The 85,699-nt window shown below is 55.8% G+C and carries 58 protein-coding genes and 1 pseudogene; 35 read left to right on the top strand and 24 right to left on the bottom strand.

The window, feature by feature from the left end; genetic code table 11:
• From CIK92_RS14065 to CIK92_RS08585, 5 genes and pseudogenes are all read left to right on the top strand, one after another.
• Nucleotides 1–123 (top strand): annotated as a pseudogene (locus CIK92_RS14065) (hemolysin III family protein); the annotation flags it as partial.
• Between the two features lie 101 nt (nt 124–224).
• Nucleotides 225–2,450, top strand: coding sequence for a polyribonucleotide nucleotidyltransferase (gene pnp, locus CIK92_RS08570; RefSeq protein ID WP_022310623.1), 2,226 nt, complete (start codon nt 225–227; stop codon nt 2,448–2,450).
• A gap of 154 nt (nt 2,451–2,604) precedes the next feature.
• Nucleotides 2,605–3,357 (top strand): DUF1573 domain-containing protein, encoded by a 753-nt coding sequence (locus CIK92_RS08575; protein ID WP_094388807.1) that lies wholly within the window; start codon nt 2,605–2,607, stop codon nt 3,355–3,357.
• Between the two features lie 33 nt (nt 3,358–3,390).
• Nucleotides 3,391–5,184 (top strand): alpha-L-fucosidase, encoded by a 1,794-nt coding sequence (locus tag CIK92_RS08580; RefSeq protein WP_254046039.1) that lies wholly within the window; start codon nt 3,391–3,393, stop codon nt 5,182–5,184.
• Between the two features lie 22 nt (nt 5,185–5,206).
• Entirely contained in the window at nt 5,207–7,537 is a 2,331-nt protein-coding gene (locus tag CIK92_RS08585; RefSeq protein WP_094388809.1) for a glycoside hydrolase family 3 N-terminal domain-containing protein, read from the top strand.
• A 120-nt stretch (nt 7,538–7,657) separates the two neighbouring features.
• On the opposite strand, the gene CIK92_RS08590 is transcribed toward CIK92_RS08585, so the two are convergent.
• The 3 genes from CIK92_RS08590 to CIK92_RS08600 all read right to left on the bottom strand — a co-directional run bounded on the left by CIK92_RS08590 (nt 7,658) and on the right by CIK92_RS08600 (nt 16,231).
• The gene (locus CIK92_RS08590) at nt 7,658–12,532 is read right to left on the bottom strand and encodes a RecQ family ATP-dependent DNA helicase (protein ID WP_094388810.1); all 4,875 of its coding nucleotides are present in this window, start codon (nt 12,530–12,532) and stop codon (nt 7,658–7,660) included.
• Between the two features lie 42 nt (nt 12,533–12,574).
• Nucleotides 12,575–13,630 carry a YhcG family protein gene (locus CIK92_RS08595; RefSeq protein WP_094388811.1) on the bottom strand — a complete coding sequence of 352 codons (1,056 nt, stop codon included), beginning with the start codon at nt 13,628–13,630 and terminating at the stop codon, nt 12,575–12,577.
• A 99-nt stretch (nt 13,631–13,729) separates the two neighbouring features.
• The gene (locus CIK92_RS08600) at nt 13,730–16,231 is read right to left on the bottom strand and encodes a glycoside hydrolase N-terminal domain-containing protein (protein WP_158214768.1); all 2,502 of its coding nucleotides are present in this window, start codon (nt 16,229–16,231) and stop codon (nt 13,730–13,732) included.
• A gap of 216 nt (nt 16,232–16,447) precedes the next feature.
• Between CIK92_RS08600 and CIK92_RS08605 the strand changes: the two genes are divergently transcribed.
• From CIK92_RS08605 to CIK92_RS08630, 5 genes are all read left to right on the top strand, one after another.
• Nucleotides 16,448–17,746: a M18 family aminopeptidase gene (locus CIK92_RS08605; protein ID WP_094388813.1), complete on the top strand. Its 1,299-nt coding sequence runs from the start codon at nt 16,448–16,450 to the stop codon at nt 17,744–17,746.
• 9 nt (nt 17,747–17,755) lie between these two features.
• Complete coding sequence (locus CIK92_RS08610) at nt 17,756–18,262, top strand: C-GCAxxG-C-C family protein (RefSeq protein ID WP_094387342.1); 507 nt, start codon at nt 17,756–17,758, stop codon at nt 18,260–18,262.
• Nucleotides 18,219–19,385 carry a glycosyltransferase gene (locus CIK92_RS08615; protein ID WP_144289387.1) on the top strand — a complete coding sequence of 389 codons (1,167 nt, stop codon included), beginning with the start codon at nt 18,219–18,221 and terminating at the stop codon, nt 19,383–19,385. The genes CIK92_RS08610 and CIK92_RS08615 overlap by 44 nt, the downstream gene beginning before the upstream one ends.
• 538 nt (nt 19,386–19,923) lie before the next feature.
• Nucleotides 19,924–20,547, top strand: coding sequence for a hypothetical protein (locus tag CIK92_RS08620; protein ID WP_144008215.1), 624 nt, complete (start codon nt 19,924–19,926; stop codon nt 20,545–20,547).
• A gap of 650 nt (nt 20,548–21,197) precedes the next feature.
• Entirely contained in the window at nt 21,198–23,066 is a 1,869-nt protein-coding gene (locus CIK92_RS08630; protein WP_094388815.1) for a DEAD/DEAH box helicase, read from the top strand.
• Between the two features lie 464 nt (nt 23,067–23,530).
• Here the strand turns inward: CIK92_RS08630 and CIK92_RS08635 are convergent, their stop codons facing one another.
• Nucleotides 23,531–23,824: a hypothetical protein gene (locus tag CIK92_RS08635; RefSeq protein WP_144289388.1), complete on the bottom strand. Its 294-nt coding sequence runs from the start codon at nt 23,822–23,824 to the stop codon at nt 23,531–23,533.
• A 2,460-nt stretch (nt 23,825–26,284) separates the two neighbouring features.
• On the opposite strand from CIK92_RS08635, the gene CIK92_RS08650 reads away from it, so the two are divergent.
• A complete protein-coding gene (locus tag CIK92_RS08650; RefSeq protein ID WP_094388819.1) occupies nt 26,285–26,818 on the top strand; it encodes a TIGR00730 family Rossman fold protein in 534 nt (177 codons plus the stop codon).
• On the opposite strand, the gene CIK92_RS08655 is transcribed toward CIK92_RS08650, so the two are convergent.
• The 5 genes from CIK92_RS08655 to CIK92_RS08675 are packed head-to-tail and all read right to left on the bottom strand — an operon-like array spanning nt 26,799 to nt 31,707.
• Nucleotides 26,799–27,962 (bottom strand): dicarboxylate/amino acid:cation symporter, encoded by a 1,164-nt coding sequence (locus CIK92_RS08655; protein WP_094388820.1) that lies wholly within the window; start codon nt 27,960–27,962, stop codon nt 26,799–26,801. The two genes, CIK92_RS08650 and CIK92_RS08655, sit on opposite strands and share 20 nt — an antisense overlap.
• A 25-nt stretch (nt 27,963–27,987) precedes the next feature.
• On the bottom strand, nt 27,988–28,638 hold the full coding sequence (locus CIK92_RS08660; protein ID WP_254046034.1) for a CPBP family intramembrane glutamic endopeptidase: 651 nt from the start codon (nt 28,636–28,638) through the stop codon (nt 27,988–27,990).
• Nucleotides 28,639–28,642: 4 nt separating this feature from the next.
• Nucleotides 28,643–29,581: a prenyltransferase gene (locus CIK92_RS08665; protein ID WP_158214769.1), complete on the bottom strand. Its 939-nt coding sequence runs from the start codon at nt 29,579–29,581 to the stop codon at nt 28,643–28,645.
• Nucleotides 29,574–30,764, bottom strand: a complete 1,191-nt coding sequence (locus CIK92_RS08670; protein WP_094388822.1) for an FprA family A-type flavoprotein — start codon at nt 30,762–30,764, stop codon at nt 29,574–29,576. The genes CIK92_RS08665 and CIK92_RS08670 overlap by 8 nt, the downstream gene beginning before the upstream one ends.
• A gap of 1 nt (nt 30,765) precedes the next feature.
• Nucleotides 30,766–31,707, bottom strand: a complete 942-nt coding sequence (locus tag CIK92_RS08675) for a carbohydrate kinase (RefSeq protein ID WP_094388823.1) — start codon at nt 31,705–31,707, stop codon at nt 30,766–30,768.
• Between the two features lie 76 nt (nt 31,708–31,783).
• Between CIK92_RS08675 and CIK92_RS08680 the strand changes: the two genes are divergently transcribed.
• Nucleotides 31,784–33,025, top strand: a complete 1,242-nt coding sequence (locus tag CIK92_RS08680) for a pitrilysin family protein (protein ID WP_094388824.1) — start codon at nt 31,784–31,786, stop codon at nt 33,023–33,025.
• Between the two features lie 4 nt (nt 33,026–33,029).
• On the opposite strand, the gene CIK92_RS08685 is transcribed toward CIK92_RS08680, so the two are convergent.
• From CIK92_RS08685 to dapB, 4 genes are read right to left on the bottom strand one after another with little or no spacing between them, the layout of a single operon-like run.
• A complete protein-coding gene (locus CIK92_RS08685; protein WP_022309846.1) occupies nt 33,030–33,668 on the bottom strand; it encodes a WbqC family protein in 639 nt (212 codons plus the stop codon).
• Nucleotides 33,647–34,171, bottom strand: coding sequence for a signal peptidase I (gene lepB, locus CIK92_RS08690; RefSeq protein ID WP_094388825.1), 525 nt, complete (start codon nt 34,169–34,171; stop codon nt 33,647–33,649). Before lepB (CIK92_RS08690) ends, CIK92_RS08685 begins: the two co-directional genes overlap by 22 nt.
• Nucleotides 34,172–34,179: 8 nt before the next feature.
• Complete coding sequence (gene lepB, locus CIK92_RS08695; RefSeq protein WP_094388826.1) at nt 34,180–35,634, bottom strand: signal peptidase I; 1,455 nt, start codon at nt 35,632–35,634, stop codon at nt 34,180–34,182.
• A gap of 6 nt (nt 35,635–35,640) precedes the next feature.
• Nucleotides 35,641–36,402 (bottom strand): 4-hydroxy-tetrahydrodipicolinate reductase, encoded by a 762-nt coding sequence (gene dapB, locus CIK92_RS08700; RefSeq protein WP_094388855.1) that lies wholly within the window; start codon nt 36,400–36,402, stop codon nt 35,641–35,643.
• 409 nt (nt 36,403–36,811) lie between these two features.
• On the opposite strand from dapB, the gene CIK92_RS08705 reads away from it, so the two are divergent.
• The 4 genes from CIK92_RS08705 to dusB all read left to right on the top strand — a co-directional run bounded on the left by CIK92_RS08705 (nt 36,812) and on the right by dusB (nt 40,710).
• Nucleotides 36,812–38,107, top strand: coding sequence for a DUF2851 family protein (locus tag CIK92_RS08705; RefSeq protein ID WP_094388827.1), 1,296 nt, complete (start codon nt 36,812–36,814; stop codon nt 38,105–38,107).
• Nucleotides 38,108–38,175: 68 nt separating this feature from the next.
• Nucleotides 38,176–38,595: a thioesterase family protein gene (locus tag CIK92_RS08710; protein ID WP_094387351.1), complete on the top strand. Its 420-nt coding sequence runs from the start codon at nt 38,176–38,178 to the stop codon at nt 38,593–38,595.
• Nucleotides 38,592–39,719, top strand: coding sequence for a DNA-processing protein DprA (dprA, locus tag CIK92_RS08715; protein ID WP_094388828.1), 1,128 nt, complete (start codon nt 38,592–38,594; stop codon nt 39,717–39,719). The genes CIK92_RS08710 and dprA overlap by 4 nt, the downstream gene beginning before the upstream one ends.
• Before the next feature lie 7 nt (nt 39,720–39,726).
• A complete protein-coding gene (gene dusB / locus CIK92_RS08720) occupies nt 39,727–40,710 on the top strand; it encodes a tRNA dihydrouridine synthase DusB (protein ID WP_094387326.1) in 984 nt (327 codons plus the stop codon).
• Nucleotides 40,711–41,166: 456 nt separating this feature from the next.
• Here the strand turns inward: dusB and CIK92_RS08725 are convergent, their stop codons facing one another.
• Nucleotides 41,167–41,535 carry a hypothetical protein gene (locus tag CIK92_RS08725; protein WP_094387325.1) on the bottom strand — a complete coding sequence of 123 codons (369 nt, stop codon included), beginning with the start codon at nt 41,533–41,535 and terminating at the stop codon, nt 41,167–41,169.
• A 424-nt stretch (nt 41,536–41,959) separates the two neighbouring features.
• On the opposite strand from CIK92_RS08725, the gene CIK92_RS08735 reads away from it, so the two are divergent.
• The 3 genes from CIK92_RS08735 (at nt 41,960) to CIK92_RS08745 (ending at nt 46,839) form a co-directional block, all read left to right on the top strand.
• Nucleotides 41,960–42,664 carry an alpha/beta hydrolase-fold protein gene (locus CIK92_RS08735; RefSeq protein ID WP_094388830.1) on the top strand — a complete coding sequence of 235 codons (705 nt, stop codon included), beginning with the start codon at nt 41,960–41,962 and terminating at the stop codon, nt 42,662–42,664.
• A 16-nt stretch (nt 42,665–42,680) separates the two neighbouring features.
• Nucleotides 42,681–43,448 carry a peptidylprolyl isomerase gene (locus CIK92_RS08740; RefSeq protein WP_094388831.1) on the top strand — a complete coding sequence of 256 codons (768 nt, stop codon included), beginning with the start codon at nt 42,681–42,683 and terminating at the stop codon, nt 43,446–43,448.
• Between the two features lie 112 nt (nt 43,449–43,560).
• Nucleotides 43,561–46,839, top strand: coding sequence for a glycosyl hydrolase (locus tag CIK92_RS08745; protein ID WP_094388832.1), 3,279 nt, complete (start codon nt 43,561–43,563; stop codon nt 46,837–46,839).
• Here the strand turns inward: CIK92_RS08745 and CIK92_RS13440 are convergent.
• Nucleotides 46,743–47,066: a hypothetical protein gene (locus CIK92_RS13440; RefSeq protein WP_144007675.1), complete on the bottom strand. Its 324-nt coding sequence runs from the start codon at nt 47,064–47,066 to the stop codon at nt 46,743–46,745. The two genes, CIK92_RS08745 and CIK92_RS13440, sit on opposite strands and share 97 nt — an antisense overlap.
• Nucleotides 47,067–47,073: 7 nt before the next feature.
• On the opposite strand from CIK92_RS13440, the gene CIK92_RS08750 reads away from it, so the two are divergent.
• Complete coding sequence (locus tag CIK92_RS08750; RefSeq protein ID WP_094388833.1) at nt 47,074–50,331, top strand: glycosyl hydrolase; 3,258 nt, start codon at nt 47,074–47,076, stop codon at nt 50,329–50,331.
• A gap of 326 nt (nt 50,332–50,657) precedes the next feature.
• Here the strand turns inward: CIK92_RS08750 and xylA are convergent, their stop codons facing one another.
• From xylA to CIK92_RS08765, 3 genes are all read right to left on the bottom strand, one after another.
• Nucleotides 50,658–51,980: a xylose isomerase gene (xylA, locus tag CIK92_RS08755; RefSeq protein ID WP_094388834.1), complete on the bottom strand. Its 1,323-nt coding sequence runs from the start codon at nt 51,978–51,980 to the stop codon at nt 50,658–50,660.
• 32 nt (nt 51,981–52,012) lie between these two features.
• Nucleotides 52,013–53,506, bottom strand: a complete 1,494-nt coding sequence (locus CIK92_RS08760; protein WP_094388835.1) for a xylulokinase — start codon at nt 53,504–53,506, stop codon at nt 52,013–52,015.
• A gap of 485 nt (nt 53,507–53,991) precedes the next feature.
• Nucleotides 53,992–57,498: a discoidin domain-containing protein gene (locus tag CIK92_RS08765; RefSeq protein ID WP_094388856.1), complete on the bottom strand. Its 3,507-nt coding sequence runs from the start codon at nt 57,496–57,498 to the stop codon at nt 53,992–53,994.
• A gap of 323 nt (nt 57,499–57,821) precedes the next feature.
• Here CIK92_RS08765 and CIK92_RS08775 point away from each other — a divergent pair, with 323 nt between their 5' ends.
• Entirely contained in the window at nt 57,822–60,050 is a 2,229-nt protein-coding gene (locus CIK92_RS08775; protein ID WP_254046035.1) for a glycoside hydrolase family 3 C-terminal domain-containing protein, read from the top strand.
• Between the two features lie 168 nt (nt 60,051–60,218).
• Nucleotides 60,219–60,755: a hypothetical protein gene (locus CIK92_RS08780; protein ID WP_144008299.1), complete on the top strand. Its 537-nt coding sequence runs from the start codon at nt 60,219–60,221 to the stop codon at nt 60,753–60,755.
• 108 nt (nt 60,756–60,863) lie between these two features.
• On the opposite strand, the gene CIK92_RS08785 is transcribed toward CIK92_RS08780, so the two are convergent.
• Together CIK92_RS08785 and CIK92_RS13785 are read right to left on the bottom strand one after the other, a co-directional pair.
• On the bottom strand, nt 60,864–61,553 hold the full coding sequence (locus CIK92_RS08785; protein ID WP_094388837.1) for a hypothetical protein: 690 nt from the start codon (nt 61,551–61,553) through the stop codon (nt 60,864–60,866).
• A 60-nt stretch (nt 61,554–61,613) separates the two neighbouring features.
• Entirely contained in the window at nt 61,614–61,763 is a 150-nt protein-coding gene (locus CIK92_RS13785) for a hypothetical protein (protein WP_158214770.1), read from the bottom strand.
• A 211-nt stretch (nt 61,764–61,974) separates the two neighbouring features.
• On the opposite strand from CIK92_RS13785, the gene CIK92_RS08795 reads away from it, so the two are divergent.
• From CIK92_RS08795 to CIK92_RS08815, 5 genes are all read left to right on the top strand, one after another.
• Nucleotides 61,975–63,138, top strand: a complete 1,164-nt coding sequence (locus tag CIK92_RS08795) for a sialidase family protein (RefSeq protein WP_144289389.1) — start codon at nt 61,975–61,977, stop codon at nt 63,136–63,138.
• 23 nt (nt 63,139–63,161) lie between these two features.
• On the top strand, nt 63,162–64,352 hold the full coding sequence (locus CIK92_RS08800) for a class I SAM-dependent methyltransferase (protein WP_094388840.1): 1,191 nt from the start codon (nt 63,162–63,164) through the stop codon (nt 64,350–64,352).
• Between the two features lie 67 nt (nt 64,353–64,419).
• Nucleotides 64,420–65,568 (top strand): N-acetyltransferase, encoded by a 1,149-nt coding sequence (locus CIK92_RS08805; RefSeq protein WP_094388841.1) that lies wholly within the window; start codon nt 64,420–64,422, stop codon nt 65,566–65,568.
• Entirely contained in the window at nt 65,568–67,547 is a 1,980-nt protein-coding gene (locus tag CIK92_RS08810) for a DNA topoisomerase IV subunit B (RefSeq protein ID WP_094388842.1), read from the top strand. Before CIK92_RS08805 ends, CIK92_RS08810 begins: the two co-directional genes overlap by 1 nt.
• Nucleotides 67,548–67,572: 25 nt before the next feature.
• The gene (locus CIK92_RS08815; RefSeq protein WP_094388843.1) at nt 67,573–69,144 is read left to right on the top strand and encodes a S41 family peptidase; all 1,572 of its coding nucleotides are present in this window, start codon (nt 67,573–67,575) and stop codon (nt 69,142–69,144) included.
• 90 nt (nt 69,145–69,234) lie between these two features.
• Here CIK92_RS08815 and xylE read toward each other — a convergent pair whose 3' ends face one another.
• A complete protein-coding gene (gene xylE / locus CIK92_RS08820; RefSeq protein ID WP_094388844.1) occupies nt 69,235–70,689 on the bottom strand; it encodes a D-xylose transporter XylE in 1,455 nt (484 codons plus the stop codon).
• Nucleotides 70,690–71,010: 321 nt separating this feature from the next.
• Between xylE and CIK92_RS13445 the strand changes: the two genes are divergently transcribed.
• Nucleotides 71,011–71,223, top strand: a complete 213-nt coding sequence (locus CIK92_RS13445) for a hypothetical protein (RefSeq protein WP_144007678.1) — start codon at nt 71,011–71,013, stop codon at nt 71,221–71,223.
• On the opposite strand, the gene CIK92_RS08825 is transcribed toward CIK92_RS13445, so the two are convergent.
• Both CIK92_RS08825 and CIK92_RS08830 read right to left on the bottom strand, forming a co-directional pair.
• Nucleotides 71,177–72,598 carry an Ig-like domain-containing protein gene (locus CIK92_RS08825; RefSeq protein WP_094388845.1) on the bottom strand — a complete coding sequence of 474 codons (1,422 nt, stop codon included), beginning with the start codon at nt 72,596–72,598 and terminating at the stop codon, nt 71,177–71,179. The two genes, CIK92_RS13445 and CIK92_RS08825, sit on opposite strands and share 47 nt — an antisense overlap.
• Before the next feature lie 27 nt (nt 72,599–72,625).
• A complete protein-coding gene (locus CIK92_RS08830; protein ID WP_094388846.1) occupies nt 72,626–72,835 on the bottom strand; it encodes a hypothetical protein in 210 nt (69 codons plus the stop codon).
• A 71-nt stretch (nt 72,836–72,906) separates the two neighbouring features.
• On the opposite strand from CIK92_RS08830, the gene CIK92_RS08835 reads away from it, so the two are divergent.
• The 6 genes from CIK92_RS08835 to CIK92_RS08860 are packed head-to-tail and all read left to right on the top strand — an operon-like array spanning nt 72,907 to nt 83,436.
• Nucleotides 72,907–75,876, top strand: coding sequence for a SusC/RagA family TonB-linked outer membrane protein (locus CIK92_RS08835; protein WP_254046037.1), 2,970 nt, complete (start codon nt 72,907–72,909; stop codon nt 75,874–75,876).
• 22 nt (nt 75,877–75,898) lie between these two features.
• Nucleotides 75,899–77,353 (top strand): RagB/SusD family nutrient uptake outer membrane protein, encoded by a 1,455-nt coding sequence (locus CIK92_RS08840; RefSeq protein WP_094388848.1) that lies wholly within the window; start codon nt 75,899–75,901, stop codon nt 77,351–77,353.
• 8 nt (nt 77,354–77,361) lie between these two features.
• Complete coding sequence (locus CIK92_RS08845; RefSeq protein WP_094388849.1) at nt 77,362–78,168, top strand: DUF4843 domain-containing protein; 807 nt, start codon at nt 77,362–77,364, stop codon at nt 78,166–78,168.
• A gap of 7 nt (nt 78,169–78,175) precedes the next feature.
• The gene (locus CIK92_RS08850; RefSeq protein WP_094388850.1) at nt 78,176–79,723 is read left to right on the top strand and encodes a PKD-like family lipoprotein; all 1,548 of its coding nucleotides are present in this window, start codon (nt 78,176–78,178) and stop codon (nt 79,721–79,723) included.
• 28 nt (nt 79,724–79,751) lie between these two features.
• On the top strand, nt 79,752–82,346 hold the full coding sequence (locus CIK92_RS08855; protein WP_254046038.1) for a zinc-dependent metalloprotease: 2,595 nt from the start codon (nt 79,752–79,754) through the stop codon (nt 82,344–82,346).
• Between the two features lie 55 nt (nt 82,347–82,401).
• Nucleotides 82,402–83,436, top strand: coding sequence for a BACON domain-containing protein (locus CIK92_RS08860; protein WP_158214771.1), 1,035 nt, complete (start codon nt 82,402–82,404; stop codon nt 83,434–83,436).
• Between the two features lie 52 nt (nt 83,437–83,488).
• On the opposite strand, the gene CIK92_RS13450 is transcribed toward CIK92_RS08860, so the two are convergent.
• The gene (locus tag CIK92_RS13450) at nt 83,489–83,764 is read right to left on the bottom strand and encodes a hypothetical protein (RefSeq protein ID WP_144289390.1); all 276 of its coding nucleotides are present in this window, start codon (nt 83,762–83,764) and stop codon (nt 83,489–83,491) included.
• A gap of 314 nt (nt 83,765–84,078) precedes the next feature.
• Between CIK92_RS13450 and CIK92_RS08870 the strand changes: the two genes are divergently transcribed.
• Nucleotides 84,079–85,407, top strand: a complete 1,329-nt coding sequence (locus tag CIK92_RS08870) for an ATP-binding protein (protein ID WP_094388853.1) — start codon at nt 84,079–84,081, stop codon at nt 85,405–85,407.
• Nucleotides 85,408–85,699 lie beyond the last annotated feature (292 nt).

The following is an 85,699-nucleotide window of genomic DNA, read 5'->3' on the forward strand; positions in this document are numbered from 1 at the left end:
GTGCTGGCAGCCTTCAAGCCGCTGATGGATGCCGTGAGTACCTCGGCAGTGGTATGGCTTATCGCCGAGGGAGTGGCCTATATCACCGGCGCGCTTTTCTATACGCTACACAAGCGGCAGTACAACCTTTGCACGGAAATTTAAAAATGGCTCATTTCGACCACATCACGAGTAGGAAGAAAGGGATTTTTAGATGCAAAAATTAAAACAATAACATTTTTTAGATGAACGTAATTACGAAAACAGTTCAATTGCCTGATGGAAGAACCATCACAATTGAGACCGGAAAGGTTGCAAAACAGGCTGACGGTGCCGCAGTACTCCGTATGGGCAACACCGTGCTTTTGGCAACTGTTTGTGCAGCTAAGGACGCAGTTCCGGGTACAGATTTTATGCCTTTGCAAGTAGATTATCGCGAGCAGTACAGTGCCGCAGGCCGTTTCCCCGGCGGTTTCACCAAGCGTGAAGGCAAGGCAAGTGACAACGAGATTCTTACCTCTCGTCTGGTCGACCGTGCCCTCCGTCCCCTCTTCCCCTCCAACTACCATGCTGAAGTGTATGTACAGGTTATGCTGCTCTCTGCCGACGGTGTAGACCAGCCCGACGCTCTTGCCGGTTTTGCCGCATCAGCCGCTATGGCCTGCTCCGACATTCCCTTCGAGCACACTATCTCTGAGGTTCGCGTAGCCCGCATCAACGGCGAGTTTGTCATCAACCCCACCTTCCAGCAGATGGAAGAGGCCGATATGGACTTGATGGTAGGTGCCACCAAGGACAACATCATGATGGTGGAAGGCGAGATGAAGGAAGTATCTGAGCAAGACCTCATCGGCGCCCTCAAGGCTGCTGCCGAGGCCATCAAGCCTATGTGCGAGCTGCAGGACGAGCTGTCCAAGGAACTGGGCAAGGACGTGAAGCGCGAGTACTGCCACGAGGTCAACGACGAAGAGCTGCGCGAGCAGATCAAGAGCGAGCTCTACGCCCCCGTATACGATGTCAACAAGCAGGCGCTGGAGAAGCACGCCCGTATGGACGCCTTCGACAAGATTATCGCCGACTTTATGGAGAAATATGACGCCGCCCATGCCGACCTCTCTGCCGACGAGCTCGAGGAAAAGCATGCCGAGGCCACACGCTACTACGACGACGTGATGCGCGATGCCATGCGCCGCTGCATCCTCGACGAGGGTAAGCGTCTCGACGGTCGCAAGACTACCGACATCCGCCCCATCTGGTGTGAAGTGTCTCCGCTGCCCATGCCCCACGGTAGCGCCATCTTCCAGCGCGGTGAGACCATGTCGCTCTCTACCTGTACTCTGGGTACCAAGCTCGACGAGAAGCTGGTAGACGACGTGCTGCAGAGAGGCTATCAGCGCTTCCTGCTCCACTACAACTTCCCTCCCTTCTCTACCGGTGAGGCCAAGGCTCAGCGCGGTGTAGGCCGTCGCGAGATTGGTCACGGCCATCTGGCATGGCGCGGTCTGAAGGACATGATTCCCGCCGACTTCCCCTACACCGTACGTCTGGTAAGTCAGATTCTGGAGTCTAACGGCTCGTCGTCTATGGCTACCGTATGTGCCGGTACGCTGGCTCTGATGGATGCCGGTGTGCCTATGAAGAAGCCCGTTTCGGGTATCGCTATGGGTCTTATCAAGAACCCCGGTGAGGACAAGTACGCCATCCTGAGCGATATCCTCGGCGATGAGGACCACCTGGGCGACATGGACTTCAAGACCACTGGTACCAAGGACGGTCTTACTGCCACTCAGATGGACATCAAGTGCGACGGTCTGAGCTTCGAGATTCTCGAACAGGCTCTGATGCAGGCTAAGGCCGGCCGCGAGCACATCCTCAACTGCATGATGGAGACCATCTCCGAGCCTCGTGCCGAGATGAAGCCTCAGGTTCCACGCATCGTTGCCTTCGAGATACCCAAGGAGTTTATCGGTGCTGTGATTGGCCCTGGTGGCAAGATTATCCAGCAGATGCAGGAAGATACCAATACCACCATCACCATTGACGAGGTTGACGGCGTAGGCAAGGTACAGGTATCTGCTCCCAACAAGGACGCTATCGACGCCGCTCTCGCCAAGATCAAGGCTATCGTGGCCATTCCCGAGGTGGGCGAGGTCTACGAGGGTACCGTACGCTCTATCATGCCCTATGGCTGCTTCGTAGAGATCCTGCCCGGCAAGGACGGTCTGCTGCACATCAGCGAGATTGACTGGAAGCGCCTGGAGACTGTAGAGGAAGCCGGCATCAAGGAAGGCGACAAGATCAAGGTCAAGTTGCTCGAAATAGATCCCAAGACCGGCAAGTACAAGCTGTCACGCCGTGTGCTGCTCGAGAAGCCCGAAGGCTATGTAGAGCGCGAGCGTCGTCCTCGTCGCGATGGCGAGCGCCGCGGTCACGGCCAGCGTCAGCCCCGTCACAACGACAATCAGGAGTAATCCCTGAAAGAGGATTTTCATTGACATATGAGCCACTGCTTTGCCTATAGCGCAAGCAGTGGCTCTTTTAGTTGGCTGGCACGGATAAAATATAAGCCAAATGATTTGGCATTGAGGGTGAAAAGATGTACTTTTGCAATAAAATATAACCTAAATGAAAAAATTATTCGTATTGATTTTCATGGCGGCGCTCACGATGGCCGCCACGGCGCAGCAGGAACCGCAGTATATCTCCTCTTTCAAGTATGACAAGCGTGTCCACGACTTCGGTACCATCAAGGAGAAAGACGGCAAGGTGAGCCATACCTTCACATTTACCAACACCAGCATACTGCCGGTGGTCATCAGCGACGTCAACTCGTGGTGTGGATGTACCACCGCCGAATATACCAAGACCCCCATCCTGCCCGGCAAGACCGCCAAGGTGACGGTGACGTTCAACCCGCTGTCGCGCCCAGGCAAATTCAGCAAGGAGGTGGTGTTAAACCTCGACGGCAACAAGGGTTTCACCCGCGTATGGATCAAGGGCAACGTCATCCCCTACCGCCACCCCGTGGGCGAGGACTATCCCTACGCCTTCGGCGAAGGGCTGCACATGGGCTTCAAGGTCTACCTCTTCCCGCCGCTCGCCGAGGGCAGCACCTACAGGCTGGAGCAGCGCGTGTCTAACGAGACCGACAAGGAGATGACCGTAGAGTTTGAGCGATGGCCCAACAACACGGTGCTGAAGATGCCCTCGAAGATAACGCTCAAGCCCAAGGAGCGCACCACGTTCAAGGTGAGCTACACCGCCCCTGTGAGCCACTATGCCGACCGCCACATCTATGTGCGCGTGAAGGTGAACGGCAAGCAGGTGAAGCCCATCCTGGTGAAATGGTTGGGCTCGGAACAGAGATTTACCAAATAAGCAATGATAACTATGAGTATTAAGCAGACTGTAATGTCACTGTTAGGCTGCGTGATGGCCGTCCAGGCCGCCGCCCAGACAGCTCCGGCGCCCATCGCGCCGCTGCCCTCCAAGCACCAGGTAGCCTGGCAGCAGATGGAGACCTATGCCTTCATCCACTTTGGTCCCAACACCTTTGGCAACCGCGAGTGGGGATATGGCGACGCCCCGTTGGAGAGTTTCAACCCTACCCGCCTCGACTGCGAGCAGTGGGCCAAGACGCTCCACGACGCCGGCATGAAGGGCATCATCATCACCGCCAAGCACCACGACGGCTTCTGCCTCTGGCCCACCAAGTACACCGACTACAGTGTGCGCAATACCCCCTACAAGAACGGCAAGGGCGACATCGTGGGCGAACTGTCGGCAGCCTGCAAGAAATACGGCCTCAAGTTTGGCGTCTATCTCTCGCCCTGGGACCGTCACCAGGCTTTCTACGGCACTCCCCTGTATGTAGAGTACTTCTACGCACAGCTCGAAGAACTGCTCACCCAGTATGGCGACATCTTCGAGATATGGTTTGACGGTGCCAACGGCGGCGACGGCTATTACGGCGGCGCACGCGAAGAGCGCACGATAGACCGCCGCACCTATTATAATTTCCCGCGCGCGTGGAAGATGGTCGAGCGTCTGCAGCCCCAGGCCATCATCTTCTCCGACGGCGGCCCCGGCTGTCGCTGGGTGGGCAACGAGAAAGGCTATGCCCACGCCACCAACTGGTCTTTCCTGCGTGGCAACGAGGTCTATCCCGGCTACAGCCGATACTGGGAGCTGCAGCAGGGCCACGCCGACGGCGACACATGGACTCCTGCCGAGTGTGACGTGTCGATACGCCCGGGATGGTTCTACCACGAGAGCGAGGACAGTAAGGTGAAGACGGTAGACTATCTCACCGACCTCTACTATCGCAGCGTGGGCCACAACGCCACCTTCCTGCTCAACATGCCCGTGGACAAGGAAGGACGCATCCACCCCATCGACTCAGCCCGTGTCGTGGACTTCCACAAGCGCATCTGCGCCGAGTTTAAGACCGACCTGCTGGCCAAAGCCAAAATCAAGGCCTCCAATGTGCGTGGCAAGCAGTGGGGCACCGCCAATCTTACCGACGGCAACTATGAGACCTACTGGAGCATCAGCGACGGCACCGACAAGGCCCAACTCACCATCACCCTGCCCCGCAATACGCGCCTCAACCGACTGATGCTGCAGGAGTATATCCCCCTGGGGCAGCGCGTACAGCGCTTCAGCGTGTCTTACCTCAAGGGCAAGGAGTGGGCTCCGCTCTCCGTGGGCGAAGAGACTACCACCGTGGGCTACAAGCGTCTGCTGCGCTTTGCCACGATTGAGACGCGCCAGATCCGCATCAGCTTCGACGCCATGCGCGGCCCCATCTGTCTGAGCACCGTGGCTGCCTATCTCGCCCCCGAGACCAAGGGCGCGGAGGAAAAGAAGGAAGAGGTGAAGGGCGTAGACTTCACCGCCACCGCCGAGGGCGACAACGTGGTCACCTTTGACCTGGGCGGCGAGCAGGAGATAGGCTCTTTGCGCTATCTGCCCCAGCAGGGCGACGACCGCAAGGGACTCGTGGCCAACTATGAGATATATGCCGGTATGGAGAAAGACGCCATGCAGCGCGTGGCTGAAGGCGAGTTCTCCAACATACGCAACAACCCCGTGATGCAGGAAGTATTCTTCACTCCCACCCACTGCCGCTACGTGCAGCTGCGTGCCACCCGCATGGTGAATGCCGGTGAGAAGATAGCTTACCAGCAAGTGATTATCAGATAACATCTAATAAATATTGACCTATATGAAAAGATTGATTATGACCGCAGCCATCGTCTGCATGGCCGGCATCCAGATGATGGCGCAGCCGAAGTTGCCCTACCGCAACGCCTCGCTGCCCATCGAAGAGCGCGTGAGCGACTTGCTGTCGCGCATGACGCTCGAGGAAAAGGTAGGACAGCTGCGCTGCACCCTGGCTTGGAACTACTACGACATCAAGGGCAACAAGGTGGTGCCCTCGTCCACATTCATGAAGGACATCGCCGAGGGCAACATCGGCATGCTGTGGGCCACCTACCGCGCCTGTCCCTGGACACGCAAGTCGCTCGCCACCGGACTCACGCCCACGCTGGCAGCCAAGGCGGGCAACGCACTGCAGCGCTACGTGATAGAGCACACCCGTCTGGGCATCCCACTCTTCCTCGCCGAAGAGGCACCCCACGGCCACATGGCGATAGGCACCACCGTATTTCCCACCGGACTGGGTATGGCTGCCACATGGTCGACAGCCACAGCCGAGGCTGCCGCCCGCGTCACCGCCAAGGAGGTGCGTCTGCAGGGCGCACACATCAGCTACGGCCCCGTGCTCGACATCTCGCGCGACCCACGCTGGTCGCGCGTCGAGGAGAGCTATGGCGAAGACCCCGTGCTGACGGGCGAGATGGGCGCAGCCATCGTGCGCGGACTGGGAGGCGGCAAACTGTCGGCCCCCTACGCCACCCTCGCCACGCTGAAGCACTTCATCGCCTATGGCACCACTGAGGGCGGCCAGAACGGCAACCCCTCTATCGTGGGCGAGCGTGACCTGCTGCAGACCTTCTTCCCCCCGTTCAAGAAGGCTGTCGACGCCGGCGCCCTCTCGGTCATGACATCCTACAACTCTCTCGACGGCATCCCCTCGACAGCCAGCGGCGAGCTCTACAATGACATCCTGCGCCGCCGATGGGGCTTCCGTGGCTTTGTCGTTTCCGACCTCTACAGCATCGACGGCATCTGGGAGACCCACCATGTGGCGCGCGACCTGCAGGAGGCTGGCGTGATGGCGCTGCGTGCCGGAGTGGACGAAGACCTGGGTGGCAAGGCTTACGCACAGCTCATCGCCGCCGTCAAGGATGGCAAACTGAGCGAGAAGGAGATAGACCAGGCTTGTGGCCGCATCCTGAGGCTCAAGTTTGAGATGGGCCTCTTCGAGCATCCTTATGTCGACGTCAAGGCAGCGGCCGAAGTGGGCTGTGCCGACAATGCCGCCGTGGCTCTCGACGCCGCCCGCAAACTGGTGACGCTGCTCAAGAACAAGGACAATACGCTGCCGCTGCGCCGCGATATGCGCGTGGCAGTGGTAGGCCCCAACGCCGACAACGCATATAATATGTTGGGCGACTATACCTCGCCTCAACCCGACGGAAAGGTGAAGACCGTGCTGGCGGGCATCAAGGCCAAGATAGGCGAGGGTCAGGTGGAATATGTCAAGGGCTGTGCCGTGCGCGACACCAACAACTGCAACATCGAGGCTGCCGTAGAAGCTGCCCGCCGCGCTGATGTGGTGGTGGCAGTTGTGGGTGGCTCGAGTGCCCGCGACTTCAAGACGAGCTACAAGGCTACCGGTGCTGCCGAGGCCGATGTCAAGTCGGTAAGCGACATGGACTGCGGCGAAGGCTACGACCGCGCCACGCTCTCGCTGCTGGGTCGCCAGATGGAGCTGCTCCAATCGCTGCGCAAGACAGGCAAACCCATGGTGGTCATCTATATCGAGGGTCGTCCTATGGACAAGTCGTGGGCTGCCGCCAATGCCGACGCGCTGCTCACCGCCTACTATCCCGGTCAGGAGGGTGGTACCGCCGTGGCCGACGTGCTCTTCGGCGACTACAATCCCGCCGGCCGTCTGCCCATTTCGGTAGCTGCCAACGTGGGTCAGCTTCCTGTATATTACAACAAGCGCGCTCCCAAGCCCCACAACTACGTGGAAATGTCGGCAGCGCCACTCTATGCCTTCGGCTATGGCCTAAGCTATACGCAGTTTGCCTACAGCAACCTCGCCATCGCCAAGAAGGGCGATGCCTACAGCGTCACCTTCGATGTCAAGAACGTAGGTGAGCGCGACGGCGAGGAAGTGGCTCAGCTCTACATCCACGACCAGGTGGCGTCGGTGTCGCAGCCGCTGTTGCAACTCAAGAAGTTTGACCGTCTGTCTATAGCCAAGGGTGAGACCCGCAAGGTGGAATTCATCCTCACCGCCGAAGACCTCGCCATCATAGACCGCAATATGAAGAGTGTGGTAGAACCCGGCGACTTCGACATCATGGTCGGCGGTTCGTCAGACAATCTCCCCCTGCGCGGAGTGCTCACTGTAGAGTAGACCGACAAAGGCCATCAAGCCATCGACAGTCTGCCCAAGCACGGCAGACCCCCATACGCCAGCAGGGCTGGGTTCCGAACGAGGAACCCAGCCCTGCTTGATGTATATCAGCATAATATATCAGTTACGGACAAGATATAAATCTGCCAACAAGACAGCGGTTTCGCTCTCTTCCTTTGGCGCATCCTTAGGTTTCCACGCCACTATGAAGCGGACAGACGCGCCCTTGACATTATAACCCTTTTCATTCCATTCGGCCAATTTGGCCATCATAGCTACCGATAGCTTTGCCATACACCTGTGGGACAGGTCAAACAACATCCCATCCCGATACTCCAAGTCCATACCGCTGAGCAAGGAGAGTATTTCTGCCTTTTTACTTTTGAAGAAACCTAAATTTACGTCCTTGTGTGACAGTTGCAATACCACTTCTTCAGGCATAGGATAATCCTCCTGATTAAACTCTATACGGCTGGCACCGATGCCGGTAAACATATTGGTAGTAGTGTGGATAAAGAGCTTCTTCTTGGCTCTTGTCATCGCTACATAATAACGCCGCATAAGGTCATCATTAACCTTATGGGTACCATTTATAAGCATATAGACATCATCAAACTCCCTGCCCTTAGCCTTATGTATCGTAGAAACAACAACCTTAGAGTGGGAGATATCACAAAAATCCTCTACGGAAGACTCAAAGACGAACTCTCTAAAGTCTGTCAAGTATTTGCTTTTATTGGTTTGCTCAAAGAGGCTGATGCATTGCCGCACATATACAAGGCTTTGACTCTTGGCATATTTGTCAAACGTTTTTCGCTTGGCCATTTCCCAAATGTCATCACTCACCATCGGCGTATGTGAATTGTTGCTTATCTGCCTCAAGAAATACCTCATCTCTGCCAAATTCCACATGCGAAATCCTTCCAACGACTGTATCAGTTCGCAGGAGACGCCTCGTTTACGCAATAAGGCAACCATGATTACAGCCTCCTCATTGGTTTGTGTAAGGACGCACGTGGAGCCATTTCCCAAATGGGATATCAAATCATCAGCCAAGGGCTGATAAATATACTTGGAACAGTAATGCACTACTCCTACCCACCCCTCATTCTCTTGCATGGATATAATAGGAGTCTGCTTCATACGACAATTGATATTGCGGACAAACCTGTTGGCAACATTGACTATCTGGCGCGCACTGCGGTAATTCTCGGTCATTTCGACCATACGCCCACCAGGCAACATAGACAATTGACGCATATACTCAGAATTAGCCCCTCTGAACTCAAAGATATTCTGGTCATCATCACCGACAGCAATGACTCTCATATCCTCGAAGTTTTCGACAAGAGCCTTGACCAAGGCAAAATCGTCGGGGCCCATATCCTGCGCCTCATCAATGACCAAGACCGTCTTGCCTATCTTGGATGGCTCCACATCACCACTCGTTATCATCTCTGCAGCAGTAGCCACCACATTATTGGCCTCATCCAGATTGCCTACTCGTCCGAGCAAGTCAAAACAATACGAGTGGAAGGTCTTAATTTCAACAAAATGGGCGGCGTTGCCTATGAGGGCCAGCAGGCGTTGCTTGAATTCGGTAGCAGCAGCACGAGAGAAAGTGAGCATAAGAAGCTGTTCGTGCTTGACATCTTCAAGTAACAGGAGGAAAGCCAATTTATGAACCAACACACGAGTTTTCCCACTGCCGGGACCAGCAGCAACCACGATACACCGTGATTCCTTGTCCGTTATAATCTCTCTCTGCTTGGCAGACAATTGTCCAAATAGCTGGTGATACTTTTCTGGTGTAAGATTGCGCTGAATTTCATCCTGTCGTTCACCCTTAAAGTATTTGGATATGAACTGGCGATAGTCCATCTGAAAATAATCCTGTACATAGCGCAGCGCCGCATCATAATCTTTAACCATAAGATTGGCATACTCGCCCACAATATGTACTTGCTGGATTTTCTGCTTGTAGAAGGCATCGAGCATACGATAGTCTTCCATCTTGTATCTCAACTTGGCATCCTTGACACGACGTATGTCCATGGCGTTATACAATACCAGGAACCCTCCTTCCAGTTTGAGGGCTCCTATCTTTGACAGATACAGCAAAGCCTCTTCCACCTCTTCTATTTGCAGGTCCTTAAAGTCATTGAAAAGAGACTGTTCGCCAGACATCATCGACTTAACCAACTCCACAACAGAAAAAGACACCGCACACTTGTCGTCAGAATCCTTAGACTGCTCTTTAGCCAATCTATACAGCCAATCTATAGCATAGCGACAAATGGCAAGACGCTTGTCTATACGTGTTAGGGTTTCCTCTATATTGGCCAAACGCTCCAACATGAGGTTGTGGGCCCCGTCTTCCTTTTTGTGCGTATAACCTTTAACCGACAGGAAATAAAGCAGAGTACGGATATCTTTCTCCTTGGAGGTAGTTATACCGTCATTTATGGCATTGTCGTTAAGCTGCTTGCAGGAGATCTGCAGACTATTGTCAGGTATACTATTAATAATGTATCTTTCCAGCCGCGCAAATCTCTCCAACAGCATGTGCGACTTTCTATCTGTCTCGCCAACATCTTGCAGATAAGCTGCGATATCTCTGTTGTCAGCCAATATTCCCTCTTGACGCATGCGCTCTACAGCGGAAATGACCTCACGCTTGCTCAACCCCAACATATCTGCCAGATAGTCAATACGAGACTCGGCCTCCTGGTCTTGGCTTCGCGTAATGTATTTTTGGGTAATGAGCGATTTGATGATACGCACAACGCTGTCCACCTCGTCGCTTGAGAAGAGATGGGAATTGGTAATGCGTTGCCGGGCCTCGTCCATATTCTTAACCGTGATTCCAGTCGCATAAACATGAGGAACATTGTTGCCTCGCTCTATATATCCACTTTGCTCCAAGGCTGAAAGGGCAGTCCTTACACGCGTCTCTATATCTGACACCGAATCATCCCATCCTGCCTGGCGGGCTATCTCCAAGGCAGAGCAACATGTACGCATGCGTTGTTTGGTAAGATACTTGACCGCTCGCCACACCTGTTGAATCTCACTGATACTAAGTTTGGTCTGATTGAGCAGCACAAAGTGCTTGTCCAAATCTCCATCGCTATACAACACGTAGCAGCGAGCATACAAATGCGGGTCACGCCCAGCTCTTCCCGCCTCCTGTACATAGTTTTCAAGCGAATCAGAGATATCATAGTGAATTACCAAGCCAACATCTTTCTTGTCGACTCCCATACCAAACGCAGATGTAGCCACAATCACGCGCACACGGTCACTCATAAATGCTTCCTGATTGGCAATTTTCTCATCTGAGTTCATTTTGCCATTAAAAGGCAGAGCCCTAAATCCATCACGGGTCAGTTTGTCTGCCAAGTCTTTAGTGCGCTTGGTTCGCGAGACATATACAATTGCGGGGCAGTCAGACTCTGCTATCAATGCCCTCAATTTATTATATTTATCTTCATCTGTATCTGCATGAACAACAGAATAACGGAGATTCGTACGCGATGCAGAGGAGGCAAACAGTTCGAGGTCGATATCCAGTTCATTCTTAAAATAATCACAGATATCTTGTATCACTTTCTGTTTGGCAGTGGCCGTAAAGCAAGAGACAGGTATGGGATACTTACACTGTTTGCTTTTCTGATAATTGCGTATAAACTTGCCTATATACAGATAGTCTACTCTAAAGTCCTGGCCCCAGGAAGAGAAGCAATGAGCCTCATCTATAACAAACCGTTCTATATGACGTGCCGTCAGTATTCGCTCAATGGTCTTCGAACGAAGCATCTCTGGCGCGATATACAATAAAGAGGCTTCGCCGTTCTGTACACGCTGTATAGCCAATGAGCGTGATATGGGATCCAACAACCCATTTATGGTAACTGCATCAGCTATACCTCTATCTGCCAAGTTGTCGACCTGATCTTTCATCAAAGACTGTAAAGGAGAAATCACTACGGTCAGCGAGTGGATTGTACGCCCCGCCATCAGGGCTGGCAGCTGGAATGTGAGCGACTTGCCACCGCCTGTAGGAAAAATGGCAAGCAGCGATTTACCATGCACAGCAGCCCGGGCAGCTTTCTCTTGCAAAGGTTCGTTGGCATAGGTACGGAATTGGTCATACCCAAAGTAGTCTTTCAAATTGCGATGAAGGTCCAATCGACCATGGCAATAGTCACAACCTTCTTCACATGGGGTATTGCAAAGTACCTTCAATATATACTCCACTTCAGGGAAATTGACAACAACCCACCTCGGTGTTATCGAGTTGGGATGTGTCGTATCTATAAGGGCAAGGGCATAAGCCAGTCCACAGGGATATTGACGGATGAAATTATCAAGTTCTGCATGCTGACATATTTTGCCTTTATATGCCTTTCTAATAAGAATACCGATTTGTCCGCTTTCGACAGGAATGGCCCCGACCATACTGAGAAATCCTCTATATTCGGCGATACCATAGAGTAGAGAAGCATAAACCGTCTTCTTGTCGTCAGAAAAAGAATGCCAACGCTCAATCTCATCCATCAACAGACTGTGAGCTTTTTTGCAGTCATTTATAGGATTGTTGAGCTGTTCTGTTATCAGTTTGTCGTCTTTGACCAACTTATGATAGGGATATTCAGGAAACAGCAGAGGCGACATGTACAGCGTGTCGACCAACAGCCACTGGTGCTTTTGGTTACCAAAAAGGTGTTTGGCATCATGATTGACTATGTTATGTCCACATAAATAATCGATGCCATTCAAAAACTCCAGCAGCTTGTCTTTGGAAGTCTCATGAAACATCGCATCGTCATACTTCAATGCGCCTATATCATGTATCTTCTTGTCACGCAAACTGTACTCTATATCCACAAAAGCCAGATGTGAGGCTTTGCGGTCATGAGCAACATCCTGCTGGTAGGCCGACACGGACCTGTCAACATCTCTGTTTCCTAATATTCTATCCCATATAGACATACTTGATAACTACTATTGAGACTTACAATATTCTTTAGATGCTTATAATAATTCTTTGTTTTCTTTTTCCTCACCAAACGCCTTTATCTCGTCAGCAAGGACTTTCTGTAATTTCTCTTTCGGTACTATCAGCTGATAATCTGCCACTCCGATAGGCTTTCCCATATCTTCAAGTGCCAGTTCCACCTCTACCCGGTCTTTCTCCGCACAAAGTATGATACCTATGGAACGGTTCTCGTCTGCACCACGTTCAAGGCGGTCAAGCAGAGACAGATAATAGTTCATCTTACCTGCATACTCTGGTTTGAAAGCACCTATCTTCAAGTCAACAGCAACAAGGCAGCGTAGTCCACGGTGGAAAAACAGCATATCTACCTTACTTTCTTTGCCATTGTATTCCAGCACATGCTGGTTTCCGATGAATGTAAAACCACTGCCGAGTTCCATAAGGAAACGGGTAATAGCTTTTACAAGGCGGTCTTCAAGTTCAAGTTCCAAAAGGGGGCTTGTCACTCCTAAGAAGCCGAGATTGTAGCTGCTGCTAAACACCTCGTTAGCATACTGCGCTTGTTCGGCAGGAAGAGTGCGGTCGAAATTGTTGTCTACTTGTACCAATGCCTTTGTCTCATACATTTTGAGTTTAATGGCATTGAGCAACAAGTCGCGATTCCAACCTTTAGTTACGGTTTCCTGCGCATAATATAGCGTGGTCTCATCATCCAGTCCCTTGCTCAACAACAGCAGATTGTGCGACCAAGGCAAAAGTGCAACGGAGCGTAGCACTTTTTCATCATGCCCAGCGTAACGCTCATAGAACTTTTTCATATACCACAGATTTCGTGGCGAAACACCCATCTTCGGATATCGTTCTTTCAGGTCTGCTGATAACCGTCTTACAACGCTGTCACCATACCCACTTTCAATCTTGCGTTCATGAAGCATTTGACCAATCTCCCAATAGGCAGTAGACACATAGCCATTGATGTGTCGGGCTATTTCTGTCCGTGCCTGTTCAATTACTGCGACAGCATGTCGCAGCAATTCGGCATAATCGCTGCTCTCTATTGAGAGTTTGTTGTCTTTATTGTTTGTTGTCATTTTATCAGTCTAATTATCTTCCCTGGGAAGGTCTGTTACATCTACTTCAAACTGTTTGGCTATCTTCATAAAATTGCACGTGGCTGGCGCCGCCATCAATCAGAACTTCACGCTGACCTTCTTGCCTTGTGGCAGCTGAACGGTCTGCTGACGGTCGCCGAAAACGATGTCGAAGGTGCCGCCAGTAGGAGAAGAGAGGGTGGCAGCGAGGCTGTTGGCGCTGAGAGTCCAGTCGATATCGACGGTCACGTTGCCACGGGCGCGGAGTCCCTTGACGCTACCCTTGTCCCAGGCCTGCGGACAGGCGGGGAGCAGGGTGATGGTGCGACCCTCGCTCTGCAGCAGCATCTCGTTCATACCCGAGAGGCCACCCAGGTTGCCGTCAATCTGATAAGGCGGGTGCGTATCCCAAAGGTTGTAGAGCGTGCCCGTACGCAGCAGGTTCTGCAAGAGGGCATAGGAGCGGTTGCCGTCACGCAGGTGCGCCCAGAGGTTGAGCTTCCAACCCATACTCCAGCCGGTGGAGAAGTCGCCGCGATGGTCGAGCACCACACGGGCAGCCTCAGCCAGTTCGGGGGTAGCCTTGACAGAGATGTCGTGACCGGGGAAGAGGCCGAAGAGGTGGTTGGTGTGGCGGTGGTCGTCCTTGGGATTGTCGATGTCACGCGACCACTCCATCAGCTGACCATATCTGCCGATGCGGTAAGGCTCTATCTTGTCTCTCACCTGCAGCCACTCCTGACGGTCGGTGCTGTCTACGCCCAATACGCGTGAGGCGCTGATGGCGTCGGTGAGCAACTGGCGCGCTACGGCATTGGCAAAGGTAGCACCCTTGTCCACAGGGCCATGTTCGGGCGAGGTCGACGGGGCTGCGGTGTAGAGTCCGCTGGGCTGGAGCCAGAGATAGTCGCACACAAACTGCGCGCTCGACTTGAGCAACGGATAAGCCGTCTGCTTCAGATAATCGCGGTCGAGGGTATATTCGTAGTAGTCCCACACATGCGTAGCGAGCCAGGGACCATTGATGGCGGCAAGATTCCAGTTCACGCTCTCGCTCTTGGAGGGAGCGGTGAAACCGAAGATATTGGTAGAGATGTTGGCAGTCCATCCACGGGCGTCGTACATGGCCTTTGCCGTGCGCTGTCCGGGCTCATAGATAGAGCGGAGATAGACATTGAGAGGCTCGAAGCACTCAGCCAGGTTGGCAGAGCATACGGGCCAGTAGTTCATCTGAATGTTGATATTGTTGTGGTAGTCACAGTTCCACGGACCCTTGACGCCACGGTTCCACATACCCTGAAGGTTCATGGGCATGGTCTCACCTCGCGACGACTGGATGATGAGGTAGCGGGCAAACTGATAGTAGAGCATCTCGAGCCAGGCATCGGCCTTGCCTTCGCGATAGCGGTCTATGCGCTCGTCGGTGGGGATGTCGATGCCGCCCTTCTTGTCGGCCGTCTGGCGCAGGTCGATGCTCACGCGGTCGAAGAGCTGAGTATAGTCATCGACATGGCGGCGCAGCAGCTGACCCCACTTCTTGTCGGCGGCGCCCTTCATGCTGAGCAACGCCCAGGCTCCGGCGTCCTTGCCATAATAGGTGTAGGGGTCGGTGATCACGGGCGAGTAGTTGGGCTTGTAGCCGGTGGCGGCGGTGATGATGAAGTCTACCTCCGAGGCGTCGCGCACGGCGATGTGTCCGTCCTCATACTTCACGCTACCGTCCTTGACGCGGGCCTGGATGCGGATGACGTAGGGCAGCTTGTTGTTGTTCAGATGTGCGGTATAGACGAGTCCATACTCATCGGTAGCCCAACTGCCGGTGGCGTGGGGATTGGGCTTGTACACCCAGTCGAGGTTCTGGCGCTTGCCACGGTTGGCGCCGTAGTGCATCACCATGAGTTGGTCGGGATAGGAGACAAAGTAGGTGCGGCGGTAGGTGGCACCCTGATACTTGAACGAGGTATGGCTCACAGCCTTGTCGAGCAGCAGACTGCGACGGAAGTCGCTGCAGTCTTCATTGGCAATACCGGTAGAGACATACATCTCGCCCATGGTCGTGAAGGTACCGAAGCGCAGCGTGTCGGCAGTGCCATTGTCGGCGATGGCTCCCGAGAAGGCGCGGCGGGTGAGCGAGTCGGCACGCAGGCTGTCGCCGTCGAGGAACGCCTGACGGATATCGGGCAGGAAACGCGCTGAGTGGGGGTCGGCACGCCAGTAGTTGGCTGGTCCGCTACCCGAGGCGGGGCCTCCCTTCCAGAGGCTTTTCTCGTTGAGCAGTATGGCGTCGACAGCCGGCGACTGGAGCACCATGGCGCCCAGGCTGCTGTTGCCCATAGGGAAGGCATAGTTTTCCCACACCGAGCCCTGCAGTTCGCGGGCTTTCTCGCCCTTGCGCACATACTGTCGCAGATTGTCTTTAGACTGACTGTCCTTGGCGGCACCCTTGGCACCCGAATAGTTAATCTTCGCCGGCACAGTGCTGACGCCCTGGGGCACGGAGATTTCTACGGGGCGGTCATACCACACGGAGAGATGGTCGTCTGCCTTGGTCAGTTCTGACCCTCCCAGACAGAGGGAGATTAATGTAGCTAATACTAACATGTCTGTTATGATTTGAGTAATTGTTATTTTAAGGTAGAAGTGCCCTGTCTGTCCCGACGAGCACTGATTCATTTGGTAAAATTACACTTTTATTGACAAACGGAGTTACATTTTTTGCTTTTTTCGTTACCGACGGCCATTTTTTTAGTACATTTGCATCGGGCGCGTATGTTTGCGCTGTCCGTCCTATACCTATTATTATATATAATGACAACTATGATACAACGACTCTTACACTTTCTGGACGCATCGCCCGTCAACTTTCTTGCGGTGCGCAACATCACCCATGAGTTGGAAACCCACGGTTTCCGCCGCATCGACGCCGCCAGCCCTCTGGGCCACGTGAGCGCCGGCGACCGCTTCTTCGTCACCAAGAACGACTCTTCCATCTACGCCTTCCGCATAGGTCGCAAGCCTCTTGCCGACCAGGGTTTCCACATGATATGCGCCCATAGCGACTCGCCTACCTTCCGCATCAAGCCCAACGCCGAGATGACGGGCGAGGGCGGCATCGTAAGGCTCAATACCGAGGTCTACGGAGGCCCTATCCTCTCTACATGGATGGACCGTCCGCTCACCATCGCCGGAAGGGTGATTACGCGCGGCGCAGACGCCCTCTCGCCCGTCACCCATCTGATACACATCCGCCGCCCGCTGATGCAGATCAGCAACCTCGCCATCCACTTCAACCGCCAGGTCAACGACGGCGTCAAGCTCAACCGGCAGAAAGACATGCTGCCCATCCTCGGCTTCGTCAACGATGAGCTGGAGCGCGGCAATATGCTCATCAACCTCATCGTCGAAGAGCTCAACCGCACCGCCACGGTGACCCGCGACGACATCATCGACTTCGACCTCTATCTCGCCGACACCACGCCGGCATGCACCTTCGGTGCCCACAACGAGCTGATATCCTCGGGGCGTCTCGACGACCTCTCCATGTGCTACGCTGGTCTTGAAGCGCTCACTGCTGCCCACGACAGTGACACCACGCAGGTGCTCGCCATCTTTGACAACGAGGAGACGGGGTCGCAGACCAAGCAGGGCGCCGGCAGTCCGTTCCTGTCCTATCTGCTACAGCGTATAGCGCTGGCACAGAGCGGCACCGCAGAGGCTTACTACCAGGCGGTAGAGCGGGCGTTCATGATTTCGGCCGACAATGCCCACGCCTTCCACCCCAACTATGCCGAGAAGTACGACCCCACCAACCACCCCATGCTGGGCGGTGGTCCGGTCATCAAGTTCAATGCCGCCCAGAAGTATGCCAGCGACGCCGTCACAGCGGCAGTCTTTGCCGAGCTGTGCCGCAAGGCGGGTGTACCCTGCCAGCGCTTTGTCAACCACAGCGAGGTGGCGGGCGGAAGCACGCTGGGCAACATTCTGGCCTCGTCGATACCCTTGCGAGGGGTTGACATGGGCAACGCCATCCTGGCCATGCACAGCTGCCGCGAGACGGGAAGCGTGGCCGACCACGAGTATTGCGTCAAGGTATTTACCACTTTCTACAACGAATAACCCATCATCATGCACGACAATATCACTCTCCCTCCCCAGCTCAGCGCACGTGTAGAGCAGGCGGTAGACAACTTCATGCAGGGCTACGGATGCTGCCAGTCGGTGGTGGCTGCCTTTGCCGACCTCTACGGACTCGACGACACGATGGCCAAGCGCATAGCCGCCGGTTTTGGCGGTGGCGTGGGCCGCATGCGCATGATGTGTGGCGCCGTGTCGGCTCTGGTCATCCTCGTGGGACTCGACTGCGGACAGACCGAGGGCAGCGACCGCGAAGGCAAGTCGGCATGCTACCGCGTGGTACAGCAGCTGCTCGAGCGTTCGCGCCAGCAGAACGGTTCCATCATCTGTGCCGAGCTGCTGGGGCTCAATGGCTACGAGCGTGCCCACTCGTCCTATGTAGCCTCTGAGCGCACCGCCGAGTACTACAAGAAGCGCCCTTGCGCCGCCAAGGTAGAGAGTGCCGCGCGCCTCTTTGCCCAGTATCTTGCCGACAAGGAGGGCGACCACAACCATTAACCCCCACCCCATCCCACAGCCCTTCATGATCATCGTCCACTACATACCCGACATCGACCAGCGCTCGGGTGGCACCGCCACCTACATGCAGCTCATGGCCAAGGCGCTGGGCACGAAGGCTCAGCTGCACATCCTCACCCACCGCACGTCCAACCCTCTGGCGATAGACCACTGCACGCTGCACTATCTGCCGCCCTACAGGCCGTGGCACTGGGCGTGGACCCGACAGGTCAGGACGCTGCTCGAAACGATAGCGCCCCAAGTGGTGCATGTCAACTGCTGCTGGATGCCTGCCTGTGCTGCCGTAGTGGGTGTGGCGCGGTCGCTGCATCTGCCCGTGGCGCTCACCACCCACGGCATGCTCGAGCCGTGGATTATGAACCGGCATTACTGGACACGCAAGTGGCCCGCGCTGCATCTCTATCAGGCACGGGCACTGCGCAGCGCCGATGTACTGGTGGCCACAGCCGACCGCGAGGCGCGTCATCTGCGGCAGTTGGGCTTCAACGACCATATCGCCGTGGTGCCCTCGGGAATAGACATCACTCGGGTGACGATGAAGACCAGCTGGGAGAAGTCGCACACGATGCTGTTTCTGGGTCGCATACATCAGGTCAAGGGCATCTGGCATCTGCTCGAGGCGGTGGCGAGTGTGCAGAGTCAGCTCAACGGCTACAGGGTGGTCATCGCCGGCGAGGGTGCTCCCGACGACATACACCGGCTCCGGCAGGCGATTGCCGACAGACATCTGGCCAGCTGCGTTAGCTATATCGGCGGGGCGTATGGCGACCGCAAGTGGCAGTTGCTGCGCGAGGCCGACTTCGTGGTACAGCCGTCGTTTACTGAGAATTTCGGGCTGACCATAGCCGAGGCGCTGGCATCGGGCACCCCGGTCATCACCACCAACACCACGCCTTGGGAGCAGCTCGACGCTACCGCCAGCGGCACCTGCATCGAGGTGGGAGCCAGTCCGTTGGCCAACGCCATCACCCGCTTCGTAGCCCTCTCGTCAGCCGAACTGGAGACGATGGGCCGCAACGCCCGCCATCTCATAGAGACCCGGTTCTCGGTCGAGGTCATGGGCACCGCGATGATGGAGGTGTACAGGGAGATTATTGTGTAGGTTGTAACCATAAGCACGAAAGCCCCTCTCCAGCTCTCCAAAAGCCCCTCTCCAGCTCTCCAAAAGCCCCTCTCCAGCTCTCCCCAAGGGGAGAGAGCGCAAACCAATTATATACCAATGATTTTACTCTCCTCCCCACCCCCTTGATGAGGGCCGAAATAGGGTTCATTGGCGTGTTTATATCCTACGGCAACGCTGAACCGAAGGTCACTGGCGTTATGCTATACGTCGCGGAAAGGTAAAGAGTGGAGATTGGCGAGGCATAATCATCAAGAGAGAACAAATGTCCATTCATAAACGAATCCATTGACATTGTGTTCCTTCCCCTTGGGGAAGGCCAGGATGGGGCTTCCTTCCGGCAACTCTGTAGGAGTTGCGATTTCACAGCCCAGGGTTGAGGGGCGAAGCACCTCTACCCTGGGTATTGATACAAAAAAGGGTAGCAACGCTGTAAGTGTTGCGATTAGCCGAAGGCGTTACCGCAGCAGATAAATCAGCAGGCCGATGGCAAATGCCACAACCTCTAATATTATATAAGGTGATACCAAATACACAAAAAGCCGTAGCAACTGCTGGCGGCTTCGCCTTGGTGGCGCTGGTGGTAACGCCCGTCGGAAAACGAGTTTTCCTCCTCATCGTCACCACCATCACCACCGTCATGCACGGCATGACGCCAGCAGCCACAACGGTAAAAAAAGCGGCCCTTGGCCGTTCAAAAAGTCCGCCGTTGGCGGTAAAAAAACATTTCATTGAAAGCCCATCCCCTGTCATCCCCAATGGGCGGGAGTTCCTGCTTGCTGTGTTTGGGGAGATAGCGGTGTATTCCCCTTTCCATCACTTGGGCAGCAGCGGGTTAATGATTGTAGGTTATATAAACCAACGATATGTGATTTATGGGGTAATCTCTTTTTTGTACCGGCGTAGCCGGACTTTTTTTACCGCCAACGGCGGACTTTTTGTATTTGCCCCTTTTCAGCCTGCCATCAGGCAGGCGCGACGGGGTATGGCGGAGAATATCCGAGAGTTCGCTCTCGAGATATTATCCGACACGCACGGACGCATAGGGCAAAGCCCTGAAAAGGTGCAAATCTTTTTGTTTCTTTTATTGATGGCATATACAAGGAACAGGGCAGACCCCCTGGTTTATAACGCCTACGGCTAAGCGCAACTCCTACAGAGTTGCCAGGCTGGTGGGTCGTCTACCCAGGGTAGCGGACTACGCCCGCAACCCTGGGCTGGGGAAACGCAACTCCGTCAGAGTTGCTGCTGCTTGAGTAAGGCTCCTTGGAAGACCCCTCTCCAGCTCTCCCCAAGAGGAGAGAGTGCTAACCAGTTGTGGCTTATTTGTTTTGCCGTTATTATATTGCCATCGTAGAACGCTGTGATGGGCTCGTTTGTGTACGCCCATGCGGTGGTAGTAAATAAGCAAAATGCGCTGTGGACGGTACGCGCTCCCGGCAACTCTGTAGGAGTTGCGATTTCATAGCCCAGGGTTGAGGGGCGAAGCACCTCTACCCTGGGTATTGATACAAAAAAGGATAGCAACTCTGTAGGAGTTGCGATTAGCCGTAGGCGTTACCCAGCAGAAAAAGCAGCACCCCCACACTTGATATAGACCAACTTTTGCGCCGTGGCAATCACTTTTCCCGCAAAAACGATTGTCATTCATTGATTTTTGTGTACCTTTGCATCGAATTTACTGCAGCGGGCGCGCTGCTTGTGGGTTTTATATACATGAAGGTCATACACCCTATTAATGGCTGGGAGGGTGAGGCGCCTTCCATGATTATTCATCATTAATAGGAAAAAACATTGAAGACATTTGAAGAATTGGGCGTGAGCGAGGACATTCGCCGCGCCATCAGCGAACTTGGATTTGAGCACCCCATGCCCGTCCAGGAAGAAGTAATCCCGTATCTCTTGGGCAACCGCAACGACGTGATAGCCCTGGCACAGACCGGCACCGGCAAGACGGCAGCCTTCGGTATTCCCGTGCTCCAGCGCATCGACCCTACAAGCAAGGAGACGCAGGCGCTCATCCTGAGCCCCACGCGTGAACTGTGCCTCCAGATAGCCGACGACCTCAACGACTTTGCCAAGTATATGCCCGGAGTGCATATCGTGGCGGTATATGGCGGCGCGTCCATCGAGGCGCAGATACGCACCCTGCGCCATGGCGTGCAGATTATCGTGGCTACCCCCGGACGACTCATCGACCTGATGCACCGTGGCGTGGCGCGTCTCGACCATGTGCGCAACGTGGTGCTCGACGAGGCCGACGAGATGCTCAATATGGGTTTCACCGACAGCATCAACGCCATCTTCGAGGGAGTGCCCGAAGACCGCAACACGCTGCTCTTCTCGGCCACCATGAGCAAGGAGATAGAGCGCATAGCACGCAACTATCTGCACGACTACAAGGAGATAGTGGTAGGCTCGCGCAACGAGGGTGCCGAAAACGTCAACCATATCTACTATATGGTGCACTCCAAGGACAAGTATCTGGCTCTCAAGCGCGTGGTAGACTTCTACCCACGCATCTTCGCCATCATCTTCTGCCGCACCAAGGTCGAGACACAGGAGATAGCCGACAAGCTCATACGCGATGGCTACAACGCCGAAGCGCTGCACGGTGACCTCTCGCAGCAGCAGCGCGACCTGACGATGCAGAAGTTCCGCCAGCACACGGTGCAGCTGCTCGTGGCTACCGACGTGGCTGCACGAGGACTCGACGTGAGCGACCTCACCCATGTCATCAACTACGGACTCCCCGACGATATAGAGAACTACACCCACCGCAGCGGACGCACAGGCCGAGCCGGAAAGAAGGGTACCTCGATTTCCATCATACACACCCGAGAGAAGTCTAAGGTGCGCAACATAGAGCGCGTCATCGGCAAGGACTTCGTCGACGGCACACTGCCCACCGCCGAGGAGATATGCAAGAAGCAGCTGTACAAGGTGATGGACGACATCATGAAGACCGATGTAGACGAAGAGCAGATAGCTCTCTATATGGACGAAATAAACCGACAGTTTGAGTATATAGACAAGGAGGACATCCTCAAGAAGATGGTGGCAGTGACCTTCGGCCGCTTCCTCGAGTACTACAAGAACGCGCCAGAGATAGAGCGACCCTCTACACAGCGCCGCAGCGCAGAGGCTGGCAGCAAGGGCCGCCAGAGCGACCGCCAGCGTGGGCCGCGCAAGGCAGAGGCTGGCTACACCCGTCTTTTCATCAATCTGGGCAAGGCCGACGGCTTCTACCCCGGCGAGGTGATGCAGTACATCAACCGCCACGTCAAGGGTGGACGACAGGAGGTGGGACACATAGACCTGCTCTCCAAGTTTGCCTATATCGAGGTGCCACAAGACGATGCTCAGCGCGTGATGCGCGCCCTCAACGGCACGGTATACAAGGGTCGTGAGGTGCGCTGCAACGAGGCTGACGAAGCCGGACACGGCAGAGCAGCCCGCGGGTCGCGCGCAGAGGGTCGCCCACAGCGCAGAGACGAGAGAGGCGACCGCCGACCCAACCGCGAGCGCCGCACAGACCGTCAGCAGCATGGACGCGACGACTGGCGCAATCTCATCAACGGCAAAGCGGTAAACCTAAGAGGCGAAGAGCCCGACTTCAGTGAAGAGGGATGGGCAAGACGCCGACCCAAGAAGCAGAGATAGTTGACTCCTGACAGCCCTCATCCAGGCTCTGCCGAAGGGGAAGCCCTCTCCGGCTCTCCGCAGGGTGAGAGTGAACAAACAAATCAAAAGATAGACTCGTAACACTACCCACTATCATCGTGGGAAACGAATGGGCGCCAAACAAGATGGCGCCCATTCTCTTTTCTATGACCCAACGATGAGACGGAACGCAGTACGCCGGCGCGGAAAGGCAAGAGGCAGAAAAGTAAAATGCGGCGATTATCAAGGCATATTCATCAAGACAGGACAAATGCCCATTCATCATCGAAACCATTGACAGTGTGTTCCTTCCCCTTGGGGAAGGCCAGGATGGGGCTTTCTTCCGGCAACTCTGTAGGAGTTGCGATTTCACAGCCCAGGGTTGAGGGGCGAAGCACCTCTACCCTGGGTATTGATACAAAAAAGGGTAGCAACGCTGTAAGTGTTGCGATTAGCCGAAGGCGTTACCGCAGCAGAAAAATCAGCAGGCCGATAGCAAATGCCACAACCCCTAATATTAAATAAGGTAACGACAAAATATAAAAAGCCGCTGCAGCTGCTGGCGGCTTCGCCTTGGTGGAGCTGGTGGTAACGCCCGTCGGAAAACGAGTTTTCCTCCTCATCGTCACCACCATCACCACCGTCATGCACGACATGACGCCAGCAGCCACAACGGTAAAAAAAGCGGCCCTTGGCCGTTCAAAAAGTCCGCCGTTGGCGGTAAAAAAACATTCCATTGAAAGCCCCTCTCTTGCCATCCCCATTGGGCGGGAGTTCCTGCTTGCTGTGTTTGGGGTGGATAGCGGTGTTTTTCCCCATCCATCACTTGGGCAGCAGCGGGTTAATGATTGTAGGTTATATAAACCACCAATATGTGATTTATGAGGTAATCTCTTTTTTGTACCGGCGTAGCCGGACTTTTTTTACCGCCAACGGCGGACTTTTTGTATTTGCCCCTTTTCAGCCTGCCATCAGGCAGGCGCGGCGGGGTATGGCGGAGAATATCCGAGAGCTCGCTCTCGAGATATTTCCCGACATACACTGACGCATAGGGCAAAGCCCTGAAAAGGGGCAAATCTTTTTGTTTATATTATTGATGATATATTCAAGGAACAGGGAAGACCCCTTGGTTTATAACGCCTACGGCTAAGCGCAACTCCTACAGAGTTGCCAGTCTGGTGGGTTGTCTACCCAGGGTAGCGGACTACGCCCGCAACCCTGGGCTGGGGAAACGCAACTCCGTCAGAGTTGCTGCTGCTTGAGTAAGGCCCCTTGGAAAGCCCCTCTCCAGCTCTCCCCAAAGGGAGAGTGATCCAATCAATTATATACCAGGTGTTTTATGCTTATCCTTATTCCCTTGACGAGTTGCGGAATAGGGTTTATTGGCGTGTTTATATCCTACGGCAACGCTGAACCGAAGGTCATCGGCGTTATGCTGTGCGTCGCGGAAAGATAAAGTGAGGAGATTGGCGAGGCATAATCATCAAGAGAGAACAAATGTCCATTCATATACGAATCCATTGACATTGTTTTCCTTCCCCTTGGGGAAGGCCAGGATGGGGCTTTCTTCCGGCAACTCTGTAGGAGTTGCGATTTCATAGCCCAGGGTTGAGGGGCGAAGCACCTCTACCCTGGGTAATAATCCCCTCAATTGTAGCAACTCTGTAGGAGTTGCGATTAGCCGAAGGCGTTACCGCAGCAGAAAAATCAGCAAGCCGATGACAAATGCCACAACCCCTAATATTAAATAAGGTAACGACAAAACACAAAAAACCGCAGCATCTGCTGGCGGCTTCGCCTTGGTGGAGCTGGTGTCACCGCCCGTCGGAAAACGAGTTTTCCTCCTTGTCGTCGCGACCATCACGTGCTATGCGCATCGGCCAATAACGATGTCGATACCGTACGGTGTGGATGTCGATAGCGGCCGGTGTGGATGCCGTTGACGGACGGTGCGCATCACGCAAGGGCATCTCTACACCCCCGAGGGCACCCTCGCCGGCTCGTAACATTTGACACGAGGGCTCGTGACATAAGGCACGTGAGCACGTAACAATTGATACGAGACCACGTGACATACGTTACGAGCCAGCCAAGGAAAACCCCAGCAGAGCCTTCACCAAGAGAAATGAGAGCTACCACAACCTCCACAAACGCAGCAAGAATGAACTCCCGCCCCTTGGGAGAGTTGGGAGGGTCGTCGACAAGCTGCTGTTTTTGTACCGCCAACGGCGGAGTTTTTGAACGGCCAAGGGCTGCTTTTTTTACCGTCGTGGCTGCTGTCGTCATGCCGTGCATGACGGTGGGGATGATGGGGACGACACGGAGGAAAACTCGTTTTCCGACAGGCGTCACCGACAGGCACACCCAGGCGAAGCCGACAGCTATCACCACGGTTTTTTGTGTTTTGGTATCACCTTGTTTATTATTAATGATTGTAATATTTGCAGCTGTCCCGCAGATGTTCCCGCTGCGGTAACGCCTGCGGCTAAGCGCAACTCCTACAGAGTTGCCGGAAGAAAGCCCCATCCTGGCCTTCCCCAAGGGGAAGGAAAACAATGTCAATGGATTCGTATATGAATGGACATTTGTTCTCTCTTGATGATTATGCCTCACCAATCTCCACACTTTATCTTTCCGCGACGCATAGCATAACGCCGGTGACCTTCGGTTCAGCGTTGCCGTAGGATATAAGCACGCCAATAAACCCTATTCCGTACCTCGTCAAGGGAATAAGGATAAGCGCAAAACACCTGGTATATAATTGATTTTGGCACTCTACCCTTGGGAAGAGCTGGAGAGGGGCTTTCCAAAGAGCCTTACTCAAGCAGCAGCAACTCTGACAGAGTTGCGTTTCCCCAGCCCAGGGTTGCGGGCGTAGTCCGCTACCCTGGGTAGACGATCCACCAGCCTGGCAACTCTGTAGGAGTTGCGATTAGCCGTAGGCGTTACCGCAGCAACTGCCCCTTGAATGGCTCTTTAAGTTTGATGCCTCACCAATCTCCACACTTTATCTTTCCGCAACGCATAGCGCCACGCCGATAACACGCGGTTCAGAGTTGCCGGGGGTGCGTACCGTCCACGGCGCATATTGCTTATTGATTACGATAGGATTGGAATACGCAAGGAGTCTTATCCCGGTTTTCCCAAGAAGGATGGGAAATTGTTTGCTTTTTGTTGTAACTTTGTACCTATTAATACATACAACGACAAAAAGCATTATGAAAATTGGAGTTTTCTGTTCGGCCAACAACAACATAGACCCCGACTTCTTCACGGCAACTGAGGAGATGGGGCGGTGGATGGCTGACAACGGGCATACGCTGGTATTCGGCGGCTGCAACATCGGCCTGATGCAGTGCATAGGCAAGGCGGTGAAGGACCATGGTGGCATGACGATAGGTGTGGTGCCCACGCTCGTGGAACGCGGTGGCAAGAAGTTTGCCGACCTGGATGTAGAGATTGCCTGTGACAATCTGAGCGACCGCAAGGACCTGCTGGTGGCCCAGAGCGACATCATCGTGGCTCTGCCTGGTGGCGTGGGAACCCTGGACGAGATATTCACCGTGGTGGCAGCCCACACGATAGGCTATCACAACAAGAGGGTGATAGTCTATGACCTGAAGGGGTTCTGGGGCAAACTCATCGAACTGCTCGACGATATGCAGGAGCGTGGCTTCGTGCGCGGGTCATGGCACGACTATATCGACGTGGCCCACTCGCTGGACGACATCGCTAAGCTCTGTGCCGGCTGAAGAGGCGGTTGACCACCACCGAGATGGCTCCGTCGCCGGTAACGTTGCAGGCGGTGCCGAATGAGTCCATCGCGATGTAGAGGGCGATGATGAGCGCCTGCTGCTCGTCGCTGAAGCCCAGGATAGACGCCAGGGGCGCCAGGGCTGCCATGATGGCTCCGCCGGGAACTCCGGGCGCTGCCACCATCATGATGCCGAGCATGAGGATGAAATTGATGAAGGTGAGGGTGTCGTGGCCCATGCCCTCCATGAGGCAGATGGCGAGCGCGCACGAGGTAATCTTCATCATAGACCCCGACATGTGGATGGTGGCGCAGAGGGGCACGGTAAATCCGGCGATGCTCTCGCTCACGCCATTGCGCATGGTCTGCTTGAGGGTCACGGGTATGGTGGCTGCCGACGACGAGGTGCCGAGGGCAGTGAAATAGGCGGGCAGCATGTTGTAGAGGAGCCTGAAGGGATTGCGGCGGGCAATGATGCCGGCAGCGACAAACTCGTAGAGCAGGATGAAAAGGTGGAGGATGAAGATGACCACGATGATACGGGCAAAGACGGCAAGGATATGGTAAGCCTGGCCAGACCGCGTCATATTGAGGAAGATGCCGAAGATGTAGATGGGCAGCAGGGGGATGATGGCCTTGGAGATGGTGGTGGCGATGACTGCCTTGAAGTCGGCAAAGAGTCCCTTGAGCGTGGGCAGCTGGGCATAGGCGATGCACAAGCCCACGACGAAGGAGAAGAGCAGGCCACTCATCACATCAATGAGCGGCGGCACGGAGATGGTGAAATAGGGCTCAATGGCAGTGGCCTTCTCGACCTGGGCAGAGGTGACACTGCCTATCATGTCGGGGAAGAGCCAGGAGCCGGTGCCAAAGGAGAGGAGCCCGGCAAAGACGGTATCGAGATAGGCTATGAGCACGGTGACAACCAGCAGCCGTCCGGCTCCGCGACCGATATCGCCGATGGCGGGGGTGACCAGTCCGACGATGATGAGGGGTATCATGAAGCCCAGAAACTGGCCGAAGATGCTATTGAACGTGATGAACACACGGGTTAGGGGCAGAGGCAGCCAGTTGCCGACAACGATACCCAAGACGATGGCCACCAGGATGCGTGGCAGGAGTCCAAACTTAAATCTCTTCATAGGTCAGACGGTTGAGGAAAAACATTCAGAAAGGGAAAAACACAAAGGCGCAGGCGTCCCACACGGCGTGGGAGATGACAAGGGCGGTGAGCCACTGCGGGCGCAGACGGTAGAGAATTCCCCAGAAGGCTCCTACCACCAGCGCAGCCATGAGCAGCATAAAGTTGAAAGACCACACATGTATCAACGTATAGAGGGCAAGCGTGACGACAAACCCCACATTGACATTCCAGCGCTGGGAGAGGCGGCGCTGCACATAGCCGCGCCAGAAAATCTCCTCGGCAGGACCGATGACAAGCAGGAGCAGCACGCCGATGAGGGCAGAGGCTGTGCCGCTCTTCATGCCATAAATCATGTCGACTTGGGGGCGGGCAAAGCTGAACAGCAGCTGCGACACCTTGTCGCCCACCCAGAACACGCACCACAGCACCAGGGCGATGACCAACCCCAGGACCAGCTGGCTGACGGTGGGGCGGATGTCGGCAAGCCACTGGCGGCAGAAGCAGGTGGAGAGGGTGACAAGGATGACAGCCGAGGTGGTCATGGCATACCAGAAGTTGACCATCGGAGCCGTCCAGGGCGAGAACATCACAAACCATAGCACAGCGGCCACAGCCACCGCTATCCAGACCCGAGAGTCGTTGATTTTTGCCGATTCCATCGTCATATTGTCCATGTTTTTATACAAAAGAGGCCAAAGCAAATCCAAGGGAGTAAGAGAGTCCGAAGACGAGCTGCAGCTGCGCCGACATCTGGTCGAGCGCACCGATGTCTTGCTTGTCCTCGGTCTCTGCGGTCATCATCGCCCTGATGTTGCGCACGGCAACGGGCAGCGTGAGCAGCACAAGGAGCAGACAGAGGATGGTGGCAGAGTGGCCGAAATAAAATGCCATGACAAAGAGTACCAACAGATAGGGCACGACAAGATAGGCCACATAGAGGCGGCGCGACGCCTGCCACCCGAGGATGAGCGGAAGGGTAAGGAGTCCGGCCCGGCGGTCGTTGGCACGGTCTCGGGTATTGTTGGCATGGAGGATAGACACCGTGAGGAGTCCGTAGGGAAGACTGAGGAAAAGCACGGGGAGATAGTAGACGCCTGTCATGACAAAGCAGGTACCCAGCGCGGGCAGCACGGCAAAGCAGAGCAGGATGTCGACATCGCCGAGGGCATGGGCCTTGAGCCAGGGATAGCCCAAGGGCAACGCCACCGCAAGGACGCCTATCCACAGCACCTCAATGTCTGAACGGAAGAGGATAAGCACGCCCACGGCAGCACCTATGGCAAGGAGCAGAAGGCCATAGACCAATATCTCGCGCGGACGGAACACGCCCGACGATATCCAATGGACACCATTGGGGCAGCCGGGGAGGTCTACGCGACGCACATGGTCGTAATAGTCGCTCACGAGGTTGCCTCCGCCATGGAGCAGCATAATCATCAGCAGGCTGAGGAAACCGTTGGCGTAGTCGGGAGCAGAGGTTGAAGGCCCCAAGTCAATGTCGTGATGAGAGGCAAAGCACACAAAAGCCAACGTCGCTATCACGGGAATGGCAGAGGTGGAAAAAGACCAGGGGCGGAGCGCTATAAACCAGTCTTTCAGCGTGCGGGGATTACTCATCGGCAAGGAGTTTTTCGGCCATGGCTCTTCCCAGCGCCTCGCACTGAGCCTGAGTCTCAGCATTAAGAGACTGCTTCATCTCAACGGGAGTGCCGACGGCCTCGAAGTGAAGTCGGGTATCGTTCCACTCAGTAATCTTCTGCACGGCCTTGCCTGCCCAGGCGTAGCTGCCAAACCACCCAAAGAGGCGGTCCTTGACGTCGCGGTTGGCGATCTCTGCCAGCAGCACATCCATCTCGTGGTAGAGTCCGGCGTTATAGGTAGGCGCACCGACAATGAGTCCGCGATACTTGAAGATATCCCGCAGGATGTAGCTGTGATGGGTCTTGGAGACATTGTAAAGCAGAATGTCCTTGAGGCCGGCTTTGGAGGCTGCCTCGGCTATGACCTCGGCCATGCGCTCGGTGTTGCCGTACATGGTGCCATAACAGATGACCAGGCCAGGCACTGTGGCGTAGCGGCTCATGCTGTCGTACATGCCCACAACCTTGTCGATGTAGCTGTGCCAAACCGGGCCGTGAGTGGAACAAATGTAGGCGAGCGGCAGACCGGCGAGCTTCTTCAGGGCGTTCTGCACAGGGATGCCATACTTACCCACGATGTTGGAGTAGTAACGGGTCATCTCGTCCCAGCACCAGTCGGTGTTGATGGCGTCATCGATGACACCTCCGTTGAGGGCTCCGAAGCAGCCGAAGGCATCTCCGCTGAAGAGGGTTTGGGTGGCAGACTCGTAGGTCATCATGGTCTCGGGCCAGTGGACCATGGGGGTGAGGTGGAAGGTAAGGTTGTGCTTGCCGAGAGCGATGGATTCGGCGTTTTTCACCTCTACACAGTTATCGGTGACACCATAGAAGCCCTCGAGCATACCGATGGTCTTCTTGTTGCCTATCACCTGCATATCGGGATAATACTGGCGCAGCAGGGCGATAGACCCGCTGTGGTCGGGTTCCATGTGGTTGATGACGAGATAATCGACGGGGCGACCGCCGATGACTTCGCGGATATTGCTGATATATCGGGCAAAGAAATCGACCTCCACGGTATCGATGAGACACACTTTGTCGTCGTCGATGAGGTAAGAATTGTAAGAGACTCCATAAGGGAGCGGCCACAGTCCTTCGAAGAGCGACTTGTTGCGGTCGTTGACTCCTACATAGTAAATGTTATTATTAATAATGTTCATATTAAATATGATTTGGTAATTGCTTGTTGTTGCCGAAATCGACTGAGATATAGTTGTAGATACTCTTGCAACTCTCGGCGGCAAACGCCAGCGCGTCGGCGATGAGTCCGTCCCACTGCTGCTGCGTGAGCCCGCGGTCGAGATGGTCTCGGGTGATGCCCTGGCGCAGCAGACCATAGATGAAACCGGCGTTGAAGTTGTCGCCGGCACCTATAGTACTCACGGTGTCGGTGGTGTCGACAGGGTATTCGCCCACCACGCCACCGTCGGCCAGCACCACGGCGGGCTGAGCGCCTCGGGTGCAGATGAAGCGCTTGCAGTAGAACGAGATTTCGGCTTTGTAGATGGTCTCGGGGTCCTGCTTGCGGTAGAGCACCTCGAAGTCGTCGACACTGCCACGCACAATGTCGGCATAGTCAAGGTTGTCGAGCAGATTGGGCGTGACCTTCATCACATCGGTACGATGGGAAGGACGGAAGTTGATGTCGTAATAGATGATGGCACCGGCAGCGCGCGCCTGGTCAAGCAGGGCTACCACCTGCTGGCGCACGGCGGGGTCGAGGGCATAGTAGCTGCCTATGAGCACGATGTCGTCGGCGTGGAGGTCAGGGATATTGATGTCCTGGCGGTCTACCTGACTGTCGCGATAGAACATGTACTGGGCATTGTTAGCCTCATCGAGAAAGGCAAGCGACACGGGCGACTGGCCATGGGCAAAGCGCTGCACATAGTCGGCACAGACGCCATTGTCACTGAGGAAACTTACCACCTGGTCGCCGATACGGTCGCGGCCGGCATCGGTAAGCATCGTGGAAGCCACGCCACAACGGCCAAGGGAAATCATGGCATTGAAGACCGAACCTCCAGGCACAGCGCCCACAGGTTGGTTGTCCTTGAATATGATGTCGAGCACAGTCTCGCCTATTCCTATTACTTTGCGCATATCAGTTATTTTAGATGCAAATATCTATATTTTTACGCAATTATCAAAGCAAATTTCCGTAATTTTGCACATAATTATGGAATATAACTCATGCACTCTGTCGAATGGTCTGAGGGTGATACACCGCCCCTCGGCGTCACGGGTAGTTTTCTGCGGATATGGCGTGGCTGCAGGCTCGCGCCACGAAGCCAAAGATGACGAAGGAATCGCCCATTTCTGCGAGCACGTCACCTTCAAGGGCACTGAGCGGCGCAAGGCGTGCCACATCATCAACGCTCTTGAGCGCGTGGGCGGCGACCTCAACGCATTTACCAATAAGGAAGACACTTTCTTCTATGCCGCCGTGATGAACGACCATCTTGCGCGGGCGGTCGACTTGCTCTCCGACATGGTTTTCCATTCGGTCTATCCCCAGCACGAGATAGACAAGGAGGTGGAGATTATCTGTGACGAGATAGAGAGTTATCACGACAGTCCCGCCGAGCTCATCTACGACGAGTTTGAGAACCTGGTCTTCGCCGGGCATCCCGTGGGCCACAACATCCTGGGCAATGCCGACAGGGTGAGGCGCTTCACCACCGCCGATGCGCTCCGCTTCACGCGCGAGCATTACCGTGCCGACCGCGCCATCTTCTTCGCTTACGGCGACATCGACTTCGGCCGACTCACCCGTATGCTGTGCAAGGCTATGGACTGCACGGTGGCTGCCGAGGGTGCCCAGCGCAAGCCATTTTCGCCCATTCCATCGCCATTCATGCAGCCGCTTACGGGTCAGACCATCGTGAGCGAGCGCCATACCCACCAGGCTCATGTGATGATGGGCAACCGCACCTTCGACATCCACGACCCGAGACGCATAGCGCTCTTTGTGCTCAACAACATCCTGGGTGGACCGGGCATGAACGCCCGCCTGAACATGGCATTGCGCGAGCGCAACGGACTGGTCTACACCGTGGAGAGTTCGATGGTCTGCTATGGCGACACAGGCATGTGGGCCACCTATTTCGGCTGCGACCCTCACGACGTGAAGCGCTGTATGCGCCTGGTGAGGAGCGAGCTCAACCGCGTGTGCGACCACAGCCTCACCGAGACCCAGCTCGCCAACGCCAAGCGCCAGTTGAAGGGGCAGATAGGTATTGCCTGCGACAACAGGGAGAACTTTGCCCTCGATTTTGCCAAGAGCTTCCTCCATTATGGTTGGGAGAAGGACACCGAGCGGCTGTTTGCCCAAATCGACAGCGTGACCACCGCCGACATACAGCAGGTGGCGCAGACGGTCTTTGACCCTACGCAGCTCACCACGCTTATATATAAATAAGGTATCAGAGATAGAGTATCGACTCGTTGCCCTGGTTGAAGAGGAGGTCGAGGATGCTCAGATTGGGAATAAATCCATGCCGCTGGGCATAGACCTGATAATAACGCTGAGGACAGAAATCCGCATCAGGCAGCGGCTTCTTCGGACGTATAGACTCACGATAATCACCGATAACATCGGCATTATCGTGAGTTTCTGTTTTGATATAACTCTCGGTGGCACCCACATCCACACGCAGGTCGAGCAGCTCTATCATCTTGTACATGATGGCCTCGTTGAAGTCATACAGAAACTCCCACTTCTGCTCGAAGAAGGGACGGATGTCATCCTGATAATACTCAAAGAAGGCACTCTCGCCGTAGGCCGAAGCGAGGGCGTTCCAGTGTACATGCCGCCAGTTGGCGTGATCAGAGATACGGATATCGGTGATAAGCATCGAGTCGTCGTGGGTCACGGGGATAGAGAGCGTCTGCGCGCCATTGGCCGTGGCGATGACCATGCGGTTGCGGTAGGTCTGCTTGATGAAACTCTCATGCCGCTCTATCAGACAGGGCTTATGCCGGTGGAGTTTCTGATACCATTGTATCGGACCGAAATAAGTGGTGGAAAGAAGGGCTGGTGTCAGCGTATCGGGAGAAACCATCGCGAGTTGTCGAAATAATAATTGTTGAAATTGTAGATGACCGAGGTGGCTCTGCCGATGATGTCGCTCTCGGCAATGAGCATATCGCCGCCATGCTGGTTGGGGTTGACGATGCACGACGACATGCAGCCACAGGTACACACCTGGCATCCACGCGGGATGACATACATCTGGCCGTCAATCTTGACCGTATCGCCGGGCACAGCCACTACTCTACCCATCATTACAGCCCTCTTTGCAGCAGAAGAGACAGGCGCATCGAAAGCGATGAAATCGCCCTTTTCTACCGTTTTACGGGCTATACGGCAGTAGCTTATCCAGTCGTTGCCACCCACACGCAGTCCATAGCTCCAGCGATTTACCAGCACCCTGTCGCCCTGCTTCACGGCAGGGGCGAGCGTGTTGTCGGGGATGGTGTAGATGGTACATACAGACACACGAAACAGGAAGAGCAGCACTGCTGCCGCTGCCACAATCAATAGGGTTTTGACAGTGCCGCTCATAGTCCTACTTACTTGATGTTATCTACCCAACGGAACAGACGGCTCCATCGTATGCCGCCAAAGCCCTTACGGTCGGGGTCAGAGCTCCACCAGATAAAGATGGGCTTGCCCACCACGTGGTCTTCGGGCACAAATCCCCAGTAGCGCGAGTCTTCCGAGTTGTGACGGTTGTCGCCCATCATCCAGTAGTAGTCCATCTTGAAGGTATAGCTCTTGGCCTGCTTGCCGTTGATGAAGATGCGGCCACGGTTGTCGACGCGCAGGTCGTTGTCTTCATACACCTTGATGCAGCGCTCATAGATGGGCAGATTCTTCAGGGTCAGCTGGATGCTCGCGCCCTTCTTGGGAATCCACACGGGACCATAGTTATCGCGGGTCCATCCGGTGTAGGCGTTCTTGGGATAGAGTTCGAAGGTCGAGGGGTCGTTGTAGAACACCACGGAGTCTACCAGATCCTTGCGCTCACGCAGCGCCTTGACGGCACGGGCCGTGAGGGGCATATATCCGTTCTGGTTGAGCGACAGCAGGTCTTCCATAGAGATACCCAGCTGCTGCAGCATCTCGTCGGGGATTTCCTTGCCCGGCTTCAGGTTTACCGCATAGGCATACTGCACATTGTCGGGCTCCTTGTTGGCCTTGCCATCGAGATAGACGATATGGTTCTTGATTTGGAGGGTCTGTCCGGGCAATCCCACACAGCGCTTCACATAGTTCTCACGACGGTCGGTAGGACGGCTGCTGATGTCGCCAAAATCCGTGGGCATGCTGGCCAGATAGTGGCGGCCCAGCCCGTAGATTTCACCATAGTAGCGGCGCTGCTCCATAGGGTTCATGCTGCTCACATCGGGCGTGGCACCGTATTTCTGCTCATAGAGGTTGGCGCCGAAGCCGTAGACCATAGAGTAGTACTGGGTGGAATAGCGCTCTTCGGTGAGGATGCTGTCGCCGGCAGGATAGTTGAACACCACGATGTCATTGAGCTTCACATGACCCAAGCCCTTCACGCGGCGATAGTCCCAGTGGGGCCAGGAGATGTAGCTGTTGGTATTGATTACGGGCAGCGTGTGCTGGGTGAGAGGCATGGTGAGCGGGGTCTGTGGGATGCGGGGGCCATAGCTCACCTTGCTCACAAAGAGATAGTCGCCCGTGAGCAGACTCTTCTCAAGCGAAGAAGAGGGGATGACATAGTTCTGGAAGAAGAAGAGGTTGATGAAGTAGACAGCCACCAGTGCAAACACGAGGGCGTCGACCCAACTCATCACAAACCTCACAGGAGCCTCGGCATCACGCCACCACTGCCAGCGTATCTTCTTGGTGATATACACATCAAAGATGAAGGGCACAACCACCAGGCCGAGCCACGATTTCACCCATACGAGAAAGAGAAGATACAGTGCCAGTACAACCACAAACTTGGTCCACTGCACTTTCATATTGAGTTTGGCTTTTGTCTTGTCTATCATAGTCGTTTAGAATTTGAAGAGGTCTGAAGTAGTGAGCAGTCCGCTGTGCTGGGCGGTAAACTCGGCAGCCAGCACGGCACCGAGGGCAAAGCCCTTGCGCGAGTGGGCGTTGTGCTCGATGCTTATCATGTCGGCCTCAGAGTCGTAGATGACGGTATGGATGCCGGGCACCTCGCCGTCGCGCACGCAGTTGATTACCAGGTCCTCGTCGGTGATGTTGCCGTCACCTTCGTCCTGGTGGCCGTCCTCGGTCCAGTAGGTCACACCGCGTTTCCAGTCCTTCTTGCGGTCTATGTTGTCGATGATGTCCTCTGCCAGAGTGATGGCGGTGCCGCTGGGGGCGTCGAGTTTGTGCACGTGGTGGGTTTCCTGCATGCACACATTGTACTCGTCAAACTGGTTCATAATCTTGGCCAGATAGCGGTTGACGGCCGAGAAGATGGCCACGCCGATGCTGAAGTTGGAAGCCCAGAAGAGGGTGTTGGCGCCGTCCTTGGTCAGGTTGACCACATCGTCCTTATGGTCTTTCATCCAGCCTGTAGAGCCGCTCACCACCTTCACGCCATGGCTGAACGCCTTGAGGTAGTTGCCATAGGCGGCAGTAGGATTGGTGAACTCGATGGCCACGTCGGCCGAAGCGAACTCAGGCGAGTCGAAATCGTCTTGGTTATTGACATCGATAATACTTACAATCTCGTGGCCGCGTTGACGGGCAATCTCTTCTATCATGTGCCCCATCTTACCGTAGCCGATAAGTGCTATTTTCATATCTTGCTTGCTGTTTGTTCTGTTTGTCCCGCCCGTCACCGCGCTTTGCGTGCGATGGCTTGTGGGCATCAAGGGCAAAGTTAAACATAAAATTTGGGATAATCCGCCATTGATCACGATTTTTTACCTCCCACAGCAGCATTTTTACCTTATTATATATATAGAGGGTTGCTGTTAACGTGATTTAAGAGGGCGCAGAGGCCGAAACTGCCGTAGCGACGGCCGCCCTGCCGACCGCTCCGCTATCGCCAAGGGGCGTCGCCATGACACGCCCCCACCCCTCCCGCCGCAGCCGACGGGGCGGCGAAAAGTGATTAGTTTGATGGCGCACAGCATATTTTCATCCACATCCAACGGGCGTTTGCGAAAAAAATCGTATTTTTGCACGATAAGTATTTTGCTCACGCCAATGGAACAACTGCTGCACTATGTATGGAAACACAAGATGTTTCCGTTAGGCCATCTCTCCACCACCGACGGGCTGGAGGTCGAGGTGATAGACCCGGGACTGCACAACACCAATGCCGGACCCGACTTCTTCAACGCCAAGATACGCATCGACGGCACCCTGTGGGTGGGCAACATCGAAATCCATACCCGTTCTTCCGACTGGTATCAGCATGGCCATCAGCGCGATGCACGATACAACAACGTGATACTGCATATAGCCGAGACGGTAGACACCGACGTGGTGACCGAGAGCGGAGAACGCCCGCCCCAGCTCCAGCTCAGCGTGCCCCAGGACATCAGCATGCGCTATACCGAGCTCGCCGCCACCGACAAATACCCTCCCTGCTACCACATCATTCCGTCGCTGAGCCGCCTCACCGTACACAGCTGGATGAGCGCACTGCAGACCGAGCGGCTGGAACAGAAGACCGAAGCCATAGGACAACGGCTGAAGCGATGCAACGGCTCGTGGGAAGCAGCCTACTTCGTCACGCTGGCGCGCAACTACGGTTTCGGCGTCAATGGCGATGCCTTTGAGACCTGGGCATACCACATCCCGCTGAACGATGTGGCCCACCACCGCGACGACCTTTTCCAGGTAGAAGCCATGTTTATGGGCCAAGCCGGGCTGCTCGCCCCTGAAGCCGTCCCGGAGCGTTATCGCGACAGCGCCGACCACGACGACTACTGCTGCCGACTGCGCAGCGAGTACCGCTACCTCGCCCACAAGTTCGGCCTTACGCCTATGGACCACCATCTATGGAAGTTTCTGCGGCTGCGACCACAGAACTTCCCCCACATACGCATCTCGCAGCTGGCGCAGCTCTACTTCTCGCGCCAGGCAGGGCTTAGCCGCATACTCGAGTGTACCACCGTCGCCCAGTTGGCCGAGGCGCTGCACACATCTGTCACCCCCTACTGGAAGACCCATTACACCTTTGGCTCCGAAGCCGAGAGCAACGATAAGCAGATGTCGCCCTTCTCCATCAATCTGCTCATCATCAACACCGTCATACCCCTGCTCTTCGCCTACGGGCGCTACAAGGGCAACGAGGCGCTCTGCGACCGCGCCTTCAGTCTGCTCGAACAGGCCCGCGCCGAAAACAACCACATCGTGAGGCTCTGGCGCGAGTGCGGACTGGAGGTCGAGAATGCCGGCGACTCCCAGGCGCTCATCCAGTTGAAGTCGGCCTACTGCGACCGCCGCGACTGTCTGCGCTGCCGCTTCGGCTACGAGTATCTGAAAGCCCGATGAAATGGGCCGAAACCGCCCCCGACACCGTCACCATTATAGACAAACAGCATACAACCCATAAGACAATGATAAAGAAGTATATCTTTGAGACCCGCATGGAAGTGAGAGACTACGAGTGCGACATCCAGGGCATCGTCAACAATGCCAACTATCTGCACTATACCGAGCACACCCGCCACCTCTTCCTGAAGCACACGGGGCTGAGCTTCGCCGAGATGCACAGCCGCGGCATCGACGCCGTAGTGGCGCGCATGAACCTGCAGTACAAGCAGCCGCTCAGATGCGACGACGTGCTCATCTCCCGGTTGGCCTTGCGCAAGGAAGGCATACGCTGGGTGTTCGACCACGACATCTTCCGCGCCAGCGACGAGCGCCTCTGCTTCCGTGCCACCGTCGAACTGGCGGTGCTCATCAACGGCCGCTTGGGCACAAGCGACGAGTACGACAAGGCTTTTGCCCCCTATCTCAACGACAGCACGCACCCATGAGCCACGAGCAAGACGTCATCCACGCCATCACCCTCACCCGCATAGGTTTCTACAACATGGCGGGCATGCTCGACCTCCTGCGCCGGGCAGGGTCTGCCACGGCCATCATGGAGCATAGCGCCGATATACGCCAACTGGTGCCCGACGCCTCGCCCAGGCTGGTAGAGGCTTTCCGCAACAGTGGCGACGCCGCCCATCGTGCCGAGGTAGAGTATGCGTGGGCCGTGGAGAATGGTGTAAGGGTGCTCTGCTATGGCAGCAGCGACTATCCGCAGCGACTCAACGACTGCCCCGACGCGCCGCTGGTGCTCTACTACAAGGGCAATGCCGACCTCAACCAGCAGCGCGTCATCAACATCGTGGGCACGCGCCGCTGCACGGTCTACGGACAGGACATCATACGCCGCTTTGTCGCCGACCTGCGACAGCTGTGTCCGCGCGTGCTCATCGTGAGCGGACTGGCTTACGGCGTAGACATCTGTGCCCACCGCCAGGCGCTCCAGCAGGGCTTTGAGACTGTGGGCGTGCTGGCACACGGGCTCGACGACCTCTACCCCACCGCCCACCGCGACACGGCGGTGCAGATGCTGCACCAGGGCGGACTCGTCACCGAGTTTATGACCCAGACGCGTGCCGACAAGATGAACTTCGTAAGGCGCAACCGCATCGTGGCGGGCATGGCCGATGCCACCCTGCTCATCCAGAGCGCTGCCAAGGGCGGCGGACTCATCACCTGCGACATCGCCCAGAACTACGGCCGCGACGTGTTTGCCTTCCCCGGTCCGGTGGATGTCGAGGAATGTCGCGGATGCAACAACCTGATACGCGACAACGGCGCTGGACTCATTACCTCGGCCGAGGACTTTGTCAATGCCGTCAACTGGAACGACCACAGGCTGCTCGAAGCCACGCGCATGGGCATTGAGCGGCAGCTGTTTCCCGACCTCTCGGCAGAGGAGCAGACCGTCGTCGACGTGCTCAGCGCCACCAACGACCTGCAGGTCAACCTGCTCACCGTCAAGACCGGCATACCCATATCGCGCCTCTCGGCACTGCTCTTCACGCTCGAGATGAAGGGCGTGGTAAGGTCACTCGCCGGCGGAATGTATCATCTGCTCAAATAAGTAAGTTATGAAAATAGGAAATATAGACCTGGGCACACGCCCACTCTTTCTGGCGCCGATGGAAGACGTCACCGACATAGGCTTCCGCATGCTCTGCAAGCGGTTTGGCGCCGCCATGGTATATACCGAGTTCGTATCGGCAGAGGCCATCATCCGCTCGATACGCTCCACGCTCAACAAGATGGTGCTGCACGACGAAGAACGGCCCGTGGGCATACAGATTTACGGGCGAGACACCGCCTCGATGGTCGAGGCTGCCAAGATAGTGGAAGAGGCCAAGCCCGACGTGATAGACATCAACTTCGGATGCCCCGTCAAGAAAGTGGCGGGCAAAGGTGCCGGAGCCGGCATGCTGCGCAATGTGCCGCTCATGCTCGAAATCACGCGCGAGGTGGTCAAGGCGGTCAACGTGCCCGTGACGGTAAAGACCCGACTGGGATGGGACAGCGACAACCTCATCATCACCCAACTGGCTGAGCAGCTGCAGGACTGCGGCATACAGGCGCTCACCATCCACGGCCGCACACGCAGCCAGATGTACACCGGACAGGCCGACTGGTCGCTCATAGGCGAGGTGAAGCGCAACCCGCGCATACATATCCCCATCATCGGCAACGGCGACATCGACTCGCCTGAGTCGGCACGGCGCGCGTTCGACGACTATGGCGTGGACGCCGTGATGATAGGCCGCGCCACCTTCGGCCGCCCATGGATATTCCAGGATATACGCGAGGGACGCGACACGCTGACACTCGACGAGAAGATTGACGTGCTCAAGGAGCAGTTGCGCATCAACGTGGAGCGCATCGACGAATACCGGGGCATACTCCACACCCGCCGGCATCTCGCGGCAAGTCCCATATTCAAGGGCATACCCGATTTCAAGCAGACGCGCATAGCCATGCTCAGGGCTGACACCGTAGAGGCGCTCACGGACATTCTCGAGGAGTGTCGCCACAGGCTCAAAGCCATAGAAGAGCATAACGAATAGTGAGTGACTGCGCTCACACCGCACATCACTGACCACACAGCAATCCCCGGACAGCCCACAACAGGCAGTCCGGGGATTTTATGTTGACTCCGCCCTGCCTGTCAGCACAAGTGGGTGTGACTGGGATGATGTTATGACGACCTTCTATGACGACAAACGCTATATGACAATAAAATAAAACCGCATGGGAAAAAACAAACATACTATAGCTTGGTTATCGGTTAATGACAAGTTCTATTTAGTTATTGCAGGGCGCAAATCACTCATATAGAACCTCAAATTATGGAAATATTGACATGAAAGTAATATCAATGAGTGCGCTACGCACATCAACAGGTATGGACAAAAAAAAGAGCCAAAAGGGAATCTTCTATCAGATGCCTCCGGCTCTTTGGGTATTTATATAAAGAATGTGTATGTCTGTATAAGACGGCTATTTCCTATTAAGTTAGATTTTTATGCGTACTTGGAGTAAATCATGTTGAACACGTGGTTGTCCTCGCTGGTCATGGGTGCATAAGCGCCTACGTAGTCGATGGTCTGGTCGGTCACCTCACAGTCAGCGTTACCCGCGAAACGATAGACGATGCTGTCGTTCTCCACATAGAAGTTGGGGAAGTAAGCCTCGTTCATCATGTCCATGGTAGGGTTCATACACATGCCAAAATCTATGCGGTCGTCATAGATCACGATATTGGCTGTAGGATTCTCTGACAGCATGATGCCGTGCTCGATGGCCTCGGAGAGATACATGCAGGCTGTGCGGGTGATGTTCTTCACCGAAGAATCCACTGTGATGTCCAGATTGTCGAATTTTGAGTACATAACTCTTGCGTTTTGATGGTTTTCTTTTTCCTTAATGGTCTTTCCCGTTGCGGGATTATCCTTTACAATTTTTTGTCCACGCTGAGTGGCTTGCTTGATTGTTGCAAAGGTAATGGGAAATCTCGCGCACCACAAGAAAATAATCTGCGCGCATCTCCCATTTGGTCATTTTGTCCGTAATTTTGGTTTTAATATGATTTTTATGCGTCATTTGGTCATTTTTCTTATACAAGTACACTTTTTAGACATATCCTCTATTTTTCCCGTTTTCATCGCGATTTTGTTGAGCAATGCGACACTTTGAACAGTCGTATACATAGGAAAGTCACAGCACATGACAATAGCCACATTGGGCAAGAATGTTTTTTGGCGGTCGCACATAATATTTCCAACCCTTTCGTCGTTTATATAGAAAAGGACCGAAATGAAAGCATTGGACATCGACAGCCAGCCCTGTCTCATCCACACGGCAGGCACACCCAAGGCGGTGCTCATACAGCTTACCGCCCGCCACGAGCGCAAGACCATAGACAGCGAGCTGAGCCTCATAGAGCAAGGCTCCCAGATGGGCTTTGTCTTTGTGGGCATCGACCTGCAGCAGTGGGCACTCTCCCTCATGCCCTGGGCCGACGAGGCGGTGGCGAGAGACCCCGAGGTGGGGCGTCACGCCATAGATACGCTCGACTATGTGACCCGCCGGCTGCTGCCCTATATATATAATAGGTATGGACAGCTACCCTGTATCCTCGGAGGCTACTCTCTGGGCGGACTCTTCAGTCTCTGGGCGGCATCGGAGTGTCCTCTCTTCGACGCCGTGGCGGCAGCCTCGCCCTCGGTGTGGATAAAGGACTGGGACAACTATGCCGACAGTCACCCCAGCATGGCACGCAAGGTATACATGAGCCTGGGCGACCGCGAAGAGCATGCCCGCAACCAGCGCATGGCCGCCGTGGGCGACTGCATACGCCGCCATCACGAGCGGCTCAAGGCACAGTTGGGCGCCGGCAGCACCACGCTCGCATGGAACAAGGGCGGGCACTTCGACCACGAAGACCAGCGCATGGCCGATGCCTTCCTCTGGTGTCTCGAGCGCATCGACGGCGATAAAATGGACGAAAACAAACGATAACCGCACAACTACTGATATGAAGAAGACCCTCATCTCTACCCTGGCGCTGCTCATGGCAGCCCTCGGCGCCAAGGCGCAGACAGCGCCCGCTACGGCGCAGCGCCCCGAAGTGCTCATCGAGACCACTATGGGCAACATCCGTCTGCAGCTCTACAATGAGACGCCGCAGCACCGTGACAACTTTCTCAAGCTCATCCGTACCCACCACTTCTACGACTCGCTGCTCTTCCACCGCGTCATCCCCGACTTCATGATACAGGCGGGCGACCCGCGCAGCAAGCATGCCCCCGCCGGCGAACTGCTGGGCAACACCTCGCTCGACTATACCCTGCCCGCCGAGATACGGCTGCCGCAGATTTTCCACAAGCGCGGCGCACTGGCGGCTGCCCGCGAGGGCGACAAGACCAATCCCGAGCGACGCTCGAGCAGCACCCAGTTCTATATCGTCTATGGCAAGGTGTGCGACGAGACCACCCTGGAGCGCGGACGGCAGAACCTTCGACAGCTCTTCGGCGACAGCATCACCATGAGTCCTGAGATGGAGCGCGTCTATACCACCCTGGGCGGCACACCCCATCTCGACGGTGCCTATACGGTGTTTGGCGAGGTGACAGAGGGCATGGATGTGGTCGAGAAGATACAGGCGGTGGAGCGCGACGCCAATGACCGTCCGCTCACCGACGTGCGCATCGTCAGAGCCACCATCACGCGCGATGTGCCGGGCATGGAGCCCCGTCCCAAGGCCACTCCCAAGCGCACAAAGAGAATGGCAAGACGCAGATAAACAACAACTTTTGCCGTCTTTTCTTGCGTATCTTGGTTTTTATTGGTAATATTGCATATCTTTTTATTCCTGAAAGCAATAGACATATACCATACAAACCCTAATAATTGGAATGATACGCTCTGCAATGACTCTGCTGGCACTGTGTGGCTCACTGCTCGCACAGGGGCAGACAAGTTCGATGAAATCGGGCTTTTTGAACCCTCCACATGAGGCTCGCCCTCAGGTGTGGTGGCACTGGCTGAACGGCAACATCACCCCCGACGGCATCCGCAAGGACCTCGAGTGGATGCACCGTGTGGGTATCAGCGGTGTGCACCTCTTCGACGCCGGACTGAACACACCACAGATAGTGCCGCAACGCGTGAAATACATGACACCCGAGTGGAACGACTGTCTGAGGCTGGCCGTAGGGCTGGCAGACTCGCTCGGCATGGACATCGTGCTGCCCTCGGCACCCGGCTGGAGCAACACCGGAGGTCCATGGGTAACGCCCGACGACGCCATGAAACGCATAGAGTGGCGCGACACCGTTATCAACGGCGGCACCCTCACGAGCATGGCGCTGCCCGCACCCTACACCCACAGCGGAGAATACCAGAATTATCGCAACAAGGGCAAGGGCGTAAAGCAGACACCATATTATAAAGACCTGTATGTCATCGCGGTGCCGGTGGCAGACGATGCCGTGGGGATGGCAAGCATGGTAAAGCGCATCACCACGTCGGAAGGCAGCATCAACGGCAGCCACCTCTACGACGGCGACTTCACCCACACCTTCGCAATAGGGCCGCGGAAGAAGCAGGCTTGGATACAAGTGGTACTGGACAGCCCCCGCACCATCAGGTCGATGACCATAGCCGACTCGCATCTGCTGGGCGCATGGGAGCAATACCCCAACAACCCCACCAAATACCTCGAAGCCAGCGACGACGGCCGTGAGTGGCGGCGCGTATGCAACGTGCCCAACGGCGCCACGCCCCGCCTCACCCTCTCTCTGCCACCTACCGAGGCACGATATTTCCGTCTGGTCTACCAGCCCAATGCCCGACCAGCGACAATCAGCGAGTTTACGCTCAGCACAGAGAGTCGCGTCAACCACAGCGAGGAAAAGGCTGGCTTTGGCGGTCCGCTGCGTCTCATCGACTACCCCACCCACACCGGCAGCCATGCCACGGGGCTGGACAGCGTCATCGACCTCACCCGATATATGGACGCTCAGGGGCGGCTCAGCTGGCAGGCTCCCGAGGGACGATGGCGAATATACCGCTTCGGCTACTCACTGACGGGCAAGACCAACCATCCGGCGTCGCCCGAAGCGACCGGACTGGAGGTAGACAAACTCGACTCGACCGCCGTGCGCCGCTACATGGAGGCATACATAGACACCTACCGCCGCGTGGTGGGCGACAGCATGATAGGGCGCGTGGTCAACGGTCTGCTCATAGACAGTTATGAAGCGGGATATGCCACCTGGACCCGCCACATGCGTGAGGAGTTCAGGAGCAGGCGTGGATATGACCTGCTGCCCTACCTTCCGGCACTGGCAGGCGAGGTAATCGGGTCGGCAGAGGCGTCAGACAGATTTCTCGATGACTGGCGCCTGACGCTGGGCGAGCTCATCACCGACAATCTCTATGGTCAGGTCGGGCGCATAGCCCATGAACAGGGTCTCACCACTTACTTTGAAGCCATGGAAAACAGTCGCCCGTTTGTCGGCGACGGACTGGCACCCAAGTGTAAGGCCGATATACCGATGGCGGCGATGTGGGCACGCACGCAGACACTTGATTTCACCCAGAAAATGTTCCTCGAAATGCAGGCAGACCTCATGGAGTCGGCTTCGGCAGCCCATGTATTCGGGCGCAAGCAGGTGGCGGCAGAGTCGTTTACGGCTTACGGCCCGTCACAGGGCGACAGTCTGGTCTACGGGCTCTATCCGGCTATGCTCAAGCGCATCGCCGACCTCGAATTTGCCTGTGGCGTCAACCGCATCGTCATCCACGAGAGCGCCCACCAGCCCATCGACAGCATGGTGCCGGGTCTGAGTCTCGACATCTATGGCATGTGGTTCAATCGGCTGAGCACCTGGGCTGAGCAGGCTCGTGGCTGGACCGGCTATATGGCTCGCAGCAGTTATATGCTGCAACAGGGCAAAAATGTGGCTGATGTCGCCTACTTCTATGGCGATGAAGCCAACGCTACGGCGCTCTTCGACAAGCAGAAACCAGCCATTCCATCGAGCTGCAACATGGATTTCATCAACAGCGACATACTCTGTCACCACCTCGATACAGACGGCGGCCAGCTCGTGACTCCGGGCGGCAGCCGCTACCGCATGCTGGTGCTTGGAGGTACCTCGGACCGACTCTCTCTGGCGTCGCTGCAAGCCGTGAAGAGGCTGGCAGACCAGGGGGCGACCATCGTGGGGCGGCGTCCGGCACGGGCTATGGGGCTGAAGGCAGACTCGGCTGAGTTTGACCGCATCGCCGACGACCTCTGGAGTGGCAAGCGTGACAACATCGTCGACACCGGCTCGACCCGCCATGCCATCGACTCGCTGCTCGATGTGCCCGACTTCCGCTGCACGCACATGGACAGCATCCGCTACGTACACCGCACCACTGGGGATGCTGAGATTTACTGGGTCAACAACCGTTCGAAGAGCGATATGCACGATTGGTTTGAGTTCAGGACCACTGGGCGCAAGCCACAGATATGGAACGCCGTGACAGGCGAAATCAGCGATGTGACCTACATGACTGGCAGCCGCTCGACCTACGTGGAAATGGATTTGAAGTCGGCAGATGCGCTGTTTGTCGTCTTCAGCGGCGAGGCCGACAAACGTCTGCGTCACCGCGCAACGGAGTCTCTGCCGCTCCGAAGTGACACGATAGCCAGTCCATGGCGCGTGGTATTCGGACGGAAGATGGGCACGCCCGACGCCATCGTGATGGACTCGCTCAAGTCGTATATCGACACCACGCTCGCCATAGCCAACCCGACCGAGGCTCGGGCAATAAAATACTTCTCGGGCACCGCCGCCTATCACAACCGTTTCTTCCTCGGCGCTGTCGACAGTGCCCAGACTTACCGGATAGACTTGGGCACGGTCAACTATATGGCTGAGGTTTGGGTCAACGGCAAATACTGCGGATTAACGTGGTTTTCGCCCCATTCCATCGACATCTCGGCGGCGGTGAAGTCGGGCGAAAACACGCTGGAGATACTCGTAACCAACCCATGGAAGAACCGCATCTGCGGCGACAAACTCGCCAAGGCTGGGGAGACAACCTACACGTGGACCTCGTATCCCTGGAGCAAGAAAACCAAGAACATACTGATGCCCGCAGGACTCTTGGGGCCCGTCACCATCACCTTATATAAATAAAGAGCAAGCGCGGCGGGAGCGACGACAATCTCCACGGGAGCGACGGCAATCTCCAAGAGCGCAATGGTCATCACCACGAGTGCAAAGGTCATCTCCACGAGCGCGAAGGTCATCTCCACGAGCGCAAAGGTCATCTCCACGGGCGCGACGGTCATCTCCACGAGTGCGGCGACGCCCCCGACGCAAGACAGGGTAATCAATCGGAAAACAAGAACAAACAACAACATAACCACTATGAACTGGAAAAGAAACATCATGCTTACGGCGCTGGCCTCGATAACGATAGGCGCAGCGGCACAAACCGATGTACTGAAGGAGGGATTTATAAATCCGCCACAGAGCGCCCGCCCGCGCGTGTGGTGGCACTGGATGAACGGCAACATATCACGCGACGGCATCCGCAAGGACCTCGAATGGATGAATCGGGCAGGACTCGGCGGCATCCATATCTTCGACGCCGGAAAGAAGACACCACAAGTGGTGCCGCAACGCATAATCTACATGACACCCGAATGGAAAGAGTGCTATGCGTATGCTGTGGCGTTGGCAGACTCGCTCGGCATGGAAGCCACGATGACCGCCACGCCGGGGTGGAGTAACACGGGAGGACCGTGGGTGAAGCCCTGCGACGCCATGAAGAAACTGGTGTGGAGGGAGGTCACCGTCAAGGGAGGCAAGACCATCAACATGACGCTGCCCGAACCCTACAGCGTGAGCGGAGCCTTCCAGAACATCAGGGCGAGGGGCACCGCGTCAAGCAAGACCTACTACAAGGACATCGCCGTGGTGGCGGTGAGGACCGACGGCGAGCTCACTCTCGGAGAGATGGGCGCGAAGGCGACGGCGAGCAACGGCGCGATAGACCTGACCATGCTCACCGACGGCGACATGGCAAAGACGCAAAAGTTGACTGCCGACAGCACCGGCAAGCAGGCTTGGATAAGGATAGAACTCGACAAGGCATACACCATCAGGGCATTGGCGCTCGCCGACGGGCGTCAGCACAGCCAGTGGCGCAACAAGCGGCCCGTGCCGACCAAATGGTTGGAAGCAAGCAATGATGGTCTGCACTTCACCAAGGTATGCGACCTGGTGCTGGGAGGTGCTCCGCTGACCACCGTGGACATCACGCCGACCACGGCACGCTACTTCAGAGTGGTATGGAAAACCGACCGCCGTCCACTGGCCATCAGCGAGCTCAACCTGTTTACCTCCTTCCGCGTGAACCATGCCGAGGAGAAAGCCGCGTTCGGCACGCCGGTCGACTTGCCACTCTACCCCACGCCAGAGACCGACAAGGCCACGGCGCTGACAGATGTGGTAGACCTCACCCATCTCACCGACAGCACCGGAAGGCTCACGTGGAAAGCGCCGATGGGCCGCTGGCGCATACTGCGCTTCGGCTACTCGCTCACGGGCAAGATGAACCATCCCGCGTCGCCCGAGGCGACCGGACTCGAGGTCGACAAGATGTCGGCAGAGGCTGTACAGCGATATATAAGCACCTATCTCGCCACGTATGTTGACGCCTCGCGCGGCATGATGGGCAAACGCGGACTCCAGAACCTGCTCATCGACAGTTATGAGGCAGGAATAGCCAACTGGACGCCACGGATGGCAGAAGAGTTCAAAGCCCGACGCGGCTACGAACTGCTGCCGTGGATGCCGGCATTGGCGGGAACCATCGTAGAGAGCAGCGAAAAGACCGACCGGTTCCTCTTCGACTGGCGCCGAACCATCGGAGAACTCATCGAGCAGAACCTTTACCGCCAGGTAGCCGACACCATGAAGGCGCGGGATATGGGTACCTACTTCGAGAGCCACGAGTCGTGCCGCGTCTATGAAGCCGACGGCATGGCTGTCAAGCAATACTGCACTATCCCTATGGGTGCGATGTGGGCGAGTGAACCCGTGATGCACATGAATGACCGCGGCGAGACCGGAAAGCAGGGTGACATACGCGAATCGGCGTCTGTGGCTCACATCTATGGTCAGAATCTGGTCGCCGCCGAATCCCTTACATCCAACGGCATGGACGGCAACGGACTGGCTTATTCCCTCACGCCCAACCTGCTCAAGCCTGTCGCCGACCTCGAATTCGCCAGTGGCGTCAACCGTATCGTCATCCACGACAGTGCCCATCAGCCGATAGATACCAAGATTCCGGGACAGGGACTGGAGGTCTACGGACAGTGGTTCCACCGTCACGAGACGTGGGCAGAGCAAGCCCGCCCGTGGGTAGACTATCTCTCGCGCACCAGTTATATGCTCCAGCAGGGCAGATATGTCGCCGACGTGGCCTACTACTATGGCGACGACAACAATGTTACCGGTCTCTTCTACGCCAACCAGCCCCAGGTTCCGCCGACGGCGTCTTACGACTATGTCAACACACCCGCGCTGACGGAGCAGTTGACCTGCAGCGACGGCAAGATAACCACGCCATCGGGGATGACCTACCAGGTGCTCGCCCTCGACGCCAACACCCAGCGTATGACCGTTCCTGCGCTGCGCCACATCGCCGCGATGGTCGACAAGGGCATGAAACTCTGCGGCGCAAGACCCCAGGCAGTGCTCAGCCTCAACGATGACAAGGCAGAGTTTGACCGCCTGGTAGCCGAGATATGGGATGCCAACCGCCCCAATGTCAAGGAGAACGCCAGCATCGCCGACGCCCTTGCCGCATGGGGCATCGCGCCCGATTTCTACTGTGACCACATGGACAGCCTGCGCTTCGTACACCGACAGACGCCACAGGCAGAGATATACTGGGTCAACAACCGCAGCTACCAGACACGTTCGCTCGACGCGAGGTTCAGGGTGACGGGCATGAAGCCTTACTTATGGCATCCCGAGACGGGCGAGGTGAGCGCAGTAGACTACACCCCCGCTGCCGATTATACCCAGGTAAGCCTGCAGATGAACCCCGGCGAAGCCTACTTCATCGTCTTCCGCACCGAGAGCGACCCCACGGCGGCAGAGGCTGTCAAAGTCGACGCCCAGACCGTCGCCGCCACGCTCGAGGGCCCCTGGACCGTGACCTTCCAGCCCGACAGAGGCGCACCGGCACAGACCACGATGGCGCAGTTGCGCTCGCTCAGCGAGAGCGACGACGCGGGCATCCGTTACTTCGCCGGCACCGCCACATACCGCAACTCTGTGAAGCTCACCAAAGCCCAGATACGCGGCAAGCGGCTCTGGATAAACCTCGGGCAGATGAGCGCACTGGCAGAGGTCATCGTCAACGGCAAGAACATGGGCATCCTCTGGCGCGCACCGTTCTCTACCGAGATTACCGATGCCCTGCGTCGTGGCAACAATGACATCGAGATACGCGTCACCACCCTCTGGCGCAATCGCATCATCGGCGACCAGCAGCCCGATTGTCCCAAGCGTTACACCTATACCTCCTATCCTTTCTACAAGAAAGATTCCAAGTTGCAGCCTTCAGGTCTGATAGGCCCAGTGACACTGACAGAAATGCCAAGATAACAACAAAAATCACCGATTTCATCGATAAAACAGCGGTGGGGCAGACTCCAGACACACATCTGGTTTCTGCCCCACCGCTTGTTTGTTTGCCACCGCCAGCAGCCATCCCAGCGCACGCCAAGCTCATCCCAGCGATGCCACATACCATCCCCTCGCTCACCAAGTTCCTCCCAACGATGCCCCATGTCATCACCCTGCGCGCCAAGGTCACCCCCACGCTTCCAAATGCATCTAAAAGAAAAGCCGCCAGCTAAACTCACGTTCTGCTGACGGCACATTTATGAAAAAAGTGTAATTGTGTAGCCTTAATATTGCCTATATCATAGTTATTTACAGTTGAGTGCTACGATGGTTTCATAGAGTTCCTGCTTACCCGAGATTTGGGCAGGCTCACCGTGCTCCTTGGCGTAAGCCACGAGGTCCTCAAGCGAGAGTTTGCCATCCTCGAAGTCCTTGCCCTTGCCACTGTCAAACGAAGCGTAACGCTCCTTGACCATGCGGGGCAGCTCGCTGTTTTCGAGGATTTCGGCTGCGTTCTCGAGCGCACGAGCCATAGCGTCCATACCACTGATGTGGGCGATGAAGATATCCTCGGGGTCGGTAGAGTTACGGCGCAGCTTGGCGTCGAAGTTAGAGCCACCGTTGCCGAGACCACCGTTGCGGATAATCTGCATCATGGCCTGAGTGAGTTCGAAGTTGTCGATGGGGAACTGATCGGTGTCCCATCCGTTCTGGGCGTCGCCACGGTTGGCATCGATGCTGCCCAGCATGCCGTTGTCGACGGCAACAGCCAGTTCATGCTCAAAGGTATGGCCGGCGAGTGTGGCGTGGTTGACCTCGATGTTTACCTTGAAGTCGTCCTGCAGGTTGTGAGCGCGCAGGAAGCCTACTACCGTCTCTACATCGACATCATACTGGTGCTTGGTAGGCTCCATGGGCTTGGGTTCGATGAGGAAGGTGCCGGTGAACCCCTTGGCGCGGGCATAGTCGCGTGCAGCGGTAAGCATCTGAGCCAGATGTTCCTTCTCACGCTTCATATCGGTGTTGAGCAGGCTCATATAACCCTCGCGTCCACCCCAGAACACGTAATTCTGACCACCCAGTTTGATGGTGGCGTCGATGGCGTTCTTGATTTGCACGGCAGCGCGAGCCACTACATCGAAGTTGGGATTGGTGGCAGCACCGTTCATATAGCGCTTGTCGCTGAATACGTTGGCAGTACCCCAGAGCAGACGGATGTCGTCGGCGGCAGCCATCTTTTCGAGCGCATAGTCGGTGATGGCCTTCATGTTGGCCTCGTATTCGTCGATATCGTCGGCGGGGTCGATGAGGTCCACATCGTGGAAGCAGAAATAGTGGATGCCCAGCTTCTCCATGATTTCAAAGCCTGCGTCCATCTTGTCCTTGGCGCGCTGCAGAGCGCTGTCGGCCTTGTCCCACTCGTAGGAGCGTGTCTGTCCGCCAAACTGGTCACCGCTTGCGCCGCCCAGAGTGTGCCACCACGCCATTGCGAACTTCAACCAGTCCTTCATTTTCTTACCTGCAACTACTTTGTTTTGGTCGTAGTAGTGAAAAGCCATAGGGTTCTTGCTGGCAGTGCCCTCAAAGGGGATTTTGCCAATCTGTGGAAAATACTCTTTTGCCATAATTAGTACATATAAGTTTTATTATATTTAGATTGTCATGTCATTGGTAGCAATATACCTTTCCATTCGGCATAAGCCTGTGCATACTGCGCACGTTTCTGTTCATTGGGCTCAATCACGGCAAGCCTGCGCAAGGTAGCAAACGCCTCTTCGTGACTGCTGTAGATGCCGCAGCCCATGCCGGCACCCTTTGCGGCGCCCACGCTGCCGTCGGTCTCATAGAGTTCGATGGTCGCTCCCGAGGTGGTGGCGAGCGCCTCGCGGAATACCGGGCTCAGGAACATATTCGCCTTTCCCGCGTGTATCTTGCGGATGTCCATGCCCATCTCTGCCATCACCTCCATGCCGTAGCAGAAGCTGAATACGATGCCTTCCTGGGCAGCGCGCACCAGATGAGCCTGTGTATGGTGGTTGAAATCGATGCCGTGGATGGAGCATCCCACCTCCCGGTTCTCCAGCACCCGCTCGGCACCATTGCCGAAGGGGATGATGCGCAGTCCGTCGGCACCTGGTGCCACACCTTCAGCCATCGCGTTCATGTCGGCATAAGAGATGCCCTGGGGAGCCACGTTGCGGCGCATCCACGCATTGAGGATGCCGGTGCCGTTGATACACAGGAGCACGCCCAGACGCGTGAGGTCCTCAGTATAATTAACATGCGCGAAGGTATTTACCCTACTCTTTTTATCATAATTAACATCGCCTAACACTCCATACACTACACCCGACGTACCAGCCGTTGAGGCTATCTCGCCGGGATTGAAGACATTCAGACTGAGCGCGTTGTTGGGCTGGTCGCCAGCGCGGTAGCTGATAGGCGTACCTTCGCTGAGTCCCAGCTCGTCAGCCACCTCACGGCTCACGCGGCTCTGCACATCGAAGGTAGGCACGATGTCGGCGAGGATGTCTCTGTCGAAACCATAGTAATCGAGGAGGAAGCCGGCGACAGCGTGGGCCTGAAAATCCCAGAACATACCCTCGGAGAGACCCGATACGGTGGTGTTGATGACGCCGCTGAGCTTCATGGCGAGGTAGTCGCCGGGCAGCATCACCTTGTATATACGCTCATAGACCTCGGGCTCGTTGTCCTTGACCCACGCCAGTTTGGCGGCGGTGAAGTTGCCGGGCGAGTTGAGCAGATGCGACAGACAGCGGTCGCTGCCCAGGTCGGCAAAAGCCCTCTCTCCATAGGGTACAGCACGCGAATCGCACCAAATAATGGCGTCGCGCACGGGCCGTTGTGCCTTGTCGACACACACCAGACCATGCATCTGATAAGAGATGCCAATCGCCCGGATGTCGTCGCCCTTGGCGCCACTCTCGGCCATGATGCGGGCAAGCGCCAGTTTGGCATTGGCCCACCACATTTCAGGGTCTTGCTCAGCCCAACCGTTTCTGATTGATTTAATCGGTGCTTCGTGCTCGGGGTAGAAAGCCGTAGCCACACACTCTCCGGAGTTGACATCTACCAGAGAAGCCTTGACCGAGCTGCTGCCCACGTCAAAGCCCAACAACAAATGTTTGTTCATACTCAATACGTATGTTTAGGTTTTATTTTTTATTTCTTACGTTGCAAAGATATAAAATATCTGAGAATTGACGCAAGAGATTGCCTTTTTTATTACTCTCGCGCGCAATATTTTTAAGGAACCCCCTTCTGCGCTGGCTCCTACGAGGTTAGGCAGCCCCTCTCGACCATCCCGAAGCCACCAACCGTCAAGCCGAGACCACCTTTGCCGGCTCGTAACTATTGACACGAGCCCACGTATCATAAGTCACGAGCTCACGTTTCTTATGTCACGAGCCCTCGTGCCTACCGATACGAGCCGCCCATGACCATCGCGGCGGCGCCCTACTCGACCGCCGGCATAAAGAAAGCCATTGCACCGACCCTGGCGATGATGGTCGGGGTTGGTGCAATGGCTTGCTTGTGGCGTGCGGTGGCTTAACGGCAGCGCGCGGTGGCTTGGATGCAGCCAGCCTTGTCGCCAGCTGTTGCGGCTTGGGCTGCGGGCTATTCTGCCTTGCCGTTGAAGGCACTTACCTCGATGTGGGGCTGGCTGTCGCGGCGGTCTTCGTCGGCAAACTCCACCGTGACATCGCGGCTCTCGCCCGGCATCAGCGCGAAGTAGTTGTCGCTATAGACCACGGGCAGTATCTGCTCGCCGTCGTCGCCCTTGAGGCAGAGGCGTATCATGAGTGTGGGCGTGTCGGAGGTGTTGGTCACCGTCAGTTGTCCATGCCAGGTTTCGCCCTGTCGGCTGAAATTCTCGCGGAGCGTAAGGCGTGTCACGGGCAGATGCTTCAGCGCGCTGTAACACTCGGGGGTGGCTGCCTGTACGTAGAAGTTGTCTGAGCGCAGATACCCCCTCTCGTAGAGTCTCAGCCGGAGATAGCCCACCGAGAGGCTGTCGGGCATGCGCACAGCCGCCACATCGGTGGTGGCGTCGGCATAGGCGTCTACCCATAGCGAGTCGGTGCGTATCACCCTGCCCCGCATGTCTATCGTCTCTATCAGCGCCTCCATGTCGCAGTGGGTGACGGGGGTGATGTTGACCACCTGCACCTTGCGGGTATGGGCGTTGTACATGATGTGGAGCGGCTCACACGCCTTGCGGGCTCCGAAGTAGGCAGCCGTAGGCTCGAGATAGTAGTCGTAGGTCTGCCATACCATCGACGGCCATGCCGGATGCGACATCCAGATGAGCAGTCCCTGTCTATCTTGCTGCGCCGACTCGTACATGGCGCGATAGCCGTCGTAGTTGATCCACTGTGCCCACTCGGCAAACTGGCGTGCGTCGGCGGCGGGTCCGAAACGGCGCTGCATCATATCCAGGAATGTCGAGCCCCGCTGCGCGCCCTTCTGGGTGAAGTCGTGCTGCGCCCATCCCTCACCGATAGGCCAGAGGTCGGCTGGGCTGAGCATGCGTCGCAGGCTCTCGATGGTGGGAATATTGGGCATACCGCGCTCGGAGTGCAGTCGGTGACTCTGGCTGGTAAAGTATTCTTCGGCTTCGACCGCCCGGTAGGGGCCATGACCCGACACACCGTCGTCGGCAGAACTGGAGATGTAGCCCAAGCCCGGATGGAGCAGGTCTACCTGGCGGCGCAGGGCGCTGTCGAGCTCGGCAGGCGGATAGCCTTCGTTGCGGCCCACGTAGATGGCTATCGAGGCGTGGCGGCGGATGCGGCGGATATAGTCTTCGGCATTGGCCATGAAGAGACGGTTGTCATAAGGGTCGGGGCCGTCCCAGGGGTTGGCGAGCCAGAAGTCTTGCCAGAGCAGCAGACCATGGCGGTCGCAGGCTTCATAGAGTTCGCGGTCGCCGGTCTGTCCTACCCAGTTGCGTATCATATTGAAGTTCATCTCCTTGTGATACCTCACCGCGCGGTCGTACTCTCTGCCTCGGTAGCAGAGGTTGGTCTCGGAGAAACCCCAGTTGCCGCCCAGCGGAACCACACGGCGGTGGTTGACAAAGAACTGCAGACGGGTGCCCATCTCCTTGTAGGTCATCTGTCGTATGCCAACCTGGTAGTGGAGCGAGTCTATCTGCTCACTACCCTCAAGAAGGGCAAAACCGGCACGGTAGAGGTGGGGCTTGCCATAGCCCACGGGCCACCAGAGGTGCATGGGCTGGCGCTGCAGTTGGGCAAACTCGTCGGGCGAGAAAGTCACCTCGCGGCTCTCGCGGGGCTGGAGCGTCACCTGTCGGGCAAAGTCTATCGCCCCTATCCATCCGCGCAGCGTAGCCACCACGGCGGTGTCGCGGTGGTTGGTGACCCACACCTTGGGGGTCATCGTGGCGAGCGAGTCGGCGGGGTCTATGCGACTGTCTACCAGCGGGTCTGCCAGGCTCACGCCACCATTGGCACTCAGGTAGACGTCGTTCCAGATGCCGGTCTCGCGGCCGGGCGTAGAGGTCATCCAGTCCCATCCTATCGAAGCATGGAAGGTGGGGTTGTCGGCTCCCAGCACGCCGCCGTTCATGTCGGTGCTCTCGGTGGTCTTCTGCTTGACTGCGCCAAAGTGGGCGGGGCGTTCCACCCTCACCTCGAGGCGGTTGCCCGTGGGCAGGAGACAGCCGGTCACATCGAAGCGTCCACGCATGAAGGCTCCCTCTATGCGCCCGAGGTCATGGCCGTTGAGGCGGACAGAGGCTTTCCAGTTGATACCATCGAAGTTGAGGAACACATGGCGCCCCTCGTACTCGGCCGGGGCGTCGAAGATGGTGGTATAGGTAAAGTCGGAATGGAAAAACGACTCTGAAACCATGCGCAGGTTGTCGGCGTGGTTGGTATTGGGCACCGCACCTATATTAATATAACTCTGCAGGGCTGTGGCGGGCACCGTGGCAAGGACAGAGTCAGCCGCCCCGTCGCGGAAGAGCCTCCAATCGCCTCCGTTGAGGTAGTATCGGCCGTGGACCATACCCTGCCGCTCGGCGGGTATGGCAGAGAGACCTCCGCGCCCCATCACCTGGAGTTCGCTCAGCGCATAGTGGCCCGACGGGTCGGGCTGGCGCATCATGAGTTTGACATAGCGGGCGGTGAAATGATGGCGAAGAGTCTGCACGCCACCCTTGACCTTGATGCGGCCCAGGTCGCCTATCTGCTGCCACTGGTCGCCGTCTTTGGAGACGAGTATCTCGCCACGGCGGGCGGGGTGTATCCAGTGCATCACCACGCGGTCGGCTATCACCGGCGTGCCCAGGTCGACCATGAGCCACTCGTCGGCACCTCCGGCACTCATCCACGCACTGGTATAACAGGATGAGGGCAGCGCCAGCTGCTCACGGCCGTGGCGCATGGGTCGTGCCTCGTAGAACCGCCAGTAGGTGCAGCCCGTCATGTGGAGTCTTATGCGCAGATGGGAGTAGCGTCCGGGCTTGGAGAAGGGTATCTGCTTCTTGACCAGTCGCATGGGCAGCCGCACGGGGTCTTCCTGCTTGTTGGGGTCGTTGCTTCCGGTGTGTCGGGTGGGCTCGCCGGGCATGCCGTCACCCCGCTCTCCGCCCACGAGGGTCCATGTCTTGCCGTCGTTGGAGGCAAGGAAGTCTATGGCGTAGCCTCCGGTGCCCCGGCCGGGCTGATAGACGGGTTCGGCGAGGATGTCGAAGGCATCGATGTCTACATCCATCGCCGTCCAGTCAAACTGCACGAAGGTATCTTCGCCCTTGACCATCAGACGGGTATGCACGTTGCCGTCGAGCAGTTTCTCGGCATCGCGGCGCGCCACCACGCCGTCGGGCATAGACACCTGCAGACGGCAAGGCTCGCCCCTGTATACGGTACCGTCGGTGACGAGCTGTCCGGTGAGGTTGGCATCGAGTGATGAAGAATGATAGACCATGCGGTGGAGAGCCGTATTGCGGTAGTCGAAGTTACGGCGGAGCGTGGGGGCGAAACTCTCAGACTGGCGGCCTGGGTAGACACCTATGCCACGCGTGGTCTGGCGCTGTGCATGGGTGGGTATGGCGTTGACAAACATCATAGCAACGAGTGTAATCAGTAATTTTTTCATCTCTATCAGGTTTGTGGTCTGCGTCGGGTGGCTCGCAGACATGATGGTAATGACTAACTATAGTGTACAAAATTACTATTTTCTGCCTATCCATGGAAAGAAAAGCGCAACTTTGTGCTGCAGAATGGCATTTTTACAAGATATCCTGGCAGAGACGCCTGCCCTCACTGCGGAGGAAAGTAGGGAAAAAACGAAGAAAAGCCCGACCCGGCTCAACTTTTGCGCAAAAAAGATGACAAAAATGACCTTATGCACAAAGATTTATCATTAATTATGTGTACATGTCAAGGATTTGTGGTAACTTTGCAGCAATTAATATAATAATGTATATGAAAAAGCTGCTAATATCGTGTTTACTCTTAATTGGAATGAACGCCGGAGCGCAGACGCTTCCGACCTATCTTGATGAAACCAAACCTGTGGAACAACGCATCGATGACGTGCTCAGCCGCATGACCCTCGATGAAAAGATAGCCGTCATCCATGCACAGAGCAAGTTCTCGGCAGCAGGCGTGCCCAGACTGGGCATTCCAGACCTCTGGACCGACGACGGCCCTCATGGTATACGCCCCAACACACTGTGGGACAAGTGGCACGACGCCGGACAGACCAATGACTCTTGTGTGGCTTTCCCCGCACTTACCTGTCTTGCCGCCACATGGAATCCCGCACTTGCCGGCGACTATGGCGTAAGCCTGGGCGAAGAAGCCCGCTATCGCAGCAAGGATGTGGTGCTGGGCCCCGGCATGAATATCTATCGCTCGCCCATCGGCGGCCGCAACTTCGAGTACCTCGGCGAAGACCCGTTCCTCGCCTCGCGCATGGTAGTTCCCTATATCCAGGGCATCCAGAGTACCGGTACTGCCGCATGTGCCAAGCACTTTGCGCTGAACAATGAAGAGGCTTTCCGCAAACGCTACAATGTGGTGGTAAGCGACCGTGCGCTGCACGAGATTTACCTCCCCGCCTTCAAGGCTGCCGTGGAAGAAGGCAAGGTATGGGCAGTAATGTGTGCCTATAACCTCTACAACAACCAGCCCTGCTGCGCCAACGACGTGCTGGTCAACAAGATACTGAAAGGTGACTGGAAGTTTGACGGTGTAGCCATGACCGACTGGGGCGTGCACACCACTACCGACGACGCCGTGAAGTATGGTCTGGACATGGAGTTCGGTACCCACACCGACGGTCTCGCCAAGGGCAAGGACAACGCCTATGAGTACTACTACCTGGCGCGTCCCTACAAGGAGGGCATCCTCTCAGGCAAATACAGCATGAAAGACCTCGACGAGAAGGTTCGCCGCGTGCTGAGACTGCACTTCCGCACAACCATGAACCGTCACCGCGCTTACGGTTTCATGTGCTCTGAAGCCCACTACGATGTGGCTCGCAAGATAGGTGAAGAGGGTATCGTTCTGCTGCAGAACAAGCGCTCGCTGTTGCCCCTCAACGCCAACGCAAAGCGCATTCTGGTGGTAGGAGAGAACGCCATAAAGCCCATGACCGTAGGTGGTGGTTCTTCATCACTGAAGGTACAGCGCGAGGTAAGTCCTCTCGATGGACTCAAGGCTCGTCTGGGCAACAAGGTACAGATAGACTATGCCCGCGGATATGTGGGCGACACCATCGTGAGCTATTCGGGCTACCGCTTCAATACAGACCTGCGCGACAACCGCCCTGCCGAAGAGCTGAAACGCGAAGCCATAGAGAAGGCCAAGGGTGCCGACTACGTCATCTTCGTGGGCGGACTCAACAAGTGTGACGGCCAGGACGCCGAAGGCTATGACCGCAAGGGTCTGGAACTGCCTTACGGACAGAACGAGCTGATAGAGGCTCTGGCAGCCGTAAACAAGAATATGGTATACGTCAACGTATCGGGCAACGCCGTGGCAATGCCCTGGCACGCCAAGGTTCCCGCCATCGTACAGGCATGGTTCCTGGGCTCAGAGGCAGGCAACGCCCTGGCAGCCGTACTCGCTGGCGACGCCAACCCATCGGGCAAGCTGCCCTTCACCATGCCCGCCAAGCTGGAGGATGTAGGTGCTCATGCGCTGAACACCTATCCCGGCACATGGCGCAAGGACAAGAAGATTATCGACCGCGAATACAAGGAGGGTCTCTATGTGGGTTACCGCTGGGTAGACCATGCCAAGACCACACCGCTGTTTGCATTCGGCTACGGACTGAGCTATACACAGTTCAAGATAGCCAACCTGCGTGCAGACAAGACCACCATGAGTCGCGACGGCAAGATAACATTCACCGTAGATGTAACCAACACCGGCCGACGCGCTGGCGCCGAGGTGGTGCAGCTGTACATCCACGACAAAGAGAGTTCGCTGGAGCGCCCCTACAAAGAGCTGAAAGGCTTTGACAAGGTCTATCTCCAGCCAGGTGAAACCCGCCAGGTGAACATTACCATCGACGTCAAGGCACTGAGCTTCTACAACGACAAGACTCAGAGCTGGACTGCCGAAGACGGAGAGTTTGTGGCTCTCGTTGGCAATGGCACCAACAACCTTAAGAACTCACTCAAGTTTAGACTTCAATAGACAATTTTTTATATAGGTTTTATTTTTTAGAAATGAAGGGTACCTTGTCGGGAGACAAGGTATCTTTTTTTTATACCCTAAAAAAAACGGCGACAGGCATTGCGTTGACGAGATATTTTATTAAATTTGCAGCGGACATTGTCTTAATTATTAACTAACACAAACATTATGAAAAAGAGATTATTAGTAATGCTGGCGCTTTTTACCATGGCTGTAGGCGCATCAGCACAAATCCAGCTGCTGTACACAGACTTCGGACGCAACGTGATTGACCGCAACAAGAAACTGTTCTGGATGGACGGTGACAGCGACCCCTGCTTTGACATCCAAAGCTACAAGAAGGGTGGCAACAAAGAGGTATTCGTCATCAGCGAAAAGGAAGACAAGAACAACAAATACAAGGTCACCATCATTCTCGACAGCAAGTCTACGCCTATAGAAATAGAGTTGAGCCATCCCCGATATGGTGTCCAGAAGTCAAAGGTAAAGACCACATCGGGCGACAAGAATGAAGACGACCGCCTCTACAAGTACTTCGGCGAACTGGCAGGCTATCCACCATCGGCAACTCCGAGTGTAAAGGGTGGTGTGCCCACCGCAAAGAGCGTGAAAGAAGATGCCGGAAAGAGTGCCGGTGCCAAGGTGGGTGATGCCGCCAAGGGTGCAGTGAACAAGGTGAAGGGCCTCTTCAAGAAAAAGAAATAGGAAACTAACGCCAGACAATATAACAAGAGCGGATGCAGGTAGCTGCATCCGCTCTTTCTGTCAGTCGGCGCACGCGGCTCTCGCGTGCGCGTATATATTAATAAGGTATTACTTCTTGACGATTTTACGGGTTACGCCGTTGGTGTACTTGACGATGGTCACGCCGCGAACGGGCTCTGCCACACGCACACCGTCAAGGGTGTAGAAGGCAGCGACAGCCGAGGGGGCCTCTACCTCGCCGATGCCGTTGGCCACAACATCGTTGCTGGTAGAAACGGCGAAGATGGCTACGCTGCGGTCATCGGAAGTCTGCTCGACGGTAACGCTCTTGATGGTCTTGGTATTGTCGGTGTTGACCGCAGACTCATAGAGCTTGAAGACATAGGCATCTATCTTTCCAGCATCACCTGCCCAGTTCTTCTTGGTGGCGATACGGCCCAGGCTGGTCACTACGGCTGCCTGGTTGGCAGCCGAGGAACTGCTACCCCAGTCGTACATGGTGATACTGCCATCGGCGGTGGTGTTGTCGGTATAGTTGATGGTCACCTTGATTTTGCTGTCGCCGTCGGCGCTGGTTCCCACGACATAGATGGACTTGGCCTTGATAGGAGTCTCAAAGACGAGCTCGCCCTGAACCACGCTACCGGGGATGACGACAGAGTTGCCAGCAATAGTGGTCTTCTTGGTGCCTTTGAGCACAAGCGCATTGAGCTGGGTGGGCATCACCTTGAAGGTGGCGCCGGTGCGTGAAGACTTGAACAAACCGTCGTCGCCACACATGGCACCATTGGTCTGCACGCTGGTGGTGAAGAAGGCGAAGCCTGAGCCGTCGATGCCCTGCAGGTCGGGTGCATCGGACTAGGTGGTAGTCTCGGTGATACGATCTTTATCCTCGCAGATGACGTCCTGGTTGAACCCACTCTTGATGGTAATGTGGGTGAAGGTCTGCTGGGCACTTGCAGCAACAGACATGCCGAACATAGCGGCAATGAGTAATGATTTTTTCATAATTGCATTGGTTTTATTATTTAGACTGACTTTAGTCGTTTTTATATAGGTTGCAGGCAGTACGCTTATGCCCTGTATGGTTTTATAGCTGCAAATATATGAAAAGACAACGTAATCGACAAATATTCCGTCAACAATTTTAGTTTCTACCCACATTTCTTTGTTCTCCGCGATAGTTTGCGTAATTTTGTGGATACAAAACATAAACCTAATGAAGACAATACGTAGAACTGTGCTTCTCTTAGGGTGCCTGCTGCACCTCTCCTGGATGTGGGCTTCGGCACCCGGAGTAACCATTTGCTATCACCCTGCAAGCAAAGGCATGTATGTGGGCTCGCCCTCCATCTGCATCATGTCCAACGGTGACTACATAGCCACCCACGACCTCTTTGCCAACGGCCAGACGGAATATAATACAGAGGTATACAAGTCGGAAGACCGCGGACTGACATGGGAAAGACAGTCGGTGGTCAAAGGGCAGTTCTGGTCGTCAGTATTCTGCATATCAGACACGCTCTACCTCATCGGTACAGACCGTGAGTATGGCAACCTGGTCGTACGCCGCTCTACCGACGGCAAGTCGTGGACCACTCCAAGCGACAGCCACCATGGTCTGCTCGCCGAGGGCGAATACCACAGCGCCCCCACTCCCGTGGTGGTGCATCAGGGAAAGATATGGAAGGCCATAGAATATGCCAAAGCACCCGCTACTACATGGCCCATGCGGTATAGCGCCATGATGATATCGGTGCCCGTGGGTGCCGACCTGCTCGAAGCCGCCAACTGGACACGCTCGGTAAACCTGCACGCCATGCCCCTTCTCAAGGAGAAGGTCTACGGATGGCTGGACGGCAACGCCGTGGTAGCCCCTGACGGCAATATGGTAGACGTGATGAGAGCCAACACGCCCAACGGAGTGACCGAGAAGGCAGCGATAATCAAGGTAAGCGACGACTGCCGCGAGCTGTCGTTTGACGACAAAGACCTGGTGGATATGCCTGGCGGCTGCAAGAAGTTTACCATCCGCTACGACTCGCTCACCCATCGCTACTGGAGCCTGGTCAACGCCGCGCCCGAGGGAGAAGGTTCCGCCACCGGTCTGTACGTGCGCAACTACGTGGTACTCATCAGTTCGCCCGACCTGCGTGAATGGACGCGCCACGCCACGCTGCTTGCCCATCCCGACATGAAGCGCCACGCCTTCCAGTATATCGACTGGATGACCGAGGGCAATGACATCATCTACGTATCGCGCACCGCATACGAAGGTCCCGACGGCGAACTCGCCCACAGCGGCCACGACGCCAACATGCTGACCTTCCACCGCATCAAAAACTTCAGACGACTGGTCAAGAAGAGCGACGGACATCCATAACCCATCACCCAGACAGAGACAACATGACCAAGAGAGTGGACGAAAAGACACTGCAGTTTGTGCGCGACCATGCCGGCGACGATGTAAGGCAACTGGCGCTCATGGGGAGCAAGCATCCCGAGGTGGATATGCCCTGGGCGCTTGACCAGATACGCGGGCGGCAGGTGGCGGCTGCCAAACTGCCGCTGCTGGCACGCATCGAGGGCATACACTATCCCGTGCATCTGTCGATGGAGCAATGCTCGTCGCAGACGGCAGCCCACTACAAACTGCGCGTGGCACGCCGCCTCATCGCCGAGGCTGACCGCGCGTCGATGACCGACCTCACGGGTGGTTTCGGCATAGACTTTCTGGCACTCTCGACCACATTCAGAAGCGCCACCTATGTGGAGCGCAACGAGGAACTGTGTGCGCTGATGCGCCACAATCTCTCAGTGCTCGGGCGCACAGCCACGGTGATGTGTACCGAGGCAGAACAGGCACTCGACGCCATCGCCCCACAGACGCTGATATACATAGACCCCGCCCGACGCGACGCCGCCGGCGGGCGCACCTATGCCATCGCCGACTGCACACCCGATGTGCTCGGGCTTGCCCCCACCCTATGCGCCAAAGGCAGATGGGTGATGGTGAAACTTTCGCCCATGCTCGACTGGCACGAGGCGGTGAGAGCCTTGGGCTGCGTGAGCGAGGTGCACATCGTCTCGGTGGCCGGCGAGTGCAAGGAACTGCTGCTCGTATGCTCGGCAGAGAGCAAGGGTGTGCCCACCGTGTACTGCGTGAACGACCGCCAAGTGTGCGTCTTCACCCCCGACGACTCGCAGCCGCGCTATCTCGACACTCCGGCTGGCGAGGGGATGTATCTCTATGAACCCAACGCATCGGTAATGAAGTCGGGACTGATGGCACAAGTATGCCAACGGTACCAGACGAGGATGATAGCCCCAAACTCCAACCTCTTTATAGGCAGCGAAGCCATACCCCGCTTTCCGGGTCGCGGCTTTCGCATCACCGCCACAACCACCCTCAACCGCAAACAGCTGCGCCGTGCCCTCGACGGCATAGACCGCGCCAACATCACGGTGCGCAACATGCCGCTCAGCGCCGTCCAACTGCGTCAACGGCTGCGCCTGAAAGACGGCGGGACCACCTATATCTTCGGCACTACCCAGCGCGACGGCAGCCATATTTTGCTCGTCTGCGAAAAAATCTGATAATTTTCTGCAGCAATCTCCGTTTAATTTACTATTTTTGCATATTAATGATATCCACCATAATAATATGTCAAATATAGTAATCAAGCGTGTGGAAAACAAGAAAGACCTCCGTACTTTCATCGATTTCCATTACGATTTATATGCAGGCAACGCCTATGACGTGCCCAACCTCTACAGCGATGAATTCAACACTTTGAGCCGCGACCGCAATGCCGCCTTCGACTTCTGCGAAGCCGAATACTACCTTGCCTATCGCGACGGACGCCTGGTGGGACGTGTGGCAGCCATCATCAACCACCGTGCCAACGAGCGCTGGGACCGCCAGGACGTGCGCTTCGGATGGATAGACTTCGTCGACGACATCGAGGTGACGCGCGCGCTGCTCCAGGCTGTCGAAGACTATGGCCGCGAGAAAGGCATGAAGAGCATCGTGGGTCCGCTGGGCTTCACCGACATGGACCCCGAGGGTATGCTCACCATGGGTTTCGACAAACTGGGTACCATGCCCACCATCTACAACTACCCTTACTACCCCGAGCACATGGAGCGTCTCGAGGGATGGAGCAAGGACAACGACTATGTGGAGTATTTCCTCGAAGTGCCCGACCAGATACCGGAGAAATACTCAAAGATAGCGCAGATGATTGAGAAACGCTACAATCTGCACGTGCGCAAGCTCACCCGCAAGGACATATTCAAGGGCGGATATGGCCGCAAACTCTTTGAACTGGTCAACGAGACCTACAAAGACCTCTATGGCTTCTCCGAACTTACCGACCGGCAGATAGAACAATACATAAAAATGTATCTGCCACTGGCTGACCTGAGCCTCATCACGGTCATCGAGGACGGCAACAACGACAACAAGATGGCCGGAATGGGCATAACCATCCCCTCGCTTTCCCGCGCGCTGCAGAAATGCCGTCGCGGCCGCCTCTTCCCCTTCGGTTGGTACCACCTGCTGCGTGCTATAAAGTTCCACAAGACCGAAGGCGTGGACCTGCTGTTGATGGGATTTCTGCCCGAGTACCGTGCCAAGGGAGCCAACGCGCTGCTCTTTGCCGACCTCATCCCCCGCTACCAGGCCTACGGCTTCAAGTGGGGCGAGAGCCAGGTAGAAATGGAGTCTAACGAGGGTGTGCAGAGCCAGTGGGGTCCATTGGCTCCTACCAACCATAAGCGCCGCCGCTGTTACCGCAAAACAATAGAATGATGAAAGAAGACGAAAAAGAGACATTGCCCGTCGTGGACGGACAGAACGAAGCCCCCGTCGACTATACCGACGACAATATACGCCATCTCTCTGACATGGAGCACGTGCGCACGCGTCCCGGTATGTATATCGGTCGTCTGGGCGACGGCAATCTGGCCGAAGACGGCATCTATGTACTGCTCAAAGAAATCATAGACAACTCTATAGACGAGTTCAAGATGAAGGCGGGCGACCGCATCGAGGTCGATGTCATGGACAATCTGCGTGTGAGCGTGCGCGACTATGGCCGCGGCATCCCCCAAGGCAAACTCGTAGAGGCAGTGAGCGTGCTCAACACCGGCGGCAAGTATGACTCCAAAGCCTTCAAGAAGAGCGTGGGGCTCAACGGCGTAGGTGCCAAGGCGGTGAACGCACTGAGCAGCCGATTCGAGGTACGCTCCTATCGCGACGGACTCGTGCGCAGTCTGGTCTTTGAGCGTGGCATCCTCAAGAGCGACACCACCGAAGAGACTCAGGACGAACACGGTACTTACATCTACTTCGAGCCCGACAACACCCTCTTCAAGAACTACTCGTACCACGATGATATCGTCGAGACCATGCTCCGCAACTACACCTACTTGAGTTCGGGGCTTACCATCATGTATAACGGCCGACGCATACGCAGTCGAAACGGACTGGAAGACCTGCTGACCGACAACATGACCGTCGAGGGCCTCTACCCCATCATCCGCATCAAGAACGAGGACCTCGAAATAGCTTTTACCCATACCAACCAGTATGGCGAAGAGTACTACTCGTTTGTCAATGGCCAACATACCACGCAGGGAGGTACTCACCAGTCGGCGTTTAAGGAACATATTGCCCGCACCATCAAAGAGTTTTTCAACAAGAACTATGAATACACCGATATCCGTAATGGTCTGGTGGCTGCCATCGCCATCAACGTGGAGGAACCGGTGTTTGAGAGTCAGACAAAGATTAAGTTGGGAAGCACCCTGATGGCTCCCAACGGCGAGTCTATCAACAAGTGCGTGGGCGACTTCGTCAAGAGAGAGGTGGACAACTATCTGCACATCCACACCGATGTGGCCGAAATCATCGAGAACAAAATCAAGGAGAGCGAGCGCGAGCGCAAGTCGATGGCAGGTATCACCAAGCTAGCCCGAGAGCGTGCGAAGAAAGCCAATCTGCACAACCGCAAGCTGCGCGATTGCCGTATACACTACTCTGACGCCAAGGACGAGCGCAAGGAGGAATCGAGTATCTTCATCACCGAAGGCGACTCTGCCAGCGGCAGTATCACCAAGTGCCGCGATGTCAACACCCAAGCGGTATTCTCACTCCGCGGCAAGCCACTCAACTCATTCGGACTCACCAAGAAGGTGGTATATGAGAACGAGGAGTTCAACCTGCTGCAGGCGGCGCTCAACATCGAGGAGGGACTTGATGACTTGCGCTACAACAAGGTCATCGTGGCTACCGATGCCGATGTCGACGGTATGCACATCCGTCTGCTCATCATCACCTTCTTCCTCCAGTTCTTCCCCGACCTCATCAAGAAGGGCCATGTCTATGTTCTGCAGACGCCATTGTTCAGAGTACGTAACAAACGCAACAAGATAAAGAACAAGAAGGTAGTAGAAGCCGAAGGCAAGTCTGCCGGCAAGGGCAACAAGGACTATGTGGTAAGGTTCTGCTACAACGAGGAAGAGCGTCTGGCAGCCATCGCCGAGCTGGGACCTGAGCCCGAGATTACCCGATTTAAGGGACTGGGCGAGATAGACCCCGACGAGATGGCCCACTTCATCGGCCCCGACATCAGACTTGAACAGGTGACGCTCCACAAGAACGACCAGGTCAAGAAACTGCTGGAATACTACATGGGAAAGAACACTATGGAGCGCCAGAACTTCATTATCGACAACCTCGTAGTCGAAGAAGACGTTCCCGAGCCCGACTCTGCACCACTCGATTAATCACATCCTTATATTATATATAGTTATGAAACGAATGTTGATTATAGCCATCCTGTCGGCTATAACCTCTACCCTTATGGCGCAAAGTCTGTTTGCCAAGGGGACATACAATCCTTACGACAAGATGCGCAAGGCCGCCTTGGCCATCAGCGCACTCTACGTGGACACGGTCGACGACAACAAACTGGCAGAAGACGCCATCCGCGGCATGATCGAGAATCTCGACCCACACTCGAGCTACTCTACCGCCAAGCAAGCGCGCGCCTTCAACGAATCGCTGGGCGGGTCGTTTGACGGCATAGGCGTGCAGTTCAACATCTCTGCCGACACGCTGCTCGTCATCAAGCCCGTGGTCAAAGGCCCGTCAGAGAAGGTGGGTATCATGGCAGGCGACCGCATCATCAGCGTCAACGACACAGCCATAGCCGGCGTCAAGATGGACCAGAGCGAAATCATGCGTCGGCTGCGCGGCAAGCGAGGCACCATGGTACGGCTGGGAGTGGTGCGCAGAGGCATTGCAGAGGTACTCTACTTCGACGTGAAGCGCGACAAGATACCCCTCAACACCATCGACGCAGCCTATATGATACGTCCACAGGTGGGATATATACGCATAGGCAGTTTCGGGGCATATACCTACAAGGAGTTCATGGACGCGGTGAAGAAGCTCAACAAAGAGGGGATGAAGAACCTTATCCTCGACCTTCAGGAGAACGGCGGCGGCTATATGCTGAGCGCCACGCAGATAGTCAACGAGTTTCTGGGCAAAAACGACCTCATCGTCTATACCGAAGGACGCAATGACAAGCGACGCGAATATCATGCCGACGGCAACGGCAAGCTGCGCAAAATCAAGGTAGTGGTCCTCGTCAACGAGTTCTCTGCCTCGGCGTCAGAAATCGTCAGCGGTGCGCTGCAAGACCAGGACCGCGGAGTCATCGTGGGACGTCGCACCTTTGGCAAGGGTCTCGTGCAGCGCCCCATCGAGTTCCCCGACGGTTCGATGATGCGTCTTACCATCGCCCACTACTACACCCCGTCGGGCCGCTGCATCCAGAAGCCTTACACCAAGGGCAACGCGGTAGACTACAACAAGGATATCGACACCCGCTACAAGCACGGCGAGTTCTACAGCGCCGACAGCATCCACTTTGCTGACTCGCTGAAGTACCAGACGCTGCGCCAGCATCGCACGGTCTATGGCGGCGGCGGTATCATGCCCGACTACTTCATTCCCCTTGACACTACGCAGTACAGCCAGCTGCACCGCAAGATTACGGCAGCCGGCGTGGTGGTTCCGGCTATGGTCTCCTGGCTCGACAGTCATCGCCGCGAATTGGGCGAGCGCTACCCCACCTTTGCCGACTTCAACGCCCGCTTTGAAGTGCCCCAAGAGCTCTTTATGAAGATAGAGGAAGAGGCTGGGAAGAAGGATATCAAGCCCCGTGATGACGAGGAGCTGCGCGCCACGCGTCGCACGTTGGGCCTGCAAATCAAAGGGCTCATTGCCCGTGACCTCTGGGATATGAGCGAGTACTTCCACGTGGTCAACGAGAGCAGCCCCGCCGTCAAGCAGGCGCTCAAGTTGTTCAAGTAGTATCACCACCCCCATAAAGTCGAAAGCGGCGGGAGAAACCAGTGCAGTTTCTCCCGCCGCTTTGTCTTTGGTCGTGTCAGAGATGACCGCCTACCGCTCCTTGCGCCACAGGCGGTTCATATCCTCAAGGGTCTTGCCCTTGGTCTCAGGCACCAGTCGCCATACGAAGACGGCGGCGAGGATGCAGATGACTCCGTAGAGGCTGTAGGTGAACATATATCCCATGCTGTTGGCCATAGGTACAAAGGAGGTCGAGACTATCCAGTTGAAAATCCACTGGAACGCCACAGCTATGGCCACGGCAGCACCGCGGATGGTGTTGGGGAACACCTCGGCGATGAGCACCCAGCAGATGGGACCCCAGGAGTACATGAAGGACACCGAGTAGAGCATGATGCTAATCATACAGAGCAGCTTGAGCTCTGCCACGCCGAAAGTGAACGCCACGCCGATGGCGCCGAGCGCCATACCGAGCGAGCCGGCGATGAGCAGCGGCTTGCGGCCCAACTTCTCGACCGTGAAGATAGCCACGCAGGTGAAGCCAAGGTTGAGCACGCCGTTGAAGACGGTGAGCTTCATCGGGTTGTCAAATCCCATCGCCTCATAGATGCGCGGCGCATAGTAGAGCACGGCATTGATGCCTATGGCCTGCTGGAATACCGACAGCATGACGCCCACCACGATGCACATGACGCCATATGTGAAGATGCGCTCGGTCTTCTGGGTCACCGTGTTCTTGATATCTGCCAGCACGCGGCGCGCCTCGTCGGCACCGTTGATGCGCGCCAGCACCCGCTCGGCCTTGTCGTCCTTGCCCACCATCACGAGGTAGCGCGGAGTCTCGGGCACCAGACAGATGAGTACGGCGAAGAGTCCGGCGGGCACCATCTCGGAGCCAAACATATAGCGCCAGCCCGTCTCGATGGCCCAGGCAGCCTCAGTGCCATTGACGATTTCGTTCATGCCGCTTCCCACGCTCTGGATGAGCGGTGCGATGTGGTCGCCGAGGATGAAGAAATTGACGAAGTAGACCACCAGCTGACCGAAGATGATGGCAAACTGGTTCCAGCTGACCAGCATGCCGCGGATGCGGCTCGGCGCTATCTCGCCGATATACATGGGGCACACAGCCGAAGCCAATCCTACGCCCACACCGCCGATGATGCGGTAGATGTTGAACACCACCAGCAGCGTAAGGTCTGGCTTGCCCACGGGGAGTATCATGCTCTCCGGGCACATGGACCCCCACGCTGAGATGAAGAACATGATACCGGCAAGGATAAGCGTGCGCTTGCGGCCGAGGCCGGTGGCAAGCACACCCGAAAGCGCAGAGCCGATGATGCAGCCTATGAGCGCGCTCGAGCTGGTGAACCCGTGCCAGAAGTCGGTATACGTGAAATCGGTAGCACCCATAAAGAATGCCTGGAGCCCCTTCTCGGCTCCGGAGATAACTGCGGTGTCGTAGCCGAAAAGCAGTCCGCCAAGCACAGCCACCATGACGATGCTGACGAGATAGCCACGGCTACCCCCATTGGTTGTTTCCATAACAATGTTGATTTAATTGACTATATTTTTTATTTAGGTTTTATTGGTTGCAAAGATAATCATTCTTCGGATGATGGCAAAATAAGTCGGGCTATTTTTTAGTGGTAATGTCATAATTGCCAGCGTCTAATACACGCCCACGCCAAAGAGCGGCGCGATGACGGTAAAGATAAACTCATGCCCTGAAAAGGTGAAATCAAGTTGTGCAATGATTATTTCCAACTCTGAAAAGATGAAATCAAACTCTGCGAAGATGAAATCAAACTCTGCGAAGATATAATCGGTGATGGCGGAGCACATTCAGCCCAAAGGGAGAGAGAAATGTGGGCTACAGACGCAGCAAGGGCTGGACGCCGATGTGGTGCCCAGCCCTTGCCGTGGGATGAATATGGCGGTGGTGATGCGATCTCTGCTGCCGACCGTCGAGACTATAGCGGTGGAGATGCTATCTCTGCTGCCGATTGTCGAGACTATAGCGGTGGTGATGCTATCTCTGCAGCCGACCGTCGAGACTATAGCGGTGGTCGCCCTTGATGATAACCACGCGGTTGCCCTCGATGACCTTGCGCGCGGCGGGGGAGGCAGTGGCGGGGGCGACGATGGTAGAGATGCCCGTCGAGGCGGTGACCTTGATGAGTATCGAGGCCTTGGCGCCGCCATCATGCGAGGTGGCGGTGATGGTGGCCTCGCCCACGCCGTTGAGAATGACCAGTCCGCCGTTGACCGTAGCCACATCGGCATTGTCGGTGGTCCATACGAGGCGGCGGTCGGTCACCTTGGAAGGCTTGAGTTCGGGGCGGAGCACCAGAACGCTCTGGTCGATGCTCGCCGACTGCTCGCTCGCGCCAAAGTCTATCGACGAGATGGCGACGGGCTGCTGCTGAGTGGTCCTGCGATAGAGGAACGGCAGCAGGAGCGTCTTGGAGGTGTAGAGTCCAAATCGGGCGTAGCTGCTCTCAGGCTCATTGAACCTGAGGGTGCCATAGGCTGCTGTGGCGCTGGTGATGGTGGCGCCTCCATAGCCCAGTTCTATCTTCCACTGGGTGTCGCCGGCGTTCCAAGCCAACTTGCCCTTGGCGGTGGCACCCAGGCGGCGTCCGAACTGGTCGTTGAGCGTCCAGCAGCCGGCAGTCTCGCCCTTGGCGAGCTTGAAGCGCAGCACATCGGGATCGCTGACATCGGTGGTATTGGCAAGCGCCACCACATCGAGATACTGCGACTTCTCCATGCCGTCGATGTCGGCAGCGGCGCAGCCATTGCGGAATATCATCAGTTGGTCGCCCTCGTTGAGGGTGCCTTTAGCTTCCAGTTTCTCGTAACTCCAACCCAGCGGAGACTCAAGACTTGCGCCCTCGGGAGCATCATACTCGATGGTAATGGCGTCGAGATAGACCGAGCCCTTGGCTGTGCCTCCCTTGACGGTGATGACTGCCTCGTCGGAGGTAAAGGCGGCGAGGTCGAGCTGGCGCGTCACGTCGACATAGACGCCCAGGTCCTTGCTCACCCAGCGTCCGAACCACTTGTCGCTGCCGAACTCGGCGGCAGCCTCGGTGTAGACCGTGGTCTCTCCGTCGGCGACGACGAGCGCAGCCTCGCCCTCCTTGTTGTTGGAGCACATGCTGAGCGTGATGTTCTTGATGCGGCATCCCTGCCAGCCTTGGAGCACAAGCGAAGCCTTGCGGTTGCGCGGTATCTGGTTGTAGCGGTTGCCTGTAGTGGCACCAAAGTCATTTTCAAAATAAGCCCAGGAGTTGTGGGGCACGCTGCCGCTGGCAGCAAGGGTGAAATCGCCGATGGTCTTGTTGTATTCCACGATGCGGTAGACCACCTCGGCAGCGTTGATGCTGAGAGTAGCGACGCAGACGACAGCCGTAGCGATGATGCGGTAAGCCAATTTCTTAGTATTCATGATTGTTTATGTTGTAGAGATGCAAAATTACTCCCTTTCCGCATACTGTCCAAATTTCAGGACCATCATTACGCCGCCAAGCGTTAAACTTTCATAAACCCGAGCATCCCCCAGAACCGCAAAAACCGCCACAAAAGAAAACAGATGATACATAAAAGTCAAGAAAACGTGTACAAACTGAAAGTTTTTCATCAAAGGAACGTTAAATATGATTTTTTTTACTACTTGTGCATGCATAATTATAACTACTGTAAATGAGATATTTTTTTCTGCTCGCTCTTCTACTACCTTGTGTATGTTTAGCGCAAGTGAACAACGAGTCCTCCAAGCCCTACGAACGAACCCTGACCGGCGTGGTCAAAGAAGTTTCTGGAGAAACCATCCCTGGTGCAACAGTCCAGGTGAAAGGGCACACCAACATCGTCTCTGTTTCCGACATGTATGGCAACTTCGTACTGAAGAATATCCCAAGCGGCAAACAGACCATCGTCATCTCATTCCTGGGCATGGAAAGCCAGGAGATTGCCTACACCGGGCAAAAGTCGATAACCGTAACAATGGTGGAGAAAGCCAACGAAATCAAGGATGTAGTGGTTACGGGTATCTACGTGAGAAAGAAATCGAGCTTTACGGGTTCGGCCAGTACCTACACCAAGGACGAACTCAAGAAGATAGGCACCAAAAACCTGATACAGAGTCTTAAGACCCTTGAGCCTTCGCTCAACGTGGTCGAAAACAGCAGTTGGGGTTCCGACCCTAACCGTATGCCCGATATGGAGATACGCGGCAAGACCAGTATCGTGGGTTCGCTCGAGTCTGACTATGACAACACCGGCAACCAGCCCCTGTTTATCATGGACGGCGTCGAAGTGACCCTTCAGGACATCATGAAACTGCCGATGGACCGCATCGCCAACGTGACCGTGCTGAAGGATGCCGCCTCGTCGGCCATCTACGGTTCGAAGGCTGCCAATGGTGTAATCGTGGTCGAAACCGTAAGACCCGAGTCGGGCAAGTTGCGCGTATCGTACTCAGGCAACTTTGCCGTGCAGATGCCCGACCTGACCGACTACAACCTGATGAACGCCTCGGAGAAGCTGGAGTATGAACGCCTGGCTGGCCGCTATACCGCCAAGGACGCCTATACCAGCCAGGACGCTCTCGACGCCCTCTACTACAGTCGTCTGAGAGAGGTGAAACGCGGTGTGAACACCTACTGGCTGTCTGAGCCTCTGCGCGCCGTGCTCAACCACTCGCACAACATGTATATCGACGGCGGCGACGACTCAATGGTCTACGGCGTCGGTCTGTCGTACAGCAATGACGACGGTGTGATGAAGGGCTCTGACCGCTCGACCGTGAGCGGCAACATCAAGCTGACCTACCGCACCAAGTCGCTCATCTTCAGCAATGACTTCAACATCGACATCACCAACTCGGACCACGAGCCGGTGGAGTTTTCGACCTTCGCACAAGCCAACCCCTACTATCTGAAGTACAACGACGACGGCTCTATCCCCACGCTGCTCGAGTCGACCGACGTGGCTGGCAACACCATCTACAACCCCCTGTATCTCTACAATATCGTCAACAAGAACCACACCAACGGGATGACGCTGCGCAACAACTTCAGCCTCATCTGGCGGTTCTGGAACGCCTTCCAGCTGCGTGGCCGTCTGGGTCTGAGCAAGTCGGTCTCCAAGAACGAGACCTTCAAGTCGCCCAAGCACCCCGACTTCCTGAGCGCCACGCTCAAGGGCAGCTACGGCAGTGAAAACGATGACAACTTCGCCTACAACGGCGAGACCACCATCACCTTCGGCAAGGTGTTCAACGACGCCCACACCGTGAACCTGGTGGGCGGCTGGTACTTCAGCGAAAAGACCGTGAACCGCAACGCCTATATGGTCTATGGATTTACCAGCGACCTGCATCAGAACCCACAGTTCTCGGCTGGATTTACCGAAGGCGACAAGCCGACATACAACAAAACGATAAGCCGTTCGACCAGTTTCTACTTCAACGGCAACTACTCCTACAAGAACCGTTATCTCTTTGACGCCAACCTGCGTTGGGACGGTTCCTCTGTCTTCGGCGCCCAGAAGGTATTTACCAATACCTGGGCTGTGGGTGTGGGCTGGAACATCAACAAGGAATCGTGGTTCCATCTGCCATGGGCCGACCTGGTCAAACTGCGTTTCTCTATCGGTAACCCCGGCAACCAGAACTTTGACGCCTACCTCTCATCGGGTACATACATCAACAACTCGGGCTACACCAACCACTTCGGCACCAGCGCCATCCTGTCGAAGTTTGCCAACACCAATCTGGCATGGCAGAAGACCATCGACAAGAACTGGGGTATAGACCTGGAGCTCTTCAAGAGCCGTCTGCGCATCTCGGCCGACTACTACCACAAGGTGACCGACCCTCTGTTGGTATCGGTGACCATGCCCCCCTCGCTGGGCTTCACCTCGCTCTACACCAACTTCGGCGGCCAGATTTCGCAGGGCTTCTCGGGCACGGTGATGGTCAATGCCATCAAGCGCGACGACATGCGCCTCAACTTCAACCTGAGCTTCAACCACAGCGAGACCCAGTACAAGAACATCGGCAACAAGCTGCAGGCCATGAACGAGGCTGCGAGCAACAACAACTCCTACCGCCGCTACTACGACGGCGGCAGCCCCGACGACATCTGGGCCGTGCGCTCTGCCGGCATCAACCCCGCCACCGGCCAGGAGATATTCATCAAGAAGGACGGCACCTACACCTTCCAGTATGACAAGAACGACGAGGTGGTAGTGGGTACTACCGCCGACAAGCTGCAAGGCGTGGTGGGCGTGAGCTTCTACTACAAGCAGTTCTCTGCCAGCGCCAACCTGCGCTACCGTCTCGGCGCCCAGGTCTTTGCCTCTACATTATATAATAAGGTGGAAAACCTGTCGGAAGACCTGATGTACTACAACGTGGACCGTCGCGCGCTGTACGACCGCTGGAAGCAGCCTGGCGACATTGCCCGCTTCAAAGCCATCAACAACTTTGAGTCGACCCCAATGTCTTCGCGCTTCGTGATGGATGAAAACGTGCTCACTGGCGAGTCGTTCAGCGTGGGTTATGAGACCGCCGCCAAGTGGATACGTGCCCTCGGAGCCAAGGGAGCTTCGGTAAGAGTCTACATGAACGACATCTTCCGTCTCGCCTCGTTCAAGGAGGAACGCGGAACCGAATATCCGTTCTCCAGAAGCGTATCACTGTCATTTGATATCAGATTCTAACGATAAGAAAAAAGCTAAAAATATGAACAAATATAAACTGGCATTCCTGCTGATTATCCCACTGCTCTGCTGCACATCCTGCGAGGAGTGGTTGAAGGTCGACTCAGAAGACCGCATCATGGAAGATGCACTCTATTCAAACGAAAACGGTTTCCGCACCGCCCTCAACGGTATCTACATCGACCTGCTGAACAGCAGCCTCTACGGGCAGACGCTCACCACTACCACCTTTGACGTGCTGGCCCAATACTACGACACCTCGAAGCCCCTCAACACCCACGCCTATGTGCTCCTGGCCAACTATGACCACCAGAAGATGAAGGACGCCGTAAGCGACACCTGGGCCAAGGGCTACGCGCTGATTGGCAACATCAATACGCTGCTGGAGCACTGTGAGAAAAACCGCAACGTGCTCTCTGACAAGGGCTACCACATCATCAAGGGCGAGGCGCTGGCTCTGCGTGCCATGCTCCACTTCGACCTGCTGCGCATCTTCGGTCCCATCTACAAGTATGAGCCCGGCAAGGAGAGCATCCCTTATGTCAACGACACCGAGCGTAAGGTCAAGCCTCTGCTGCCAGCCTCGGACGTGATTTTCAACATCACCACCGACCTCAAGGCAGCCGAAGAGCTGCTGGCAGACTATGACCCCGTCATCACCGAGGGCAAGCTCGCCACCGAGGATGCCTCGGGCAACAACTTCTACAGATTCCGCAACGAGCGCATGAACTACTTCGCCGTCCTGGCTCTCACCGCGAGAGTCTACCTCTATGCCGGCGACACCGGCAATGCGGTGAAATATGCCAACGACGTGATAGACAGAGCCTCGCGCTTCTTCCCCTTTGCCACCCGTGAGCAGGTGAACGGCCAGGCCACATCGGGCTCTGCCAACACCAGCGCCGAGGACCGCATCTTCTCGTCGGAGATACTCTTCGGCAACTACCACTCTAAGCGCACCACCGATATCTTTGACAAGATATTCTCCTACAAGCTCGAAGCCAAAAACGTGCTCAAGATGAGTGACTACGGCATAAGCCAGCTCTACGAGGACGACGGCGACCTGCGCAAGTGTCAGTGGCAGACCCAGCGCGACACCGAGGGCAATGTGGGCCAGTTCTTCGTGAAGTACGGCGACGTGGCCGACAATGGCTTTGAGTTTGCCAGGCTGCTGCCCATGATTCGTATGTCTGAGATGTATCTCATCAAGGCCGAATGTACGAAGGACTACAAGGCGCTGAACCCCATCCGCAAGGCCCGCAACATACCCCAGCTCAAGTCTAACATCGGCCTCAACGGATATATCGAGGACGAGTATGTGCGCGAGTTTATCGGCGAGGGTCAGCTCTTCTGGTACTACAAGCGCAAGGGCATCACCTCTATCCCCCGACTCTACAACCCCAGCCTCCAAGACATGCAGATAACCAACAGCACCTATGTCTTCGACCTCCCCGACAGTGAACAGCAACTACGCAAATAAGAAACAAGATGAAACATATCCATATATTACTCACATGCCTGGCGGGATGGATGCTCGCCGCATGTACTGAGGAGATAGAGACCTATTCGGGCGAGAGCGGCATCTATTTTGCCATGTCGGCCACCAAGGGAGGACTCGACGACAGCAAGCAGGACTACACCGCAGAGACCCAGATACCCTTTGCCGTATACAGCACCATCAGCGACACCACCCTCATGGTGAGAGCCAAGGTCATAGGTCCCGCCGTGGGCCACGACCGCAAGGTGACGGTGCAGGTGGTGGCTCCCGAGGATGCCGAACAGGCCAAGGAAGGCTGGGACTACGACGCGCTGGACAACAGCTATACCGTCAAGGCCGGCGAGGTCTATGTGCTCATCCCCATACACTTCTACCTGAGAGACGACCTTGAGGGCAAGGAGCGCCAGTTGAAGCTCGAGCTCGTGGCCAACGAAGACTTCGCGACCCCGATGGCCCAATGGCTGCGCCCCAACAGCTCTGACAAGACCGGAGTCGACGTGCTGCACCACACCATCACCATCAGCAATAAGTGGGTACAGCTGCCAGGTTTCCGCACCTACTTCTTCGGCACCTATTCCGAGAAAAAATGCAAGCTGATATGTAGCCTCTTCGGTCTGACGCTGCTCGACTTCGCCACCGAGGACAGCATGTCGTTTACCAAGGCCAAGGCACTCGCCATCAAGTTTGACCAGTACCTCAAGGACCAGGAGAGCAAGGGAAATACGATTTATGAAGATTATAGAGACGCCAACGGCAAGCGCGTGAAGATGACTGCCGGCGAAGGCATCAAATACTAAGACTGAGATGAGAACAAACATATTTTTGCTCGCCCTGGCTGGCGTGATGCTTAGCGCCTGTTTCGACGACAAGGGCAACTACAGCTACACCCAGATCAACGATGTCACCATCGGACAGAAAGGATTCGACGGCGACACTGTCTATCTGCTGCGTTCCGACGTGGATGGCCTTAAAATCAGCCCCGAACTGAGCTACCGTGAGGGTCAGGAGTCGGCTGGCGGCTACAGTTACGAGTGGGTAGCTGTGAGTACCAACAAGCATGTGGGCCAGCGCACCCAGCTGGGAACCGACCGCAATCTGGACTACAAGGTCAAGCTCAAGGCGGACGATTACCACCTGTTCTTCAAGGTTACCGACCTTGCCACGGGCATCGTCTACAGCCGTCAGGCTACGCTCAAAGTGAACAACCTCTATACCCGCGGCTGGATACTCACCGGCAAGGACCAATCTGGCAACATGGTGGTAGACATGCTCTCCATCAGCCGCGACACCCTGCACCTCACCGACATCCTTGCCAACAAGGGCCTGGCGCTCAAGCAGCCCATCATGGTGTGGACAGACAACAGCCCCGAGTCGTATGAGAACCAGGTGTATGTCTGCACCGAAAACGGCACCTACCGCTATGGTCGCGAAGACCTGGACAACCCACAGGAGCTGACCATCTTTGACCCCGACATCAAGGGCTACCGCCATTCCATCGTGATGCACGACATCCAGAAGATTAGCAACAAGCCTGCACTCTTCCTTGCCGACAAGTATGCCTACGCGCTGAACAGCCTCAACGAGGGAGAGTTTGGTACGCCGGTGAGCTACTATCTCCAGAGCAACGGCTACGACTACTTCACCCCCGCGCCAGGCATCGCCTGCAACCACACGGGTGAGGACAACTCGGCGGCTGCCATCGAGCAGTATGTCGTGTACAACTCGCGCGACCGCGTGTTCTGCAACCTCCGCGCCATGGGTACCTCAATGAACAACCTCGCCGACTCTGACACCGACGAGCCCTTCAGCTGGGACACCAAGAAGGACTTCACCACAGGCGGACTCACCTTTGTGGCCAATGTCAATTCGCTCTACAGCGGCGGACAGACCGCCACCATCCTCTACGACCCCATCGGCGGCAAGCGTTATATCTACACCTACACCATCACCCGCCAGAGCGGTGTGGCCACCAAGGGCAAACGCTACGAGATACCCCTCACGGCTCCCGGCTTCTACCAGGCACGCCTCTTCAGCCTCACCACCAAGCAGGGCTACCTCATCTACGCCGAGGGCAACCACCTCTACGGCTACAACTTCCGCAACGGCAAGGACCCCGTGCTGCTCTGCACGTTCGACGGCACGGCTACCGCCATCTTCAACGATATCGTGACCGATGAAAAGCAGAACGACTGCTTCTATGTGGCCACCTATAGCGACGGCGCCAGCAACCAGCGCGGCGGCAAGTTCTACAAGTTTGCCGTCACCGATACCGCCGACAAGATTAAGGTCAGCCAGAAGCACGTGTGGAAGGGCTTCCCCGAGATAGTCAATATCAGTTACAAGAATTTTTAATATAAACTATACTATAATCAACTAAATTATGATGAAGATCAAATCATTATTGTTAGCCACGATGGCTCTTGCGATTACTGCCGACGCTGCTGCCAATGTAGAAATGAGCATTTTCAAGAAAAAGAAGAAGAAAGCAGCTACCGAAGCCTCGTCATCTGCCAAGAAGACCGACAAGTTTGACAAGGCCATCAACGGCGCTACCGCCTACCACGGTATGTTCACAGCCTATGTCAACAAGAAGGGCGAGCTGCTGCAGGTTACCAAGAGCAACCTCGATGTGCTCTACCTGATGGCCAACCGCATGGTAAGCACCAGCGAGAACGCCAACTTCAATGCCGGCGAAATGGTGGGGACTCCCTTCATGTTCTCGCTCTCTGCCGACACGGCCAACGTATACATGCACTCTTACCAGAACTACGAGCGCGTAGTGCCCGGAGACCCCATTGAGAAGGCATTCAACCGCAACTTCGTACACCCCATTATGAAGACCTTCAAGATAAAGGCTTCGCGCAAGGATACACTGCTCATCGACATGACATCGTTCTTTGTATCCAACGAGAAGTGCATCACCCCCATCCGCCAGAGTGTCAACACACGCTCTACCAAGTCGGCCTCGTTCGACGCATCTGCCTCCAAGCTGATGGGAGTAAAGAGCTTTGAAAAGAACCTTGAGATTACCAGCCGACTGAACTACAACGCCGAGTCGGGAGCCTACACCGTGCAGATGCGCCGCTCTATCGTGGCTCTGCCCAAGGAGCCCATGAAGATGCGCTATCAGGACAGCCGCGTGGGATATTTCAGCACCAAGTTCTACACCTATTCGTCCAACAAGGACTACATCGACCCCAAGGAGTTCATCCACCGCTGGCGCGTGGAGCCCAAGGACGAGGACCTGGAGAAGTACTACAACGGCGAGCTGGTTGAGCCCAAGAAGCAGATAGTGTACTATGTAGACTCTGCCTTCCCCGAGAAGTGGAGAGGAGCCATCAAGGCTGGTATCGAAGACTGGAACCAGGCCTTTGAAGCTGCCGGCTTCAAGAACGTGATGGTCGCCAAGGACTACCCCACCGACGACCCCAACTTCGACCCCGACGATATCCGCTATAACTGTATCCGCTACATGGCCACCGGTACTGCCAATGCTGCCGGACCAAGCTACGTAGACCCCCGCACCGGAGAAATCCTGGTGGGCGAGGTGATGTGGTATCACAATGTCATCGCCCTCGTTCATGAGTGGCGCTTTGCCCAGACCGCAGCCGTCGACGCCCGCGTGCGCAAGTCTACCTTCGACGACGACGTGATGTCTGAGTCGCTGCGCTATGTCACCTCTCACGAGGTGGGCCACACCCTGGGTCTGATGCACAACATGGGCGCCAGCTACGCCTTCCCCGTCGACTCACTGCGCAGCCCCTCGTTCACCCAGAAGTATGGCACCACGCCCAGTATCATGGACTACGCCCGCAACAACTACGTGGCACAGCCCGGCGACCTCGAGCGCGGTGTGCGCATGGTTCCCCCAATCATCGGCGTATACGATATACACGCCATCAACTGGGGCTACCGTCTCTTCAAGGACACCAAGACTCCCGAAGACGAGTACAAGTATCTCAACGCCATCATCGAGGCCAAGAAGGGCGACCCCATGTATAAGTTCGGTGCCCAGCAGCTGTTCCTCACCGTCGACCCCACCGACCAGATGGAAGACCTCGGCGACGACCACATGAAGGCCAACAACTATGGTATCAAGAACCTCAAGAAGATTATCGCCAACATACCCCAGTGGCTCGGCGTCAAGAACGACGACTACGAGGAAATCCAGGAGATGTACAAGGCTTGTCTTAGCCAGTACATGCGCTACCTCACCCATGTGATGCCCTACCTCGGCGGTGTAGAATATACCGACCTGGTTCAGGACGGCAGCAAGGAGTATGCCAAGGCATACATTCCCAAGGCCAAGCAGAAGGCAGCGATGGAGTGGCTCGTAAACCAGGCCCTCCACTGCAGCGACATCATGCTCCCCAAAGAAATTATGCGTGTGTTGGGCATCGATTCCAACTCGTTTGACAACTTCCAGTCGACCATTGCAGCCAAGATATACAGCCCCGGAGCGATGGGAGGCATCTACGAGGGCGAGCGTTCAGGCCAGAAGGGACTCTATACCCTTGACGGTTATCTCAACGATGCTTATGGTATCGTCTTCCGCAACTCCATCCAGGGCAAGAATCTTACCCAGGAGGACATGAACTTGCAGACTACAGTAGTCCTGGCATTGAGCAAATTCTCAAACCTCGACCCCTCAATGTCCAAGGAGTCACCCCTTGGTGGCAGAGGCCTTGCCGAGAAGGACCCCGAGCTTGCACTCAGCGAGTTTATGGCCCAGGCCACAGCCGACTCTCACAGCTTCTGCAACGCCGGTTGTGCCGTCAGCAGCGACGAGGTATCCTATGCCCGCCACAACATGAGCGGCTCCAAACTCTCTGCCGGCGTGGGCCGTCCTCTCATCACCGCTGCCCTCAAGAAGATACACAATCTCTACAAGTCGAGAATGGGTAGCGGCGACGCACGTACACGCGCCTTCTACGAGTACCAGGTTACGGTGCTCAACAAGCTCTTCAAGAAGTAAATGAGTTAACAACCCAATATAAATCATTTAATAGAAAACAAAGATGAAAAAGTTTATGAATTATTTGAGAGTGGCAGTCGTAGCACTGACCATATCTATGGCAATGAGCGGATGCTCGAGTAGTGACGACCCCGCACCAGCACCCACCTACAATGTGAGCCTGGTCAACGAGAGCGATGCAGCCCTCGACGTAGACCCCGCCGCACTCAGCGAGCAGATTATCAAGATACAGACAGACGCTCCGCTGACCGACCTCTCTATCCAGAAAGTCACCGAGCAGTCATGGTGTATCGCCACAGTAAAGAGCACCTCTGAGATAGCTGTCACCGCCGGTGCCAACACATCTACCGCCGACCGCGTTGCCAAATTCAAGCTGCTCGCAGGCTCATCAGTACTCGAGTTCTCAGTCACACAGGCGGGCGCCAACCCCCAGAACGTGACCCTCAGCATCGAGTCAGAGCAGTTGCAGGAGTATAGCGGCATGTATTCATACATGGGCCAGAACGACAAGGCCGTAGTCAAGGTCAAGGTGACCACCAACGCCAGCCGCTGGCACGCCACAGCAACAGCCATGATGGGCGATGACGCCGACTTCGTCATCACCAAGGCCCGCGGCAAGAGCGGCGAGGAGATGGAGTTCTACCTCCAGCCCAGCATGAGCGAGATGCTCGCAGGTACCATCACCATCACTGCCGGCGACCAGTCTGTAGACATCACCGTCAACCAGATGACCATGAACGGAGCCACCATGTTCAAGCTCTTCTCCGACGAGAACAAGACCAAGGCTTTCGCCAACAAGACCACCCTCAACTTCGCAGCCACCTTTGACAAGGACGACACCACCGAGCACATCAAGACATTCTACGTGACCACCGACGGCGGCTACGTGACACTGGTATGCAAGGCAGGCACTGACACCGAGGTTGAAGGCGACGCAGCATGGCTCACAGCCGGTGGTAACCTCGATGCACTCCGCATCAGCGCTACCTCTAACACCACTGGCGCCGAGCGCAAGCTCGACGTGGTAATCGTAGACAGCGACAACTGGAGCGAGCTGTTCCGCATCCCCGTGGTGCAGGCCGCCAAGTAAGCCTACAGCTCCCTATAGAGCCTAAACCATAGAAGAGGCTGCCAGACCCATCTCACCGAGAGAGTCTGACAGCCTCTTCGCCGTTTATACCGTTAGTCCGCTGGAGCGCAGAGAGACCCTCGCCCATATCGAGAGGGCAGCGGCTGTCGCTGCGGTGACGATGGCTGGCTCGTATCAATAGGCACGAGAGCGCGTATCTTACGTCACGAGAGCACGTATCAAATGTCACGAGCCCACGGTTCATACGATACGAGCCCGCCACGATGGTCACCACGCCGCCGACGGGCTGATATGCAGTGGGTTGCGGGCTACTCGGTGGAAACAGCATAAATGGCGTTGCCTGCAAGAGCCCTCAGACTGGTCGCAGAGACCACTGGAGCACATGGCGACAGCCACACTCTGCTGTGGCAGACTACAGCGATAAGGGCAGAGAGCGTAACTATTTTGCCCAGGCGGGCCGTCTTTTCTCCATTTTTCTTTGCTTTTTCGCCAATTTGTCTTATCTTTGCAGCGGAAAGTCCCTTGAAAAATGTGCGCAGATCCATAAAAAGTCCCTTGGAAAATGTGCGCGGTTTCAAGAAAAGTCCCTTGGAAAATGTGCGCGGTCACAATACTAACAACCACTAATTCGCTAAGAGCCAAATGTTTCAACGGAAAATCGAGAAGTATCTCAAAGAATGGAAGAACGATGAGCACAAGATGCCCCTCATCATTAAGGGATGTCGCCAGTGTGGAAAGACATACTCAGTGCTCGATTTTGCCCACAAAAACTATGAGCATGTGGTCTATCTCGACTTCTTCCAACACCCGGAATACAAGGCTGTGTTTGGGGGTGGTCTGGACATCGACATCCTCTGTATGACGCTTTCCACCCTAATCCCCGATTGCAACTTCGTGCCTGGCAAGACCTGCATCATCTTTGACGAGATACAGGAGTGCCCACGTGCGCGCACTGCCTTGAAATTCTTCAAGACCGACGGCAGATACGATGTCATCGGCACTGGTTCGCTACTGGGTGTCAGCGGTTACCATACCAGCGAGTTGACCGAAGGCCCTATCCCCGTGGGTTATGAGACCATCATCGACATGTATCCTATGGATTTCGAGGAATGGCTTTGGGCCAATGGCATCAACGATATGACCATCGGCTATCTGCAACGCTGTCTGGACCAAAGGACTCCTGTGCAGGAAGCTGTCCACGAGAGGATGCGACAGTTGCTGCTGCAGTATTGCATTGTCGGCGGAATGCCAAGAGCGGTGAGCGTGTTTATGGAGACCCACAACATGCAGTCCGTTCTGCATATGCAGCAAGCCATCGTTGATGAATACAAAGTCGATATGCAGAAATACGCACCCCAGGAAGACAAGCCACGCATACGGGAATGTTTCGAGTCGATACCACGTCAGTTGAGCAAGGAGAACAAGAAGTTCGCCTACACCACCGTGAGGCCTGGCGGCAGAGGCCGCAACTATCAGGGCAGTCTGCAATGGATTGAAGATGCCGGCATCATACGTCGCTGCTACAACCTCTCGACGCCCGAACTTCCCCTCGACGGCAACGCCATCACCGACCAGTTCAAGGTGTATATGGCAGACACGGGCCTTTTCATCAGCATGCTTGAACAGGGCACTGCGGCCGACATCCTGAGAGGCAATCTCTATGGATACAAGGGTGCCATCTTCGAAAATCTCGTGGCCGACATCTTCGGCAAAATGAATCGCAAGCTCTATTATTTCCGCAAGGATTCGGGCCTGGAGATTGACTTCGTTACAAGATACAACGGCGAATGTACGCTGGTAGAAGTTAAAGCCAATAACGGCAACATCAAAAGCGCCAAGACCATCCTTGGCAACCCCGACAAGTATCATGTATCGAGTGTCATCAAACTGGGTGATGTGAACATTGGCACAGCTCCGCAGACTCTCATCCTGCCGCTCTATATGGCCTTTCTGCTCAAGGACTGTCATTAAGGGCTGGTGGGCAATCCCCTATATCATCGAGGCGACTCTGCGTGAGCCTCCGCTGGCGCTATCTATAGATAAGGTAGGCGTCGCCTCAACAATGCAAATTAGAAAAAACATCTGTTTTTTCTTTGCATTGTCTTCGACTTGCCCCTTTACGGCTCCCGCCGTGAAGAGGGCACTGAAAAACTAAAACCCACTATCAAATTGAAAGTTGATGACGGAGAAACAGCTGTTTTACCCTTTATTATCTGTCTATTTTAGCCTTATTTTAGGCGATTTGCAGAAAGAGAAGTTACAA

It is taken from the genome of Prevotella sp. P4-67 (assembly GCF_002251325.1).
Lineage (GTDB): Bacteria > Bacteroidota > Bacteroidia > Bacteroidales > Bacteroidaceae > Prevotella.

What these genes read in the sequence shown, in the direction of transcription:
- CIK92_RS08595 (WP_094388811.1), bottom strand. Translation starts at nt 13,630, where the DNA reads ATGACAACAAACAATAAAGACAACAAACTCTCAATAGAGAGCAGCGAT.
- CIK92_RS08750 (WP_094388833.1), top strand. Translation starts at nt 47,074, where the DNA reads ATGAACTGGAAAAGAAACATCATGCTTACGGCGCTGGCCTCGATAACG.
- CIK92_RS13445 (WP_144007678.1), top strand. Translation starts at nt 71,011, where the DNA reads ATGTGGGCTACAGACGCAGCAAGGGCTGGACGCCGATGTGGTGCCCAG.
- CIK92_RS13785 (WP_158214770.1), bottom strand. Translation starts at nt 61,763, where the DNA reads ATGAAAAAATCATTACTCATTGCCGCTATGTTCGGCATGTCTGTTGCT.
- CIK92_RS08815 (WP_094388843.1), top strand. Translation starts at nt 67,573, where the DNA reads ATGAAACGAATGTTGATTATAGCCATCCTGTCGGCTATAACCTCTACC.
- CIK92_RS08850 (WP_094388850.1), top strand. Translation starts at nt 78,176, where the DNA reads ATGAGAACAAACATATTTTTGCTCGCCCTGGCTGGCGTGATGCTTAGC.
- CIK92_RS08830 (WP_094388846.1), bottom strand. Translation starts at nt 72,835, where the DNA reads ATGCATGCACAAGTAGTAAAAAAAATCATATTTAACGTTCCTTTGATG.
- CIK92_RS08760 (WP_094388835.1), bottom strand. Translation starts at nt 53,506, where the DNA reads ATGAACAAACATTTGTTGTTGGGCTTTGACGTGGGCAGCAGCTCGGTC.
- dapB (WP_094388855.1), bottom strand. Translation starts at nt 36,402, where the DNA reads ATGAAAATAGCACTTATCGGCTACGGTAAGATGGGGCACATGATAGAA.
- CIK92_RS08590 (WP_094388810.1), bottom strand. Translation starts at nt 12,532, where the DNA reads ATGTCTATATGGGATAGAATATTAGGAAACAGAGATGTTGACAGGTCC.
- CIK92_RS13440 (WP_144007675.1), bottom strand. Translation starts at nt 47,066, where the DNA reads ATGTTGTTGTTTGTTCTTGTTTTCCGATTGATTACCCTGTCTTGCGTC.
- CIK92_RS08670 (WP_094388822.1), bottom strand. Translation starts at nt 30,764, where the DNA reads ATGAACATTATTAATAATAACATTTACTATGTAGGAGTCAACGACCGC.
- CIK92_RS08775 (WP_254046035.1), top strand. Translation starts at nt 57,822, where the DNA reads ATGTATATGAAAAAGCTGCTAATATCGTGTTTACTCTTAATTGGAATG.
- CIK92_RS08685 (WP_022309846.1), bottom strand. Translation starts at nt 33,668, where the DNA reads ATGGTTTCTCCCGATACGCTGACACCAGCCCTTCTTTCCACCACTTAT.
- dusB (WP_094387326.1), top strand. Translation starts at nt 39,727, where the DNA reads ATGAAAATAGGAAATATAGACCTGGGCACACGCCCACTCTTTCTGGCG.
- CIK92_RS08735 (WP_094388830.1), top strand. Translation starts at nt 41,960, where the DNA reads ATGAAAGCATTGGACATCGACAGCCAGCCCTGTCTCATCCACACGGCA.
- CIK92_RS08600 (WP_158214768.1), bottom strand. Translation starts at nt 16,231, where the DNA reads ATGTTAGTATTAGCTACATTAATCTCCCTCTGTCTGGGAGGGTCAGAA.
- CIK92_RS08825 (WP_094388845.1), bottom strand. Translation starts at nt 72,598, where the DNA reads ATGAATACTAAGAAATTGGCTTACCGCATCATCGCTACGGCTGTCGTC.
- CIK92_RS08655 (WP_094388820.1), bottom strand. Translation starts at nt 27,962, where the DNA reads ATGAAGAGATTTAAGTTTGGACTCCTGCCACGCATCCTGGTGGCCATC.
- CIK92_RS08740 (WP_094388831.1), top strand. Translation starts at nt 42,681, where the DNA reads ATGAAGAAGACCCTCATCTCTACCCTGGCGCTGCTCATGGCAGCCCTC.
- CIK92_RS08765 (WP_094388856.1), bottom strand. Translation starts at nt 57,498, where the DNA reads ATGAAAAAATTACTGATTACACTCGTTGCTATGATGTTTGTCAACGCC.
- CIK92_RS08675 (WP_094388823.1), bottom strand. Translation starts at nt 31,707, where the DNA reads ATGCGCAAAGTAATAGGAATAGGCGAGACTGTGCTCGACATCATATTC.
- lepB (WP_094388826.1), bottom strand. Translation starts at nt 35,634, where the DNA reads ATGATAGACAAGACAAAAGCCAAACTCAATATGAAAGTGCAGTGGACC.
- CIK92_RS08610 (WP_094387342.1), top strand. Translation starts at nt 17,756, where the DNA reads ATGCACGACAATATCACTCTCCCTCCCCAGCTCAGCGCACGTGTAGAG.
- CIK92_RS08580 (WP_254046039.1), top strand. Translation starts at nt 3,391, where the DNA reads ATGTCACTGTTAGGCTGCGTGATGGCCGTCCAGGCCGCCGCCCAGACA.
- CIK92_RS08660 (WP_254046034.1), bottom strand. Translation starts at nt 28,638, where the DNA reads ATGGACAATATGACGATGGAATCGGCAAAAATCAACGACTCTCGGGTC.
- CIK92_RS08855 (WP_254046038.1), top strand. Translation starts at nt 79,752, where the DNA reads ATGATGAAGATCAAATCATTATTGTTAGCCACGATGGCTCTTGCGATT.
- CIK92_RS08605 (WP_094388813.1), top strand. Translation starts at nt 16,448, where the DNA reads ATGATACAACGACTCTTACACTTTCTGGACGCATCGCCCGTCAACTTT.
- lepB (WP_094388825.1), bottom strand. Translation starts at nt 34,171, where the DNA reads ATGAGCGGCACTGTCAAAACCCTATTGATTGTGGCAGCGGCAGCAGTG.
- CIK92_RS08725 (WP_094387325.1), bottom strand. Translation starts at nt 41,535, where the DNA reads ATGTACTCAAAATTCGACAATCTGGACATCACAGTGGATTCTTCGGTG.
- dprA (WP_094388828.1), top strand. Translation starts at nt 38,592, where the DNA reads ATGAGCCACGAGCAAGACGTCATCCACGCCATCACCCTCACCCGCATA.
- CIK92_RS08680 (WP_094388824.1), top strand. Translation starts at nt 31,784, where the DNA reads ATGGAATATAACTCATGCACTCTGTCGAATGGTCTGAGGGTGATACAC.
- CIK92_RS08810 (WP_094388842.1), top strand. Translation starts at nt 65,568, where the DNA reads ATGAAAGAAGACGAAAAAGAGACATTGCCCGTCGTGGACGGACAGAAC.
- CIK92_RS08665 (WP_158214769.1), bottom strand. Translation starts at nt 29,581, where the DNA reads ATGAGTAATCCCCGCACGCTGAAAGACTGGTTTATAGCGCTCCGCCCC.
- CIK92_RS08840 (WP_094388848.1), top strand. Translation starts at nt 75,899, where the DNA reads ATGAACAAATATAAACTGGCATTCCTGCTGATTATCCCACTGCTCTGC.
- CIK92_RS08860 (WP_158214771.1), top strand. Translation starts at nt 82,402, where the DNA reads ATGAATTATTTGAGAGTGGCAGTCGTAGCACTGACCATATCTATGGCA.
- CIK92_RS08805 (WP_094388841.1), top strand. Translation starts at nt 64,420, where the DNA reads ATGTCAAATATAGTAATCAAGCGTGTGGAAAACAAGAAAGACCTCCGT.
- CIK92_RS08745 (WP_094388832.1), top strand. Translation starts at nt 43,561, where the DNA reads ATGATACGCTCTGCAATGACTCTGCTGGCACTGTGTGGCTCACTGCTC.
- pnp (WP_022310623.1), top strand. Translation starts at nt 225, where the DNA reads ATGAACGTAATTACGAAAACAGTTCAATTGCCTGATGGAAGAACCATC.
- CIK92_RS08845 (WP_094388849.1), top strand. Translation starts at nt 77,362, where the DNA reads ATGAAACATATCCATATATTACTCACATGCCTGGCGGGATGGATGCTC.
- CIK92_RS08575 (WP_094388807.1), top strand. Translation starts at nt 2,605, where the DNA reads ATGAAAAAATTATTCGTATTGATTTTCATGGCGGCGCTCACGATGGCC.
- CIK92_RS08705 (WP_094388827.1), top strand. Translation starts at nt 36,812, where the DNA reads ATGGAACAACTGCTGCACTATGTATGGAAACACAAGATGTTTCCGTTA.
- CIK92_RS08795 (WP_144289389.1), top strand. Translation starts at nt 61,975, where the DNA reads ATGAAGACAATACGTAGAACTGTGCTTCTCTTAGGGTGCCTGCTGCAC.
- xylE (WP_094388844.1), bottom strand. Translation starts at nt 70,689, where the DNA reads ATGGAAACAACCAATGGGGGTAGCCGTGGCTATCTCGTCAGCATCGTC.
- CIK92_RS08585 (WP_094388809.1), top strand. Translation starts at nt 5,207, where the DNA reads ATGAAAAGATTGATTATGACCGCAGCCATCGTCTGCATGGCCGGCATC.
- CIK92_RS08635 (WP_144289388.1), bottom strand. Translation starts at nt 23,824, where the DNA reads ATGGCAAGAGAGGGGCTTTCAATGGAATGTTTTTTTACCGCCAACGGC.
- CIK92_RS08650 (WP_094388819.1), top strand. Translation starts at nt 26,285, where the DNA reads ATGAAAATTGGAGTTTTCTGTTCGGCCAACAACAACATAGACCCCGAC.
- CIK92_RS08800 (WP_094388840.1), top strand. Translation starts at nt 63,162, where the DNA reads ATGACCAAGAGAGTGGACGAAAAGACACTGCAGTTTGTGCGCGACCAT.
- CIK92_RS08870 (WP_094388853.1), top strand. Translation starts at nt 84,079, where the DNA reads ATGTTTCAACGGAAAATCGAGAAGTATCTCAAAGAATGGAAGAACGAT.
- CIK92_RS08780 (WP_144008299.1), top strand. Translation starts at nt 60,219, where the DNA reads ATGAAAAAGAGATTATTAGTAATGCTGGCGCTTTTTACCATGGCTGTA.
- CIK92_RS13450 (WP_144289390.1), bottom strand. Translation starts at nt 83,764, where the DNA reads ATGCTGTTTCCACCGAGTAGCCCGCAACCCACTGCATATCAGCCCGTC.